The sequence below is a fragment of the Streptomyces hesseae genome (assembly GCF_031845785.1).
In the GTDB taxonomy this organism is placed as follows: domain Bacteria; phylum Actinomycetota; class Actinomycetes; order Streptomycetales; family Streptomycetaceae; genus Streptomyces; species Streptomyces hesseae.
Genome location: NZ_JAVRFI010000024.1, coordinates 1 through 107,461, shown reverse-complemented (window position 1 = coordinate 107,461; position 107,461 = coordinate 1). Strand labels below are relative to the sequence as shown.

Sequence of the window (107,461 nt, the reverse complement as noted above, 5' to 3'; positions counted from 1 at the left end):
TCACGTCACTACCCACCCCACGACGCACCCCGCCTACCGGTAGAGCGCCGCCGCCCGGGCCGCCGCCTCCGCGAACCGCACCCGCAGACCCGGCGGTCCCAGTACCTCCACCTCCGGCCCCAGCGCCAGCAACTGCGCGTACGCCACCTCCAGCGACTCCACCGCAAGCACCGTCACACAGCCCGCACCGCCCGCCGCCAGCGCCTCCTCCGCCGCCCGCCGGTCCGTGACGTGCGGCAGCAGCCGCACACCCTCCGGCGTGAGCCGCACCTCCACCCGTTCGCGCAGGAGAGAGCGGGCGAACTCCGCCGCCCGTTCCTCCCAGAAGGCCGGCAGGTCGAAGGACCCGGACCGCAGGAACCGCTCCTCGCCCACCGTCACGGCCGTGAAGCGGTCCACCCGGTAGACCCGGAACTGCTCACCCGCCCGCGCCGCCAGGTACCAGACACCCGCCTTGAGAACCAGCCCGTACGGCTCCAGGTCGCGCTCGACCTCGTCCCCGCCCCGGCGGGCGTAGCGGGCCGTCATGCGGCGGTCGTCCCAGACGGCGTCGGCGACGGCGGGCAGCAACGGTGGCGGTTCGCCGGACCGCCACCACGCGGGGGCGTCCAGGTGGAAGCGCTGCGCGGCACTCGCGGAGGCGTCGCCGAGCGACGGGATCAGCGCGGCGGAAACCTTGAGCCGGGCGGCGGACGCGGCGTCGGCCAGGCCCATGTCGTGGAGCGCGGCCGGTACGCCGGAGAGGAAGAGGGCCTCGGCCTCGGCCCGGCCCAGACCGGTGAGCCGGGTGCGGTAGCCGCCGATGAGCCGGTATCCGCCCGCGCGGCCGCGATCGGCGTAGACGGGCACGCCGGCCTCGGAGAGGGCGAGGACGTCCCGGGCGACGGTGCGCTCGGAGACCTCCAGCTCGCGCGCCAGCTCACCGCCGGTCATGGACGGGCGGGACTGGAGCAGCAGAACGAGCTTGATCAGACGAGCCGCGCGCATGGCCCCATGATGCCGGGGACCACTGACAACGCGGCGCGTGGCAGTGAGTGGTGGGGCGCGACGACAGGAACCCGCGTGCCAGCCAGGGCATCGGATCGAGCGCGCGGGGTCCTGTCGTCACCCCTGAGCCGTACCGCGACACAGGACAGGGCGGCGCGGTGCGGCTCCAGCGAGAGACGATACGCCTTTGATCGATGATCGATCAATCCTTCCCGGAAAGTTCCGGGGCCGGACCGGGACCGGACCAGGGACCGGACCGGGCGACAGAGACCTCAGATCCGCGGCGCGCAGCTCAGCACATGCCGTTTGAGCAGCTCGCCGATGCCCGGGTCGCGCTCCTGGAAGGCCCGGACGATCGCGGCGTGGTCCTCCGCGTGGGGCCGGGGCTCCGGGCTCAGCCAGCGGATCGACAGGGTCGTCCACACCTCGATGCCCAGGGATTCCCAGGTGTGGAGCAGCACGGAGTTCCCGGAGGCCCGCACGATCTCGCGGTGGAAGGCCACCGTGTGGCGCGCCTGGGCCTCGCTGTCGTGCGCCAGGTCGGCCGTCCGAAGGGCGGCCACCTCGCGCTCCAGCGCGGAGACGTCCTCGGCCAGGGCGTCCGCCGCCAGTTCGGCGGCGACCGCCTCCAGGCCCGCCCGTACCGGGTAGCTCTCCTTGAGGTCCGCGGCGGTGAGGTCGCGTACCCGGACGCCCTTGTTGGGGGCGGACTCGATCAGCCGCAGCGACTCCAGCTCCCGCAGCGCCTCGCGTACGGGGGTCTGGCTGACGAGCAGCTCGGCGGCGATCCGCCGCTCCACGATCCGCTCGCCCGGCTGCCAGCGGCCGCTGACGATCCCTTCGAGGATGTGCTCGCGGATCTGCTCGCGCAGCGAATGGACAACGGGCCGTGACATGCGGTGCTCCTCGGCGGGGGATCTGACCCCATTATCCGGGCAGGGGCGCACGCGAAAGGGCGCGGCCCCGGCTCGTACGAATACGAAACCGGGGCCGCGCCCTGCCGCCGTGTCCTTACAGACCGATCTCGGTCTCGAACTCGGCGGACTCCAGGATCTGCTTGACCGTGGTCAGGTAGCGGGCGGCGTCGGCGCCGTCCACCAGACGGTGGTCGTAGGAGAGCGTCACGTAGGTCATGTCGCGGACACCGATGGTGGTGCCCTCCTCGGTCTCGATGACCACGGGGCGCTTGACCGTGGCACCGATGCCCAGGATCGCGACCTGGTTCGGCGGCACGATGACCGTGTCGAACAGCGCACCGCGCGAGCCGGTGTTGCTGATCGTGAAGGTCGCGCCGGCCAGGTCGTCCGGGCTGATCTTGCTGGAGCGGACCTTGCCGGCCAGCTCGGCCGTCTTCTTCGCGATACCCGCGATGTTGAGGTCACCGGCACCCTTGATGACCGGGGTCATCAGGCCCTTCTCCGAGTCGACGGCGATGCCGACGTTCTCGGAGTCGAAGTAGGTGATGGTGTTCTCGTCCTCGTTGATCCGGGCGTTGATGACCGGGTGGGCCTTCAGCGCCTGGACGGCGGCCTTGACGAAGAACGGCATCGGGGAGAGCTTGACGCCCTCGCGGGCGGCGAAGCCGGCCTTGGCCTTCTCGCGCATCCGCATGATCTTGGTGATGTCCACCTCGATCACGGAGCTCAGCTGAGCCTGGCCGTGCAGCGCCTTCATCATGTTCTCGGCGATGACCTTGCGCATGCGCGGCATCTTGACCGTCTGACCGCGCAGCGGCGAGACCTCGAGGGCCGGGGCCTTCGGGGCGGCAGCGGCGGCCGGAGCGGCGGCCGGAGCCGGAGCGGCGACCTTGGCGGCCTCGGCGGCGGCGATGACGTCCTGCTTGCGGATGCGGCCACCGACGCCGGTGCCCGCGACGTTACGCAGGTCGACGCCGGACTCGGCGGCGAGCTTGCGCACCAGCGGGGTGACGTAGGCGCCGTCGGTCGCCGGAGCGGCGACCGGAGCCGGAGCGGCCGGGGCAGCCGGAGCGACCGGCGCGGGGGCCGGGGCAGCGGCCGGAGCCGGGGCGGCGGGCGCGACCGGAGCGGCGGCGACCGGAGCCGGGGCGGCCGGGGCGGCCGGAGCGGCAGCCGGGGCGGCGGCCGGAGCCGGAGCGGCAGCCGGAGCCGGAGCGGCGGCGGGGGCCGGGGCAGCGGCACCGGCAGCGCCGATGACGGCGAGCTTGGCGCCGACCTCGGCGGTCTCGTCCTCGGCGACGAGGATCTCGAGCAGGACACCCGAGGTGGGGGCCGGGATCTCGGTGTCGACCTTGTCGGTCGAGACCTCGAGCAGCGGCTCGTCCTCGGAGACCTCCTCGCCGACCTCCTTCAGCCAGCGGGTGACGGTGCCCTCGGTGACCGACTCGCCCAGCGCGGGCAGGACGACGTCGGTGCCGGTGCCGGTGGCAGCGGCGGCCGGAGCGGCCTCGGCCGGAGCCTCGGCGACGGGGGCCGGAGCCTCGGCGGGGGCCTCGGCCACGGGGGCCGGAGCGGCCTCGGCGGCCGGGGCCGGAGCCTCGGCGGCAGCCGGGGCGGGGGCAGCGGCGGGGGCGCCGGTGCCGTCGTCGATGACGGCCAGCTCCGAGCCGACCTCGACCGTCTCGTCCTCGGCCACCTTGATGGAGGCGAGGATGCCGGAAGCGGGGGCCGGGATCTCGGTGTCGACCTTGTCGGTGGAGACCTCGAGCAGCGGCTCGTCGGCCTCCACTCGCTCACCCTCGGCCTTCAGCCAACGGGTGACGGTGCCCTCGGTCACGCTCTCGCCGAGCGCCGGCAGGGTTACGGAAACCGCCATGATTGCGGTTGCTCCTTACGAGTAGTGCGGATGCTTGGTGCGCTCGGGACTCAGTCGTGCGAGTGCAGCGGCTTGCCGGCCAGGGCGAGGTGGGCCTCGCCCAGGGCCTCGTTCTGCGTCGGGTGCGCGTGGATGAGCTGGGCCACCTCGGCGGGCAGCGCCTCCCAGTTGTAGATCAGCTGGGCTTCGCCGACCTGCTCACCCATGCGGTCGCCGACCATGTGGACGCCGACCACGGCACCGTCCCGCACCTGGACGAGCTTGATCTCGCCCGCGGTCTTCAGGATCTTGCTCTTGCCGTTGCCGGCGAGGTTGTACTTCAGGGTGACGACCTTGTCGGCGCCGTACAGCTCCTTGGCCTTCGCCTCGGTGATACCGACGGAAGCGACCTCGGGGTGGCAGTACGTGACGCGCGGCACGCCGTCGTAGTCGACCGGCACGGGGTTCTGCCCGGCCAGACGCTCCGCTACCAGGATGCCCTCGGCGAAGCCGACGTGCGCGAGCTGGAGGGTCGGGACGAGGTCACCGACGGCCGAGATGGTCGGCACGTTGGTGCGCATGTACTCGTCGACGAGGACGTAGCCGCGGTCCATGGCGACCCCGGCCTCCTCGTAGCCCAGGCCCTGGGAGACCGGGCCGCGGCCGACGGCGACGAGCAGCAGCTCGGCCTCGAAGGTCTTGCCGTTCTCCAGGGAGACCTTCACACCGTCGGCGGTGTACTCGACGCCGGAGAAGCGGGAGCCGAGGGCGAAGTTGATGCCGCGCTTGCGGAAGGCGCGCTCCAGCAGCTTGGAGCTGTTCTCGTCCTCGACCGGGACGAGGTGCGGCAGCGCCTCGACGATGGTGATGTCGACGCCGAAGGACTTCCACGCGGAGGCGAACTCGACGCCGATGACGCCGCCGCCCAGCACGATGGCGGACTTCGGGACGCGGTCCAGGACCAGCGCGTGGTCCGAGGAGATGACGCGGTCGCCGTCGATGGTCAGGCCCGGCAGCGACTTCGGCACGGAGCCGGTGGCCAGCAGGACGTGGCGGCCGGTGATGCGCTGGCCGTTGACGTCGACGGAGGTGGGGGAGGACAGGCGGCCCTCACCGGTGATGTAGGTGACCTTGCGGGAGGCGACCAGACCCTGGAGGCCCTTGTACAGGCCCGAGATCACGTCGTCCTTGTACTTGTGGACGCCCGCGATGTCGATGCCCTCCAGGGAGGCCTTGACACCGAACTGCTCGGCCTCGCGAGCCTGGTCGGCGATCTCACCGGCGTGCAGCAGAGCCTTGGTGGGGATGCAGCCGCGGTGGAGGCAGGTGCCGCCCAGCTTGTCCTTCTCGATCAGGGCGACGTCGAGACCCAGCTGGGCTCCACGCAGGGCGGCGGCGTAACCACCGCTACCGCCTCCGAGGATCACTAGGTCGAAAACGGTGCTGGCGTCGTTCGCCACGTCACGTCCTCCATGCATGGTGCGCCGTCCGGTCGTCGGTGACCGGGCGGCGGCTGTCGTACGGCCGCTTTAGCTTCGGCCCTGTGATGGGTGGGCCCTGTCCTGCCGGGACAACATCTTCGCACTTGTTGACGGAGGGCGGGACGCCGGGCCGGGGCTGAGTGACGACTGATGCGTCACCTTCGGGGGTTACCAGTGCGTAGAAATGTGAGTTTTCGCCCCCAGCGAACACTCGCCGGGATCCGCCGGGAGGGAACGCGACGCGGCCCCGGGACATTCCCGGGGCCGCGTCGCCGGTGCCCCAGGGCCTCAGCCGAGGTCGCCGTCGGCGGTGCGCTCCGCCAGCCGGACCAGGGTGCGGACGGCCGAGCCGGTGCCGCCCTTCGGGGTGTAGCCGTACGGGGCCTTCTCCCAGAAGGCCGGGCCCGCGATGTCCAGGTGGGCCCAGGTGATGCCCTCGCCCACGAACTCCTTCAGGAACAGGCCGGCCACCAGGCCGCCGCCCATGCGGTCGCCCATGTTGGCCATGTCGGCGATCGAGGAGTCCATGGACTTGCGGAGCTCGGCGGGGAGCGGCATCGGCCACGCCTGCTCGCCGACCTCCTCGGCGATCTCGTGGATCGCGGCGCGGAAGGCGTCGTCGTTGGCCATGACGCCGAAGGTGCGCTCGCCGAGCGCCAGGACCATGGCGCCGGTGAGGGTGGCGACGTCCACGATCGCGTCCGGGTTCTCCTCGGAGGCGCGGGTCAGGGCGTCGGCCAGCACCAGGCGGCCCTCGGCGTCGGTGTTCAGCACCTCGACGGTCTTGCCGCTGTACATCTTCAGCACATCGCCCGGACGGGTGGCGGTGCCGGAGGGCATGTTCTCCGCGAGGGCCAGCCAGCCCGTGACGTTGACCCGGAGACCGAGCTTGGCGACGGCCACGACCGCGGCGAACACGGCGGCGGCACCGCTCATGTCGCACTTCATGGTCTCGTTGTGGCCGGCCGGCTTCAGGGAGATGCCGCCCGAGTCGTAGGTGATGCCCTTGCCGACCAGGGCGAGGGTCTTCTCCGCCTTCGGGTGGGTGTAGCCGATGCGGACCAGGCGGGGCGGGTTGGCCGAGCCCTGGCCGACGCCCATGATGCCGCCGTAGCCGCCCTTGAGCAGCGCCTTCTCGTCCAGCACCTCGACCTTGAGACCGTGCTCCTTGGCGGCGGTCTGGGCCTCGGTGGCGAAGCTCTTGGGGAAGAGGTCGTTGGACGGGATGTTGATCAGGTCGCGGGCGCGGTTGACCTCGCCGGCCACGGCGGCGGCCCGCTCGACGGCGGCCTTGAAGGCCTTGTCGCGGGGCTTGCCGCCCAGGATGGCGGCCTCGGCCAGCGGTGCGTTCCGGTCGGCCTTGGCGGCCTCCTTCTTGCCGTCCGAGCCCCGGTACGACGTGAAGGAGTACGCGCCCAGGATGGCGCCCTCGCCGATGGCGGCGACGGACTCGGCGTCCTCGACGGGCAGGGCGAAGGCGGCCTTCTTGACGCCGGCCAGCGCGCGGGCGGCGGTGCCGGCCGCGCGGCGCAGCGCCTCCTCGGCGAAGCTCTCGTCCTTGGCAGGCAGTTCGCCGAGGCCGACCGCCAGCACGACCGGGGCCTTCAGGCCGGAGGGGGCGGGCAGCTTGGTGGCCTCGCCCTCGCCGCCGGAGGCGCCGAGGGTCTCCAGGACGGCGGCCAGCTTGCCGTCGAACGCCTGGTCCACGGCTTCGGCGCCGGGCGCGACGACGGGGCCCTTGGGGCCCTTCGCCACACCGACGACAACGGCGTCCGCGCGCAGCGTCGCCGCACTGGAAGTGCTGAGAGTCAGAGCAGTCACGGTGGTGGGTGTCCCTACTTCCGTTGAATTCTCGGCCGATAGTGGTGGGCCGGCCGCACCCAGTGATCGTATGCGCCGTGCACGGAACGTCCGGGCCCGGGCCGCCCGGCACGCGAGAGCGTATCCCCGGTGGTCACGCCCGGCCCAGGGCCAGGACGAGCAGGGCCGCCGTCGCGGCGGTCTCCGCGAGCGCCCCGAACACATCGCCGGTGACCCCGCCGAACCGCCGCCGGCAGTGCCGCAGCAGTGCCTCGCCCGAGGCCAGGGCGAGGAGGACGGCCAGGGCGCAGCGCGCCGCGTCGTACGGGCCGAGGAGCGCGCCCGCCCCGGCCGCGGCGGCGGTGACAGCGGCGGCCGTCGCCCAGGCGGCCGTCCGGGGGACGGCGCCCGCCACGGCGGCGCCCAGCCCCTCCGGGCGCGCGGCGGGTACGCCCGCGCGGGAGGCGAGGGTGAGGGCGCAGCGGGCCGCCAGGGCCGCCGTCACCGCCGCGAGGGCGCCGCGGGCCGGGTCCGCCTGGAACGCCCGGGCAAGGGCGGCGGTCTGGCCGAGGAGGGCCAGCAGCAGGGTGATGACGCCGAACGGGCCGATGTCCGACTGCTTCATGATCCGCAGGGCTTCGGGGGCGGGTCTGCCGCTGCCCAGTCCGTCGGCGACGTCGGCGAGCCCGTCCAGGTGGAGTCCGCGGGTGAGCGCCGCCGGGACGGCGACGGCGGCCACGGCCGCGAGCAGCGGGCCGCCGCCCAGCCACAGGAGCGCCAGGCCGGTGGCGGCGGCGCAGCCGCCGACGGCCAGCCCGGCCAGTGGTGCCGCCAGCATGCCGCCGCGGGCGGCGGCGCGGTCCCAGCGGGTGAGGCGCACGGGGAGGGCGGTGAGGGTGCCGAAGGCGAAGCGCAGGGCGTCCCCGGCGGTGGCGCGGGTGGAGGTCGTGTCGGTCATCGCGGGCAGGGTATCCGGCCCACGTCGGCAGTATTTTTGCCTGGAGGCCTGGTCAAGGCGGGTGCGGGAGCGGAGAGTCCGATGGGTCACTGGCTGGCACGCAACATCGTCGAGCCGGGCAAGCTGCCGCTGTTGCTGGCGCTCGGGGCGTTCGTCCTGACGTTCCTGGTCACCCGGGTCATCACCCGGCTGATCCGGGCGGGCCGGGGCCCGTTCCGCAATATCCGTCCGGGCGGGCTGCACGTCCACCATGTGGTGCCGGGTGTGGTGCTCATGGTGGTCGGGGGATTCGCGGCGGTCGCGGAGGGCCGGCACGGCTTCGGGGCGGCGGTCGCGGCGGTGCTCTTCGGCATGGGCGCGGGGCTGGTGCTGGACGAGTTCGCGCTGATCCTGCATCTGGACGACGTGTACTGGACCGAGCAGGGCCGCAAGAGCGTGGAGATCGTGGTGCTGACGGCCGCTCTGGTGGCGCTGGTGCTCGCCGGTTTCTCCCCGTTCGGGGTGAACGAGCTGACCCCCGACGAGCTCCAGAACCGCACCATCGTGGTGACCAACACCCTGGTCAACTTTCTGCTGGCGCTGGTCTCCCTGGCCAAGGGCAAGCCCCGGCTCGCCCTGATCGGCGCGGTGGTGCCGCTGGTGGCGATCGTGGGCGCGGTACGGCTGGCCCGGCCGGGCTCGCCCTGGGCCCGGCGCTTCTACCGCCGGCGGCCCCGGGCCCGTCGCCGGGCCCGGGTGCGGGCCTACCGGCACGACGCGCGCTGGGCGGCCGTGCGCATCAGGATTCACGACCTCCTGGCGGGCGCGCCGGATCGCTGAGCGCGCTCCCGACGGACGCGCCGGGCCGCCGGTCGCGCTCGCGGTGGGCGTCCCGGCGGGGCTTGCGCCGCCGGCGCAGCTCGTCCACGGCGCACACGGCCAGGATCGCCGTCATGGCGGCGATGTGCTCCTTGCCCGCGAGGTTGGGCTTGACGATCACCTCGCCCGCCATGGCCGCCACCACCAGTCCGCAGGTGAACCAGGCCCGGTAGCGCCAGGAGACGTAGATCGCCAGGCCCACGACGGCCGCCGAGGGGCCGGTGTCGATGACCTTGGCGGCCTCCGGCGGCAGCCCCAGCGGCGAGCCGGGGCCGAGGGCGACGCCCAGCCGGGCGTACATCGTCCCCGCGAGGGTGGCGATGTAGGCCACGGTCAGGGTGCGCCATTTGCCCAGGCACGCCTCGGCCAGGCCGAAGACGATCAGGATCTGGGCCAGCGCTCCCCACACCGGGAGGTCCAGCGCGGGCACGAACAGCGACAGGGGAGTGCGCAGCAGCGCGACCCACCAGGTCAGCTGGGCCTGGACGGAGCCGAGCCGCTGCACGGGCTCGTAGCCCCAGGACTGGTTCTGGATCACCTGGAAGACCGCCGTGAGGGCGACGGCCGTGAGCGTCATCGGGACGGCCGCGAGCCGCTTACGGGCGAACGTCCCCCGTACGGCCGCGTACAGCGGGCCCCATTCGGTGCGCGCGGCGCGGAGCAGCGCCGCGCGGGTCATCGCCGGCTCTCCAGGTGTTTGCGGTTGAGCCACTTGGGCAGGCCGGGCGCCTCCAGGAAGCCCTCGGCCCGGCCGGCGGCCACGCCGATCCGCAGCAGGTCACTGCTCTTCTCGAACAGCATGAAACGAGGCTCCCAGATGGGGCGGTATTTCGCATTTGCTCGGTAGAGCGACTCGATCTGCCACCAGCGGGAGAAGAAGCTCAGCAGCGAGCGCCACATCCGCAGCACCGGGCCGGCGCCGAGCCGTGAGCCCCGTTCGAAGACGGACCGGAACATCGCGAAGTTCAGCGACACCTGGGTGACGCCGAGCTCCTTCGCCCGCTGGAGCAGTTCGATGACCATGAACTCCATCAGGCCGTTCTCGGAGTCCCGGTCACGGCGCATCAGGTCCAGCGACAGGCCCTTGGGGCCCCAGGGCACAAAGCTCAGCACGGCGCGCAGCTCGCCGTCGCCGTCATGGCACTCCAGCATCACGCAGCGGCCGTCGCCGGGGTCGCCGAGGCGGCCCAGCGCCATGGAGAAGCCGCGTTCGGTCGCGCCGTCGCGCCAGTCGTCGGCGCGGCGCAGCAGGGTGGCCATCTCCTCGTCGGGGATGTCCTCGTGGCGCCGGACGGTGACGGTGTATCCGGCGCGCTTGACGCGGTTGTACGCCTGGCGGACGGTGCGCATGGCCCGGCCTTCGAGGGTGAACTCGGCGGTGTCGACGATCGCCTCGTCGCCGAGTTCCAGGGCGTTCAGGCCGTGCCGGGCGTAGATCGTGCCGCCCTCCTCGCTCGCGCCCATCACGGCGGGGATCCAGCCGTGCTCGCGGGCCTCGGCGAGCCAGGGCTCGATGGCGCCGGGCCAGGCCTCGGGGTCGCCGATGGGGTCGCCGGAGGCCAGCGAGACGCCGCCGATGGCGCGGTAGGTGACGGCGGCCTTGCCGGAGGGGGACCAGATGACGCTCTTCTCGCGGCGCAGCGCGAAGTAGCCCAGGGAGTCGCGGTCGCCCCACCGGCCGAGGAGCTCGCGCAGCCGCGACTCGTCCTCGGAGGTGAGCGGGTCGGCGGCGCGGCGGGAGCGGAAGGCCGCGAACGCCACGACGACCAGCAGGGCCGCGCTCATCACGTTGATGGTGACGTCGACCCAGCCGGGGGTGGCGATGCCCGCGTAGCGGGAGTCGTCGGCGGCGATGGAGATCAGCCGCATCACGCCGTAGTGCCAGCGGTCCAGGAAGGTGGAGCGCTGCTCGTCCGTGGACTCGTTGGTGATCGTCACCAGCCCGGCCGCCAGCAGCGAGGCGACCAGCAGGCCCACCGCCGCGACGGCGCTGGCCAGTTTGGGGTTGGAGCGGTCGCCCTTGGCGTAGAACTCCCGGCGGCCCACCACCAGGGCGAGCGTGAACAGGGCGGTGACGATCAGGGAGAACCAGTTCAGCGGGTGCCGGCGGAACTCCGGGAAGAACATCACGAACGCCAGGACCAGCAGGAGCAGCCCGGCCAGCACCAGGTTGAGGATCCACGCCGCCCGCTTGCGCCGGCGCATGGTGATCGCCATGAACAGCGACACCACCGCAGCTGAGAAGCCCGCCGTCAGCAGGTAGGGCGTGAAGAACTCGTCGACGTTGTGCCTGCGGATGTCGGCGCCGAAGGACACCCAGACCGCGCCGAGCAGGTTGACGAACGTAACGGCGCGCAGGTACCAGACGGCGAAGCCGGCGGCTCGTCGCCGCCGCACCGCGCCTCGGTCGCTGTGGACGCCCTCATCCGGAGTCAAGCGGACTTCTCCCATGAAAAGTGAGCATATGGGGCACCTTCTGCGGGGAATTCCGTGCGCTCACCATGATCCGCCGGCCTGTCACGGCCGGCGTCAGGAGCGCTCGGGAAGCTCCGCCGCCAGGGCCGCGGCCGCCTGCACCAATGGCAGGGCGAGCAGCGCCCCTGTCCCCTCGCCCACAGTGACGCCCTGATCGAGGAGAGGGTTGAGCGCCATCCGCTCCAGCGCCTTCGTCTGCGCCGGGTCACCACCGGTCTGACCCGCCAGCCACCAGTCCGGCGCCCGGAAGGCCACCCGCTGGCCCACCAGCGCGCACGCGGCGGAGACCACACCGTCGAGGATCACCGGCGTCCGGCGCACCGCGCTCTGGAGCAGGAACCCGGTCATCGCGGCCAGGTCCGCGCCGCCCGTCGCGGCCAGCAGCGCCAGCTGGTCGCCCAGCACCGGGCGGGCCCGGCGCAGCGCGTCCCGGATCGCGGCGCACTTGCGCATCCAGGCCAGGTCGTCGATGCCGAAGCCGCCCCGGCCGGTCACCACGGACGCGTCCGTGCCGCACAGCGCCCCGATCAGGGCACCCGCCGCCGTGGTGCCGCCCACGCTCAGATCGCCCAGGACGACCAGGTCGGTGCCGGAGTCGGCCTCCTCGTCGGCCAGCGCCATGCCCGTACGGAACGCCCGCTCGGCCTCCTCGGCGGTCAGCGCGTCCTCGGTGTCGATCCGGCCCGCGCCGCGCCGCACCCGGTGCCGGGTGACCTCCTCGGGCAGTTCCTCCGGGTCGCAGTCCACCGACATGTCGATCACGCGCAGCCCCACGCCGAAGCGGCGGGCCAGGATCGCGACGCTGTTCGTGCCGTCGAGGGTCGCCCGGACGAGCTCGGCCGCCCCGCCCTTCGGCCCGCCCGACACACCCAGGGACGCGACCCCGTGGTCGCCCGCGAACAGCAGCGCCCTGGGCCGCTCGACCGGCTTCACCGGCACCGCGCCCTGGGCGGCGGCGAGCCACTCGCCCAGCTCGTCCAGCCGCCCCAGCGCGCCGGGCCGGGGGCCGAGGCGCGCCCGCCGCGCCTCGGCGTCGCGCCGGGCGGCGGAGTCGGGGCGCTCGATCAGCGTGGCGAACTCATCCAGATTCAGACCGCTCATCCGCGACACACTACCGTTCCTGTGCAAGTTGGCCAGTGCCGTCCAACTTGCCCTATTCCAGGCGTCACTGGGCCGGTGTCCCGACGGGGTCGCCGTCGCCGGCCCCGTCGCAGGTCAGCCCGCCCCCGGCCGGACCAGCCCCGACTCGTACGCGACGACCACGAGCTGCGCCCGGTCGCGCGCGCCGAGCTTGGCCATCGCCCGGTTGACGTGCGTCTTGACCGTCAGGGGACTGACCGCCAGCCGTCCCCCGATCTCCTCGTTGGACAGCCCTCCGGCCACATGCGTCAGCACCTCCCGCTCACGGCCGGTCAGCGCCGCCAGCCGGTCGGCGTGCTCCGCGAGGGGAGCGGCGAGGCTCTCGCCCTGCGCCAGGAACGTCGCGATCAGACCCTTCGTCGCCGCGGGCGACAGCAGCGCCTCGCCCGCCGCCGCGATCCTGATCGCCGCCAGCAGCTCGTCGGGCTCCGCGCCCTTGCCGAGGAACCCGGACGCGCCCGCGCGCAGCGACTCCACCACGTACTCGTCGACCTCGAACGTCGTCAGCATCACCACCCGCACGGCCGCCAGCGCCGGGTCGGAGCAGATCGCCCGGGTCGCGGCCAGACCGTCCGTGCCCGGCATCCGGATGTCCATCAGGACCACGTCGGGCGTGTGTACGCGGGCGAGCTCCACCGCCCGCTCACCGTCCGCCGCCTCGCCCACCACCCGCATATCCGGCTCGGAGTCCAGCAGCACCCGGAACGCGCTGCGCAACAGCGCCTGGTCGTCGGCCAGGAGAACCGTGATCGGATCGCTCATGCGCTCACCCTAGGGGCGGGCGTTCCCGGGCCCGGGAGGGGCAGCACCGCGCACACCCGGAAGCCCGGCGTCCCCGGCCCGCGCGGGCCCGCCGCGCAGCTGCCGCCCAGCGCGACGGCCCGCTCCCGCATGCCGAGCAGCCCGTGCCCGCCCGCGCTTTCCTTCTTGTCGGCGGGTTTGTCGGTGGGTTTGTCGGTGGGGTTGTCGGCGGGCGGGGGCGGCTTCCCGCCGTCGTCCACCACCGTCAGCTCCAGGGCGTAGGAGCCGCGGCGCAGCGTGACCTCGGCCCGCGCGCCGGGGCCCGCGTGCTTGTGCACATTGGTCAGCGCCTCCTGGAGGACCCGATAGGCCGTCAGATCGACCGCCCCCGGCAGCGCCCCCACGACGGCCGCCGCCGCGTCCGCCCCCGTGGCGGGCGCGCCGGGCGGCGCGGGGAAGGTCACGACGTCGACGGACAGGCCCACCCGGACGAAGCCCTCGACGAGCCGCCCGAGGTCGCCGAGGCCCGGCGCGGGCTCGGTCGGGGCCGCCGGGTCGCCGTACTGCCGCAGCAGGCCGACGGTCGCCCGGAGCTCGGCGAGGGCCGAGCGGCCGGCCTCCCGGACATGCGCGAGGGCCTGTTTGGCCTGCTCGGGGCGGCTGTCCATGATGTGCGAGGCCACGCCCGCCTGGACGTTGACGAGCGCGATGTGATGGGCGACGACGTCGTGGAGCTCACGGGCGATGCGCAGCCGCTCCTCGGCCACCCGGCGGCGGGCCTCCTCCTCACGGGTGCGCTCCGCGCGTTCGGCCCGCTCCTCGATGGCCGCGACGAAGGCCCGGCGGCTGCGGACGGCGTCCCCCGCCGCGCCCGCCAGCCCGGTCCACGCCATGAGGCCGAAGTTCTCCTGGGCGTACCAGGGCGGGGCGCCCAGGAGCATCACCACGCCGGTGAGCGCGGTGACGGTGGTGACGACGGTCCGCAGCGCGGCGGGGCGCTCGCTGCGGACGGCCAGCGTGTAGAGCGCGACAGCGGCGCTCATGGCGATCGTGGTGCGCGGGGGCCCGTCACCGCCGGTGAACACCACGGCCACGACCGTCAGCGCGCACGTCACCGCGAGGACGCCACGGGGCGCCCGGCGGCGGAGCACCAGCGCGCCGCAGGCGGCGGCGGACAGCAGGAAGAAGACGGCGCCCGGCGGATGCCGCTCGGCGCGCGGCGCCAGGAACGCGCCCACGACGACGAGGCATAAGACGAGGCAGGAGAGGAGGGTGTCGGCGGCGAGCGGATGGCCGCTCAGCCAGCGGCGCGGACGGGCGAGGCCCGTGGCGGCGAGGGAGTTCATCGCGATCCCATCGGGGCCGTCGCGGAATGCGGTGGGAAAAAGGTGGGAAAAAGATGTGCGGAGACCGGCCGCGCCCCCGTCCCCGGAAGGGAACGAGGGCGCGAAGGCATGCCGGAATGCCGTGGTGGCGCGCTGCCCGGCGGGGGCCGGTGGGCTCAGCCGGGGATCAGGCCGTCGTCGCTGAGCATCTGCCGGACCTCGTCGAGCGAGGCGTCGGGCGCGGGCAGGATCAGCTCGGAGGGCTCCAGCGAGTCGTCGGGCAGCGGAGTGCCCAGCCGGCGCACGGCGTCGAGCAGAGCCCCCAGCGTGCGCCGGAAGCCCTCCTCGTCACCGCTCTCCATCTCGCCGAGCAGCTCGTCGTCCAGGCTGTTGAGCTCGGCGAAGTGGCTGTCGGCCAGCCTCACCTGGCCCTCCCCCATGATCCGTACGATCATGACGGTTTCTCCCTTGCTCGGGTCGGCTCCCGCTCGGAGTGGCTCAGCTCTTGTCGAAGCGCGGCCGGTCCTGGGGCTGGGCCTGCCGCTCCTGCCCCGGCGCCCCGCCCTCGATGGCCGGCTTGGCGGCCGTGCCGCCGGCCAGCTCGGCCTTCATCCGCTGAAGCTCGATCTCGACGTCCGAACCGCTCGAGAGCCGGTCCAGCTCGGCGGTGATGTCGTCCTTGGCCATGCCGGTCGGGTCGTCGAGCGCGCCCGAGGCCAGCAGCTCGTCGATGGCGCCCGCGCGGGCCTGGAGCTGCGCGGTCTTGTCCTCGGCCCGCTGGATGGCCAGGCCGACGTCGCCCATCTCCTCGGAGATGCCGGAGAACGCCTCGCCGATCCGGGTCTGGGCCTGGGCGGCCGTGTAGGTCGCCTTGATGGTCTCCTTCTTCGTCCGGAAGGCGTCCACCTTGGCCTGGAGGCGCTGGGAGGCGAGCGTGAGCTTCTCCTCCTCGCCCTGGAGCGTCCGGTGCTGCGTCTCCAGATCGCTGACCTGCTGCTGAAGCGCGGCCCGGCGGGTCAGCGCCTCACGCGCCAGATCCTCCCGGCCGAGCGCCAGGGCCTTGCGGCCCTGCTCCTCCAGCTTTCCGGACTGGCTCTGGAGCTGGTTGAGCTGGAGCTCCAGGCGCTTGCGGGACGTGGCCACGTCGGCAACGCCGCGCCGCACCTTCTGAAGCAGCTCAAGCTGCTTCTGGTACGAGTAATCGAGGGTCTCGCGCGGATCCTCGGCCCGGTCCAGGGCCTTGTTGGCCTTCGCGCGGAAGATCATCCCCATACGCTTCATGACACCGCTCATGGGCCTCGCGCGCCCCCTTCTGACCGACCTTGGCTCGGGCTTAGGCTCCGGCACATCTTTCAGAACCCACAGTACGGGCCCCGCTTCCATTACCGCACTGTCCGGGCCCGGATGCGCTCCTCCTCCAGGACGATCAGGACCGCGCGGCCTCACGCGCAAGGAGGAGTGGAAAACCCGGGGGAGGGGAGGCGCGAGCGCCGGGGCGCACGCCGGTCGTTGCCGGATCGTGCCCGGCCGGACCGCGATCAGGGGCCGGAAGCCCGTACCCTTGGGTCCCGTGTTCCGAAGCCGTTCGAAAGCGCAGGCCGCGTCCCCCGAGGTGACCGCGGACCAGCCCAAGCAGCCCCGTGACCCGCAGGCGCCCAAGGGCCGCCCCACGCCCAAGCGCAGCGAGGCCAACTCCCAGCGCCGCACCCTGGCCTCGACCCCGGCCAACCGCAAGGAGGCCTCCAAGCGCGCCCGCGAAGCGCGCCGCGTGGACATGGCCAAGCAGCGCGAGGCCCTGGCCAGCGGTGACGAGCGCTATCTGCCCGCCCGCGACAAGGGCCCGATCCGCTCCTACGTCCGCGACTTCGTCGACGCGCGCTACTCCGTCGCCGAGTTCTTCCTGCCGCTGGCCGTGCTCATCCTCGTACTGAGCATGATCAACCGCGGCGCCTTCCAGGCGTACGTCCTGCTCGCGTGGCTGGTGGTGATCCTCCTGATCGTCATCAACTCCGCGATCACGGGCATCACCCTCAAGCGCGCCCTCAAGCAGCGCTTCCCCGACGAGAACCTGCGCGGAGCCGTCCCCTACGGCCTGATGCGCACCCTCCAGATGCGCCGGCTGCGCCTGCCCAAGCCCAAGGTCAAGCGCGGGGAGAAGCGCTGAGCGCCTTCACATCGGGCTTCGGGGGCGGCGCCGCGGCATGGCGCGGCGGGCTCGGGGGGTTGCGGAACACCGTTCGTCAGGAACTGGTCGCCCGCCAGATCGACGAGCAGATAGCCGGCCGGTTCCCGGTCGGCCGGCGGCTGCGCGTCCTCGACGTCGGCCTCGGCCAGGGCACCCAGGCGCTGCGCCTGGCCCGTGCCGGCCATGAGGTCACCGGCCTGGAACCGGACCCCGAGATGATCGCCGCGGCCCGCGCGGCGCTGGCGGCCGAGCCCGAGGGCATCCGGGAACGGGTGCGGCTGATCGAGGGCGACGGCCGGGACACGGGCGCCCACTTCCTGCCGGGCGCCTTCGACGTCGTGCTCTGCCACGGCGTCCTGATGTACGTACCGGAGCCGGACCCGCTGCTCGCGGGGCTGGCCCGGGTGCTCGCCCCCGGCGGGCTGCTCTCCCTGCTCGTCCGCAACGCGGACGCGCTGGCGATGCGGCCGGGGCTCTCCGGTGACTTCGCCACGGCGCTGGCGGCGTTCGACTCGCCCGCCTACACCAACCGCCTCGGCCTGGAGGTCCGCGCGGACCGCCGGGAGACGCTGACGGCGACGCTGGCGGGGATCGGGACGCCGCTGCGGGCCTGGTACGGGGTGCGGGTCTTCTCCGACCTGGCGGAGGACGGGGCCGCCGCGCCGGCGGACCTGGACCGGCTCCTGGCCGCAGAGGAACGGGCCGGCCGTACGGACCCGTATCGCGGGGTGGCGGCGCTGCTGCACCTGTGCGGGGTGCGGGGCGGCTGAGGTTTCCGGGGGCTTCGCCCCCGGACCCCCGAATTCGTCAGCTGTCCGCCGCCGCGTGGAGGCTCATCGGCGACGCGTAGATCTCCGTGTCGTCCTCGAAGAGCCGCACCTGGTCCACGCCGCCGTCCAGCAGGGCGCGCCACACCTCGCCGACCCAGGACTCCGCGTCCCCCTGCGTCGTGAACTCCTCCGGCTCCACCGCCGGCACCGTCTCCGTCCCGTCGGCCTTCTCGAACCGCCACGTCCACGCCATGTCCGCCTCCTGGGGGATCGGGAACCTCTGCGGTCACAGCCTAACGGTCACCGGTGACGCGGAGTAGTGATGGATCGCGCCGAGCCCGTCGACGCGAGACGATCAGGGGGTGGAACTGACTCTCCTCGGCACCGGGGCCCCCGAGGGCCTGCCGCGCCCCGACTGTCCGTGTGCCGCCTGCGCCTGTGCCGTGGGCGACGAGGCGCGGGCCGCCACGTCCCTGCTCGTCGACGGCGCGCTGCTGCTGGACCTCACCCCCGGGCCCGCCTTTGCCGCCGCCCGCGCGGGGCGGTCGATCGCCGGGGTGCGCCAGGTGCTGCTCTCCCACCCGCACGACGGCCCGGCCGTGGAGTTCCCGGCGGGGCTGCCCGCCCCGGTGCGGGTGCCGGACGGGCGCGAGCTGTCGGTGATCAGCGGGCACCGGGTCCGGGCAATGGCGCTGGACGCGCCGGGCACGGGGTACGAGGTGACGGCGCCGGACGGCGAGCGGCTGCTCTATCTGCCGCCGGGCGCCGGGCCGGCCGGGCTGTCGCAGGCCCCGCGCCCGGGCCCGTACGGGATGGTGCTGCTCGACGTGCTCGGGCGGCCCGACGCGCTGGCCCGGCTGCGGGAGACGGGCGCGGCGGGTTCGACGACCGACGTCATCGGCGTGCACCTGGACCATGACGTACCGCCGGGCCGGGAGCTCCACCGCCGGCTGGCGGCGGCGGGGGCGCGCACCGTGCCGGACGGCACCACGCTCGTCGTCGGCGACTACCACGCCGTACCGGATCTGCCCCGGCGGACGCTCGTCGTGGGCGGCGCCCGGTCGGGGAAGTCCGTGGAGGCGGAGCGGCGGCTGGAGTCCTTCCCCGAGGTCCTCTACGTGGCCACGAGCGGCACCCGCGAGGACGACCGGGACTGGGCGGCGCGCGTCGCCCACCACCGCGAGCGCCGGCCGGGCTCCTGGCGCACGGCCGAGACCTGCGATCTCGTGCCGCTGCTGGCCGCCGACGGCCCCCCGATGCTGATCGACTGCCTGGCGCTGTGGCTGACCGACGCGATGGACTCCGTCGGCGCGTGGGACGACGAGAAGTGGGCGAACGGCGGTGCGGAGGCCCTGGCCGGGCGGATGGCGGAACTGGTCGCCGCGATACGGGCCACCCGGCGGACGGTGGTGCTGGTCAGCAATGAGGTGGGTTCGGGCGTGGTGCCGGCGACGGCGTCGGGGCGGCGCTTCCGCGACGAGCTCGGCCGGCTGAACGCGGCGGTCGGCGACGAGTGCGAGCACGTGCTGCTGGTGGTGTCGGGGCAGGCGCTGCCCCTGCGGTGACAGCGGAACGGCCCCGCGCCTTCCCGGAAGGTGCGGGGCCGTCCTCGAACCGGCGTCTTCGAACCGGCGTCGGCTACGGCAGCGCCAGCATCCGCTCCAGCGCCAGCTTCGAGTAGCGGGCGACCTCGGGGTCGACCTGGATGCGGTTGACGAGCTTGCCCTCCGCGAGGGACTCCAGGGCCCACACCAGGTGCGGCAGGTCGATCCGGTTCATGGTCGAGCAGAAGCAGACCGTCTTGTCGAGGAAGACGATCTCCTTGCCCTCGCTGGCGAAACGGTTCGCCAGACGGCGGACCAGGTTCAGCTCGGTGCCGATGGCCCACTTGGAGCCGGCCGGGGCGGCCTCCAGCGTCTTGATGATGTACTCCGTCGAACCGACGTAGTCGGCGGCGGCCACGACCTCGTGCTTGCACTCGGGGTGCACCAGCACGTTGACGCCCGGGATGCGCTCGCGCACGTCGTTGACCGAGTCGAGGGAGAAGCGGCCGTGCACCGAGCAGTGCCCGCGCCACAGGATCATCTTCGCGGCGCGCAGCTCCTCGGCGGTCAGCCCGCCGTTCGGGCGGTGCGGGTTGTAGACGACGCAGTCCTCCAGCGACATGCCCATGTCGCGGACGGCGGTGTTGCGGCCCAGGTGCTGGTCGGGCAGGAAGAGGACCTTCTCGCCCTGCTCGAAGGCCCAGGTCAGGGCGCGCTCGGCGTTGGAGGAGGTGCAGATCGTGCCGCCGTGCTCACCGGTGAAGGCCTTGATGTCGGCGGAGGAGTTCATATACGAGACCGGGACGGTCACCTCGGCGATGCCGGCCTCGGTCAGCACGTCCCAGCACTCGGCGACCTGCTCGGCGGTGGCCATGTCGGCCATCGAGCAGCCCGCGGCCAGGTCCGGCAGGACGACCTGCTGGTCGTCGCCGGTCAGGATGTCCGCGGACTCGGCCATGAAGTGCACACCGCAGAAGACGATGTACTCGGCGTCGGGCCGGGCGGCCGCGTCGCGCGCGAGCTTGAAGGAGTCACCGGTGACATCCGCGAACTCGATGACCTCGTCGCGCTGGTAGTGGTGGCCGAGGACGAAGACCTTGTCCCCGAGCTTCGCCTTGGCCGCGCGGGCGCGCTCCACCAGGTCCGGGTCGGACGCCGCCGGCAGATCGCCGGGGCACTCCACACCGCGCTCGCTCCGCGGGTCGGACTCCCGCCCGAGCAGCAGGAGGGCGAGGGGGGTGGGCTGGACATCCAAGGGCTGGGCGGTGGTCACGACACGCACCCTTTCTGTTCTGCGGACTGGCGCGGGCGGACCTCCCGCCGAGCCTTGTCGTCAATTTGACGCTATCTATCATAACCCGTTCACGTCACTTTGACGATGGCCATCGCGTCGATGTGACGCATTCCCGTTCGGTCGACCGGTGTGCGAGCATGAAAGGCGGACATCACAGTCCACGCCCGGAATGAATCCGGGAACTCGGCGGTTGCTGGCGAGAGCAAGCAGTCCGCACCCGTACCGAACGACCCGGGAGTGAAGCAGATGTCCGTTCAGGACGAGAAGACCACGGTGAGCGACGGCATTCTCCTGTCCGACGCCGCTGCCGCGAAGGTCAAGACCCTGCTGGAGCAGGAGGGCCGCGACGACCTCGCCCTGCGCGTCGCCGTCCAGCCGGGCGGTTGCTCCGGTCTGCGCTACCAGCTCTTCTTCGACGAGCGCTCGCTCGACGGCGACGTCGTCAAGGACTTCGACGGTGTGAAGGTCGTCACCGACCGCATGAGCGCCCCGTACCTGGGCGGCGCCTCCATCGACTTCGTCGACACCATCGAGAAGCAGGGCTTCACGATCGACAACCCCAACGCCACCGGCTCCTGCGCCTGCGGCGACTCCTTCAGCTAGGACTTGCCGCGAAGGGCGGCACCCCCACCGGGGGGTGCCGCCCTTCGCCGTTCCCGCGCGCGCAGCCTCCGCCGCGCCTACTTCTGCTGCTGCTCCCGCACGCTCTCGCCCGTCCCCAGGTCCACGACCTTGCGGTCGTCCAGCGGCTTGTCCAGCGCCACCGTCGTGTCGAAGCGCTTGAGCATCATCACGCAGTACCGGCCCGGCTCCTTCTCCCTGCCCGTGACCTTCACCGTCACCGCCGCCCCGGACTCCTCCTTCGCCGCCGTGTAGTCGCTGCACACCCCGCCCCAGAAGTGCAGGACCAGCTTCCTGCCGCCATCGGTCGCGGTGTACGACTCCACGCGCATCACCCCGGACTTCGCCGGGCCGGACCCCGGCGTCCCGCCCGGGCCGCCCGTCGGGGGAGTGCTCGGCCGGGCGATGAACCTCGGGTCCACGGCCGGCTGGGCGAGCGTGACCGTGTCACCCTTGCCGCCGCCCGGCAGATCGGCCGTGAACAGCCACGAGGGCACCAGCGCCGGGCGTCCGCCGACGTACTGCGCGGACAGCCCCGCCACCGCGCCGCGCACGGTGACCGTCGCGGGCCCGGACGGCTTCCCCTCGCAGGGCGCCACGGCGTCGTCCTTGTACGGCACCGGCGTCGCGCAGCCGCCGACGGCCGGAGTGCCCGGCGCCGGAACCTTGTTGAGCTCGTCCAGCGCCCGGTCCGCGGTCACCAGCGGATAGCTCGTGCCCTTCGCCGGGATCAGCAACCGTCCGCTGCCGCCGACCAGTTGCGCGTCGGCCCCGACCCGCAGGCTGGTCTGCCAGCCGTACGTGGGCAGGGAGTCCACCACCGGGTCGGCGGTGACGATCCGTACGGCCCCGTACGTCTTGCGGGCGTCCGTCCTCGCGCCGTCCAGGCCCAGGGCCTTGAACACGGGCGCGGCCACGCTCTTCGCCCTGTCCTCCGGCACGGGCTGCGAGGCCGCCGGGTCCGGGGGGAGGGGCGGGGCGCCGTCACGGAAGGACGGGCAGGTCGGCCCGGGGGAGGACTCCGGGGCCGAACCGGGGGAGGACTCCGGGCCGGTCTCCTTCTTCGGGCCCGCGCCCGGCGGGTGCTCGCAGTGCGCCCCGCCCGGCACGCCGTAGCGCGAGTACGCCCAGTCGCCCGGCCCCTTCCGGCCGACCTGGAGCGTGGGGCCCGCCGCGTCGGGGGAGCCGCCGACCGTCCAGGTGTCCTGGACCAGCCGGGGCGTGCCCGGGACACCGAGGGCCTTGGCGAGCATCGCCACCTGGTCGGCGGTCACCTCGCGGTCGGCGACGCGCACGGCGCCGGTCCGCGGTCCGTCGGGCAGCTTCCCCTCCGCCCGGTAGCGCGCCCCATGGGGGTCCGGCTCGCCGACCGCGATGCCCTGGGACGGGCCGCCCGAGCCACTGGGGCGGCCGTAGCCGTCCAGCGCGAGCGGTGGGGGAGTGCCTCCGGCGTCGGTCGCCCGGGGTGGGGTGCCGCCGCCACCGCCCGATGCCGTCGTCGCCCAGTACGCGCCTCCTCCGCCCGCCAGCAGCACCGCCGCCGCCACTGACGCCACCGCCAGCGGCGAGTGCCTGCGCCGCCGATTCCCGGGGCTGCCGCCCGGACCGCCGCCCTCGGTGCTCACCGCATCGCTCCTTCGCTCCGCTCAATGTGATGTACAGCCGCATCCCCCGGGAGGGGGACGCCGCTTGGACGGAGCGCAGGAGCGAGCGGTTCCACCGGGATGGGCCCCGGCGGACGCGTCAGTCGCCGTACTCGGACATTCCGTCCAGCAGCCGGGCCGACCGGGCGGGTACGGAGACCCCGTGGATGAGTGAGATCGGTGTCCTCCCCACCCGCCGGGTCTCCCGGGAGGCGGGGGGAACGGTCCAGTCGCGTGCCATCCGGGCGCAGTCCTCGCGCAGCTCGGCCAGTGACTCCGGGTCGGGTGCGGAGACGTGCGGAGTGACGTCCTTCACAGTCTTCGGCATATCCGCACCGTACGCACGTAAGAGCCCGCGATGAAAGACCTACTATTAGGTAGATTTACGTATTGAGTGGCGGGAAGCGGACCTGGTCATCCGTCCGGGACCCGGTAGCGTGGTGTGGCTCTGCTTGAGAGCCGTCGTTCTTTGTCACCCGCCGTTACCGCCCCCAGGGAGCAGACCCGTCGTGCGTATCGCTGTCACCGGCTCCATCGCCACCGACCACCTGATGACCTTCCCCGGCCGATTCGCCGATCAGCTCGTGGCGGACCAGCTGCACACGGTCTCCCTCTCCTTCCTCGTCGACGAGCTCGACGTCCGGCGCGGTGGCGTGGGCCCGAACATCTGCTTCGGCATGGGTCTGCTCGGTCTGAAGCCGGTCCTGGTGGGCGCCGCCGGCGCCGACTTCGCGGACTACCGCGCCTGGCTCGACCGCCACGGCGTCGACACCGCCTCCGTGCACATCTCCGAGGTCCTCCACACCGCCCGTTTCGTGTGCACCACGGACACCGATCACAACCAGATCGCGTCCTTCTACACCGGCGCGATGAGCGAGGCCCGCCAGATCGAGCTCCAGCCCGTCGCCGACCGCGTCGGCGGTCTGGACCTGGTCCTGATCGGCGCGGACGACCCCGAGGCGATGCTCCGCCACACCGAGGAGTGCCGCGCCCGCGCCATCCCCTTCGCGGCCGACCCCTCCCAGCAGCTCGCCCGCCTCGACGGCGACGACATCCGGGTGCTGATCGACGGCGCGGCCTACCTCTTCACCAACGAGTACGAGAAGGCGCTCATCGAGTCCAAGACGGGCTGGACGGGCGAGGAGATCCTGGCCAAGGTCGGCACCCGCGTCACCACGCTGGGCGCCCAGGGCGTGCGCATCGAGCGCCTGGGCGAGCCGGTGATCGAGGTCGCCCCCGCCCAGGAGGAGGCCAAGGTCGACCCGACCGGTGTGGGCGACGCCTTCCGCGCGGGCTTCCTCGCGGGCGTCACCTGGGAGCTGTCGCTGGAGCGCGCGGCCCAGCTGGGCTGCATGCTCGCGACGCTCGTCATCGAGACGCTGGGCACGCAGGAGTACGAGCTGCGGCGCGGGCACTTCATGGAGCGGTTCGCGAAGGCGTACGGGCACGAGGCGGCGGCCGAGGTCCAGGCCCACCTGGCCTGACGTTGGTGTGGGGGCGGCGGCGTCAGACGCGGCGCCGCACCCGGTACGCGACCCCGCGCTCCGCCGGCGCCTCCCCGACGTACTCCTGCCCCCGCATCCCGCACCACGCGGGAATGTCGAGCCGCGCGGCCTCGTCATCGGACAGCACGGTCACGAGGCCACCCACGGGCACATCCCCGATGACCTTCGCCAGCTCGATGACGGGAATCGGACACCGCTTCCCGAGCGAATCGACGACGAGGTCCGCGGACATACCGCTCCCACCCCCCGCAGGGGACGGCGCACCGAGACGGTCGCGCACCTCCGCGACCACCCTCGGCAGGACCCGGAGGAACTCCTCCACCTCCTCCGAGGAAACCCCCCGCGGCAGCGAAACCCGCACATTCCCCTCCGACAGCACCCCCATAGCCCGCAGCACATGGCTCGGCTCCAGCGTGCTGGACGTGCACGACGACCCCGAAGAGACCGAGAACCCTTCCCGGTCCAGCGCGTGGAGCAGCGTCTCCCCGTCGACGTAGAGGCAGGAGAACGTCACCAGGTGCGGCAGTCGCCGGACCGGGTCGCCGACGACCTCCACGTCGGGTACGAGCTCGGGCACCCGGGCGCGTACCCGGTCCACCAGTGCCCGCAGCCGCGTGGCCTCCTCCGCCGCCTCCGCGCGTACGGCCCGCAGCGAGGCCGCGGCGGCGACGATCGCCGGGAGGTCGGGGAAGCCGGGGGCGCGGCCGGACTCCCGCTCGTCCACGGGGCCGCGTGCCGCGAACCGCGTTCCCTTGCGTACGGCCAGCAGGCCCACCCCCGCCGGGCCGCCCCACTTGTGCGCGCTCGCGGTCAGCAGTGACCAGCCGGGGTCCACCGGGCCCCAGCCGAGTGACTGCGCGGCGTCCACCAGCAGTGGCACTCCCGCCGCCCGGCACGCATCGGCGACCTCGGCGACCGGCTGCTCGGTGCCCACCTCGTGGTTGGCGGACTGGAGGGCCGCGAGCGCGGTGTCCGGGCGCAGGGCCGCCGCGTAGCCGGCGGGGTCCACGCGGCCGGCGCGGTCCACGGGGACCCGGGTGACACTGCCGCCGTCCGCCTCCAGTGCTTCGCCCGAGTGGAGGACGGCGGAGTGCTCCACGGCCGACACCACCAGATGGCGGCCGGTCCGGCGGCGTCCGGCGAGCGCGCCGGCAATGCCGTCGTGCAGGGCGCGGGTACCCGAAGGAGTGAATGCGAGCTCGTCGGGCCGGCAGCCGACGGCCTCGGCCGTCGCCTCGCGCGCGGCGTCCAGCAGCAGCCGGGCGCGGCGGCCCTCGCGGTAGAGGCGGGCGGGGTCGGCCCAGCCCTCGTCGAGGGAGGCGAGCAGCGCCTGGCGGGCGACCGGGTGGAGGGGGGCGGCGGAAGCGGCGTCGAAGTAGGGCACATATGAACGCTAACCCCGGCCGCCGGCCATCGGCGGGGGGTGTCCACGCCCCGCCGCGGCACCCCCGTCGGCCGGTGCCGCCGAGGGCCGCCCGCAGGGCTCTGGGCTGCGCGGACGTCCCCTCCTGACGGTCCTCCAGATGGCCTCCGGAGCCCTGGATTCCACCCCTTCGGGGACCGGACCGGCGCGTTGGGCACCCTCCCCGCGCGACCCCAAATAGCGTCCAGTAGGGTTTGGTCCGCATAAACATCCAAACCCCTGCCCGCAGCGGGCCGGCGACCGACCAGCGAGACGGCCGCAGCCGGCCGCACGGGCGAGACTCTCGGGAAGGCGCTACGTGAGTCCCAACGGCTCCGACCGCTCGTCGCGGCGCCCGGTGCGGCGGAAGCTGCTGCAGGCGCTGGCCGCGGGCGCTGTCCTGGCGACCGCCACCGGTTGCACATCGAAGGACTTTCCCCGCCTCGGCATGCCAACGCCCGTCACGGAAGAGGCGCCGCGGATCCTCTCCCTCTGGCAGGGCTCCTGGGCCGCCGCTCTCGCGGTCGGTGTCCTGGTGTGGGGCCTGATCATCTGGAGCGTCATCTTCCACCGGCGCAGCAAGTCGAAGGTGGAGATCCCCACGCAGACCCGGTACAACATGCCCATCGAGGCGCTGTACACCGTGGTCCCCATCATCATCGTTTCGGTGCTCTTCTACTTCACCGCGCGTGATGAGAACAAGCTCCTGACGAACCCTGACAAGCCGCAGCACGTCGTCAACGTGGTCGGCTTCCAGTGGAGCTGGGCGTTCAACTACATCGAGAACGTCGACGGCAACACCGCCACCCCGGCGACCCCGCTCCGTGAGAACAAGGAGCTCAACGCGATCCCCGACCGGTTCCTCAAGAAGGCGCCGCAGGGAGCGGAGGGTGTCTACGAGGTAGGCGTCCCCGGTGACCGCAACCCGCAGACGGGCAACCCGGGTCCGACCCTGTGGCTGCCCAAGGGTGAGACGGTCGAGTTCGTCCTCACTTCGCGGGACGTCATCCACTCCTTCTGGGTGGTGCCGTTCCTGATGAAGCAGGACGTCATCCCGGGCCACACCAACAGCTTCACGGTGACTCCCAACAAGGAGGGCACCTTCCTGGGCAAGTGTGCCGAGCTCTGCGGCCAGGACCACTCCCGGATGCTCTTCAACGTGAAGGTCGTCTCTCCGGAGCGGTACAAGGCGCACCTGAAGGAGCTGGCGGCCAAGGGCCAGACCGGTTACCAGCCGGCGGGCATCGCGCAGACGGATCACGCGAAGAACGCGGAGACCAAGAACAAGTGAGCATCCTCAACGAACCCCAGGGTGCCGCCGCCGCAACAGCCTCGGCAGCACCGCCCGTACGCCAGAAGCAGCCCGGCAGTCAGGTGATCAAGTGGCTCACCACCACTGACCACAAGACCATCGGCACGATGTACCTGGTCACGTCGTTCGCGTTCTTCTGCATCGGCGGCCTGATGGCGCTCCTCATGCGCGCCGAGCTGGCCCGTCCCGGCACGCAGATCATGTCGAACGAGCAGTTCAACCAGGCGTTCACGATGCACGGCACGATCATGCTGCTGATGTTCGCGACGCCGCTGTTCGCCGGATTCGCGAACTGGATCATGCCGCTTCAGATCGGCGCGCCCGACGTGGCGTTCCCGCGGCTGAACATGTTCGCCTACTGGCTCTACCTCTTCGGCTCGCTGATCGCGGTGGGTGGCTTCCTCACTCCGCAGGGCGCCGCCGACTTCGGCTGGTTCGCCTACTCCCCGCTGTCGGACGCGGTCCGTTCGCCGGGTGTCGGCGCCGACATGTGGATCATGGGTCTGGCCTTCTCCGGCTTCGGCACGATCCTCGGTTCGGTCAACTTCATCACCACGATCATCTGCATGCGCGCTCCGGGCATGACGATGTTCCGCATGCCGATCTTCACCTGGAACGTCCTGCTGACCGGTGTGCTGGTCCTGCTGGCCTTCCCGGTGCTGGCCGCCGCGCTGTTCGCCCTGGAGGCGGACCGTAAATTCGGGGCCCAAGTATTCAGTGCGGAAAACGGTGGAGCACTGCTCTGGCAGCACCTCTTCTGGTTCTTCGGCCACCCCGAGGTGTACATCATCGCGCTGCCGTTCTTCGGCATCATTTCCGAGGTCATTCCGGTGTTCTCCCGGAAGCCGATGTTCGGTTACTGGGGCCTGATCGCGGCGACGATTTCCATCGCCGGTCTTTCGGTCACCGTGTGGGCGCACCACATGTATGTCACCGGTGGCGTACTCCTGCCGTTCTTCTCCTTCATGACCTTCCTGATCGCGGTCCCGACCGGTGTGAAGTTCTTCAACTGGATCGGCACCATGTGGAAGGGCTCGCTGTCCTTCGAGACCCCGATGCTGTGGGCCGTCGGCTTCCTGATCACCTTCACCTTCGGTGGTCTGACCGGTGTCATCCTGGCCTCGCCGCCGATGGACTTCCACGTCTCGGACTCGTACTTCGTCGTCGCGCACTTCCACTACGTCATCTTCGGCACCGTGGTCTTCGCGATGTTCTCCGGCTTCCACTTCTGGTGGCCGAAGTTCACCGGCAAGATGCTGGACGAGCGCCTGGGCAAGATCACCTTCTGGACGCTGTTCGTGGGCTTCCACGGCACGTTCCTGGTGCAGCACTGGCTGGGTGCCGAGGGCATGCCGCGTCGTTACGCGGACTACCTCGCCTCCGACGGCTTCACCACGCTGAACACCATCTCGACCATCAGCTCCTTCCTGCTGGGCCTGTCGATCCTGCCGTTCTTCTACAACGTCTGGAAGACCGCCAAGTACGGCAAGAAGGTCGAGGTCGACGACCCGTGGGGCTACGGCCGCTCGCTGGAGTGGGCGACCTCCTGCCCGCCGCCGCGGCACAACTTCCTCACGCTGCCGCGCATCCGCTCGGAATCCCCGGCGTTCGACCTGCACCACCCTGAGATCGCGGCCCTGGAGCTCGAAGAGAACCTCGCGGCCGAGAAGGCCCTCGCGGGTGGCAAGGAGGCCGGCAAGTGAAGATCCAGGGCAAGATGTTCATCTGGCTCTCCGTCTTCATCCTCGCCATGGCGATCGTCTATGGCGTGTGGTCGAAGGAGACGGTCGGCACGACCGCGCTCTTCATGTCCTTCGGTCTGTGCATCATGGTCGGCTACTACCTGGCGTTCACCGCGCGCCGGGTGGACGCGGGTGCCCAGGACAACAAGGAGGCGGACGTCGCCGACGACGCCGGCGAGCTGGGCTTCTTCGCCCCGCACAGCTGGCAGCCGCTCTCCCTGGCGGTCGGTGGCGCCCTCGCCTTCATGAGCATCTGCTTCGGCTGGTGGCTCATGTACTTCTCGGCCCCGGTCATCCTGATCGGCCTCTTCGGCTGGGTGTTCGAGTTCTACCGCGGCGAGAACCAGAACCAGTAGGTCCCGCGCAGCACACGACGGGCCCCGCGCACCTCACGGTGCGCGGGGCCCGTCGCGTTGTTCACCCGTGTGCAGTCGCACCGGAAGCCGCGCGCGTCGATCCTTCCTACGGTGTGACCATGAGTCAGTCACCCCGACACAGCACGGTGCCGTTCTGGACCCTGCTGCTGTCCTCCGTGGCCCTGGTGGTGGTCACCGCGTGCGGCGGCTCGTCGAACCCGCTGGCCGACGAGCCCTACGACGCCACGGACGTCGGCCTGGCCGGCGGCGCCGGGGACGGCCAGAAGGCGGATCCCGGCAAACCCATCGAGGTGACCACCGAGGGCGGCGACCGGATCACGGACGTGACGGTCACGGACGCCTCGGGACGGCGCGTCAAGGGCGATCTGGACCCCGACGGCTCCCGCTGGCACAGCACCGGCGCCCTGTCCGCCGGGGTGCGCTACACCGTGCGCGTCGGCACGGAGGACGAGGACGGGGCCCAGGGCCGCCGGACGATGGATTTCGAGACCAGCCGGGCCAACAGGGTGCTCCGGGTCGCGTTCGGCCCGCAGAGCGGCACCTACGGCGTCGGGCAGCCCATCACGGCCGAGCTCAGCGAGCCCGTCCAGGACCCCGCCGCGCGCGCCGTCGTCGAACGCACCCTCAAGGTGGAGTCCGAACCCGCCGTCCAGGGCTCCTGGTACTGGGTGGACAACAAGACCCTCCACTACCGTCCGCAGGAGTACTGGCCCGCCCACGCCACCATCGACGTGCGCGCCACCCTGGAGGGCATCAAGGTCGGCAGCGGCCTCTACGGCGGCCCCGTCAAGGGCGTACGGCTCACCACCGGCGACCGGGTGGAGGCCGTCACCGACGCCAGCGCCCACTACATGGCCGTCCTCAAGAACGGCCAGGAGATCCGCTCCATCCCCGTGACCACCGGAAAGCCCGGCTACGCCACCCGCAACGGGGTCAAGGTCATCCTGGGCCAGGAAGCCTTCGTACGGATGCGCGGCACCAGCATCGGCATCTCCGAGGGCAGTTCGGACGCCTACGACCTGCCCGTCTACTGGGCCACCCGGGTGACATGGAGCGGCGAATACGTCCACGCCGCCCCCTGGTCCGAGGGCTCGCAGGGGGCGGACAACGTCAGCCACGGCTGCACGGGCATGAGCACCGCCAACGCCAAGTGGTTCTTCGACAACGTGCGCGTCGGCGACATCGTCAAGGTCGTGGGCAGCGCCGGGGCCACCATGACGCCCTTCGACAACGGCTTCGGCGACTGGAACATGCCCTGGAAGCAGTGGCGCGAGGGCAGCGCCCTGACCGCCGGGAAACGGGAGGGCACCGGCCCGGCCGACACGGCCCGGCTGCGCCCCCGGCTCTAGCCGCGCCGCCCCGCGGCAGTCAGGCGCCCACCGACTGCCGCTGCCTCAGCAGCCCGGCCAGCGCGTCCGCGAGGGCCACCGGGTCCACCGGATGGGTGACCGCCGCGTCGGCCCGGCTCCAGGTGGCCAGCCAGGCGTCCTGCGGACGGCCGATGAGCAGCAGCACCGGCGGGCAGCGGAACACCTCGTCCTTCAGCTGCCGGCACACCCCCATGCCGCCCGCGGGGGCCGTCTCGCCGTCCAGGACGCACACGTCCACCCGGTGCTCCTTCAGGGTCCGCAGCACCGCGGGCAGGGTCGCGCACTCCAGATACCGCACCTCGGGCACGTCGGCGGCCGGCCGCCGGCCCGCGGCCAGCCGCACCTGCTCCCGCTTGCTCGCGTCGTCGCTGTAGACCAGCACCGTGGCGGTCGTCCGCATCGTTCCTCCATGCTCGTGGGCAGGCAGGGCTGTTGTGCGCGGATGCTACTCCGCGAACACCGCCCGGGAGGAGGGGTCGGCGGCCCCCGCGAGGCGCCCGAAGTGCCGCTTCCTCCCTTTGGGGGACCGTCCCAATGGGCCATACGAGCTGGGCATACGGTCTTGACACACCGAACGGCACCCCCCGGGGTGAGCGCGAGATAAGCGACCGACATAATGTCGGTCGTGGCGACAGCAACAGCAACAGATACCGGGCACGCGCACCCGTCGGTCAATCGACCGAACCTCACCAGCGTCGGAACCATCATCTGGCTGAGTTCCGAGCTGATGTTCTTCGCGGCCCTCTTCGCGATGTACTTCACCCTGCGATCGGTGACCGGCCCCGACCACTGGAAGGAAATGGCGTCCGCGCTGAACCTTCCGTTCTCGGCGACCAACACCACGATCCTGGTGCTCTCCTCGCTCACCTGTCAGCTCGGCGTCTTCGCCGCCGAGCGCGGTGATGTGAAGAAGCTGCGCCTGTGGTTCATGATCACCTTCGTGATGGGTGCCATCTTCATCGGCGGCCAGGTGTTCGAGTACACCGATCTGGTCAAGGAGAAGGGCCTCTCCCTCTCCTCCGACCCGTACGGCTCGGTGTTCTACCTGACGACCGGCTTCCACGGCCTGCACGTGACGGGCGGTCTCATCGCCTTCCTGCTGGTCCTGGGCAGGACGTACGCGGCCAAGAGGTTCACCCACCACCAGGCGACGGCGGCCATCGTCGTGTCCTACTACTGGCACTTCGTCGACGTGGTGTGGATCGGCCTCTTCGCCACGATCTACTTGATCAAGTAATCGGTCCTGTCCCGCACCGGACCAACAGTCCAGATCGACGCAGAAGATCCTGACACCGGGGTAATCCGTGAAAAAGCTCTCCGCACGACGACGCCATCCGCTGGCGGCGGTCGTCGTCCTACTCTTCGCGCTGGCGGTAACTGGGGGGCTGTACGCCGCGTTCGCGCCGGCCGACACGGCCAAGGCCGATGACAGCGCCCAGTCCCTCGCCATCGAGGAGGGCAAGAAGCTCTACTCCGTGGGCTGCGCAAGCTGCCACGGCACCGGCGGTCAGGGCACCACCGACGGGCCGAGCCTGGTCGGCGTGGGCGCCGCCGCCGTCGACTTCCAGGTCGCCACCGGCCGTATGCCGCTTCAGCAGCAGGGTGCCCAGGCGCCCCGCAAGAAGGCGATCTACTCCCAGGCCGAGATCGACCAGCTGGCCGCGTACATCGCCTCCCTCGGCGCGGGCCCGTCCCAGCCGACGAAGAGCCAGTACAGCCCGGAGGGCGCCGACATCGCGAAGGGCGGCGAGCTCTTCCGTACGAACTGCGCCCAGTGCCACAACTTCACCGGCAAGGGCGGCGCGCTCTCGAACGGCAAGTACGCCCCCTCGCTCGAGGGCGTCAACCCGAAGCACATCTACGAGGCCATGCAGACGGGCCCGCAGAACATGCCTTCCTTCCCCGACACCACGCTGTCGGAGAAGAACAAGAAGGACATCATCGCGTACCTCGACACGGTCAACAGCGACAAGACCAAGAGCCCGGGCGGCCTTGAGCTGGGCGGGCTCGGCCCGGTCAGCGAGGGTCTCTTCGCGTGGATCTTCGGTCTCGGCGCGATGATCGCCGTCGCCATCTGGGTCGCGGCCCACACCGCTAAGGCCAAGAAGTCATGAGTAGCCAAGACATTCCTGAAGAGACCCTGCCCGCCGCGCAGGGCGACGCGCACGGTGCCGTAGCCACCGCCGACGACCCGTTCGCCGACCCGGGGCTGCCGCCGCACGAGCACCGCAAGCAGGACATCGACGAGCAGGCCGCCGCGCGCTCCGAGCGCGTGGTCGCGTTCCTGTTCCTCCTGTCCATGCTGGCCACTGTCGGCTTCATCGCCGCCTATGTGTCCCTCCCGGTCGACAAGAGCATCTACGTCTTCCCGATCGGTCACATCAGCGCCCTGAACTTCTCGCTGGGCCTGACCCTCGGCGTGGCGCTGTTCTGCATCGGCGCGGGCGCGGTCCACTGGGCCCGCACCCTGATGTCCGACGTGGAGACCGCCGACGACCGGCACCCGATCGAGGCCTCCCCGGAGGTCAAGGCCAAGGTGCTGGCCGACTTCAAGGCGGGCGCGGAGGAGTCGACCTTCGGCCGCCGCAAGCTGCTGCGCAACACCATGTTCGGCGCGCTGGCCCTGGTGCCGCTCTCCGGTGTGATGCTGCTCCGCGACCTCGGTCCGCTGCCCGGCACCAAGCTGCGCAAGACGGCCTGGTCCGAGGGCAAGATGCTCATCAACCAGAACACCCTCCAGCCGCTGCGCCCGGAGGATGTCCAGGTCGGTTCCCTCACCTTCGCCATGCCCGAGGGCATGTCCGAGGAGGACCACGACTTCCAGCAGCAGATCGCCAAGGCCGCCCTGATGATCGTCCGGCTCCGCCCGGAGAACATCAAGGACAAGCACTCCCTGGACTGGTCCGCCGACGGCATCGTCGCGTACTCCAAGATCTGCACCCACGTCGGCTGCCCGATCAGCCTCTACGAGCAGCAGACGCACCACGTGCTGTGCCCGTGCCACCAGTCGACCTTCGACCTTTCCGACGGCGGCCGAGTGATCTTCGGCCCGGCCGGCCACGCCCTTCCGCAGCTGCGGATCAAGGTCAACGACAAGGGCTACCTTGAGGCCATGGGCGACTTCTCCGAGCCCGTCGGTCCTGCGTACTGGGAGCGCGGATGAGTACTGCCACCACCACCGACAACCGCCGCAAGGCACCCGCGGGTGAGCGGGTCGCCGACTGGGCCGACGGCCGACTGGGCATCTACAGCCTGGCCAAGGTCAACATGCGGAAGATCTTCCCGGACCACTGGTCCTTCATGCTGGGCGAGGTCTGCCTCTACAGCTTCATCATCATCATCCTCACGGGTGTGTATCTGACGCTGTTCTTCCACCCGAGCATGAACGAGGTCGTCTACCACGGCTCGTACGTCCCCATGCAGGGCATGCGGATGTCCGAGGCGTTCAAGTCGACCATGGACATCAGCTTCGACGTCCGCGGTGGTCTGCTCATCCGGCAGATCCACCACTGGGCGGCGCTCATCTTCGTCGCGGCCATGCTCGTGCACATGATGCGCGTCTTCTTCACCGGCGCGTTCCGCAAGCCGCGTGAGGTCAACTGGCTGTTCGGCTTCCTGCTGCTGGTCCTCGGCATGTTCACCGGTTTCACCGGTTACTCGCTGCCGGACGACCTGCTCTCGGGTACCGGTGTCCGGTTCATGGAGGGTGCGATCCTCTCCATCCCGATCGTCGGCACCTACGTCTCGATGTTCCTGTTCGGGGGCGAGTTCCCCGGCTCGGACTTCGTGCCGCGGTTCTTCTCGATCCACGTCCTGCTGCTGCCGGGCATCATGCTCGGCCTGCTGGTGGCGCACCTGATCCTGGTCTTCTACCACAAGCACACGCAGTTCCCCGGCCCCGGCCGGACGAACAACAACGTGGTCGGCATGCCGCTGCTGCCGGTCTACATGGCCAAGGCCGGAGGCTTCTTCTTCCTGGTCTTCGGTGTGATCGCGGCCATCGCCGGCCTCGCGTCGATCAACCCGATCTGGGCCATGGGCCCGTACCGCCCGGACCAGGTGTCCACCGGCGCCCAGCCCGACTGGTACATGGGCTTCTCCGAGGGCCTCATCCGTGTGATGCCGGGCTGGGAGATCAACCTGTGGGGCCACACGCTCGTCCTGGGCGTGTTCATCCCGCTGATGATCTTCCCGCTGGTGCTGGCCGCCATCGCCGTCTACCCGTTCATCGAGTCCTGGGTCACCGGCGACAAGCGTGAGCACCACCTGCTGGACCGCCCGCGCAACGCCCCGACGCGCACCGCGTTCGGTGTCGCCTGGCTGACCTGGTACCTGGTGCTGCTCGTCGGTGGTGGAAACGACCTGTGGGCCACCCACTTCCACCTGTCGATCAACGCCATCACCTGGTTCGTCCGGATCGGCTTCTTCGTCGCCCCGGTCGTCGCCTTCATCGCCACGCGCCGGATCTGCATGGGTCTCCAGCGCCGCGACAAGGAGAAGGTGCTCCACGGCCGCGAGTCGGGCATCATCAAGCGCCTGCCGCACGGTGAGTTCGTCGAGGTCCACGAGCCGCTCTCGCAGGAGCAGATGCACACCCTCACCGCGCACGAGCAGCCCGTGCCGCTCGAGCTCGAGCCCGAGGTCGACGAGAACGGCGTGGCCCGCAAGCTCGGGGCCGGCCAGAAGCTCCGCGTGAAGCTCTCGAAGGGCTTCTACGGCGAGGGGACCCACATCCCCAAGGCCACCGCGGACGAGTACCGGGAGATCACGAGCGGCCACGGCCACCACTGATCCCCCAGCTGATCACTGATCGCCACGGCAAGAGCCCCGTCCAGTGCCTGGACGGGGCTCTTCGCCGTTCTGTGGACGTGGATAGGCTGGACCGCATAACGGGGGCCCTCGGCGGTCCCCACCCAGGGACCGACCACAGGAGTGTGGACCATGAACGTGACCCCCGCAGGCGGCGAGCGCTCGGTGGCTCACACCTGGCCCGGCCTCCTGGAAACCCTGCTGCGCGGAGTGGACCTCGGCGCCGACGACACGGCCTGGGCCATGGACCGGATCATGCGCGGGGAGGCCACCGACGCCCAGATCGCGGGCTTCGCCGTCGCCCTGCGGGCCAAGGGCGAGACGGTCGCCGAGATCTCCGGCCTGGTCCGGGCGATGTACCGGCACGCCAATCTCATCGAGGTGCCCGGCCCCAGCGTCGACATCGTGGGCACCGGCGGCGACGGCGCCAAGACCGTCAACATCTCCACCATGTCCTCGATCGTCGTCGCGGGCGCCGGGGCGAAGGTCGTCAAGCACGGCAACCGCGCCGCGTCCTCCGCGAGCGGCGCCTCGGACGTCCTGGAGAAGCTCGGGGTCAATCTGGAGCTGACCCCGCGCCGGGTGGTGGAGGTGGCCGAGGAGGCCGGCATCACCTTCTGCTTCGCCGTGAAGTTCCACCCCGCCCTGCGCTACGTGGCGCCCGCCCGCCGGGAGCTGGGCATCCGCACGACCTTCAATGTGCTGGGCCCGCTGACCAACCCCGCGCGGGTGAAGGCCCAGGCGACCGGGGTCGCGGACGCCCGGATGGCGCCGATCCTGGCCGGGGTGCTGGCCGAGCGCGGCTCCTCGGCGCTGGTCTTCCGCGGTGACGACGGGCTCGACGAGCTCACCACGACGGCCACCTCCCGGGTGTGGATCGTGGGGGACGGCCAGGTGCGGGAGGAGTCCTTCGACCCCCGGGACGTCGGCGTCGACCTGGTGCCCATCGAGGCGCTGCGGGGCGCCGACGCCTCGTACAACGCGGATGTGGCCCGCCGGCTGCTCGCCGGGGAGACCGGCCCGGTCCGGGACGCGGTGCTGCTCAACTCCGCCGCCGCGCTGGCCGCCCTGACGCCGACGGACGCGCCGCTCACGGAGCGGATCCGGGCCGGGATGGAGCGGGCGGCCGAGTCCATCGACTCGGGCGCGGCCCGGCGGGTGCTGGAGAAGTGGGTGGAGGCCAGCAACGCGTAGGTCCTCCGGCAAGGGCGCGGTCCGCGATGCGGACCGCGCCCTTGCGCATTCAAGATCCTGTGGCATGATGCTGCGCAGGTCACGAGTGACAGCGATTCGGCCCCGGCCTGCTGTCCGGCAACCCTCCTTCCGTGGCGGGGTGCCCCGGGTGATGACCAGGCCGCAGGCAGCGACGTCTGCGGCAAGCGCGGATCCCTCGCCAGGGATCCTGGTTGTCGAGGGAGATCCTTCCGTGTTGCAGCGAATGCGATAGGGCCGTTTCGGCCCCTTCTCCGGTAATCCCGTGTGCGCCCCTGTGCGGCGTGCGCGCGTCTTCATCCATCGCCCTTACCGGGAGAATTCGCCATGTCCGCATGCCCTGTTACCGCTGTCGCCACCACTGTCGAGCCGCTGCCCGTCCTCGGTCGCGACGTCCGCGTACCGCTCGCCACCGGAGGCGAGGTGACCTACGCGGCGCTCGACTACGCGGCCAGCGCACCGGCGTTGCAGCGGGTGTGGGACGACGTCGCCGCCTACGCGCCGTACTACGGCAGCGTGCACCGGGGCGCCGGGTACCTCTCGCAGTTGTCGACCGACCTGTTCGAGGGCTGCCGGGCCACCGTCGCCGCCTTCCTCGGCTGCCGCGAGGACGACCAGGTGGTCTTCACCCGCTCCACCACCGACTCGCTGAACCTCCTGGCGTCCGTACTGCCCGCCGGCTGCCGGGTGTTCGTCTTCGAGACCGAGCACCACGCCGCCCTGCTGCCGTGGCGCGGCGCCGAGGTCACCTACCTCGACGCCCCCCGTTCGCCGAGGGAGGCCGTCGAGACGCTGGAGCGGGCGCTGGCCGACCGGGAGCCCTACGGCCCGGGGCTGGTCTGCGTGACCGGCGCGTCCAATGTGACCGGCGAGCTGTGGCCCGTGAGGGAGCTGGCGGCGGCCGCGCACGCGCACGGCGCGCGCATCGTGCTGGACGCCGCCCAGTTGGCGCCGCACCACCCCGTGGACGTCGCCGAGTGGGACGTCGACTGGGTCGCCTTCTCCGGGCACAAGCTGTACGCGCCGTTCGGCGCGGGCGTGCTCGCGGGGCGCGCGGACTGGCTGCGGGCGGCCGAGCCGTATCTGGCGGGCGGCGGCGCCAGTCGCAGGGTGGCCCGGAACGCGGAGGGCGGGGTCGAGGTCGAGTGGCACGACACCGTGGCCCGGCACGAGGCGGGCTCGCCCAATGTCATCGGCGCCTACGCCATCGCCGCCGCCTGCAAGGCGCTCCAGGAGGCCGGCTTCGACCGGCTGGTGGAGCGGGAGCGGGAGCTGATCGCGCGGGTACGGGCCGGACTGGCGGACGTCCCGGGGGTGCGGGTGCTGTCGCTGTTCGGCGAGGACGCGCCGCGCGTGGGCGTCCTCTCCTTCGTCGTCGACGGCTGGAACAGCTCCCGCTTCGCGGCCGCGCTCTCCGCCGAGTACGGGATCGGGGTCCGCGACGGACTGTTCTGCGCCCATCCGCTGGTGCGGGTCCTGCTGAACGGGGACCGGGACGCGGACGGCGAGTGCGGGGGCCCTGACGAGGGGCGTTCGGTGCTCAACGCGGTTCGGGTGAGCTTTGGGGCGGGGACGCCCGATGAGCATGTGGAGCGGTTTGTGGGGGCTGTGCGGGAGCTTGTTTCCGCGTAGTTCTTCGGCTGCGGGCCGCCGTCGGCTGGTCGCGCCCACGCGGCGCTAGCCGCATATCGACACTGCCTCGCGCCCCTTTGGGGCGCAGCCCCTTAGTTGTCGAGGCCGATCGCGAAAGCCGCTTCCAGGTCGTGCTGGGAGTACGTGCGGAAGGCGATGTGGGTCTCCGTCGAGGCCACGCCAGGCACCTTGCTGATCCGGCCCGGGATGAGGTCCGCCAGGTCGTCGTGCCGGGCCACTCGCACCATCGCGATCAGATCGGCGCCACCGGTGACCGAGTAGACCTCGCTCACGCCCTCGATGGCGGCGATGCTCTCGGCGATCTCGGGGATCCGGTCCACGTCGGTCTTGATGAGCACGATCGAAGTGATCACGTCGGTTTGTCTCCTTCGGTGGACCTGGCTGCGTCCTTCACTCTAGCCGCAGGTGTCCGAAGCCCCCAGGCGTAGCCGAATCCGAGTGCGAATCCCACGACGTGGGCCAGATAGGCGACCCCGGGGCGCCCGGCGTCCGTCCCCGTCGCCAGCCACTGGAGCGCGAACCAGAACAGCAGTACGGCCCAGGCGGGAAAGCGCAGCGGCAGGAAGAACAGGAAGGGGAAGAGGCTGGTGACCCGCGCCCTGGGGAAGAGATAGAGGAACGCGCCGAGCACCCCGGAGATGGCTCCCGACGCCCCCACGAGCGTGCGTTCGGAGTGGGCGTGCACGGCCGCGTAGCCGAACAGGGCCAGATAGCCGGTGAGGAGGTAGCAGCAGAGGAACGCGGCACGGCCCAGATGGGCCTCGGTCATGGCGCCGAAGACGTAGAGGAAGAGCATGTTGCCCAGCAGATGCAGCCAGTTCCCGTGCACGAAGAGCGCGGTGAGCGGAGTGCACAGAGCCCAGGGGGAGCCGTGCAGGAGCTCCTGGGGCACGACCCCCCAGCGCGCGAAGTAGTCGGTCTGGGCGGACAGCAGTCCGGGTCCGGTGCCGTAGGCCGGATTCAGGCCGGAGACGGGGCCGATCAGGAAGACCGCGCCGCAGACGGCCAGGACCGTCCAGGTCACCCAGGGGGTGCCGGCGTGGCTCGGGCGCCCTGCCGTTTCGATCATGGCCAGATCATGGCGTACCGGGCGCAACCCGTGCAGAGCGCCTCGCCGGGCCGTCCGTGCGGGCCGCACGCCCCGCGCCCGGCGACCGGCAGGCCGTAGGGTTACGGGGAGCACCCCGCGGACCACAGACGAGGACGGACGACACGATGGGCGTTGTTCCCCAGCCGACGGCCGGGACCCGGTGGCGCTGCACCCTGTGCGGCAACCTCACGCGTTTCGATGTCACGCGGACGACCAAGGCCGTGGAGTTCATCCACCTCGACCTGGCGGGGGAGCCCGCGGTGGAGGAGCGCGAGATCGTCAGTGAGACGATCGAGTCCGTGCGTTGCCGCTGGTGCAACGCCGTAGACCAGATCGAGCTGGTGGCCCGGCCGGGCGCCGATGCCTGACGAACGGGAGCGATAAGCGGTGGTGGAGCACACGGACGGCGTGGAGGCGGCCGGTGACGCCGGCGGGGCCGACGACGGCGTCGGCGAGGTGCTCGACCGCCCGCTGCCCGAAGGCATCAGGCGGCGGGTCATCGGGCTCGTCGCGGAGGCGTTCGGCGGGCTGACGGTCACGGAACTGCCGCCCCAGTTGCGGCAGTACGCCCGGTTCACCCCGTCCCGCCGGGCCAAGTTCGCCGGGAACGCCATGGCCGCCGCCGTGGAGAGCGACATGGCCTTCCGGCAGCGGATCTCCGCACGGCTGAGGGAGACCGGCTCGGAGCTGGCGGAGGCCCTGGAGGCCGGTTCGCCGCCGGCGGCGGCCGATCCGGAGGACGTGGCCGCGATGGCCTTCGTGCTGCGGCCGGCCGGCTGGGTCAAGCTGGTCACGGCGGCGGGCGAGGAGGCGGCCCGGGCGAGCGCCGAGCGGGCCGACGAGGAGGCCCGGCACGAGCTGACGCGGCTGCGCGAGGAGCTGGCCGCGGCGCGGGCGGAGGCGAAGGCCGAGGCCGACCGGGTCCGGGCCGAGCTGGACACCGTCCGGCGGGACACCGAATCGTTGCAGCGCAAGCTGCGCAGCGCGCAGAGCGATGTGCGGCGCGGCGAGGCGGCGCTGCGCAAGGCCCAGGGCGAGCTGGAGGCGCTGCGCGCCGAGGCCGCCGCCGAGAAGGCGGCGGCGCAGGGCGAGGCGCGGCGGGCCAAGGCCCGGCTCTCGGAGGCCGAGGCGGCCCTGGAGGCGAGCCGCCGGGCGACGCGCGAGGGCCGTAGCGTCGAGGACGTCCGGCTGCGGCTGTTGCTGGACACCGTGCTGGACGCGGCGCAGGGGCTGCGCCGCGAGCTGGCGCTGCCGCCGGTCTCCGTGCCCCCGGCGGACACGGTGGACGCGGTGCGGCCGGGCACGATGACGCCCCGGGACATCGCGACGCGGGCGCTGTCGGAGACCGATCCGGCGCTGCTGGACCAGTTGCTGGCACTGCCTCAGACGCATCTGCTCGTCGACGGCTACAACGTCACCAAGACCGGCTATCCGACGATGCCGCTGGACAAGCAGCGGCTGCGGCTGCTGGGCGGGCTGGCGATGCTGGCCGCGCAGTCCGGCGCCGAGGTCACGTGCGTCTTCGACGGCGCGGAGCTGGCCGCGCCGGTGCTGCTGGCGCCGCCGCGCGGGGTGCGGGTGCTGTTCAGCAAGCCGGGTGTGACGGCGGACGAGCTGATCCGTCAGCTGGTGCGGGCCGAGCCGCCGGGCCGGCCGGTCGTGGTGGTCTCCACCGACCGCGAGGTGGCGGACGGGGTGGCCAAGGCGGGGGCGCGCCCCGTGGCATCGGCCCTGCTGCTGAAGCGACTTGCACGCACCTGACCGTCAAGTGGTCATTACCGACTGTGTCAGGTTGGTAAAGGATGCGTCGCTGACCAAGATTTTTCGCACGAAAATTTGAACGGTGGCGACGGTGGTCACTAGGGTCGTGCCTCGAACCTTCATCCGGCAGTTCATCCGTTCGGGATGCGCGGTGAAGGTCCCGCCGCGCCCCAGGACTTCGCACGGCGGGCGGCCCAGAGAAGAAGGAGCTCGTCTCCGTGGCGTCCCACCGTCGTCCCAAGAAGCCGAGCCGCACTCGGGCCACCGTGCTCACCGCGACCGCGGCCATGGCCGTCGCCCTCTCCGCGCAGGCCGCGCACGCCGACACCAAGCTGTCGAAGTCCGAGGCCAAGGACCAGGTCGACAAGCTCTACGAAGAGGCCGAGCAGGCCACCGAGAAGTACAACGGGGCCAAGGAGCAGCACGACAAGCTGGAGAAGCAGGTCAGCGAGCTCCAGGACAAGGTCGCGCGCGGCCAGGACGAGCTCAACCGGATGCGCGGCGCCCTCGGCCTGATAGCCACCTCGCAGTACCGCACCGGCTCGATCGACCCCACGCTCCAGCTGCTGCTCACCTCGGACCCGGACACCTATCTGGACCGGGCCTCCAGGCTCAACCAGCTGAGCGCCAAGCAGGCCGACACCCTCCGGCTGATGGCCGCCAAGCAGCGCACCATCAAGCAGGACCGCGCGCAGGCCGCCGGCAAACTCTCGGACCTGGAGTCCACCCGCAAGGCGCTCTCGGACCGCAAGGACGAGATCCAGGGCAAGCTGGCCGACGCCCAGAAGGTGCTCAACCAGTTCTCCGAGCAGGAGCGCGCCGAGATCACCGGCGCGGACCAGAAGGGCGCCTCCGGCGGCAAGGCCTCCGGCAGCGATGCCTCCGGCGGCAAGAGCGGTGACAGCGGCCGCGCCAACCGCTCCGAGACCCGCCCGAACATCCCCGCCGGCTCCGGCCACGGCGCCGCCGCCCTGGCCTACGCGCAGAGCCAGGAGGGCAAGCCCTACGAGTACGGCGCGACCGGAATGTCCACCTGGGACTGCTCCGGCCTCACCCAGTGGGCCTACGGCCAGGCCGGCGTCTCCCTCCCGCGCATCTCCCAGGACCAGGCCAACGCCGGCACCCGGATCTACGACCAGAGCCAGCTCAAGCCCGGCGACCTGGTCATCTTCTACGGCGACCAGCACCACGTCGGCCTCTACGCGGGCAACGGCCAGGTCTTCCACGCGCCCCGGACGGGCGCCTATGTGCGCTACGAGGCGATGGGCAACATGCCGTTCCAGTTCGGTGTACGCATCGGCTGATCCGATCAACGCTGATTGGATCAACACCTCTGCTGACCCTCCGCCGTTCATCACTTCCGCCGCGCCATGCCGCCCTTTCGGGCGAATCACGACTACGGCAAGTGACACCGCGCCCCGCCGATGACCTGCGTCTGACGGCGGGGCGCCGTTTTTGCCGCCCGCGAGGTCTTTGAACCGGGGGCGAGCACGCCGCTACTGTCTGGCCCGCGGTGCCCGGCCGTCGTCCGCCCGTCGACCGGGCGGCAGGGTCCGCACACAGTGGAAGGGAGTGCGGCACCCCGTGGCGTCCCATCGCCGTTCGCAGTCCGGTCTCACCCAGAGTGTCCGGGTCACCGTCCTGTCCGCCGCCATGGCCACCGCCGCGGCCGCCATCTCGGCGGCTCCCGCGCTCGCCCGGCCCGGTGCCCCCGCCGACGACTCCAAGGCCCCCGGGACGGTGAAAGCACAGCTCGACCGTCTCTACGAACAGGCCGAGCGGGCCACCGAGAAGTTCAACGCGGCGGGGGAGCGAGCCGACGCCCTGCGGGAGCGCGTGGAACAGGTCGCCGACCGCGTCGCGCGCGGCCAGGAGAAGGTCAACCGGATGCGCGACGCCCTCGGACTGATCGCCACCGCCCAGTACCGCCACGGTGCCGTGGACCCCGCCATCGAGCTCATCCTCTCCTCGGACCCCGACGGCTACCTCGACAAGGCCGCCACCCTCGACCGCGTCACGGGCCGTCAGGCCGAGCAGCTGCGCGCCCTGCTGGCCGCCCAGCGCACCCTGCGCCAGGAACGCCAGGAGGCCGCCCGCACCCTCGCCGAGCTGGAGGACAGCCGCCGGGCGGTCGAGCAGCACAAACGGGAGGTCGAGGACAAACTCACCATCGCCCGCCGGCTGCTCAACTCCCTGCCGGACGCCGACCGCGAGCAGTACGCCCGCGCCTCGCGCTCCGAGGAGCGCTCGGGCGGCCCGCTACGGGCCGCCGCCCTGCCGTCCATCGGCGACGTCGCCGCCGAGGCCGTCGGCTCCGGCCGGGGGCTCGCCGCGGCCATGGCGGTCCGCCAGGCCGTCGGCTCGCCCTACGCCTGGGGCGCCACCGGGCCGGGCGCCTTCGACTGCTCCGGGCTGATGCAGTGGGCGTACGGGCGGGCCGGGGTGGGCCTGCCGCGCACCTCGCAGGCGCAGCGCAACGCCGGGCGGCACGTCTCCCTCTCCCAGGCCCGCCCCGGAGACCTGGTGATCTACCGCGACGACGCCAGCCACGTGGGGATGTACGTGGGCAATGGCCAGGTCGTGCACGCGCCCTACCCGGGGGCGCGGGTGCGCTACGACCGGGCCGACATGATGCCCATCTCGTCCGTCACCCGCCCCTGAGGGCGGCCGCCCGCACGGTGCGTACGATGCGGGGGTGACGGACGGTGACGGTGGCGGCGGCAGGCCGATCGGGCGGCGGGCGGTGTGCGGCTTCGGACTCGGCCTCGGACTCGGGCTCGCCGCGGCCGCGCTGACGGGCTGCGGTCCCGGTGCCCCCGCCGATCCCCCCGAGCCGGACGCGGCGTCCGTGCGGCGGCTGCTCGACCGCTGGGCGGCGGCGGTACGGCAGCGGGACGAGAACGCGTACCTCGCCGTCATCGACCCCGCGGCCGACGGCTACCGCGCCGAGCGCCGCCTGGTGTTCGCCAATCTCGCCGCCGTGCCGCTGGCTTCCTGGGAGTACCGGCCGGTGCGGCTCACGGGCACGGCGGCCGAGGCGGAGCTGCGCTACCGGCTCGCGGGGTACGACACGGCTCCCGTCACCGCCCCGCTCCGGCTGACGCTGACGCGGCGGGACGGCCGCTGGTACGTGGCCGGGCAGGAGGCCGGGCACGCGGCGGGGCAGCTGTGGGAGCAGGGCCGGGTCACGGCCGTCCGGGGCGGGCGGAGCCTCGTCCTGGGCGTGGGCCAGGACGAGCGCCTGCTGCGCGAGGTGGCCGGCCTCGCGGACACCGCGGTACCGGCGGTGGACGCGGCGTGGGGCGGGCGCTGGGCGAAACGCGTGGTGGTCGAGGTGCCCGCCTCCCTGGAGCGGATGGGCGCCCTCCTGGAGACGCCCGCCGCGAACTACCGGGGGATGGCGGCCGTGGCCATCGGCGACCGGGTCGTCGTCAATCCCGAGGCGTACGGGGAGCTCGGCGACTTCGGGCGGCGGATCGTGCTCACGCACGAGACGGTGCATGTCGCGACGCGGGCGGTGACGACGGCGGCCACGCCGAAGTGGCTCTCCGAGGGCTTCGCCGACTGGGCCGCGTACCGCGGCACGGACCGCACGGCCCGGCAGGCCGCCCCCGAACTCGCCGCGTCCGTCGACGCGGGCGACCTGCCGTCGGGGCTCCCCGCGAACGGCGACTTCGCCTTCACAGGCGAGGCGGGACGCTTGGCGCGGGCCTACGAGGGGGGCTGGCTGGCCTGCCGCATGATCGCGGAGGGGTGGGGGGAACGAGGGCTTGTGGAGTTCTACCGGGTGGCGGGGGAGGGGAAGGACGGCTTCCGGGAGGTGTTGGGCGTGAGCGCGGGGGACTTCACGGCACGGTGGCGGTCGTATGTGGCTGATGCCTTTTGAGGTGGCCTCCGCGTTGTGCCCACCGGGCCGCACCCGGCCACGGCCTAGCTCGGCACCAGCGCAGACTCCCGCTCCGGCGGCTCCGGCTCCCCCTCCGGCTGGTGACCTTCGGTCACCGTCTCGCGCCAAAGGCGCGAACACGCCACAACCGTCGCCGCCACCAACAACCCGTTCCGCAACGTAAGCGTCGCCACCCCCAACTTGTCGCTCGCCACCACATGCGAGAACCAGATGGGAAACTCCAGCTGCGTCAGCGGCGCAGCCAGCAGCACCAGCAGAATCGGCAACCGCTGCCGCGGCGTCCGCATCGTGACGCAGACGGCCGCCAGGCCGATCAGCCAGATCATGTACTGGGGGCTGATCACCCGGCTCGTGGTGGTGAACAGCAGCACCGCCGCGAACGCCGCGTCGTACGGCGTCGTCGGCGTGAAGCGGCGGGACCGCAGCCGCCACAGCAGCAGCCAGCCGAACGCCAGCACGCTCAGCCCCAGGGCCAGCGCGCTCACCGCGTGGACGTGCCGGCCGAGGAATTCCACCGAGCCGTAGTTGAGGCGTGCCTTGCCGTGCCAGCCGATGTGCCGGGCCAGGTGGAAGACCAGCGATCCCAGGGACTCCACCTCGGTGCCCCGGTCGCGCTGGAAGGTCAGGAACGCCAGTGCCCCCGGCATCGCGGCCGTGAAGAACATGCCCAGCACCCCCGCCGTCACCAGGGCCGCGCTCCAGACGGACCGGGTGGCGCGGCCGCGCGGGGTGCCGATGAACAGCAGGACCGGCCAGATCTTGAGCAGTGCGCCGAAGCCCATCAGGGATCCCGCCAGCCGGGTGCGGCGGCCCACCGCCAGCAGGGCGGCGACGGCGACGGCGGTGACCATCACGTCGTAACGGGCGTAGACGATCGGCCCGAGCAGCGGTACGCCCGTCACCCACACCCAGACGCCCAGCGGGCCTCGCCTGCTGTCGCGCACCGAGTAGAGGAGCATCCCCATGACGGCCGCGTCGGCCGCGAGGCAGAGGACGAAGAACGCCGGCGCGTAGTGGAGGAACGGCAGCAGTCCGGGGGCGAGCACGGCCAGCGCGGCGGCCGGCGGGTACTGCCAGGTCACGTCGTCGTACGGGAAGATGCCGCCGCGCAGGACGCCGTACCAGCCCTGGTAGATCACCTCGATGTCGACGGACACGTCCGAACCGGGCATGTCCCACACCCGGAACACGCACATCATCAGAACGGCCCGGGTGACGGCCCACACCCCGATCGAGAGCCGCAGACCAGTGCCCGCCACCATCACTTCACCTCATCCCGCTGTAAGCGCGTGGTAACTGAGAGGAATCATGCCGGTCGAGGGGGCCCGCACGCGCGGCGACGCGGCGCGGTTGACGGCTGTTCGAACCCGGTACTGTCGGCGGCGATGCACAAGACCCTGATCGTCACGAACGACTTCCCGCCCCGCCCCGGCGGCATCCAGGCCTTCCTGCACAACATGGCGCTGCGCCTGGACCCGGCGAGCATCGTCGTCTACGCCTCCACCTGGAAGCGGAGCGAGGAGGGCCGCGAGGCCACCGCCCGCTTCGACGCCGAGCAGCCCTTCCCGGTGGTTCGCGACCGGACGACGATGCTGCTGCCCACGCCCCGGGTGACCCGGCGCGCGGCCGAGCTGCTGCGGGAGCACGGCTGTACGTCGGTGTGGTTCGGGGCGGCCGCGCCGCTGGGGCTGATGGCGCCCGCGCTGCGGCGGGCCGGGGCCCGCCGGCTGGTGGCCACCACCCATGGGCACGAGGCGGCCTGGGCCCAGTTGCCGGGTTCGCGGCAACTGCTGCGCAGGATCGGCGAGGGCGTCGACACGATCACCTATCTGGGCGAGTACACGAGGTCCCGGATCGCCTCCGCGCTGACGGACGAGGCGGCGGCGCGCATGGCGCAACTGCCGCCCGGGGTGGACGAGAAGACATTCCATCCCGCCTCCGGCGGCGCCGAGACCCGGGCCCGGCTCGGGCTCGCGGACCGGCCGGTCGTGGTGTGTGTCTCCCGGCTCGTCCCCCGCAAGGGCCAGGACACCCTGATCGAGGCCATGCCCCGGGTCCTCGCGGCCGTGCCCGACGCGGTGCTGCTGATCGTCGGCGGCGGCCCCTACGCCGACGACCTGCGCGAGCTCGCCGCCAAGACCGGTGTGGCCGACGCGGTCCGCTTCACCGGGCCCGTCCCCTGGGAGGAGCTGCCCGCCCATTACGGCGCGGGCGACGTCTTCGCGATGCCCTGCCGTACGCGCCGGGGCGGCCTGGACGTCGAGGGGCTCGGCATCGTCTACCTGGAGGCGTCCGCGACGGGCCTGCCGGTGGTCGGCGGGGACTCGGGGGGCGCCCCGGACGCGGTGCTGGAGGGGGAGACGGGTTATGTCGTCCGCGGCGGTTCCGCCGAGGAGGCGGCCGACCGGATCGTCACCCTGCTGAAGGACCCGGAGCTGCGCCGCCGCATGGGCGAGCGCGGGCGCGCGTGGGTCGAGGAGCGCTGGCGCTGGGACCTGCTGGCGGAGCGGTTGAAGGAACTCCTCTAGCAATGGGTAAGGGGCTCGCGCATTGGCGCGAGCCCCTTACCCATTGACGGCCGGTCAGCCGTGGTAGATCGCCTCGATCTCGTCCGCGAAGTCCTTCGCGACAACGCTCCGCTTGAGCTTCAGCGACGGCGTCACATGGCCGGAGGCCTCCGTGAACTGCGCGGGGAGGATGCGGAACTTGCGTACCGACTCGGCCTTGGAGACCGCCGCGTTGCCGTCGTCCACGGCCTTCTGCACATCGGCGAGCAGGTCCGGGTCGTCGGTCAGCTCGGCGGCCGTGAGTCCGGCGGGCTTGCCGTGCTGTTCCAGCCAGCGCGGCAGGAAGTCCTCGTCCAGGGTGACCAGCGCGCCCACGAACGGGCGGCCGTCGCCGACGACCATGCACTCGGCGATCAGCGCGTGCGCCCGGATGCGGTCCTCGATCACGGCGGGGGCGACGTTCTTGCCGCCGGCGGTGACGATGATCTCCTTCTTGCGGCCGGTGATGCGCAGGAAGCCGTCCTCGTCGAGGGTGCCGAGGTCACCGGTGTGGAACCAGCCGTCGGAGAGCGCCTCGGCCGTGGCGGCCTCGTTGTTCCAGTAGCCGGTGAACAGGTGCTCGCCGTGCAGCAGCACCTCGCCGTCGTCGGCGATCCGCACCACCGAGCCCGGCAGCGGCTGCCCGACCGTGCCGATCCTCGGCTTGTCCCAGGGGTTGAAGGCGGTGGCGGCGCACGTCTCCGTCAGGCCGTAGCCCTCCAGCACCGTGAAGCCGATGCCCCGGTAGAAGTGGCCCAGCCGCTCGCCCAGCGGGGCGCCGCCGGAGATCGCGTGCGTGGCCCGGCCGCCGAGCACCGCGCGGAGCTTGCTGTAGACCAGCTTGTCGAAGATCTTGTGCTTCAGCCGCAGGCCGAAGGAGGGGCCGGCCGCGGTGTCCAGCGCCCGGCTGTAGGCGATGGCCGTCTCCGCGGCCCTGTCGAAGATCTTGCCCTTGCCGTCGGCCTGGGCCTTGGCCCGGGCGCCGTTGTAGACCTTCTCGAAGACGCGCGGCACGCCCAGCACCAGCGTGGGGCGGAAGCTCTGGAGGTCGTCGGTGAGGTTGCGGATGTCGCTGACGAGGCCCAGCCGGATCGGGGCCATCACCGAGGCGATCTCGACCAGGCGGCCGAAGACATGGGCGGCGGGCAGGAACAGCAGCACGGACGACTCGCCCACGTTGAACAGCGGCTTGAGTCGCTCGACGACATTGCCGCACTCCGCGAAGAAGCTGCGGTGGGTGAGCACACAGCCCTTGGGGCGGCCCGTGGTGCCGGAGGTGTAGACGATGGTCGCCGGCGAGTCCGCGGTGGCCAGCGCGCTGCGCTCGTCCACCGCCTCGTCCGACAGCGACTCGCCCGCGGCCCGCAGCCGGTCCAGGGCGCCGTGCTCGATCTGCCAGATGTCGGCGAGGTCCGGCAGCCGGTCGCGCACCGACGCGACCGCCGCCTCGTGCGCCGGCGTCTCCACCAGGCAGGCCACGGCGCCGGAGTCGCCGAGGATCCACTGGATCTGCTCGGGGGAGCTCGTCTCGTAGACCGGCACGGTCACCGCGCCCGCGCTCCAGATGGCGAAGTCCAGCAGCGCCCACTCGTAGCGGGTGCGCGACAGCAGGCCGATCCGGTCGCCCGGCTTGATCCCCGAGGCCATCAGTCCCTTAGCTGCGGCCCGCACCTCCGCCAGAAAGCCGGCGGCGGTGACGTCCTCCCAGCGGTCGTCGACCTTGCGCCCTATGACGGCCACCTCGGGGTGGAGAGCGGCGTTCCGGCGGATGAGATCCGTCAGGTTGCCGTCGGCGGGGACCTCGTACAGGGCCGGAAGGCTGAACTCGCGCAAGACTGCTGCTCCTCGTCGGGCGCCGGCGCCGCCGCGTCTTCGAGGGGCGCTGCGTCGGCTGCGGTCCATTGATCAGGCAGGGGGTGCTGGACAGCGTGGACTGCCCGGACGTTACCCACCAGTACGGATTTCGAATAGAGGGTCGTGCCCAGATGTTCCATGCGTCACATGCCACGGGACCGCTCCCCGCACCCTAGCCCCTCGGCCAGGTGACCGGGAAGTAACCGCAGGTCGGGACCCTTCCGGAGGCCCCGCCACAGCACCTAGGGTGATCCGTATGCGAGTCCATGTGGTCAGCGACGTGCACGGCAACGCCGAGGGACTGGCGCGCGCCGGCGACGGCGCCGACGCCCTGGTCTGCCTCGGGGACCTGGTCCTCTTCCTCGACTACGCCGACCACTCGCGCGGCATCTTCCCCGAGCTGTTCGGCGTCGAGGCCGCCGACCGGATCGTCGAGCTGCGCACCGCCCGCCGCTTCGAGGAGGCCCGCACCCTCTCCCGGGCGCTGTGGGAGGGCATCGACCGCGACAAGGCGGTGGAGGAAGCGGTGCGCAAGCAGTACGCCGAGCTCTTCGCCGCCTTCCCCACCCCCACCTACGCCACCTTCGGCAATGTGGACATCCCCACCCTCTGGCCGGAATTCGCCCGCCCCGGCACCACCGTCCTCGACGGCGAGCGCGTCGAGATCGGCGGCCTCGTCTTCGGCTTCGTCGGCGGCGGCCTGCGCTCGCCCATGCGCACCCCCTACGAGATCGACGAGGAGACCTACGCCGCCAAACTCGCCGCCCTCGGCGAGGTCGACGTGCTCTGCTCCCACATCCCGCCCGACGTGCCCGAGCTCTGCTACGACACCGTCGCCCGCCGCTTCGAACGCGGCAGCGCGGCCCTGCTGGAGACCATCCGCGCCACCCGCCCCAGATACGCGCTCTTCGGCCATGTTCACCAGCCGCTGGCGCGCAGGATGCGCATCGGGGCGACCGAATGCGTCAATGTCGGCCACTTCGCCTCCACCGCGACACCCTGGGTGCTGGAGTGGTGACTCGCGGCGGGAGGTAGCCTGCACCGGCAGACCTTTCAGCTGACCATTCACCAGGGCGCGCACCGGTACGGAGGAGCCACACAGATGGCCGAACACACCAGCTCGAGCATCACTATCGAGGCGACGCCGGCAGAGGTCATGGCGGTCATCGCCGACTTCGGCCGCTACTCGGAGTGGACGGGCGAGGTCAAGCAGGCCGAGGTGCTCGAGACGGACGAGCAGGGCCGCGCCAGCAAGGTGCGCCTGGTCCTCGACGCCGGCGCCATCAAGGACGACCACACCCTCAACTACAGCTGGCCCGCGGCCGGCGTCGTCGAGTGGTCCCTGGACAAGTCCCAGATGCTGCGCCAGCTCGACGGCTCGTACAGCCTGGAGCCCGAGGCCGGCGGCAAGCACACCAAGGTGACGTACACGCTCACCGTCGATGTGAAGATCCCGATGCTCGGCATGATCAAGCGCAAGGCGGAGAAGGTCATCATCGACCGCGCCCTCGACGGGCTGAAGACCCGCGTCGAGAGCGGCGCCGCGTCCTGACCCCCTGACCATCACGCACCACTCCGCCTGAAGGGCTCTCCTTGCGCACGGTCCTCGTCACCGGTCCCGGCGGCGCGGGCCGCACCACCGTCGCGGCGGCCACCGCGCTGGCCGCCGCCCGCGCGGGACGCCGCACACTGCTGCTCACCAGCGACCGCGGCCCCGCCCCGGACACCGTCCTCGGCACCGCCCTCCCCACCGAGGGCGCCGACGACGGCCGGGGCGGACCGTGGGCGCCGCCCGTGGCGGCCGCCCCCGGACTGTGGGCCGCCCGCGTGGCCCCGGCCGCGCACTTCCGCGCCCTGGCCGGCGACCTCCAGGAGCGCGGCACCTCCGTCTTCGACCTCCTGGGCGCCACCCCCCTCGACCCCGAGGAGCTCACCGAACTCCCCGGCGCCGAACCCCTGGCGCTGCTCGCCGCCCTCCGGGCCGCCCACGCCGAGCCGGACCGCTGGGACCTCCTCGTCGTCGACATGCCGCCCCTGCTGGAGACCGTCGCCCTGCTGGGCCTCCCCGAGCAGCTCGGCCGCTATCTGCGCCGCCTGCTGCCCCCCGAGCGTCAGGCCGCCCGCGCGCTGCGCCCGATGCTCGCCCAGCTCGCCGGCGTGCCCATGCCCGCCCAGCGGCTCTACGAGACCGCCGAACGCTGGCAGCAGGAGCTGACCGCCGTCCGCGACGTCCTGGAGGCGCCCGGCACGACCGTCCGGCTCGTCGCCGAACCCGGCCCGCAGGCCCTCGCCGCCCTGCGCGCCGCCCGCGCCGGGCTCGCCCTCCAGGGCTGCCGGATCGATTCGCTCGTGGCGAACCGGCTGCTGCCCGAGGACTCCACCGACCCCTGGCTGGCCGCGCTCGCCGCCGAACGGCGCGGCGCCCATAAGACACTGTGCGAGGAGTTCCTCGCCGACGGCGTCACCGTGCGCGAACTGCCCCACCTCGGCCGCGCCCCCCAAGGTCTCGACGACCTGGAGGTCCTGGCCGCCCGCGCCACCCTGCCCACCGCGGACCGCCCGCCCGCCGAACCCTGGACCGTCGAGGACCGCCTCGCCGCCGACGGGATGCTGATCTGGCGGATCCCGCTGCCCGGCGCCTCGCGCGAGGGCCTCGGCCTCGTCCGCCGGGGCGACGAACTCGTCGTCTCCGCCGGACCGTTCCGCCGCGTCCTCACCCTGCCCTCCGCACTGCGCCGCTGCGGTGTCGCGGGGGCCGGGCTGCACGACGGCGAGCTGTGCGTGCGCTTCGTCCCCGACCCCGGCCTGTGGCCCCGGACGCCCTGAAACGGCCCGGCGGCGTTCGGGTAACGTCGAAGGAAAATCCAGCCAGCGGGAGTCCGTCATGAGCGAAGCCACCGAGCGCCCCGGCCCCGGCCCCGGCCGGGAGCCCGACCCCGACGCCTGGGAACGGGCCTGCGCCGAGGACCTCGCCGCCGAGAACGCCCGCCGCCGCGCGGCCGGCGGACCGGGCGAGCAGCCCGGCAGCGCCGCCGAGGAGCTGCGCAAACTCGTCGAGGCCGTCGCCGACAAGGTCTCCTCCTTCCAGCTGCCGCTCGCGGGAGCGGCCGCGCAGGGAGCCGTACGGGAGATCGTCGAGCAGGCCAAGGCGGCCGCCCTGCCCGTCATCGAGCGCAACCCCGAGGTCTTCGACCACCTGGCCTCCGCGGGCTCCGAACTGCTGGCCGCCTACCGCGCCGCCGTGACCAGACAGGAGGCGCGCTGGACCCGCGACGAGCCGGCGCACGAGCCCCCCGCGCCGCGCGAGGGCGAGGCGAAGAGCGGGGGTAGTGAGCGCATCGACCTCGACTGATCCACCTCCGGTACGGTTAGCCCTGGCGGGGTTCGAGCGAAAAACTGAGGTTCACATGGGACTCACCATCGGCGTCGACATCGGCGGCACGAAGATCGCGGCCGGCGTGGTCGACGAAGAGGGCTCGATCCTCGCGACGTGCAAGGTGCCGACCCCGGACACCCCCGAGGGCGTGATCGACGCGATCGCCGACGCGGTCCGTACGGTCAGCGAGGGCTTCGAGGTCGAGGCCGTCGGCATCGGCGCCGCCGGCTACGTGGACGACAAGCGGGCCACGGTCCTCTTCGCCCCGAACATCAACTGGCGCCACGAGGCGCTCAAGGACAAGGTCGAGCAGCGCGTCGGCCTCCCGGTCGTCGTCGAGAACGACGCCAACGCCGCCGCCTGGGGCGAGTACCGCTTCGGCGCGGGCCAGGGCCACGACGACGTCATCTGCATCACCCTCGGCACCGGCCTCGGCGGCGGCATCATCATCGGCAACAAGCTCCGCCGCGGCCGCTTCGGCGTGGCCGCCGAGTTCGGCCACATCCGCGTGGTGCCGGACGGCCTCCTCTGCGGCTGCGGCAGCCAGGGCTGCTGGGAGCAGTACGCGTCGGGCCGCGCGCTCGTCCGCTACGCCAAGCAGCGCGCCCAGGCCACCCCGGAGAACGCCGAGATCCTGCTGGCCATGGGCGACGGCACCCCCGAGGGCATCGAGGGCAAGCACATCAGCGACGCCGCCCGCCAGGGCGACCCGGTGGCCATCGACTCCTTCCGCGAGCTCGCCCGCTGGGCCGGCGCGGGCCTGGCCGACCTGGCCTCGCTCTTCGACCCCTCGGCGTTCATCGTCGGCGGCGGCGTCTCCGACGAGGGCGACCTCGTCCTCGACCCGATCCGCAAGTCCTTCCGCCGCTGGCTCGTCGGCGGACAGTGGCGCCCCCACGCACAGGTGCTCGCCGCTCAGCTGGGCGGCAAGGCCGGTCTGGTGGGAGCGGCCGACCTGGCCCGTCAGGGCTGAACCGTAGGAAGCGTTCCTTTACGGAGGGACGACTGAGCGGAGGGGCGATGCTCATGCTCGCGGACCTGCCGGAATCCACGACCGAAGCGGAAGCGTCCGTGGTCCGCGTGCTCTCCTACAACATCCGCTCCATGCGTGACGACGTCGCGGCGCTTGCCCGGATCATCCGGGCCTGTGCGCCCGACGTCGTCTGCGTTCAGGAGGCGCCGCGCTTCTTCCGCTGGCGCAAGGCGGCGGCCCGCCTCGCCCGGGAGTCGGAGCTGGTGTACGTCACCGGCGGCGCGACCGCCTCCGGTCCGATGATCCTCACTTCCCTGCGCGCCCATGTGGAGCGTGCGGAGGCCCTGCTGCTGCCCCGGCACCGCGGTCTCCACCAGCGGGGGCTGGCCACGGCCGTCCTGCGTTTCGGGCAGGCCCGGCTGGGGGTCGTCAGCTGCCATCTGAGCATCGACGCGGACGAGCGGTACGCCCAGGGGCGGCTGCTGCTGGAGCGGGTACGGGGGCTGGGGGTGCCGCACGCCGTCGTGGCGGGCGACCTCAACGACCGGCCCGACGGGCGGACGTTCGGCCTGCTGGCCGGCGAACTCCAGGACGGCTGGGCCGTCGAGCCGTGGGGGCGTGAGCACACGACACGGCTCGGCGACCCGCTTCAGCGGATCGACGCGGTCTTCGCGACCGGGGGCGTCGAGGTGCTGGGGTGTGGGGTGCCGATGGGGCTGACGGGGGTGAGCGAGGCGGATCTGCGATCCGCCACGGATCACCTGCCGGTGCTGGCGGCGGTACGGGTGCCGGCCGCTCCCTGAACGGGAGAGTTAGACCACCGCTCCGCGGCCCGGGTCGTCATCGTCCTCGTCGCCGTCCTTCATGCGCAGGACGAGCGTGGCGAAGCCGCCCAGGAAGCCGCCCACCCCCAGGGTCGTCACCCACCAGGTCAGCTCCTGGCGCAGCAGCACCATGATGAGGAGCAGCAGGGGGCCGCCGAGGACCGCGATCCAGGCGAAGCGCGAGGTGACGTCGCCCGTCGGCAGGGGCGGGGGCTCCGGCGGGATGAAGTGGCCCTCGTCCGCCGCCGTGCCGCCGGTCCTGCCGGTCTCGGCGGGCTCGGTGGGCTCCGGCGTGGTCCAGTCGCGGGGGCCGACGCCGGGGGCGAAGACGATGGAGCCGCCCGGCCGCTCGGGCCCGGCCGACGTGGGCTTCTCCTCGGGGGCCGGCTCGGTGCCGGTGGTCTCCGGCGCGGCGTCCTTCACCTCGTCCAGGTCGCCGGTCGCGGGCCAGCGGCCCTTCTCCGGGTCCGGCTGCTCGCCGTACGCGGCGACGAGCTCGGCCCAGGCGCGGTCCTCGTCCAGCGGGTCGCGGCTGTCGTCGCGGTCGCGGTTCGCGTCGGGCTCAGCCATGGGACGCCGCCGCGGGGGAGCCGACGAGCCGGCTGATGAAGGCGTGGGTCTGCTCGAAGATCGTCTCCGCGTCGTGGTCCAGGGTGGCCACGTGGTAGCTCTTCTCCAGCAGTCGCTCGGTGACGTCCAGGGAGGAGACCCGGGAGAGGATGCGCGCCGAGTCGGCTGGCGGCACCACATGGTCCTGGGGGCTGCGCATCAGCAGCAAGGGCTGCGTCACCTGTGGCAGTTCGGAGTCCAGCTTCCGCAGGAAGCCGCGGAAGGAGTGCGCCGCCTGGAGCGGCACCCGGTCGTAACCGGTCTCCTCGACGCCCGGCTTGGCTATGTCGCTGGCGATGCCTTTGGTCGTCCGTACGAGGTGGCGCGTCACGGGCAGCGTCCGGGCGGCCAGGCCGTGCACCTTGTTGGCGGGGTTGACCAGGACGACGCCGGAGACCGCCTCCCCGTGGCGGGCGGCGAGGCGCAGCGTCAGGGCGCCGCCCATCGACAGTCCGCACACGAAGACCCGGGAGCACCGCTCCCGCAGCCTCCACAGCTCGCGGTCGACCTCCGCGTACCAGTCCTGCCAGCCCGTGATCGCCATGTCCTGCCAGCGGGTGCCATGACCCGGCAGCAGGGGGAGCGAGACCGTCAGGCCCCGTTCCGCGAGATAATTGGCCCAGGGCCTTACGGACTGCGGGGAACCGGTGAAGCCGTGACACACAAGGACGCCGACCTCTCCGCCGTCATGGCGGAACGGCTCGGCTCCGGGGAGGAGCGGCACCGGGATCTCCGATCAAGGAACGAGACAACGGGAAACGAGAGGGTCTGGCCCTCAGCCTACGCGGAGCGCCGCACGGGGGGTAGGCAGGTTAAGGTCTCCTCGTCACACACAGGAGGTTCTCGGTTGTTCTACGGCGCAATGAAGCTGTCCATCGGCGGGTCGCTGAAGCTTGCCTTCCGGCCGTGGGTGGAGGGCTTGGAGAACATCCCGGCCGAGGGGCCCGCGATTCTCGCGAGCAACCACCTGTCGTTCTCGGATTCTTTCTTCCTTCCCGCGGTTCTCGATCGCAAGATCACGTTTATCGCCAAGCAGGAATACTTCACCTCCCCCGGAGTCAAGGGGAAGCTGACGGCGGCGTTCTTCAAGGGCGTCGGCCAGCTCCCGGTCGACCGTTCCGGTGCCCGTGGTGCCGGTGAGGCCGCGATCAAGAGCGGTATCGAGGTGCTGGAGCGCGGTGAGCTCTTCGGTATCTACCCGGAGGGCACCCGTTCCCCGGACGGCCGTCTCTACCGCGGCAAGCCCGGCGGTCTCGCCCGGGTGGCGCTGGCCACCGGCGCCCCGGTGATCCCCGTCGCGATGATCGACACGGAGAAGGTGCAGCCGCCCGGGAAGGTCCTGCCGAAGATGATCCGGCCGGGCATCCGGATCGGAAAGCCGCTGGACTTCAGCCGTTACCACGGCATGGACGGCGACCGCTTCATCCTCCGCTCGGTGACCGACGAGGTCATGTACGAGATCATGAAGCTCTCCGGCCAGGAGTACGTCGACATCTACGCGACCGCCGCCAAGCGGCAGATCGCGGAGGAGGCGAAGCAGAAGGCCGAGGAGGAGAAGGCGGCGAAGGCCGCCGGACTCGAGAAGGCCGGCAAGACGGAGAAGGCGGAGGAGAAGCCCGAGGCGTAGCCGCCCGGGCCCGGGGGGTCACGTCCATGACACAACGCACCGGCACCGGGCGACCGCGTGCCGTGCGGATGTCGGTGGAGCTGCCGCTGTGGCGTGCCCTCACCGGCTATCGCATCCTCACACTCGGCTACGCGCTGGCCCTGTTCTGCGTCAACTATCACGAATACGCACACCCGCTCGGTGCGGCGCTCTATATGGGCGTACTCACCCTGTGGATGCTGTTCACCTGGAACAAGGTCTCGGCCCCCGAGCGCTGCACCAGGTCCTTCCTGATCGCCGATCTCACGATCGCACTCGGCGGAGTCCTGCTCAGCGCCGTCGTCGACTCCGCCGAGCGCGTCGACGGAGGCGCGGCCACCCTCCCGTCCATCTGGACCGGCGGCGCGGTACTGGGCCTGGCCATCAAGGGCGGCTGGCGCTGGGCGGCCGTCGGCTCCACGCTGGTCGCCGCCGCCAATCTCGTCGAGCGCGGCCACCCGGCCCGCGACACCGTCCACAATGTGGTCCTGGTCTGGGTCTCCAGCATCGCCATCGGCTACATCGTCGAGGTCGCCCGCGCCAGTGAGCGCACCCTCGCCCGCGCCCTCCAGATCGAGGCGGCCACCCGGGAGCGCGAGCGCCTCGCCCGCGACATCCACGACAGCGTCCTCCAGGTCCTCGCCATGGTGCAGCGCCGGGGCGCGGCCCTCGGCGGCGAGGCGGCCGAGCTGGGCCGGCTGGCGGGCGAGCAGGAGATCGCCCTGCGCACCCTGGTCGCCGGTGGCCTGGTGCCCCCGCAGGGCACGTCGCGGCAGCTCGCCGAGGACGCCGAGCTCGTACGGTCCGCGGGCGCCCCGCCGCGCCCCCCGGAGGGGCCCTGCGACGTGGGCGCGCTGCTCGCACCGCACGCGGGGGCCGCCGTCTCCTACGCCGGGCCCGGCACGCCCGTCCTCCTGGAGTCGGCCGCGGCGGCGGAGCTGGCGGCCGCCGTCGGCGCCGCACTGGACAATGTCCGCGAGCACGCCGGGGACGGCGCGCGGGCCTGGATCCTGCTGGAGGACGAACCGGACGCCGTGATCGTCACCGTGCGGGACGACGGGCCCGGCATCGCCGAGGGCCGGCTGGCGGCGGCCGAACGGGAGGGGCGCATGGGCGTCGCCCTGTCGATCCGCGGCAGACTCCGGGACCTGGGCGGCAGCGCCGAGCTGCTGTCCGTGCCCGGCCAGGGCACAGAAGTCGAATTGAGAGTCCCACGGGGGAGCGAGGCCGGGAAATGAGCGACGAACAGACCGTGAAGGTCATGGTGGTCGACGACCACCCCATGTGGCGCGACGCCGTCGCCCGCGACCTGGCCGCCGCCGGGTACGACGTGGTGGCCACCGCCGGCGACGGCCCCCAGGCGGTACGCCGGGCCCAGGCCGCCGCACCCGACGTCCTGGTCCTCGACCTCAACCTGCCCGGCCTGCCCGGCGCGGCCGTCTGCAAGCAGCTGGTGGCGGACCGCCCCGAGCTGCGCGTCCTGGTGCTCTCCGCGAGCGGCGAGCACGCCGACGTCCTGGAGGCCGTCAAGTCCGGCGCCACCGGCTATCTGCTGAAGTCCGCCAGCACGGAGGAGCTCGTGGACGCCGTCCGCCGCACGGCCGTGGGCGACCCCGTCTTCACCCCGGGCCTGGCCGGGCTCGTCCTCGGCGAGTACCGCAGGCTGGCCGCCGACCCCGCCCCCGCCGCGCCCGACGAGCCCCGGGCACCCCGGCTCACCGACCGCGAGACGGAGGTCCTCCGCCTCGTCGCCAAGGGACTGTCGTACAAGCAGATCGCCGAACGGCTGGTTATTTCCCACCGGACGGTGCAGAACCATGTGCAGAACACCTTGGGCAAGCTCCAGCTGCACAACCGCGTGGAGCTCGTCCGCTACGCGATAGAGCGAGGTCTCGACGACGCCTGACCACGCGTTTCCGGCCGGGCGGCTTCGGACCCCCGGCGAACGGAAGGTGTGTCATGCGGATCGGAGTGCTCACCGGCGGCGGCGACTGCCCCGGCCTCAACGCGGTCATCCGTGCGATCGTCCGCAAGGGCGTCCAGGACCACGGTCACGACTTCATCGGCTTCAAGGACGGCTGGCGCGGCCCGCTCCACGGCTCCGCCGTCCCCCTCGGCATCCCGGCGGTACGGGGCATCCTGCCGCGCGGCGGCACGATCCTCGGATCCTCCCGCACCAACCCCTTCAAGGAGCCCGACGGCGTCCGCCGCATCACGGAGAACCTCGCCGAGCACGGCGTGGACGCCCTCATCGCCATCGGCGGCGAGGACACCCTCGGCGTCGCCGCCCGGATCGGCGGCGAGTACGGCGTCCGCTGCGTCGGCGTGCCCAAGACCATCGACAACGACCTGTCCGCCACCGACTACACCTTCGGCTTCGACACCGCCGTCAACATCGCCACCGAGGCCATCGACCGCCTCCACACCACCGCCGAGTCCCATATGCGGGTCCTCGTGGTCGAGGTCATGGGCCGGCACGCGGGCTGGATCGCCCTCCACTCCGGCCTGGCGGGCGGCGCCAACGTCATCCTCGTCCCCGAGGTGCGGTTCGATGTGGACGAGGTCTGCGGGTGGGTCACCTCCCGCTTCCGGGCGAGCTACGCCCCGATCGTGGTCGTCGCGGAGGGCGCGATGCCGCAGGACGGCGACCTGGTCCTGAAGAACGCCGCCACGCCACTGGACTCCTTCGGGCACGTCCGGCTCTCCGGGGTGGGGGAGTGGCTGGCGAAGGAGATCGAGTCCCGCACGGGGAAGGAGGCGCGGACGACCGTGCTGGGGCATGTGCAGCGGGGCGGCACGCCCAGTGCGTTCGATCGGTGGCTGGCTACGCGGTTCGGGTTGCACGCCATTTCGGCTGTGCACGAGGGGGACTTCGGCGCGATGGTCGCGCTGCGGGGTGCGGATATCGTCCGCGTTCCCTTGGCCGATGCCACGGCACGCCTGAAGACGGTGCCGTTGGCTCTGTACGAGGAGGCCAAGACGTTCTTCGGCTGACCCGCCGCGTGGGGTTTTCCGCGCCTTCGGCGCGGTCCTCCCCCACCCGCCCGCCCGATGCCCACCCACGTCATGACGTTTCGGGGTGATCGGGCGGGCGGGTGGGCGAAACCGCCGCGGTAGCGGCGGCTACACCAGGACGGCGGAGAGCAGCTCCGCCACGATCGCCGACCCGTTCAGCGTCAGCACCGACTCCGGGTGGAACTGCACACCGGCAAAGCCCGGCCCGCGCAGCGCGTGCACATCCCCCGTGCCGGGATCCCGGCACAGCTCCACGCCCTCGGCAGCGTCACCGCGCGCCGTAAACGTGTTGTAGAAGCCGACGGTCTCGGGCCGCCCGAAGAAGTCGATCCGCTCCTGCGCCCCCTGGAACGGCACGTCCTTCCGCACGATCTCCATCCCCAGCTCCGCCGCGATCAGCTCGTGCCCCAGGCACACGCCCAGCAGCCCGTGGTGGTGCCCGCGCAGCAGGTCGCCCGCCAGCCCGCGCAGCGTCCGCATCTTCGGGTCGGCGGCGTCCGACGGGTTCCCGGGGCCGGGCCCCAGCACCACCGGGCCCTCGTGGCCCAGCGCCGCCTCCCGCAGCCCGGGCTCGTCGTAGCGCCGCACCGACACCGTCAGCCCCGAGGTGCGCAGCAGATGGGCGAGCATCGCCGTGAAGGTGTCCTCGCCGTCGACGACCAGAGCGTGTCCGCTCAGCTCGGGGGCGGAGTCGGTGGAGTGCATCCGCAGCCAGAAAGGGGCCAGGTCGGCGCGGCGGGCGTCCAGCGCGCTCCGTACGCGGGGGTCGTCGGACAGCCGTACGTCCGGTGCCGTCGCCCGGCGTACGGGGCCCCGGCGCACGCCGAGGGCCGTCAGGACGCCCGCCGCCTTGGCGTGGGTCTCGGCGACCTCGCCGCGCGGGTCGGATCGGCGCACCAGCGTCGCGCCGACGCCGACCCGGAGCCGGCCGCGCCGGTCGATGTCGGCGGTGCGGATGAGGATGGGCGAGTCCAGGCTCTGGGCGCCGCCCGCGTCCCGGCCGATGAGGGCGAGGGCGCCCGCGTAGTAGCCGCGGCCGTGGGGCTCGTGGCGCTCGATGACGCGGCAGGCGTTCTGCACGGGGGAGCCGGTGACGGTCGCGGCGAACATCGTCTCGCGCAGCACGTCGCGCACGTCCAGCGAGGAGCGTCCGCGCAGCTCGTACTCGGTGTGCGCGAGGTGGGCCATCTCGCGCAGCCGGGGGCCGACGACGACGCCGCCCATGTCGCCGACGGTGCACATCATCTTCAGTTCCTCGTCGACGACCATCGAGAGCTCCTCGACCTCCTTGGGGTCGTGGAGGAAGTCGAGCAGGTCGTCGGCGGACGGGCCGCCGGCGGGATAGCGGTAGGTGCCGCTGATCGGGTTCATGACGACCGTGCCGCCCGCCATCCGGACGTGCACCTCGGGGCTGGCGCCCACCAGCGTGCGTTCGCCGGTGTGGACGATGTACGTCCAGTAGGCGCCGCGCTCGCCCGACAGCAGCCTGCGGAAGAGGGCCAGCGCGTCGGAGGCGTGGAAGCCGTGGATCTCGCCCTCGAAGGTGCGGCGGATGACGAAGTTGGCGCCCTCGCCCGTGCCGATCTCGTCCTCGACGACACGCCGGACGATCTCCGCGTATTCGTCGTCGGCCACGTCGAAGGCCCCGCCCTCCACCCGTACGTCGTGGGTGGGCAGCGCGCCGAGGACCTCCTCCAGCGGCAGCTCGTGGGCCTCGTCCGGCCGCAGGACCAGCAGGGGGGTGCCGTCGTCGCGGACGTCGAAGCCGCGCTCGCGGATCTGGCGGAAGGGCACGAGGGCCAGCGCGTCGTGCACGGGCGCGCCGTCGGCGGGCGGTCCCGCCGGGAGCGGGATGTCGGTCAGGTGCTCCACCTCGGCGACCGGGCCGGTGAGCACTTCGACGACGTCCTCCGGACGGCCGGGAGTGCGGCGGTGGAGCAGGGCGAAGGGCGGGTGGTCCGCGGCGGTGAGCCGGGCGAGGAGGGCGGCGGTGCGGGACATGGGCGGAGTTCCTTCCTGGTGGGGGAGGAACGGCCCTCGTCATTCGGCGCCGGAGACGCCGAAGGCCGCCCCTCGGGGCGGCCTTCGCGAGCGCTGGTGGGTACGCGCGTCAGTGGGCCGCCGAAGGAGCGGTCCACCACCACAGCTGGTTGGAGAGCACGTACATGAGCGGCACAGTACCCGACGGCCGGTCGCGGTGTCGCCGGTTTTCCCTGGATCTGTCTCAGTGCGTGTCTCAGAGTCCGGTCCGGCCCTTGGGTCGTCGCCGCGACCCCGTAATGTTGAGGGCGTGACCGTGAACGCTGAAATCCACGCCGGTGGCAACACCTGGCGCTCCCTGCCCGCGGCGCAGCAGCCTGACTGGCCGGACCAAGAGGCTCTGCGCGATGTGATCGCCGAGCTCGAGTCCTATCCGCCTCTCGTCTTCGCGGGCGAGTGCGACCAGCTGCGCCAGCGTCTGGGAGCCGTCGCCCGTGGAGAGGCGTTCCTGCTTCAGGGCGGCGACTGCGCCGAGGCCTTCGACGCCGTCGGCGCCGACCAGATCCGCAACAAGCTCAAGACCCTCCTCCAGATGGGCGCGGTGCTGACGTACGCCGGTTCGGTGCCGGTCGTGAAGGTCGGCCGTATCGCCGGCCAGTACAGCAAGCCGCGCTCGAAGCCGACCGAGACCCGCGACGGCGTGACCCTGCCGACCTACCGCGGCGACTCGGTCAACGGCTTCGCCTTCACCCCCGAGGCCCGTACGCCGGACCCGCAGCGGCTGAAGCGGATGTACCAGGCCTCGGCCTCCACGCTGAACCTGGTGCGCGCCTTCACCACCGGTGGCTACGCCGACCTGCGCCAGGTCCACGCCTGGAACCAGGACTTCGTGAAGTCCTCGCCCTCCGGACAGCGCTACGAGCAGCTGGCCCGCGAGATCGACCGCGCGCTGAACTTCATGAACGCCTGTGGGGTGGACCCGGAGGAGTTCAAGACCGTCGAGTTCTACGCGTCCCACGAGGCGCTGGTCCTGGACTACGAGTCCGCGCTGACCCGTGTGGACTCGCGCACCGGGCAGCTGTACGACGTCTCGGGCCACATGGTCTGGATCGGTGAGCGCACCCGGCAGCTGGACGGGGCGCACATCGAGTTCGCCTCGAAGATCCGCAACCCGATCGGGGTGAAGCTCGGGCCGACGACGACGCCCGAGGACGCGCTCACCCTCATCGAGCGGCTCGACCCCGAGCGCGAGCCGGGCCGGCTGACGTTCATCACCCGGATGGGCGCGGACAAGGTCCGCGAGAAGCTCCCCACCCTGGTGGAGAAGGTCACCGCCTCCGGTGCGCAGGTGGCCTGGATCTGCGACCCGATGCACGGCAACACCTTCGAGGCGGCCTCGGGCCACAAGACCCGCCGTTTCGACGACGTGCTGGACGAGGTCAAGGGCTTCTTCGAGGTCCACAAGGCCCTCGGCACCCACCCGGGCGGCATCCACGTCGAGCTCACCGGTGACGACGTCACCGAGTGCGTGGGCGGCGGTGACGAGATCTTCGTCGACGACCTCCACCAGCGCTACGAGACGGCGTGCGACCCCCGCCTCAACCGCAGCCAGTCCCTGGACCTGGCGTTCCTGGTCGCCGAGATGTACCGCGACCAGTAGGAACAGCGCATAGCGAGACGCCGTGGGGCGCGGATCGACGTGATCCGCGCCCCACGGCGTTGTTTTTCGGCCGCCCGGGCGGGTAAGGTAAGGGTAACCTTATTGATCAATAAGGTCTTCGGCCCTTCGTTTCCCCGGCAAGGCGGTGACCGCGTGTACGTCTGCTCGTGCTTCGGCATCACGGAGCAGCAGGTGCGCGAGCACGCGGACAAGGGGGCGTGCACCCCCCGCAAGATCGCTTCCGCCTGCAAGGCCGGCACCGACTGCGGCAGCTGTGTGCGCCGTATCCAGGCCCTGCTCGGCCGGGGCTCGTGCCCCCGCCGGGAGCTGGCCGACCAGGGGGACGTCGATGTGCTGGGCGCCGATACGGTGCTTATACCGGCCCCCGAGTCCATGGCGTCGGCCGCCGCCTAGCCGCGAGCCGGTACCGCCGCCTAGTCGCTCCCGCCGTTCTCCTGCTCGATGAACTGCGCGATGTACAGCGGCTCACCGAGTTTCTCGATCAGCTCCAGCTGGGTGTCGAGATAGTCGATGTGATCCTCCTCGTCCGCGAGGATCGACTCGAAGATATTGGCCGAGGTGATGTCGCCCTTGGCTCGCATGACCTCCACCCCGCGCCGCAGCCGGTCGATGGCCTCGACCTCTACCTGGCGGTCGGCCTGGAACATCTCGGTGATCGACTGGCCGATCCGGACGTGGAAGAGCCGCTGGTAGTTGGGCAGCGCCTCCAGGAAGATGATCCGGTCGGTCAGGACCTCCGCGTGCCGCATCTCGTCGAACGACTCGGCCCGGGTATGTGAGGCGATCTTGGTCCAGCCGTGGTGTTCCTGGAGTTTGGCGTGCAGGAAGTACTGATTGATGGCGGTCAGCTCGGCCGTCAGCTGTTCGTTGAGGAACTCGATGACCTCGGGGTCTCCCTGCATTCGCAGAGGCTCCTTCCCAGCGGGTGTCCAGCGGATTGCGCGCATCCTCGCACCACCCGGGGGAACCGTCCAGTAAGTTCACACTTAGTGGGAGTTGCCCGAATAAGGCGTGATGAGGCCCGTCCTGGGCCGTCCCCCGGTCATCAGCACCCCCATGGGTCTGACACCATTGAGCCATGGGGCTCTCGAAAAATACCGAAAGCCGCAAAGGGGAACATCTTCAGCTGCCCCCGGGGCAGCGGCTCCAGCGCGGATGGCCGGTGACGCATTACGGCCCGGTACCGAAGTTCAAGCCGGACCGCTGGGAGTTCCGTGTCTTCGGATCGACCGCCGACGGCGACAAGCGCTGCTGGACGCATGACGAATTCTCCGCGCTGCCGTATACGACGGTGGTGGCGGATCTGCACTGCGTCACGAAGTACAGCATGCTCGACGCCGAGTGGGGTGGGGTTTCGGCCCGTACGATCCTCGAACTGGCGCCGCCCGCGCCCGAGGTCACACATGTGATGGTGTGGGCCGAGTACGGCTACAGCTCGAATCTGCGGCTGTCCGACTTCACCGCGGAGCAGACCATCTTCGCCACCCACAAGGACGGCGAACTCCTCACCGCCGAGCACGGCTTCCCCGCCCGGCTGGTCGTCCCGCACCTCTACGCCTGGAAGGGCCCCAAGTGGGTGCGCGGCGTGGAGTACATGACCGCCGACCGGCGGGGCTTCTGGGAGGAGCGGGGCTACCACAACGTGGGCGACCCCTGGGGCGAGCAGCGCTACTCCTACCAGGAGCTGCCCGGCGAGGGGCCGGAGCTCTAGGCTCCGGCCGCCGGGCCGGTCAGCCGTCCCGCAGGGCCTTCAGCCGGGCCACGTCGGCGGCGTGGCCCTCCTTGCCGCCGGGCGTCTCGATCGTCAGCGGCACGCCCGCCGTCTCCGGGTGCCGGAACAGCTCGGCGAAGGGCTCGGCGCCGATATGGCCGGAACCGATGTTCTCGTGCCGGTCCTTGTGGGCGCCGACGACGTCCTTGGAGTCATTGGCGTGAATCAGCCCCAGCCGCCCCGGGCCGGTCACGGCGACCAGCTCGTCGAGCGTCCGCTTCATCCCGCCGGGCTCCGCGAGATCGTGCCCGGCCGCGAAGAGATGGCAGGTGTCGAGGCAGACGCCCAGCTTCGGATGGTGCTCCAGCGCCGCGAAGTACGGGCCGAGGTCCTCGACCAGGGAACAGAGCGAGGAGCCCTGCCCCGCCGTGGGCTCCAGCAGCAGCCGGGGGTCGTCGTCGTGGGTGAGCTCCTCCAGCAGCGGCAGCAGCCGCTCGTGGACCTGCGCCAGCGCCTCCGTACGGGCCCGCCCGCCGGTCGCCGAGCCGGTGTGGACGACGACGCCGAGCGCGCCGATCTCCCGGCCCCGGCGCAGTGAGTGCCGCAGCGAGTCCACGGACTTCTCCACGGTGGCCTCGGTGTGCGAGCCGAAATTGATCAGGTAGGGCGCGTGGACGTAGGCCGGTACGCCCTCGGCGGCGCAGACGGCCCGGAACTCCTCGTCCTGCCGGGGGTCGCCGGGCGGGGTCGCCCAGCCGCGCGGGTTGGCGACGAAGACCTGGACGGCCTCGGCGGCCAGCTCCCGCGCGTAGGACAGACCGACCTTGGCCAGCCCGCCGGCGACGGGGACATGGCCGCCTACGGGATTGCGCGCCGGGCCGGGCGGGCTGTTGTGCGTGTCGTACATGAGGTTCAGAACCCGCTCTTCAGCTTGATGATGATCGTGTCGCCCTTCGCCGCCTGCGAGCCGCCCCGCACCGACTGGCTGTCGACGGAGTCCTGCGGGAAGAAGAACGGCCGGTCGACCTTCACCTGGAAGCCCGCAGCGGTCAGGATCTGCTTGGCGACGGCCTCGCTCTTCCCGGTGACGTCCGGGACCGTGACCATCTCCTTGCCCTTGGAGACCGTGAGGGTGACGCTGTCGCCCTGGGCGGCCTTCTCGCCCTGGCCCGGGGACTGCTGGGCCACCGCGCCCTGGGGCTTGTCGGAGTACACCTGGGTGTCCGCGACCTTGACGTCGAAACCGGCGTCCCGCAGCGTGGCGGTGGCGTCCGCCAGCGGCATGCCCGTCACATTGGGCACGGGGATCTGCTTGCCCTTGCTGACGACGAGGGCCACGGCCGTGTCCGGCCGCAGCTCGGTGCCCGGCCTGGGGTCGGTGGACAGGACCGAGTCCTTGGGGGTCTCGTCGCTGAACTGCCGGGTGACGTCCCCGACCGTCAGGCCCTGGCCCTCGATCTTCTTCTTCGCCTCGGCGAAGGACAGCCCGGCGACATTGGGCACCTCGGCCTTCTGCGGGCCGCGCGAGAGGGTGATCGTGACCTTGCCGGTGTTGCGGATGCGCTCGCCCGGCTTGGGGTCGGTGGCGATGACGTGGCCGCGTTCGACGGTGTCGCTGAACGCCTGCTGCGTCTTCACGCCGAGCCCGGCCTTGTCCAGCTCGGCGGTCGCCTTGTCCTGGGTCATGTCCAGGACCGCCGGCACGGAGGTGAACTGGCCGGAGTTGATGTACCAGACGCCGGTGCCCGCCAGCACGGCCAGCAGGGCGGCCGCGACCGCGAGGACCCAGCGCCGGGACAGCCCCGCCAGCGGCCCCCGGCGCGGCCCGGGAGCAGCCGCCGCCGGGCCCGGCGGCGGGGGCGGCGGCGTCGCCGGGAGCTCCAGCCGGGTGGTGCGGTTGAGAACGTCCTCCTGCGCGGGCGGCGGCAGGGGCCGCGACGCGGCCGGGCGCGGGATGACGCTCGTACGCTCCTCGGAGCCGGCCGGGACGGCACCGGCGGCGGGGGCCGCCGCCCGCGGCGGGACCAGGTCCAGCTGCTCGTCGGACAGGGCCGCGCGCGCCTGGCGGAGCAGCCCCAGCAGGGCGGCCGCGTCGGCCGGGCGCAGCAGCGGGTCCCGGGCCGTGGCCGAGGCCACCAGGGCGTCCAGCTCCGGCGCGAGCCCCGGGACGGCGGCCGACGGGGCCGGCACGTCCTCGTGGAGGTGCTGGTAGAGCACCTGCGCGGGGGTGCCGCCGCTGTGCGGCTTGGCGCCGGTCAGCATCTCGTACAGGACGACGCCGCAGGCGTAGACGTCCGCGCGGGGATCGGCCGTGCCGTGCTCGATCTGCTCGGGCGCGAGATACGACACCGTGCCCAGGACGGCGCCGGTGCTGCTCGTGGTGTTGTTGTCCACCGCCCGGACGAGCCCGAAGTCGGCGACCTTGACGCGGCCGTCGTCGCCGATGAGCACGTTCTCCGGCTTCATGTCCCGGTGCACCAGCCCCGCGAGATGGGCGGCGCCCAGGGCGGCCAGCACGGGCTCGGCGATGTCGAGCGCGGCGCGCGGGCCCAGGGCGCCGCGCTCGCGCAGGATGTCGCGGAGGGTGCAGCCCGCCACGTACTCCATCGCCAGATAGACGTACGCGCCGTCGGTGCCCTGGTCGAAGACGCTCACCACGTTGGGGTGGTCCAGGCGGGCCACGGACTTGGCCTCGCGGATGAAACGTTCCACGAAGACGCCGTCCGCGGCGAGCGAGGGGTGCATCACCTTCAGGGCGAGCACCCGGTCGAGCCGGGTGTCCAGGGCGCGGTAGACGGTGGCCATGCCGCCCACGGCGACTCGCGCCTCGACGCGGTAGCGGCCGTCGAGCAGCTGGTCGACAAGGGGGTCGGGCAGGGTCGTATCCACGGCACACGAGTCTACGAGTCCCTGACGGGGGCCCTGCATGGCGAGCGGCTCGCTCGTCTGATCTGCAGCCGAACGGTAACAGGGGCGCGTTTTCGGGTGCGGCCCGGTGGGCCGGTTTGTGCCCACCCTCCCCCAGCTACCGCTGGGAGGTGCCCCCAGCCCCGCGGAATGCCTGCCCACAAACCAGCCGCTTACGCGAACGCCGGTCTCTCCGGATCCAGCACCGCCATGCCCTCCGCAGGAGACGACGCCTCGGCGAAGTGGCGGCGCGGGATCCGCCCCGCGCGGTGCGCGAGGCGGCCCGCCTCGACCGCGTGCCGCATCGCCTCCGCCATCAGCACCGGCTCCTGCGCCCGCGTCACCGCCGACGCCAGCATCACCGCCGCGCACCCCAGCTCCATGGCCAGCGCCGCGTCCGACGCGGTGCCCGCGCCCGCGTCCAGGATCACCGGGACGGCCGCCCGCTCGGTGATCAGCTGGAAGTTGTGGGGGTTGCGGATGCCCAGGCCCGAGCCGATGGGCGCGCCCAGCGGCATGATCGCCGCACAGCCGACGTCCTCCAGCTTGCGGGCCAGGACCGGGTCGTCGTTGGTGTACGGCAGCACGGTGAAGCCGTCGTCGACGAGGATCTCCGCGGCGTCCAGGAGCTCGATCGGGTCGGGCAGCAGCGTGCGCTCGTCGGCGATCACCTCCAGCTTGACCCAGTCCGTGCCGAGCGCCTCCCGGGCCAGCCGGGCGGTGAGGACCGCCTCGCCCGCCGTGAAGCAGCCCGCCGTGTTCGGCAGCACCCGGATGCCGTGCTTCTCCAGGACGGACAGCACGGAGCCCCGTACCGTCGCGTTTAGCCGGCGCATCGCGACCGTGGTCAGCTCCGTGCCGGAGGCCAGCAGGGCGCGCTCCAGGACGTCCAGGCTGGGGGCACCACCCGTGCCCATGATCAGCCGGGAGGTGAACGGGGTGTCCGCGATGGTGAGCAGATCGTCCGCCATCTGTGCTGATCAGCCTCCCTGTACCGCGGTGAGCACCTCGACCCGGTCGCCCTCGTCGAGGGCGGTCGCCGGCCACTGGCCCCGGGGGACCACGGCCTCGTTGACGGCGGCGGCGACCCCGCCGCGCTCGGTGGTGAGCGTCGCCACGAGCCCGTCGAGGGTCGTCCCCGCCGGGACGGTCGTCGGCTCGCCGTTGACGCTGATGATGTGCGTGGTCATGTCGCTGCCGGTCATGCGGGCTGCTCCTGAAGTGCGGGGGTGAAGCGTAGGGGGGAGAACGGGCGGGCCTCCTCGGGCAGCCGGCCGGTGGTCAGCGCCTCGGCCATCACGTCCCCGGTGACGGGGGTGAGCAGCACGCCGTTGCGGTGGTGGCCGGTGGCCGCGAAGAGGCCCGGCAGGGCGGTCGGGCCCAGCAGCGGGGCGTTGTCGGGCGAGCCGGGGCGCAGCCCGGCGAGGGTCTCCACGAGCGGCAGCTCGGTGATGCCGGGCACCAGCTCGTGGGCGTCGCGCAGCAGCTCGTAGACGCCGCCGGCCGTCACGGTCGTGTCCCAGCCGAGCTCCTCGGTCGTCGCCCCGACGACCAGCTCGCCGTTCTCGCGCGGTACGAGGTAGACGTGCCCGCCGCGCACCACGGCCCGTACGGTGCGGGAGAGGAACGGCCCGTTGACGGCCGTGTACGCGTCCGGCACGCGCAGCCTCAGGACCTGGCCCTTGACGGGGCGGACCGGCGGTACGACGTCCTCGGGCAGGCCCGCCAGCCGGCCGCTGAGGCTCCCGGCGGCCAGGACGGTCCGGTCGGCGGCGATCCGGGTGCCGTCGGCGAGCTGCGCCCCCGTGGCCCGGTCCCCGGTCAGCAGCAGCCGTACCGCCTCCGAGCGGTGGAAGGCCACGCCCTCGCGCTCGCAGGCCACCAGCAGCGCCCGGGCGAGCCGCCGGGGGTCGGTCTGGTGGTCGCCGAGGGCGTGGAGGCCGCCGCGCACGCCCGGCGCGAGCATCGGCTCCAGCCGGCGGCACTCGCGCCCGGTCAGCCACTGCGACGTAAGGCCGCAGCGCAGTTGGAGGGCGTGGAGCTCCCGCAGATGGGCCCGGTCGTCGGCGTCCAGGGCGACCGCGAGCGTCCCGCAGGCGCGGTAGCCGGTCTCCAGGCCGGCGGCCTCCTCCAGCTCGGCCGTGAAGGCCGGATAGCGCCGGGCCGAGGCCAGGTTGAGGGCGAGCAGGGTCTCCTCGCCGTAGTGGAGCTCGGTGACGGCGGCCAGCATCCCGGCGGCCACCCGGGCCGCGCCCTCGCCGGGCGCGGGGTCGGCCACGGCCACGCGCAGCCCGCGCTGGGCGGCGCGCCAGGCCGTGACCAGGCCGATCAGACCGCCGCCGATCACCAGGACGTCAGGTGTCCAGGGGGCGGGGCCGGGACGGTACGGGCGCGTGGGGCGCGCCCTGGTCCGATGTGCCGGTGTTCGATCCCCAGGGGTTCGATGCGCGTGCATGGGCGTCCAGCCCCTCCCTTCGCCGGCATGACCCGGATCAGGTTCGTACGGTCGGAGGCCGTCCAGCCTCCCTCTCAGCCCGGTCCGCCCGGGCTCCCGCGAGTGCTTGCAGCTAGCCACCCTAGTACGGCCCGAGGACCGCCCGGAAGGGCGGCCGGGCACGGTCGGCGGCCTGTATGACGCCGCCGCGGCGTGACGTTGTGTCAGAGGTCTCCTCACGCGGCGCTCCGGCGTACCGGGGTGTCGGGCCTACAGTTGATCGTGTGAGCGAGGAGACGAACACCAGCAGTGACCGGCGCGTCGTGATCGTCGGCGCGGGCATGGCCGGGGTGCAGACCGCCATCGCCCTGCGCGAACAGGGCTGGACTGCCGCGATCACCCTCCTGGGTGACGAGCCCCACCAGCCCTACGACCGGCCGCCCCTGTCCAAGTCCGTGCTGCTCGGCAAGGCCGAGGGCTCCGCCTTCGCCGTGGACTTCGACTCGCTCGGCATCGACCTGCGGCTCGGCCTCGCGGCCACCGGCCTGCGCGCCGCCGAGCACGTCCTGGACACCGCCGAGGGGCCCCTCGGCTACGACGTCCTGGTCGTCGCCACCGGCGCCGAGCCCATCGGCCTGCCCGGCGCCGGGGACCTGCCCGGCGTCCACGTCCTGCGCACCGTCGACGACGCCGAGCGGCTGCGCCCCGTCCTCGCCCGGCAGCAGGACATCGTCGCCGTCGGAGCGGGCTGGATCGGCGCCGAGTTCGCCACCGCCGCCCGGGAGGCGGGCTGCCGGGTGACGGTGGTCGAGGCCGCCGACCGGCCGCTCGCGGGCGCCATGCCCGCCGAGGTCGCCACCCACATGGTCGACTGGTACGCCCACAGCGGCGCCCGGCTGCTGACCGGCGCCCGGGTCACGGCCGTCGAACCCGGCGCGGTCGTCCTCGACGACGGCACCCGGCTGCCCGCCGACGCGGTCGTCGTCGGCATCGGGGCGCGCCCCGCCACGGGCTGGCTCGCGGGCTCGGGCATCGAGCTGGCGGCGGACCGCTCCGTCGTCACCGACGACCGGCTGCGCACCTCGCTGCCGGACGTCTACGCGGTCGGCGACTGCGCCTCCTTCCCCTCGGCCCGCTACGGCGAGCGGCTGCTGGTCCACCACTGGGACAACGCCCTCCAGGGCCCCCGGACCGTCGCCGAGAACATCGTCCACGGACCCGAGGAGGGCTCGGTCTACGACCCGGTGCCGTACTTCTGGTCCGAGCAGTTCGGCCGGTTCGTGCAGTACGCGGGGCACCACGCGGCCGCCGACGAGCTCGTCTGGCGGGGCAATCCCTCCGGCGCGGCCTGGACGGTGTGCTGGCTGCGCTCGGGCGTCCTGGTGGCCCTGCTGGCCGTGGGGCGGCCGCGCGATCTGGCCCAGGGGCGCAAGCTCATCGAGAAGGGCGCGGTCCTGGACCGGGCCAGGGCGGCGGACGCGTCCGTTCCGCTGAAGGCCGCAGTGGTCTGAGGCCCCTCCGAGGCGGTCCGGGGCGGGTCCGGGGGCCCTCCGAGGGGGGGCCGGTGGGGTGGCCGGGGCCCGGCTCGGGTCAACCCGGCTACCGGCTGTCAGTCCCGGATGGCAGGCTTGTCCCGTGACCGAGATTGACGTGAAGATCGATGCGCTTGTGCCCGCCTGGCTCAACCTCCCCGACATCGGGGAGATGCTGGGCATCGAGGTGACGCGCGTCCGGCAGCTGGTCAAGGAGGGCCAGCTGATCGCCGTACGCCGTGGCGAGAACCGTGTGCTCATGGTGCCCGCCGCCTTCATCAGCGAGGGCAAGGTCGTCAAGGGCCTCGCCGGCACCCTGACGCTGCTTCGGGACGACGGCTTCAGCGACGAGGAAATGATCGAGTGGCTGTTCACCCCCGACCCGACCCTGCCCGGCACCCCCGCGGAGGCGCTGAGCGAGAATCGTGGCACGGAGGTGAAGCGCCGCGCCCAGGCGCTCGCCGTCTGACCTTTCCGTAGCACCGCCTGTAGCACCGTCCGGTGTGCGGGCGCGGGGTCCTGCCCCGCGCCCGCACACCACCCACCGGGGGGAGAAGCACCCGATGTCCGTCACCGCGCGCGAGCGGCTCGCCGAGGCCCGGCTGTATCTGTGCACCGACGCGCGCAAGCGCCAGGGCGACCTGCCGGAGTTCCTCGACGCGGTCCTCTCCTCCGGAGTGGACATCGTCCAGCTCCGCGACAAGGGCATGGAGGCGGGGGAGGAGCTCGAGCACCTCGCCGTCTTCGCCGAGGCCGCCCGTCGCCACGGCAAGCTGTTCGCGGTCAACGACCGCGCCGACGTCGCCCATGCCGCCGGCTCCGGCGTCCTCCACCTGGGCCAGGGCGATCTGCCCGTGCCCGCCGCCCGGGCGATCCTCGGCGACGAGGTCCTGATCGGCCGCTCGACGCACGCCGAGGCCGAGGTGGCCGCCGCCGTCGCCGAGCCCGGCGTGGACTACTTCTGCACCGGCCCCTGCTGGCCCACGCCCACCAAGCCCGGCCGCCACGCCCCTGGCCTCGACCTCGTGCGCCACGCGACCTCCCTCGCGCCCGCCCGGCCGTGGTTCGCCATCGGCGGCATCGACGCGGGCAATCTGGAGCAGGTGCTGGACGCGGGCGCGCGCCGCGTGGTCGTGGTCCGCGCGATCACCGAGGCGGACGACCCGGGCGAGGCGGCCGCGCGGCTGGCCAAGCGCGTCCGCGCCTACGACGTGTGACCGACGCTGTCCAACGAGCCACTGTCCAAGGAGTGGGACAGATCATGGACATCCGCCGGATCAAACGGGCATAACACCATTCTTGGTTGGGGCGTCCACCGCACCGCTGGTTAACTTGCCGGTATGGCCCTTGGCACTGCCTCCACCAGGACAGACCACGCGCGCACCGTCCGTGAGCTGCTCGCCTCCGGCGAGCGCTCGTACTCGTTCGAGTTCGCCGCCCCCAGGACGGAGAAGGGCGAACGGACCCTGTGGGACGCCATCCGGCGCATCGAAGCCGTCGCCCCCACGTTCGTCTCCGTCACCTACGGCGCCGGCGGCTCCTCCCGTGAGGGCACGGTCCGCGCCACCGAGCGCATCGCCACCGACACCACCCTCACCCCCGTCGCCCATCTGACGGCCGTCGAGCACTCGGTCGCCGAACTGCGCAACGTCATCGGGCAGTACGCCGACGTGGGCATCCGCAACATGCTCGCGCTGCGCGGCGACCCGCCCGGCGACCCCATGGGCGAGTGGGTGCGCCACCCCGAGGGCGTCCGGTACGCCGCCGAGCTCGTCCGGCTCATCAAGGAGTCCGGCGACTTCTGCGTGGGCGTCGCCGCCTTCCCCGAGATGCACCCCCGCTCCACGGACTGGGACGCGGACATCCGGCACTTCGTGGACAAGTGCCGGGCGGGCGCCGACTTCGCCATCACCCAGATGTTCTTCCACCCGGAGGACTATCTGCGGCTGCGCGACCGGGTCGCGGCGGCCGGCTGCGACACCCCGATCATCCCGGAAATCATGCCCGTCACCAACGTGCGGCAGATCGAACGATTCGCACAGCTCAGCAACGCGGCGTTCCCCTCGGAGCTCGCCGATCGGATCCTCGCGGTCAAGGACGACACGGCCGCTGTACGCTCAATCGGGATCGAGTACGCGACGGACTTGTGTGCTCGGTTGATGGCCGAGGAGATTCCCGGGTTGCATTTCATTACCCTGAACCACTCCACGGCCACGTTGGAGATCTACCAGAACCTGGGACTGCACCAGCGGTCCTGACGGCCGGCCGGCGACGGCGGCCGTACGAGAGGGGCGTTGGATGGGCTGGACGGTCCTCTACATCGCGTTCGGCGTCGTCGCGCTCTGGCTGCTCGCCGAGGTGCTGCTGCAGTACAAGGCGCGGCTGCGCTGGCGGCTGCTCGCCTTCACCGGCTTCCTCGGCGTGGTCGCCGGCGTGATCGTGCCGTCCGTGGTCGTCATCATCATCGGCGCCCTCGCCTTCGGGGTGGGGCAGACCTTTGTGACGCTCTCGTTCCGGCGCGGCTTCTCCCGCGGCTGGGCCCTCCGCCGGGGCAAGGCCGACGACGGCGACGGCGCCGGGCCGGCCGGTCCCGCACCGGCGAAGTCCCCGGCGGGCGGCGGCCGCGCGGCACGGCGACGCAAGGGCGGCGAGCGCGTCCCGGCTCCGGCCCCGGCCGGGCCTCCGCCGGCCGCCTCCGACCTGACCCTGCCCGCCTCCGGCCCCGACGCCCTGCCGACGGTCCCCGCCGGCGCCGCGGGCATGCCGGACCCGATGCCGGGCGTCCCCCAGCAGCCGACCGCCGAACAGCCCCACCTTATGGGCCACGACATGGGCCACGGCGCCCCGCGCGGCGCCGACTTCGGCCCGTACGGCGGCGCGCCCGCCCAGGGCGGCTACGACCCCGCCCAGAGTGGCTACGACAGCGGCGCCTTCGACTACGGGCAGGCCCAGGGCCAGTACGCGTCCTACTCCGACCCGTACATCGGCAACCGTCCCCCGTCCTACGAGACGTACGACGCCTACGGTCAGCAGCAGCCCTACCCCCAGCAGCAGTACGGTGTCGGCGCCTACTCGGCGGGCGCGTACGCCCCCCAGCAGTACGACACGGACACCCCGCCCGGCGGGGTCTGGGTGCCGCAGCAGCGGGACACCGACACCCCGGGCACCCCGGCGGCCCCGCCCGAGCAGAACCCGCCGCCGTACGGCCACGGGTACGACGAACAGCACTACCGCTACTGAGCGCTACCGGCCGCTGAAGGACCGGCGGGCTCCGGCGTCCTACTGGGAGCCGCGCCAGTCGGACCCGGAGACGACCAGGCCCGCGACCATCGCCCCCGACATCCCGGCGTGCGCCAGCCCGCCGCCGGGGTGGGCGAAGCCGCCCACCAGGTGGAGCCCGGGCAGCCGGGTGAGATTGCCCGGCCGCAGGAACGCCCCCCGCGCGCCGGCCAGTACGGGCGCGGGCACCCCGCCGCCCTCGGCCCCGGTCGCCGCCTCCGTGTCGGCGGGGGTGCGGACCCCGCGCCACAGCTTCCGCTCCGCGAGATCCGGGATCGCCGCCTTCGCGGCCTCGACCATCCGGTCCGCGAACTCCCTGGCGATCCGCTTGTCACGCCAGTCGACGCGCTCGCCGTGCGGCGCGACCGTGGCCGTGAGGGTCACGGCCTCGTACCCGTCGGCGGGGACGGTCGCCGGGTCGCCCGGCCGGAGCACGGTCACCGTCGGTCGGTAGAAGCGCGCGGCGGCGGTGCCGAAGACCGCGTCCAGCTCCGCCGCGCGGTCACCGCCGTGGACGACCGTACGGTGCGCGGTGCCCTCGGGGCGGGCGCCGGAGAGCGCCAGGAGCACGCTGAACCTTCCCGGGGGCACGGGCGCCGAAGGCGCCGGCGCGGACTCCACCGCGCCCGGCGCGAGGGCCGCCAGCCGGGCGGGGGAGACCCCGGCCACCACCACGTCCGCCTCGGCCACGCTTCCGTCGGCCAGCCGCACCCCGGCCGCGCGCCCGTCCTTCTCCACGACGCCGACGACGCCGGAACCGAAATGGAACTCCACGCGCCGCGCCAGGCACCGCTCGTAGAGCGCGTCCGCGAGCGCGCGCATGCCGCCGGTCACATACCAGCTGCCGAAGGTCTGCTCCATGTACGGCAGGACCGTCGCGCTCCCGGGCGCGTGGCGCGGGTCGAGCCCATAGGCGAGGGCGTGGCTCTCCAGCAGGGCGATCAGACGCGGGTCCGTCAGCTCCCGTTCGGCGACGGAGGCGAGCGTCACCGGCACCGGGCGGCGGAACAGCCCCTTGCGGTGGGGCAGCGCCGGATACGGATCGCGGCCCAGGGCCTCGGCGCGCTCCGCGCGCAGCGGCTCCTCCAGCAACGGGCGCCGCGTCGCGTCCCACACCTCGCGCGCCCGGTTGACCAGCTCGCTCCACCGCTCGCCCGCGCCCGGGCCCACCGCCGCGTCGAGCGCGGCGACGACACCGGCCCGGGAGGCGTTGGGCAGCGTGAAGTCCGTCCCGTCGGGGAAGAGGTGGCGGCTCGCCGGGTCGACCTGGACGAGCCCGACGCTCTGCTCCAGCGACTCCTTGCCGGTCTTGACGAACAGGTCGCGGTAGACGGCGGGCAGGTGCAGGAGGGTGGGGCCGGTGTCGAAGACGAAGCCGTCGCGGGTGAGGCGTCCGACGCCTCCGCCGTGCGTTTCCGCCTGCTCGTACACGGCCACGCCGTGGCCTGCGACGGCGAGCCGGGCGGCGGCTGCCATGGCGCCCATACCCGCGCCGATTACTGCGATCCGTGCCATGGTTTTGAGCCTATCGGGGCGGTGGGGATGCCCCTGACCCGCCCTTTCTCCCCCAGCTACCGCTGGGAGGCGTCCTCAAACGCCGGACGGGCTCATTTGACCCCTCCGCCGTTCACGACGGCGCCGCAGGAACGCCCGTACCCGCTTCCAGAGGAAGACCACCACCCCGATACCCGCCGCCAGCAACGTCCCCGCGATGATCGCCGCCGCGAGCGGATGGAAGATCGCGAACACGATCAGGGCCGCGACGCCCAGATCCTCCGCCAGGCTCAGCACGATGTTGCTCGCCGGCTCCGGCGACGTATTGACCGCCATGCGCGTGCCCGCCTTCACCAGGTGGCTCAGCAGCGCGGCCGAGCCGCCCACCGCGCCCGCCGCGAGCTCCGGCAGGGAGCCGTGCTGGCCGGCCAGCAGCGCGCCCACCACGGCTCCGGCGATCGGCCGGACGACGGTGTGGACCGCGTCCCAGACCGTGTCCACGTACGGGATCTTGTCGGCGACGGCCTCGCAGAGGAAGAGCACGCCCGCCACGATGAGGACGTCGGGGCGCTGGAGCGCGCCGGGCACGTCGTCGCTCACCCCCGTCGCGCCGAGCAGACCGAGCAGGAGGACCACGGCATAGGCGTTGATACCGCTGGCCCAGCCGCTTGTGAAAACCAAAGGAAGCACCGACACGCGGATGATCGTAACCGCCGTCCCGAGGCGGCCTGAGTACGCGTACTCAGGGACGGAGATGAGTACGCGCGCGGATGGGGCGCACCCCGTCGGGGCGGAAGAGTGGTGGTCGCGGAAGGGACCGCCGGAGCCGGCACCGCCGATACGGGGCGGCGGAACGGCGCACGGCGGACCCTGACGCGACCGGGGGAGACACGGGGGAACGCCGGCCCGGTGCGGACCGAGGGGGATCGGACCGCACCGGGCCGGCGGACGTTCGCGCGCTAGCGGCCGGCGCCGCTCACCCGCCCCTGCAACAGCCGCGACAGCGCCGAGTGCACCTCGTCGATCGACCGTTCCGGCTGGAACGACTGCCAGTCCAGCGCCGCCACCAGCACCATGCCGAACAGCGCCGACGCCGTCAGCGGGATGTCCAGCTCCGTGCTCAGCTCGCCCGCCGCGACCGCTTCCGTGAGGACGGACTCGATGACGGCGATCGCCTTCTGGCGCACCTGCATCAGCGTCGACTGCCAGGCCCGGTTGGTGCGCCACAGCTCGGCCACGTAGAGCTGGGTGAGCGAGGGGTAGCGGGTGATGAAGTCCAGGCCCGCCCGGATCATCGCGTCCAGGGCGTCGACCTGGCTGCCGCCGCGCTCGGCGGTCTCGTCGGCGGCGGCCTGGAGGGAGTCGGTCAGCAGCTCGATGCCGTGCCGCAGCAGCTCCTCGAAGAGCACGGTCTTGCTGGCGAAGTTGTAGTAGACCGTCCCCTTGGCGACGCCGGCGCGCTCGGCGATCTCGTCCACCGTGGTGGAGGAGAAACCCTGTTCGGCGATGAGGGTGACCGCTGCCTCGAAGAGCTTGCGTCGAGTGTTCTGCCGGCGCGTACCGCTGCTGTCCATGAGGGTGATTCTCCCTGTACCGGGTGTATTCGCGCTCACAGGCTCAGCTCCGGGTGCAGCCGGTCCACGGACCAGACCTGCTTGCCCCGCGCCGACCAGGCGGTCAGGGCCAGGGCCGCGGCGGTGAAGGCCGCCAGGACGCCGCACGCCTGCCAGACGGGGGCGAGCCCGCCGCCGGTGATGAGGTGGCGCAGCCCCTGGACGACGTAACTCATCGGCAGGAAGGGGTGGATCGCGTTGAAGAACGCGGGGCTGGTCTGCACCGGATAGGTGCCGCCCGCCGAGGTCAGCTGGAGCATCAGCAGGGCGAGGACGAGGATGCGCCCGGCGGGCCCGAAGCGGGCGTTCAGCCACTGGACGACGGCCGCGAAACACGCGACGACGAGGACGAGGAAGCCCACCGTGCCCGCCGCCCGTTCCGGCCGCAGGCCCAGCGCCCAGTGGAGGACGGCCAGCAGCGCGGCCACCTGGAGGACGCCGACGGCGACGACGGGCAGCCAGCCCGCCAGCGCGATCCGCCAGGCGGAGGCGCCGGCGGCCAGCGCGCGCCGGTTGAGGGGCTGGATCAGCATGTAGGCGACCATCGCGCCCACCCAGAGCGAGAGCGGGATGAAGTACGGGGCGAATCCGGTGCCGTAGTCGGGGGCCTTGTGGAGCGCCTTGGAGGCCAGGGCGACCGGGTCCGCCATCACTTCGGTGCGGGTGTCGCGGTCCTTCTTGCCGTAGTCGGGGATCTTCGCGGCGCCGTCGTGGAGGCCGCCCGCGAGCCGAGTGGAGCCGTCGGACAGCTTGACCATGCCGCCCTGGAGCGTGTCCGCGCCCTCGCGCAGCCTGCCGATGCCGTCGTCGAGGTCGGCGGCGCCCGTGGTGGCGGTGCCGAGGCCGTCGCGCAGCTTTCCGGCGCCCGCGCTGAGGCGGCCGGCGCCCTCGGCCACCTGCTGGGCGCCGTCGTTGAGGGCGTTGACCTTCTGTACGGCGCCGTCGATGTCCCGCGCCAGATTGGGGGCCTCGTCGGCGAGCCGTTCGGCGGCGGCGCGCAGGGCGTCCAGTTGCCCGGGGAGCCGGTCGAGCTCGCCGTTCTCGTTCCGCATGAGCGCGTCGAGCTTCTCGGCGCCCTCGGCCGACTGCCGCGCGGCGAACACGGCCTTCTTCAGGGCCGGGCAGAAGTCTCCCGTCGCGCCGGTGCCGGTTCCGGTGCCGGTTCCGGTGGCGCACAGCCTGTCGTACGCGGCGGACAAGTCGTCCGCGCCGCGCCTGCCGGCCCTGGCGAGCGGGCCCGTGACGGCCGGGGAGGGGAGGTCGGCCAGGTGCTCGCGGACGGTCCGCGCCTCGCGGGCGACGCCGCGGGCGGCCTCCCCGATCTCGCCCGCGTGCTCCTTGGCGAACGCGCCCTCCTTGCCGGCGACGCCGTTCACCTTGTCGGCCAGCTGCCGGGTGCCGTCCGCCACCTTCGAGGCGCCGGTGGCCAGTTGCCGCGCGGCGGAGTCCAGGGTGCCCGCGCCGGTGTGCAGCCGGTCCACGCCCTGCTCCAGCTCGCCGCTGCCGTGCCGGGCGCGGGTCAGGCCGTCCTTGAGGTCCCCGGCGCCCTTGCGGGCCTCGCCGATGCCCTCGCCGAGCCGGTCGGCGCCGTTCGCCGCCTCCTCCGTCTTTCCGTGGAGGCCGGAGAAGGAGACGAAGATCTTGTCGTAGAAGGAACGCGACGTCCTGCGGGACGCGGCGGCGCGGACCTCGGAGAAGACCGAGCGGGAGATCTGGCCGACGATGTAGTTGTTCGCGTCGTTCGTACGGACCTGGAGCGCGCCGGTCACGGGGGAGTCGCCCGAACTGGAGGCGAGCAGCTTGCTGAAGTCGGCCGGGATGGTCAGCGACAGGTAGTATGTCCCCTTTTCGACCCCCTTGCGGGCCTCGGCGGCGCTCGTCTCGTGCCACTGGAAGGACTTGGAGTCGCGCAGGCCCTTGACGATCGAGTCGCCCGCCGCCAGCCGCCCACCGTCCACGGTCGTGCCCCGGTCGGCGTTGACCAGCGCCACCGGCACCTTGTCGAGCCGCCCGTAGGGGTCCCAGAAGGACCACAGGTACAACGCGCCGTAGAGGAGAGGCAGCAGGAGGAGGGCGACGAGCGCGGCGCGCGGCAGCCGGCCCCTCCCGAATCGTTTCAGCTCAAGGACGGCCAATTTCGGCGAGCGCATCCGCCGCTCCCTTCGGGGCCTGTGACATGGTCGGGGCGGTGCGGACGACCACCGCGTCGCCCGGCGGCGCCTCCGCGCACACCGCGAGCACGGTCGTACCGGCCCCGGCGAGCGAGCGCAGCAGCGCCCACACCCGGTCGCGTTCGGCGGCCGTGAGTTTGAGGTCGGTGTCGTCGACCGCGACGAGCCGGGGCGCGCCGACGAGCGCGAGGGCCAGCGCCAGCCGCAGCGCCTCCAGCCGCCCCAGGTCCCGTACGGCCGTGCCGGCGCCCTTGGGCAGCGCGGACACGTCCAGCCCGGCGGCCGTGAGCACGGCCTCGTTACGGGCCGACTCCCGCGCCGCCTTCTCCGCCCCGGTGCGGAACAGCGTGCCGGTGTGGAACAGCGCGCCGGGCGAGGTGCCGAACCTCCGCTGGAGCAGTGCCCGTTCGCGCAGGTGCTCGCCGACGGTCAGGGAGCCGTCGAGCTCGGCGACGCCCGGGACGTGCGCGAGGGCGCTCACGCGCCGGACGGCCGCCATCCGCCGGGGCAGGGCCAGGCCCGCGACCTCGGCGCGTCCGGCGGACGGCCGCATACGGCCGGTGAGAGTGAGCAGGAGACAGGTGCGGCCCGAGCCGGAGGGGCCCTCGACGGCCACGAGCGAACCGGGTGGCGCGTCGACGTCCACCGCGCGGAACGCCCAGCCGCGCGGCCCCCGGACGCCGAGGCCCTCCGCCACGATCGCGGCTCCGTGCGGGGTGCCGTGCGGGGTGCCGTCCTTGCCGTCCACAGGACCTCCAGGCAATCTTGGACTGACTGGTCAGTGCAAAAGTATGCGGATTGCTCCCCTCCTCCGTCAACCCCGGTCCGGCGTCAGGGAGTTCGTGCAGGTCGTGGCCGGTTCGCGCGGGTGCGGGAGGGCGCGTGGCGAGAGGTGGGGGGTCGTGAGCTCCGGCCCATTAGGCTGGTGCCGCCCGACGTCAGTCACCCGCCGAGGAGTCACCCGCCGTGTCAGACCCGCTGCGCCCCCGGGCGTCCCTCCGTACCGCCGTGGTCTGGGAGGTCCTGAAGGACGCCCTCGACCGCCGGGTCAAGGCCGCCGGCCGGGAGGCCCTGGAGATCCTCGACACCGGTGGCGGGTCCGGCAAGTTCGCGGTGCCGCTCGCCCGGCTCGGCCACCACGTCACCGTCGTCGACCCCAGCCCCAACGCGCTGTTCGCGCTGGAGCGCAGGGCCGCCGAGGCCGGGGTCGCCGAGTGGGTACGAGGTGTCCAGGGCGACGCGCACGGCCTGTTCGACGTCGTCGACCGCGGCGGCTTCGACGTCGTGCTCTGCCACGGCGTGCTGGAGTACGTCGAGGACCCCGCCGACAGCGTCCGCAACGTCGTCGCGGCGCTCCGCCCGGGCGGCACCCTCAGCCTGCTCGCCGCCGGCCTCGGCGGCGCCGTGCTCGCCCGCGCCCTCGCCGGGCACTTCACCGAGGCCCACCAGGCCCTCGCCGACCCCTCCGGCCACTGGGGCGCCGGCGACCCGCTCACCCGCCGCTTCAGCGCCGAGCAGCTCTCCGGCCTCGTCGGCGACGCGGGCCTGGAAGTCTCCGCGGTGCACGGCGTGCGCGTCTTCGCCGACTTGGTGCCCGGCGTGCTCGTCGACCACGAGCCCGGCGCGCTGGACGCGCTGCTGCGACTGGAGGCCGCCGCGGCCGAACTGCCGGCCTTCCACTCCATCGCCACCCAGCTGCACGTCCTGGCCGAGCGGGACTGACTCCACCCCTCGGACAGACCCCACCCGATCAGCTCGTTCGCCCCGTATGATCGGGGGACACCGTCCGGCATGGCCGATCGGCAGGCAGGGAATGTACGTCCCGACGGCATCGATCGCCACCCCGGGGCCGGTGGCCGAATTGGCGCAGAGGGGCGGGTTTCACGGGGGCGATTCCCTGCCTATCCTGAAAGGGTCGCACCCGGTCGCCCCCCGCGACCGACGAGTAGGAGGACTCCGTGCCGCTCTCGGAGCACGAGCAGCGCATGCTCGAGCAGATGGAGCGAGCGCTGTACGCCGAAGATCCCAAGTTCGCCACGGCGCTCGAGGGCAGCGGCCTGCGCACGTACACCCGGCGACGGGTCTACCAGGCGGTCGCGGGTTTTCTGGTGGGCATCGCGCTCCTCATGGCCGGAATGGTCACCCAGCGGATCTGGATCAGCGTGGCGGGCTTCCTCGTCATGCTGGGCTGCGCCGTCCTCGCGGTGACGGGCTGGCGCAAGGCGCCGAGGCCCGGTGTCCGGCGCGTCGGCGGGCCCGGTGGGCCCGCGGGCATGGCACGGCGGCCGGTCGGCCGCCGGCGCGGCATGATGGACCGCATCGAACAGCGGTGGCAGCGACGACGGGATGAGCAGGGGCACTAGCCCGCTTTGTCTTTACGCGTGGGGCCGGGACGGATGTCCTGGCCCCACGGGCGTATGCGGGGCTGATTTCAGCCCGTGGGGGCACCTCCCAGCGGTAGCTGGGGGAGTGAGGACACGCGGCGGAGCCGCATATCGATTACGGCGGGAAGGGGCGGGATCGGGGAATGGCCCGCCGCAGGCGCGCACCCGCCCTCGCCCAGACCGTCCCGCACGCCCAGACAACCCGCACCGCCGACCGCGGCGCCACAACCGCCCGCACCCGCGCCCGGCGCCCCGCAGAGGCCCGCAGCCCCGCCCGCGCGGCCTCGACGTCGGCGACGGCCGCCGCCTCGGTCGGCTGCGGCGACGGAGCGTAGAGCGCCTGCTCGACCGCCGTCGCCAGCCGCCCCACCGCCTCCGCCGGCGGCCCGGCCAGCCGGGCGTCCCGGACGATGCGGGCCGCCGCCATCCTGGGGGTCAGGGAGTCGTCCGGCGGGATGCCGTAGTCCCACGCGGAGTCGGTCAGCTCGCGCCAGGCGGCCAGCGGGCGCGGGCCGGCCCGGCCGTCGAGCCGCCGGGCGCGGGTCCGTCTCCGCCACAGATGGGGCAGCGTGGGCAGCAGCAGGGCGGCCAGCGCGGCCACGAGGACGCCGGCCAGGGCGAGCGGCGACGTACCGCCGGAGACTTCGCCGGTCTCCGCCCGCTGGACGGCGCCGGGGCAGCCGTCGAGCTTCTTCAGCTCGGGCGGGCAGCCGCCGTTCGCCGAGGGTGCCGGTTGCGGCGCTCTGGTCCGGCCGGGCTCCGGGGCCGGGACGCCCGGGTCGGGGGCGGCAGGAGCCTGCGCGACCGTGTACTCGGGCGGGGTGCCACGGCTCGGAGTGGGCTCGAACCGCGTCCACCCGGCGCCCTCGAAGTACAGCTCGGGCCAGGCGTGCGCGTCCTTGGTGCCGACCGACACCGTGCCGTCCGGCTGCGGGGTGCCCGGGGTGAAGCCGACGGCCACGCGCGCGGGGATGCCCAGCGTCCTCGCCATGGCGGCCATGGCGAAGGAGAAGTGGACGCAGAAGCCCTGCTTCTCCTCCAGGAAGCGCGCTATGGCGTCGGGGCCGCTGCCCGAACGCACCTCCGTGTCATAGCGGAAGCCACCGCTCGCGGCGAACCAGTCCTGGAGCTTCACCGCCTGCTGGTAGGAGTCGGTGGCGCCGGCGGTCACCTTCCGGGCCGTGTCCGCCACGACCTTGGGCATCACGGAGGGCACCCGCGTGTATTCGCGCAGCAGTTGCTCCGGGGGCGCGGGAGCGGCCGCGAGCTGAGCGGACGTCGGCTCCACGAGCAGCCCCGACACCTGATAGCGCACGCCTCGCGTGGTCTGGCCGTGGTCGCCGACCAGCGCCCGGCCCTCCGGCTCGTACCGCCACTGGCCCGGCACCCGCACCCGCTCGGCCGGATACGGCAGGGGCAGATAGTTCTGGCCGTAGCCGTCGGAGGCCGCGACGGAGACGCCGATCCGGGCCGTACGGACCCCGGCGGCCAGGCCGGCGGGGGTGGGCAGCGGGTCGGGCACATCGGTGATGCGCCGCTCGGAGGCGCGCCATGACGCACCGTCGAACCGGTCGAGGGCGACGATGCGCAGGTACAGGTCCTGGACGGACGGCGCGGACGTGCGGTAGCGCAGCAGCTCCCGGTTCTCCGGCTGGTTGAGGCTGTTCTGGAGCGACACCAGCGGGTTGACCGCGGAGATGGTGCCGCCCTCGGAGCCGGGGCCATCGCCCGTGCCGCGCGCCGCCAGCAGCCCGCCGTCGATCGAGGGCAGCGCGACCGGGAGCGCCAGGGCGAGCCCCAGCGCGAGCGCCCCGATGCGCCGCCCGGTGCGCACCGGGGCCAGGGCCGGGCCGCCGCCCGCCGCGAGGCCCGCGGCGGCGCCGGGCGGGGCGCCGCCCGTGCCGCCGAACACCCTGCCCCAGCGCGCGAGCCGGTCCCGGCCTTCGGCCAGGAGCAGCAGCAGATAGCCGGCCGCCGCCGCGAGGAACCACAGCCAGTCCGCGCTGCCCTTGGACAGCCCGGCGCCGACCGAGTAGAGCGCGAGCAGGGGCAGGCCCGCCGGGGCGGCGCCGCGGAAAGTGACCGCCAGGGCGTCCACCACCAGCCCGACCACCAGGACGCCGCCGATCAGCAGCAGCCGGATGGCGGTCGTCGCGGGCGCGGGGATGGCGTACTGCCCGACGTCGGACACGCCCTGCCGCAGCAGCCGGCTGAATTCCTCGAAGGCGTCGGGGCCCGGCAGCACCCCGCCGACGGCCCGTTCGCGGGCGAAGACGAGTGTGAGCAGGAGCAGGGCGACCAGGGCCTGCGCCGCGACCGTCAGCCAGCGGGCCAGCGGCACCCGGCGTGCCGCCACGCCGACCGCCGTCTGGACGCACAGCAGGAACGCGGCCTGGAGGATCCACACGGTCCGGTCGACCAGGGGCAGCATCGCGCAGGCCGCCCCCAGCGTGGCCAGCACCCCACAAACCGCCAACCGCACCCGCCCACTCACGCCCGGCCCCCCGCTTCGCCGCTGCCGCTTGCCTTGGGGGCTGCCCCGGTCTGTGCCGCGCCGCTCACTGCTTCGGCTCCCGTGTGCCCCCGGCCGTAGCGGAGGCCGCCGCGCCACCCGCCGCAGGCTCGGCGCCCGGCCCCGGACGGACGTCCGTCGTCGCACCCGGCCCCGGGCCACGGCCCGCCGCGCCGGCACCCGGCGCGCCGGGCATACCGCTCGGGGAGCCCGCCGCCGAGCCGTAGCCGTATTCCGCCGCGGCCGCCGGGCCCGTCACACCATCCGGCCCGCCCAGGCCGCCCACCAGGCCGGTGTCGGCACCGGGGCGGCGGCCCGCCGCGCCGGCACCCGGCGCCCACACCCCGTCCGCCCCATACGTCGGCCATCCGTCCACTGTCCCCGGCACGGCCGCCGTGCCATAGGCCTCGCCCGGCGCACCCATCGCTCCCGGCGAGGCCGCCAGCCGCCACAGGTCGGGCAGTGCCGTGCCCGGGGCGACGGGCAGGGCCGTCCAGCCCGCGTCGCGCAGGACGCGCAGCCGCTCGTCGGCCGCGCGCCGGGCCGGGCCGCCCTCGGGGGCGCCCGCCCAGGCGGCCGCGTCCAGGACGAAGGCGACCGCCGTGCCGCCGCGTGGGCGCATCCGGGCGGCCAGTGCCGCCTGGGCCTCGTCCAGGTCGCCCAGGAACGCCACCAGCAGGCCCTCCCCGTCGGCGCCGCGCAGTGCCTCGTGGGCGGGGGACAGGTCGGTGTCCTCGGAGTGGTCGATCACGGCGAGGGCGTCCAGCATCAGGCCGGCGGCGCCGGACGGGTCGGGGGAGGAGCTCGCGTAGCCGCCGGGGGCGTCGTGGCCCGGCAGGGAGCTGCCCGTGTCGGTCAGCAGCCGGACCGTGAAGCCCCGCTCCAGGAGGTGCGACGCCACCGAGGCCGCCCCCGAGACGGCCCACTCGAAGGGCGAGTCGGGCCCGGCGCCCTCGTAGGCGACGGCCCGGGTGTCCAGCAGCACCGTGCAGTGCGCGCGCCGCGGCCGTTCCTCGCGGCGCACCATCAGCTCGCCGTAGCGGGCGGTGGAGCGCCAGTGGACCCGGCGCAGATCGTCGCCGTGCCGGTAGCCGCGCGGAATGACGTCGTCCTCCCCGGCGAGGGCGAGGACGCGGTACCGGCCGTCGCCGTGGCCCGCCGCCTCGCCGCCCAGGCGCACCGGAGGCAGCCGGTCGACGCGCGGCACGACGGTCAGGGTGTCGTACGCGCTGAAGCCCCGGGTCAGCTCGCACATCCCGAACGGGTCCGTCAGCCGCAGCTGGAGCGGGCCCAGGGGGTAGCGGCCGCGCAGATCGGCGCGGACCCGGTAGGAGACCTCGCGCCGCCCGCCCGGCTCCATCCGGTCCAGGACGAAGCGGGGGCGCGGGCCCAGTACGTAGGGCACCCGGTCCTGGAGCATCAGCAGGCCCGTGGGGAGCCGCGAGACATTGTCGACGCGCAGGCTCACCCGGGCCTCGGCGGTGGCGGGCACGCGCGCGGGCGCGAGGCGGCGGCTGCCGGTGACCCGGTGCCGGGTGAGGTGGAGGACCACCACGCACACCACGGGCAGCACGGCCAGCAGCAGCCCCACCCGCAGCAGGTTCTCCTGGCCCAGCACATAGGCGCAGGCCGTCGCGGCCACGCCCGCCGCCAGGAAGGAGCGCCCCCGGGTGGTCAGCCCGCCGAACGCCGCCCACAGCCCGCCACGGGCCTCACCGCCGCGGGCCTCACCGTCGTCGGGCGGGCCGCCCGGGGCGGGCATCACAGCCTCCGGGCGCCCGGAGGCTGCTGGCCGAACGGGTCGGGCAGCGGGGTGCGCCGCAGGATGTCCACGACGATCTGCTCGGCGGTGCGCCGGCCGAGCTGGGCCTGCGCCGTGGGCAGCAGCCGGTGGGCGAGCACCGGCACCGCCAGCGCCCGGACGTCGTCGGGCAGGGCGAACTCCCGCCCGGCCAGCGCGGCCGCGGCCTTCGCCGCCCGGAGCAGATGCAGTGTCGCGCGCGGCGACGCGCCGAGTCTGAGCTCGGGGTGCTGCCGGGTGGCGCCGACCACGTCCACCGCGTAGCGCAGCACGGACTCGGCGACGTGCACGGCGCGGACCGCGTCGATCAGCTTGACGATCTCGTGGGCGTGGGCGACGGGCTGGAGGTCGTCCAGCGGGGAGAGCGCGCCGTGGGTGGTCAGCATCCGCAGCTCGGCCTCCGGGCCCGGGTAGCCGATGGACACCCGGGCCATGAAGCGGTCGCGCTGGGCCTCGGGCAGCGGGTACGTGCCCTCCATCTCGACCGGGTTCTGCGTGGCCACGACCATGAAGGGGCTGGGCAGCTCATAGGTGTGCCCGTCGATGGTGACCTGGCGCTCCTCCATCGACTCCAGCAGCGCCGACTGCGTCTTGGGCGAGGCGCGGTTGATCTCGTCGCCGATGACGATCTGCGCGAAGATCGCGCCGGGCTTGAACTCGAAGTCGCGGCGCTGCTGGTCGTAGACGCTCACACCGGTGATGTCGGAGGGCAGCAGGTCCGGGGTGAACTGGATGCGCCGCACCGAGCAGTCGACGGACCGGGCCAGCGCCTTGGCGAGCATCGTCTTGCCCACGCCCGGCACGTCCTCGATCAGCAGGTGTCCCTCGGCGAGCAGCACGGTCAGCGCCAGCCGGACGACCTCCGGCTTGCCCTCGATCACGCTTTCCACCGAGCGGCGTACCCGCTCCGCGGTGGCGGTCAGCCCCGCCGCTCCCCCCGGCTCCGCCGGAGCGGGCGGACCCCCAGGACTCCCATGGCTGGCTCGCTCGTCATAGGTCGTCACCCGGCCCTCCTCGGCCCTTCACCAGGGCCGGGGGCCCGCCGGAACCTCCGGCGGCGCATGGCCCGGCCCACCCCGCTGTGGCACCCGGGGCCGCGTGGCGACCGGGCGTCCCTACGCATTCTGGCCGTCCGCACGGCGCGGCGTCACCGCCTGTGGACAACTGGTCGGCGCGCGCCGCACCGGTCGTCCACAGGCCTTGCGGTCAGGAGCTCGGGTCGATCTCGCGCAGCAGGCCGGTCGTCACGTCGAAGACAAAGCCCCGCACGTCGTCGCGGTGGGGCAGGAACGGCGAGGTCCGCACCCGCTGCATGGACTGGCGGACGTCCTGGTCGAGGTCCTTGAACGCCTCCACGGCCCACGCCGGCCGCTGGCCGACCTCGGCCTCGATCTCGTGCCGGAAGTCCTCGGTGAGGTCCAGCAGACCGCAGCCGGTGTGGTGGATCAGCACGACCGAGCGGGTGCCCAGGGCGCGCTGGCTGATGGTGAGGGAACGGATGATGTCGTCCGTGACGACACCACCCGCGTTGCGGATGGTGTGGCAGTCGCCCAGTTCCAGGCCCAGGGCGGCGTGGAGGTCGAGACGGGCGTCCATGCACGCGACCACGGCGACCTTCAGCACGGGCCGGGCGTCCATGCCCGGGTCGGTGAACGCGGCTGCGTACCGGTCATTGGCCTCCACCAGCCGGTCGGTGACGGTGGGCTCCGAGGTGCCCGTACGGCCCTGGCCGGAGCCGGGAGTGTGCGACGGTGACGCGGATATCGGCATAGGGATGAACGTAGCCGCTGCCCGGCCGCCGCGCACGCGCGGGCGTCCCTGACCAGGGCAGCGCCCGGTAACCGGCCGTTCACCGAGCCCGCCCGGCCGCCGCCCGGCCGCTGTCCGGAGCTGGTCGTTCCGCCGGGTGGTCCCCGCCGCGCGGGCGGTTGGACGCGCACGCACCGGCCGGTTGATTGACCGCGAGGACCAGTGGACTAAAGTGGCGCGAAGTGGGAGGCGTGACGCTCCCCGGAACGCTCCCCGGAACCGAAGAACCACCACGTGGCACGGTGCGTACGTACCCCTCGGCCTCCTCCCGCTCCCGGTCGCCCGGCGTCACTTCCCCGGCGCCGGAACGTCCGTTCCCCTTCGAGCGGGCGGGGACCCGGCGGTACGCGGCGCCGCGCCTCTCCCATATCTCAGAAGGGCGCATGAGCAGCAACGCGCGACACGTCCCCGTCATGCTCCAGCGCTGCCTGGACATGCTCGCCCCCGCGCTGACCGCGCCCGGAGCCGTCGTGGTCGACTGCACCCTCGGCGCCGGCGGGCACAGCGAGGCGTTGCTCAAGACCTTCCCCGACGCCCGGCTCGTCGCCCTCGACCGCGACCCCACCGCGCTCGCGCTCGCCGGCGAGCGGCTCGCCCCCTACGGCGACCGCGCCACGCTGGTGCGCGCCGTCTACCACGAGCTGCCCGAGGTGCTGGAGCGGCTGGGTATCCCGAAGGTCCAGGGCGTCCTCTTCGACCTCGGCGTCTCCTCCATGCAGCTCGACGAGGCCGACCGAGGCTTCGCCTACGCGCAGGACGCCCCGCTGGACATGCGCATGGACCAGACGACCGGCGTCAGCGCCGCCGAGGTCCTCAACACCTACCCGCCGGGCGAGCTGGTGCGCATCCTGCGCCAGTACGGCGAGGAGAAGCAGGCCAAACGCATCGTCTCGGCCATCGTCCGCGAGCGGGAGAAGGAGCCCTTCAGCAACAGCGCCCGCCTCGTCGAGCTGATCCGCGACGCCCTGCCGCAGGCCGCCAAGCGCACCGGCGGCAACCCCGCCAAGCGCACCTTCCAGGCGCTGCGCATCGAGGTCAACGCCGAGCTGGCCAGCGTGGAGGCGGCCATCCCGGCCGCCGTCGCGGCCCTGGCCGTCGGTGGCCGGATCGCGGTGCTGTCCTACCAGTCGCTGGAGGACCGCATCGTCAAGAGCGTCTTCGCCGCCGGCGCCACGAGCACCGCGCCGCCCGGGCTGCCGGTGGTGCCCGAGCGCTACCAGCCGCGCCTGAAGCTGCTGACGCGCGGTGCCGAGCTGCCCACGGAAGAGGAGATCGCCGAGAACCGGCGGGCCGCCCCCGCCCGGCTGCGCGGCGCCGAACGCATCCGCGAGGACGTCCGGTGAGCCCGGCCGGACGCCGGGGCGGCCGCCTGGTGCGGCTGCTGCCCGCCGGGCCCGCGGGAGCGAAACGCACGCCGTTCGTCCTGCTGGTCGTGGTGCTCCTCGGTTCCGGCCTCATCTCGCTGCTGCTGCTGAACTCCTCCCTCAACCAGGGTTCCTTCGAGCTCAGCCGGCTCCAGCGCACCACCACAGAACTGACCGACGAGCAGCAGGCGCTCCAGCAGGAGGTCGACCAGCTCGCCGCCCCGGACGCGCTGGAGCGCCGCGCCCGGGAGCTGGGCATGATCCCCGGCGGCAGCCCCGCCTTCCTGCTGCCCGACGGCACGGTCAAGGGCGCCCCCGCCCCCGCGACCACCGCCAACCCCGCCGACCCGGCGGCCTTCGCGCCCCCCGAGCCCCGTGGCCTGCCCCCGCTGGCCCCCGACCCCCTCGTCGCCCCGGCCACCCCCGGGCCGCCGCCCGCCGTGCTCCGCGGCGGGGAAGCGCCGGCCCCGGCGGTACAGGCCCCCGCGCGGCCCCCGGCCGCCGGGCGGCCCGCCGACGCCCCCGCGCCGGCACGTCCCAACCCGGCCCTCCCCCCGGCCCCGGTGGGCGGGAACCCCCAACAGGTCAGGTAGGTGAGTCGTGACGGCGCCCAGGCAGCCCCGCCGCCCGGTTCCCGGGCCCGCGCGTCCCGTCGCCCGGCCGGCGCGCCCCCGCCCCGGTGACCGCTCCCTGCGGCTGGGCAACCCCCGGCCCCGGCTGCGGGCGATCGGCGTGGGGCTCACGCTCGTCCTGCTGGTCTTCACGGTCCGGCTGCTCCAGGTGCAGGCCGTCGACGCCAGCGCCTACGCGGCCCGCGCCAACGTCAACCGCTACATCCCGGTGACGCTGGCCGCCGAGCGCGGCGCCATCACCGACCGCACCGGTGTGGACCTGGCCACCACCGTCGACGCCTACGACATCACCGCCGCCCCCGACCTGCTCACCCCCGAGCGGATCAAGGCCGAGGGCGCGGCCGCGCAGGCCGCCAAGCTGCTGGCCCCCGTCCTCGGCGAGGACGCGGGCGTCCTGACGGAGAAGCTCACCGCCAACCCCAAGTCGAAGTACGTCGTACTGGCCCGCCGGCAGACCCCGCAGGTCTGGAAGAAGATCGCGGACCTGAAGAAGGCACAGCAGGAGAAGGCCCGCCGCAAGCAGGGCGTCAACGTCCTGGCCGGGGTGAACCGCGAGTCGCACAGCAAGCGCGTCTACCCCAACGGCGAGCTGGCCGCCGGCCTGCTGGGCTTCGTCAACGGCGACGGCCGGGGCAGCGGCGGCCTGGAGGCCCAGCTGGAGGAGACCCTCGCCGGCCAGAACGGCAAGCGCGTCTACGCCCAGTCCGGCGGCCGGCAGGTGCCCACCGGCGACATGAAGGAACAGGCCGCCGTGCCCGGCTCCGACGTGGAGCTGACCATCGACCGCGACATCCAGTGGGCGGCCCAGAACGCCGTCGCCAAGCAGGTGCGCGATTCCGGCGCGGACCGGGGCTACGTCGTCGTCCAGGACACCCGCAGCGGCCAGATCCTGGCCATGGCCAACGCCCCCGGCTACGACCCCAACGACCTGGAGCACGCCGACCGTTCCGCACTGGGCAACGCCGCCCTCCAGGACGCCTACGAGCCCGGCAGCGTCAGCAAGATCATGACGATGGCGGCCGTGCTGGAGGAGGGCGTCGCCACGCCCGACACCCATGTGGAGGTCCCCAACCGGCTGCCGCGCGCCGACCGGGCCTTCGCCGACGACGTGGACCACCCCACCTGGCACCTGACCCTCAACGGAGTGCTCGCCAAGTCCAGCAACATCGGCACCATCCTGGCCAGCGAGCAGCTGGGCAAGACCCGGGAGGAGGCCAACGAGGTCCTCTACACCTACCTCCGCAAGTTCGGCATCGGCCGCCCCACCGGCCTCGGCTTCCCCGGGGAGACGCCCGGCCTGCTGGCCAGGCCGGGGGAATGGAAGTCCTCGCGGGCCTACACCATCCCCTTCGGCCAGGGCCTGTCCCTCAACGCCGTCCAGGCCGCCTCCGTCTACTCCACCATCGCGGCCGGCGGCGAGCGCGTACAGCCCTCCCTGGTGCGCGGCACCAAGGGGCCCGACGGCCGCTTCACCCCCGCCCAGACGTCCCCGCGCACCCGGGTGATCAGCGAGAAGACCGCCCGGCAGCTGTCGGAGATGCTGGAGTCGGTCGTCGACGACCAGGAGGGCACCGGCACCAAGGCGAAGATCCCCGGCTACCGGGTCGCGGGCAAGACCGGCACGTCCAACCGGGTGGACCCCACCACCGGCCGCTACCACGGCTACACCGCCTCCTTCGCCGGCTTCGCCCCCGCCGACCAGCCCCGGATCACCGTCTACTGCGCCATCCAGAACCCCACCAAGGGCAGCTACTTCGGCGGCCAGGTCTGCGGTCCGGTCTTCAAGCAGGTCATGGAGTTCGCGCTGAAGACCCTCCAGGTGCCCCCGTCGGGCACCCGGCCGCCGCGGCTGCCGGTGAGCTACGAGTGAGCCGGGCCGGCCGTGACGACGATCACTCCCGACCCGGGGAACCGCGGCCGGCGACGCCCCTCGCTTCGCGACGAGGCGGGTGCGCCCGGTACGCTCACCGCCGTGCCCCACGCTGATCAGTCCCACACCACCTCCCAGGACACGCCCGCCGTGTCCCCGGGAGCGCCCCGCCCCACCCGGGTCAGCCCCGTGCCCCTCACGGAGCTGGCCGCTCAGCTGGGCATCGCCGCCCCCGAGGGCGCGGAGGCCGTCGCGGTCACCGGGATCACCCATGACTCGCGCGCCGTCCGCCCGGGCGACGTCTACGCTGCGTTGCCCGGCGCCCGCTTCCACGGCGCGGACTTCGCCGCGCAGGCCGCGGGCCTCGGCGCCGCCGCCGTGCTGAGCGACCCGGCGGGCGCCGAGCGCGCCGCCGCCACCGGCCTGCCCGTGCTGACCGTGGCCGCGCCGCGCGAGCGCATGGGCGCCCTGGCCGCCACGATCTACGGCGAGCCCGCCCGCGAGCTGCTGACCGTCGGCATCACGGGCACCTCCGGCAAGACCACCACCGCCTACCTGATCGAGGGCGGCCTGCGCGCCATGGGCGGCCCCACCGGCCTGATCGGCACCGTGGAGTCCCGCATCGGCGACGAGCGGATCAAGTCGGAGCGCACCACCCCCGAGGCCACCGACCTCCAGGCGCTGTTCGCGGTGATGCGCGAGCGCGGCGTCCGCTCGCTCGCCATGGAGGTCTCCAGCCACGCCCTGCGGCTCGGCCGCGTCGACGGCTGCGTCTTCGACGTCGCCGTCTTCAACAACCTCAGCCCCGAGCACATGGAGTTCCACTCGGGCATGGAGGACTACTTCGCCGCCAAGGCGGAGCTGTTCACCAAGGAGCGCAGCCGCCTCGGCGTGGTCAACGCCGACGACGAGTACGGCCGCCGACTCGCCGCGGGCGAGTCCGAGGTCCCGGTGATCACCTTCTCCGCCGAGGGCCGCGAGGACGCCGACTGGCGCGCCGCCGACGTCGAGATCGGCCCGTTCGACTCCACCTTCACCGTGCTCGGCCCCGAGGGCGTCTCCGTGACCGCCAGGGCGCCGCTCGCCGGCCCGTTCAACGTCGCCAACGCCCTGGCCGCGATCGTCGCGCTCGTCGCCGCCGGTGCGCAGCCGCAGGCGGCCGCCGACAGCGTCGCGGCCGTCCCCGGCGTCCCCGGCCGGCTGGAGCGCGTGGACGCGGGCCAGCCCTACCTGGCCGTCGTCGACTACGCCCACAAGACGGACGCCGTCGAATCGGTTCTCCGCGCCCTGCGCGCGGTCGGCAGCGGCCGCGTCCACGCCGTGCTCGGCTGCGGCGGCGACCGCGACACCACCAAGCGCGCCCCCATGGGCCGCGCGCTGGCCCGCCTCGCCGACACGGCCGTGCTGACCTCCGACAACCCCCGCTCCGAGGATCCCCTCGCGATCCTCGCCGCCATGCTCGCGGGCGCCGCCGAGGTGCCCGCCGCCGAGCGCGGCACCGTCCTCCTGATGGAGGACCGCGCCGCCGCCATCGCCGCCGCCGTCGCCCGCGCCGAACCCGGCGACACCGTCCTGGTCCTCGGCAAGGGCCACGAACAGGGCCAGGACATCGCCGGAGTGGTACGCCCCTTCGACGACCGCCAGGTGCTGCGCGAGGCCATCGAGCACCGGCAGGCGGCCACCACGCACCGGAACGATCAGGGATGACCAACCGCCATGCGCGCACAACCCTCCCCCCGGCAGCTCCCCCGAACGGCAGGAGGTGACCTCCGGTGATCGCACTGACCCTCGCCGAGATCGCCGCGATCGTCGGCGGACAGCAGCACGACATACCGGACCCGGGGCTCATCGCCACCGGCCCGGTCGTGATCGACTCCCGTGAGGTGCGGCCCGGCAGCCTCTTCGCCGCGCTGCCCGGCGACCGTGTCGACGGCCACGACTACGCCGAGCGCGCCATCGCCTCGGGCGCGGCGGCCGTACTGGCCGCTCGGCCCGTCGGCGTACCCGCGATCGTCGTCCCCGACGTCGTCGAGGCACTGGGCGCCCTCGCCCGCGCCGTGGTGGAGCGGCTCGGCGCCACCGTCGTCGGCCTCACCGGCTCGGCCGGCAAGACCAGCACCAAGGACCTGATCGCCCAGCTGCTGGAGCGCCTCGGCCCGACCGTGTGGACGCCCGGCAACTTCAACAACGAGATCGGCCTGCCGGTCACGGCCCTGATGGCGACCGACGACACCCGTCACCTCGTGCTGGAGATGGGCGCCCGGGGCATCGGCCACATCCGGTACCTCGCCGGGCTCACCCCGCCCCGCGTCGGCCTCGTCCTCAACGTCGGCACCGCCCACATCGGCGAGTTCGGCGGCCGCGAGGCGATCGCCGAGGCCAAGGGCGAACTGGTCGAGGTGCTGCCCGCCGCCGACGAGGGCGGCGTCGCCGTGCTCAACGCCGACGACCCCCTGGTCCGCGCCATGAGCGCCCGCACCAAGGCCCGTACGCTCCTCTTCGGCGAGGCCCCGGACGCGGACGTCCGGGCGGAGCAGGTCCGGCTCGACGACTTCGGCCGGCCCTCCTTCACGCTTCACACACCCACCGGGTGCGCCGACGTGACCATGCGGCTGTACGGTGAGCACCACGTGTCGAACGCGCTCGCCGCGGCCGCCGTCGCCCATGAGCTGGGCATGCCCGTAGCGGAGATCGCCGCCGCGCTCTCCGGGGCGGGCCAGCTCTCCCGCTGGCGCATGGAGGTCACCGAGCGCGCGGACGGCGTGACGATCGTCAACGACGCCTACAACGCGAACCCCGAATCCATGCGAGCGGCGCTGCGCGCGCTGGCCGCGATGGGCGAAGCCGCCCGGGCTAGGGGTGGACGGACGTGGGCAGTACTCGGTCGGATGGCCGAGCTGGGCGAGGAGTCACTCGCCGAGCACGACGCGGTCGGACGGCTGGTCGTCCGGCTCAATGTCGGCAAGCTCGTGGCAGTCGGGGGCAGGGAAGCGGCCTGGTTGCAGATGGGCGCCTATAACGAGGGTTCGTGGGGTGAGGAGTCGGTGCACGTGTCCGACGCGCAGGCGGCCGTCGACCTGTTGCGCAGTGAGCTGCGCCCGGGAGACGTCGTGCTGTTGAAGGCGTCCCGGTCGGCGGGGCTGGAGCGGGTGGCCGAGGCGCTGCTCGCGGTCGACGGCGAGGTCGCCGGCTGATGAACCAGATCCTCTTCGCGGGTGTCATCGGTCTGATCCTGACCCTCATCGGCACCCCGCTGCTGATCAAGTTCCTCGCCCGCAAGGGCTATGGCCAGTTCATCCGCGACGACGGCCCCCGCGGCCACGCCGGGAAGAAGGGCACGCCCACCATGGGCGGCATCGCCTTCATCCTGGCCACGCTGATCGCGTACGCCCTGACGAAGGTGATCACCAGCCACTCGCCGACGACCTCGGGCCTGCTGGTGCTCTTCCTGACCGCCGGCATGGGTCTGGTCGGCTTCCTCGACGACTACATCAAGATCGTCAAGCAGCGCAGCCTCGGTCTGCGCGCCAAGGCGAAGATGGCCGGCCAGCTGATCGTCGGTATCGCCTTCGCCGTCCTCGCGCTCCAGTTCGCCGACACCCGGGGCCAGACCCCGGCCTCCACGCGGCTGTCCTTCACCCAGGACTTCGGCTGGTCCGTCGGCCCCGTGATCTTTGTGATCTGGGCGCTGTTCATGATCCTCGCGATGTCGAACGGCGTGAACCTCACCGACGGCCTCGACGGCCTGGCCACCGGCGCCTCCGTGATGGTCTTCGGCGCGTACGTCTTCATCGGCACCTGGCAGCACGGCCAGTGGTGCGGCAACTCGCTCACCGCCGGCGCCGCCTGTTACGAGGTGCGCGACCCGCTCGACCTCGCCGTGGTCGCCTCGGCCCTGATGGGCTCCTGCTTCGGCTTCCTGTGGTGGAACACCTCGCCCGCCAAGATCTTCATGGGTGACACCGGCTCGCTCGCCCTCGGCGGCGCCCTCGCGGGCCTGGCGATCTGCTCCCGCACCGAGCTGCTGCTCGCCCTCCTGGGCGGTCTGTTCGTCCTCATCACCATGTCCGTGGTGATCCAGGTCGGCTCGTTCCGGATGACCGGGAAGCGCGTCTTCCGGATGGCCCCGCTCCAGCACCACTTCGAGCTCAAGGGGTGGAGCGAAGTCCTTGTGGTGGTCCGCTTCTGGATCATCCAGGGCCTGTGCGTGGCCGTCGGACTCGGAATCTTCTACGCCGGATGGTTGGCCATCAAGTGAGCACCGCGGAGTTCAGCGGCAAGCACATCACCGTCGCCGGCCTCGGCGTGAGCGGCGTCAGCGCCGCCCGCGCCCTGGCCGGCCTCGGCGCGACCGTCACCGTCGTCGACGGTGGCGACGGCGAGGCCCTGCGCGAGCGCGCGGCCGCCCTGGAGGCCGCCGGGATCACCGTCCGCCTCGCCGACGCCGACACCCTGCCCGAGGGCACCGACCTCGTCGTCACCTCGCCCGGCTGGAAGCCCGACAGCCCGCTCTTCGCGGCCGCCGCCGAGGCGGGCGTGGACGTGGTCGGCGACGTCGAGATCGCCTGGCGGCTGCGCGGCCCGGACGCCGCGCCCTGGCTGGCGATCACCGGCACCAACGGCAAGACCACCACCGTGCAGATGCTCGCCTCCATCCTGAAGGCCGCCGGGCTGCGCACGGCCGCCGTGGGCAACATCGGCACCCCGATCATCGACGTGGTGCTCGGCGACGAGCCCCACGACGTGCTCGCCGTCGAGCTCTCCAGCTACCAGCTGCACTGGGCGCCCTCGCTGCGCGCCCACTCCGCGGCCGTGCTCAACCTCGCCCCCGACCACCTCGACTGGCACGGCTCCATGCGCGCCTACGCCGCCGACAAGGGCCGGATCTACGAGGGCAACGAGATCGCCTGCGTCTACAACGTCGAGGACCCGCGCACCGAGCGCCTGGTGGAGCAGGCCGACGTCGAGGAGGGCTGCCGGGCCATCGGCTTCACCCTCGGCGCCCCCGGCCCCTCCATGCTCGGCGTCGTCGACGGCCTGCTCGTCGACCGCGCCTTCGTGGAAAACCGCCACCAGCAGGCCCAGGAGCTGGCCGAGGTCTCCGACGTCCACCCGCCGGCCCCGCACAACATCGCCAACGCCCTGGCCGCCGCCGCCCTGGCCCGCGCCTTCGGCGTGGAGGCCGCGGCCGTCCGCGACGGCCTGCGCGCCTTCCGGCCCGACGCCCACCGCATCGCCCACGTCGCCGACGTCGACGGCGTCGCCTACGTGGACGACTCCAAGGCCACCAACACCCACGCCGCCCAGGCGTCGCTCGCGGCGTACGGGTCGATCGTGTGGATCGCCGGCGGCCTCGCCAAGGGCGCCACCTTCGACGACCTGGCCGCCTCCGCCGCGAAGCGGCTGCGCGGAGTCGTCCTGATCGGGGCCGACCGGGCGCTGATCAGGGAAGCCCTGACGCGACACGCCCCGGATGTGCCGGTGGTGGACCTCGACCGGACCGACACTGGGGCGATGGCCGAGGCGGTCCGTGAGGCGGCGCGGCTCGCCGGCCCGGGGGACACCGTCCTCATGGCCCCGGCCTGTGCGTCGATGGACATGTTCACCAACTACAACGAGCGCGGCGAGGCCTTCGCCGAGGCGGTGCGGGCCCTGGCGGCCGGCCGCGGCAAGGACGCGTAGCCCGCCGGTCCCCGCGGCCGGGCGCCGCGCCCGCAACCGACGAGCGCGGCGATCCGGCCCGGCGACGCGGCCGGACGGCGCGGGAGACAGCGGAGGCGACCCGGATGCACGCGGACGACATGCTGACACCGGCCGGCGTGTGGACGGCCCTGCGCGGGCCCGCGGCGGGCTCCCGGTCCGTACGGGCGCCCCGCCCGGCGGCCCGTGGCGGGTCCGGGCGCTCCCCCGCGCCCCGGCGGCCCCCCCGGGGCCGGGGCGGCGGTCTGCGGGGCCTCCACGCCCGCGCCAGGCGCGCCTGGGACCGGCCGCTGACCGCGTACTACCTGGTGCTCGGCGGCTCCCTGCTGATCACCGTGCTCGGCCTGGTGATGGTCTACTCCGCCTCCCAGATCAAGGCCCTCCAGAACGGCCTGGCCCCCAGCTACTTCTTCCGCAAACAGCTGCTGGCCGCCGCCATCGGCACCGTCCTGCTGCTCGCCGCCGCCCGCACACCGGTCCGGCTGCTGCGCGCCCTGGCCTACCCGCTGCTGGCCGTCTCGGTCTTCCTGCTCTGCCTGGTCCAGGTGCCCGGCATCGGCGAGACCATCAACGGCAACACCAACTGGATCTCGCTCGGCGGGCCCTTCCAGATGCAGCCCAGCGAGTTCGCCAAGCTCGCGCTCGTGCTGTGGGGCGCCGACCTGCTCGCCCGCAAGCACTCCAAGAAGCTCCTCACCCAGTGGAAGCACCTGCTGGTGCCGCTGGTGCCGGTCACCTTCCTGCTGCTGGGCCTGATCATGCTCGGCGGCGACATGGGCACCACCGTGGTCCTCACCGCGGTGCTCCTCGGCCTGCTGTGGGTGGCGGGCGCCCCCACCCGGCTCTTCTCCGGGGTGTTCGGAGTCACCGCCGCCCTCGCCGTACTCTTCATCAAGACCAGCGCGAACCGGATGTCCCGGCTGGAGTGCATCGGGGCCACGGACCCGGGCGACCACGACCAGTGCTGGCAGGCCGTCCACGGCATCTACGCGCTGGCCAACGGTGGCTGGTTCGGTGCCGGACTCGGGGCGAGTGTGGAAAAATGGGGTGAACTACCCGAGCCGCACACGGACTTCATCTTCGCCATCACCGGCGAGGAGCTGGGTCTCGCGGGGACGCTGTCGGTACTCGCCCTGTTCGCGGCTCTAGGCTATGCGGGTATCCGCGTGGCCGGACGCACGGAGGACCCCTTCGTGAGGTACGCCGCGGGAGGCGTGACCACCTGGATCACGGCCCAGGCCGTGGTCAACATCGGTGCGGTGCTCGGCCTGCTGCCGATCGCCGGTGTCCCGCTCCCGCTGTTCTCCTACGGAGGGTCAGCCCTGCTGCCGACCATGTTCGCCATCGGACTGCTCATCGCCTTCGCGCGCGACGAACCCGGTGCGCGGGCGGCGCTGGCCATGCGGCAGCCTGGGGTGAGATGGAAGACGATGAGACGGCGCGTCAAGAAGCGACCGTCCGGAGAGCGGTGAATTTCGGTGCATGTCGTACTCGCCGGCGGAGGAACCGCCGGACACATCGAGCCCGCGCTCGCCCTCGCGGACGCCCTGCGCAGGCAGGACCCGACCGTGGGGATCACAGCGCTGGGCACGGAGCGCGGCCTGGAGACCCGGCTGGTGCCCGAGCGGGGCTATGAGCTGGGGCTGATCCCCGCCGTACCGCTGCCCCGCAAGCCCACCCCGGAGCTGATCACCGTCCCCGGGCGGCTGCGCGGCACCATCAAGGCCGCCGAGCAGATCCTGGAGCGCACCAAGGCGGACTGCGTGGTCGGCTTCGGCGGCTATGTGGCACTGCCCGGCTACCTGGCCGCCAAGCGGCTCGGCGTGCCGATCATCGTCCACGAGGCCAACGCCCGCCCCGGCCTGGCCAACAAGATCGGCTCGCGCTACGCCGCCGGGGTCGCCGTGAGCACCCCCGACAGCAAGCTGCGCAACGCCCGCTACGTCGGCATCCCGCTGCGCCGCACCATCGCGACCCTGGACCGGGCCGCCATGCGCCCCCAGGCCCGGGCCGCCTTCGGGCTCGACCCCAACCTGCCCACGCTGCTGGTCTCCGGCGGCTCGCAGGGCGCCCGCAGGCTGAACGAGGTCGTCCAGAACGTCGTCCCGTTCCTCCAGCGCGCGGGCATCCAGGTGCTCCACGCGGTGGGTCCGAAGAACGAACTGCCGCGCGTCGACAACATGCCCGGAATGCCGCCCTATATCCCGGTATCGTATGTAGACCGGATGGACCTCGCGTACGCCGCGGCCGACATGATGCTCTGCCGCGCGGGCGCGATGACCGTCGCCGAGCTGTCCGCCGTCGGCCTCCCGGCGGCCTATGTCCCGCTGCCCATCGGCAACGGCGAGCAGCGGCTCAACGCCCAGCCGCTGGTCAAGGCGGGCGGCGGCCTGCTGGTCGACGACGCCGAGCTCACCCCCGAGTGGGTGACGTCCAATGTGCTTCCGGTGCTGTCCGATCCGCACCGGCTGTACGACATGTCCCGGGCCGCCGCCGAGTTCGGCCGGCGCGACGCCGACGAGCTGCTGGTCGGCATGGTGTACGAGGCGATCGCCGCACGCAGAGCGGGCTGACGGCCCGTAGGAGCAGGAGGCTGGGGAACGTGGCCGGACCGACGACCGCCCGGCGTGGGGCCGCTAAGAACGGCAAGTCCAAGTCCTCCGGGGCCGCGAGGTCTTCCGGGTCCTCCGGATCGCCCAGGCGGCCCAAGCCGTCCCGGTCACCGTCCTCCGGCACGCCCCGGCGGGGCCGCGCGCCCCGCCGGAGCGGCCCGGGCGGCCCCCGCTCCCGCCTCCGCTCCGGCGTGCGCGGACCGCTCGTCTGGGCGGTCGTCAGCCTGCTGTCCGGCGCCGCCGCCATCTGGGTGCTCTACGGCTCCGGCTGGCTGCGCGTCACCCGCGTGGAGGTCAGCGGCACCACGGTGCTGACGGCCGCACAGGTGCGCGAGGCGGCCCGGGTGCCGCTGGGCGACCCCCTGGCGTCCGTGGACACCGACGCCATCGAGGAACGGCTGCTGACCCGGCTGAAGCGGATCGAGTCGGTGGACGTCGTACGTTCCTGGCCGCACGCGATCGGTCTGAAAGTGACCGAACGACGCCCCAAGGTCCTGCTCGAAAAGAGCGGGAAGTTTATTGAAATCGACGGCAGCGGAGTGCGCTTCGCCACAGTCGATCAAGCCGTGCCCGGGGTGCCCCGGCTCGTGGTGGAGAGCTCCGGCCCGTCCGCCGGCCGCCGGTTCGGCGTGGAGCGGCTGGAGCGCGAGGCCGCCCGCGTCGCCGCCGACCTGCCCGCCGAGGTGCGCCGGGACACCAGGGCCATCCGGGTGCGCTCCTACGACTCCATCACCGTGGAGCTGACGGATGATCGGACGATCGCCTGGGGCAGTGGTGAGCGGGGCGAGGCGAAGGCCCGTACGCTCGTCGCGCTCCTCAAAGCCGCGGGGGGCGCGAAACACTTCGATGTGAGCGCCCCGGCGGCGCCTGCGGTGTCCGGGAGTTGACGTCGTTCCCGGCTGGCCAGCACCCTGGTTGGCTACGGCTATGGGTGATCACATAGGGTGAAAAGAAAAACGGGAGGTTCGGCGTGTTCGTTGAAGCGCCGCCGCTTGTCGACTTAGTGTCCTGCTTCAGAGAACCCAGGGAACAGTGACACCGGTAACCCTAAACTTCAACGTTAGGGTTCGGGTCGGCATTGAGAACCGCCCCCAGGCATACGTAACTCGAGGCGAGAGGCCTTCGACGTGGCAGCACCGCAGAACTACCTCGCAGTCATCAAGGTCGTCGGTATCGGCGGCGGTGGCGTGAACGCCATCAACCGGATGATCGAGGTCGGTCTCAAGGGCGTCGAGTTCATCGCGATCAACACCGATGCACAGGCCCTGCTGATGAGCGACGCCGACGTCAAGCTCGACGTCGGCCGGGAGCTCACGCGCGGCCTCGGCGCCGGCGCGAACCCCGATGTCGGCCGCAAGGCGGCCGAGGACCACCGCGAGGAGATCGAGGAGGTCCTCAAGGGGGCCGACATGGTCTTCGTCACCGCCGGCGAGGGCGGTGGCACCGGCACCGGCGGCGCGCCCGTCGTGGCCAACATCGCCCGCTCGCTGGGCGCCCTGACGATCGGTGTGGTCACCCGCCCCTTCACCTTCGAGGGCCGGCGCCGGGCGAACCAGGCCGAGGACGGCATCGCCAGCCTCCGCGACGAGGTCGACACCCTCATCGTCATCCCCAACGACCGGCTGCTGTCCATCTCGGACCGCCAGGTGAGCGTGCTCGACGCGTTCAAGTCGGCCGACCAGGTCCTGCTCTCCGGTGTCCAGGGCATCACCGACCTGATCACCACCCCGGGCCTGATCAACCTGGACTTCGCGGACGTCAAGTCCGTGATGTCCGAGGCGGGCTCGGCCCTCATGGGCATCGGCTCGGCCCGCGGCGACGACCGTGCCGTGGCCGCCGCCGAGATGGCCATCTCCTCGCCGCTGCTGGAGGCGTCCATCGACGGCGCCCGCGGTGTGCTGCTCTCCATCTCCGGCGGCTCCGACCTCGGTCTCTTCGAGATCAACGAGGCCGCGCAGCTGGTCAGCGAGGCCGCCCACCCCGAGGCCAACATCATCTTCGGTGCCGTCATCGACGACGCCCTGGGCGACGAGGTCCGCGTCACGGTCATCGCGGCCGGCTTCGACGGCGGCCAGCCGCCGGCCAAGGGCAGCCGCGACAAGGTGCTCGGCGGTTCCTCCTCCTACGGCTCCGGCCGCGAGGAGAGCCAGGTCGGCGCCCCCGGCCGGCAGGCCCCGGCACAGTCCGAGCCGTCCCGCCCGTCCTTCGGCGGTCTCGGCGGCGTGACCCCGCGCACCGAGGAGCCCGCGGTCGAGCCGTCGCCGGTCGCCGAGGTGCCCCCGCCGCCGGTCAGCTCCCCGCAGGTGCCGCCGGCCCGTCCGTACCAGGACTCGACGGCCGAGGAACTGGACGTTCCCGACTTCCTCAAGTGAGCAGTCCGAAGTGAACCGGTCCACCGGCGACCGGGCCTGAAGCCGACCCAGCCCGAAGTGACACCGAAGAACCACTGAACGGCACCGAGTGATAGGGCAGCAGCACACAGTGCCCCCCGTAGAACACGTGGCACACGCGAGCGGCGCGCACTTCGCCTCCACCGACAGGTGGGGCGGGGTGAGCGCCGCTCCGTATGCGGAGCTCAACCTCGGCGGAGCGGTCGGCGACGACCCGGCCGCCGTCCGGACCAACCGCCGGCGGGCGGCCGAGGCCCTCGGTCTCGACCCGGCCGCCGTCGTCTGGATGAACCAGGTGCACGGCAACGACGTCGCCGTGGTGGACGGGCCCTGGGCGGCGAACGGGCGACCGGCGGACGAGATCCCGGCGGTGGACGCGGTGGTGACCACCCGTCGGGGCCTGGCCCTCGCGGTCCTCACCGCCGACTGCGTCCCGGTGCTCCTGGCCGATCCGGTCGCCGGAATCACGGGCGCCGCCCACGCCGGGCGGCCGGGACTGGTCGCCGGGGTGGTCCCGGCGGTGGTCGCGGAGATGCTCCGGCTCGGCGCCGAGCCGGACCGGATCGTCGGACACATCGGCCCCTCGGTCTGCGGCGGCTGCTACGAGGTGCCCGAGGCGATGCGCGCCGAGGTCGCCGAGGCGGCGCCCGAATCCTGGGCCACCACCCGGCGGGGCACCCCGGCGGTGGACGTGGCGAACGGGGTAGCGGCCCAGCTCGGCCGAATGGGCGTCACGGGCGTCGGCAGATCGGACGTCTGCACGATGGAGTCCGCCGACCACTTCTCCTACCGGCGCGAGCGGACCACGGGACGGCTGGCCTCCTATGTGTGGCTGGAGGAGCAGTCATGACGGACCGCAAGGACCAGTTGGCCGAGAACCTCGCCCGTGTGGAGGAACGTATCTCCTCCGCCTGCGCCTCGGCCGGCAGACAGCGGAACGAGGTGACCCTGATCGTGATCACCAAGACCTACCCCGCGAGCGACGTCCGTCTCCTCGCGGAGCTGGGGGTCCGTCACGTCGGCGAGAACCGCGACCAGGACGCCGCCCCCAAGGCGGCGGAGTGCTCGGATCTGCCCCTTACCTGGCACTTCGTCGGACAGTTGCAGACAAACAAGGTCCGATCGGTGGTGGATTACGCCGGTCTGGTGCACTCCGTTGACCGGGACCGACTGGTCACGGCCCTGTCCCAGTCGGCCGTCCGGGCCGGGCGGGAGACCAAGCTCGACTGCCTGATCCAGGTGGCGCTCGACGCGGAGTCCGGGGAGCGCGGGACACGGGGAGGTGTCGCGCCCGACGGCGTGGCGGCCCTGGCCGACGCGATCGCCGGGGCGGAAGGGCTGCGGCCGGCGGGGCTGATGACGGTCGCTCCGCTCAGCGGACCCTTCGCGGGCAGGCCGAGAGCCGCTTTTGACCGGCTGATGGAAATCGCAACGGACCTGCGCGCGGCTCATCCGACTGCGAACATGGTGTCAGCAGGGATGAGCGCGGATCTCGAGGACGCCGTGGCGGCCGGTGCGACACATGTACGTGTCGGCTCAGCGGTACTCGGAGTCCGACCCCGGCTCGGGTAACGTCGCCAGGAAGTCGGACCACAGCAGAAAATATGGTCATTCCCGCCAAAAGGCGGGCGGACCGCGTGGATCCGGGCGCCGTTGACGGAGCCGATCCACCACAGAGCGGAGGATGCGGAGAATGGCCGGCGCGATGCGCAAGATGGCGGTCTACCTCGGCCTCGTGGAGGACGATGGGTACGACGGCCCGGGGTTCGACCCCGATGACGAGTTCGAACCTGAGCCGGAGCCGGACCGGCGCCGGCAGCAGCAACACCAGGCGCACACGGCACAACAGACGCAATCGGACGAACCGGTTCGAGTCGCCCAGCCGCCCGCGCAGCGCGAACCCGCTCCGCTCGTAGCGGAACCGGGACGACCCGCCCGAATCGCCCCCGTGTCGTCCATCACACCCGAACGCCACTCTCTGGAGAAGAACGCACCGGTGATCATGCCCAAGGTTGTGTCCGAGCGGGAGCCCTACCGCATCACCACATTGCATCCCCGGACCTACAACGAGGCCCGTACCATCGGGGAACACTTCCGTGAGGGCACTCCGGTGATCATGAATCTCACCGAGATGGACGACACCGATGCGAAGCGACTTGTCGACTTCGCGGCCGGTCTGGTCTTCGGACTCCACGGCAGCATCGAGCGGGTGACACAGAAGGTGTTCCTGCTGTCGCCTGCTAACGTCGATGTCACGGCGGAGGACAAGGCCCGCATCGCAGAGGGTGGGTTCTTCAACCAGAGCTGAGACGCAACACCGGGCAATCCGGACAACGGCCAGTCAGGCCGAGGTACGAGCAAGGGGAGAGGGAAGCGCGGGATGGGCATCGCACAGCAGGTGATCTACATCGCGCTGTACTGCTTCCTGATCGTGCTGATCTTCCGGCTGGTGATGGATTACGTCTTCCAGTTCGCCCGCTCGTGGCAACCCGGTAAGGCGATGGTGGTCCTCCTGGAGGCCACCTACACTGTCACCGATCCGCCACTCAAGCTTCTGCGGCGGGTCATCCCGCCGCTGCGTCTCGGGGGCGTAGCGCTCGACCTGTCCTTCTTCGTACTGATGATCATCGTCTACATCCTGATCACCGTCGTGAGCCGGCTGTGAACGCGGCTGTGAACGATACGGTCTTGCCGATTGCCGACGACTACGTTGAGGTGAAGAAGAGATGCCGCTGAGCCCCGAGGACGTGCGGAACAAGCAGTTCACGACCGTCCGCCTCCGAGAAGGCTATGACGAGGACGAGGTCGATGCCTTTCTCGACGAGGTGGAGGCGGAACTGACCCGCCTGCTCCGGGAGAATGAGGACCTGCGCGCCAAGCTGGCCGCCGCGACGCGTGCCGCCGCGCAGAACCAGCAGCAGAACATGCGTAAGCCGGAGCCCCAGGACCAGCGACCCGGCGCTCCGGTGCCCGCCGCCATATCGGGCCCGCAGCCGGTGCCGCCGAACCAGCAGCAGATGGGCGGTCCGCCGCAGCTTCCGGGCGGTGCCCCGCAGCTGCCGGCCGGTCCGGGCGGTCACGGCCACGGTCCCCAGGGTCCGCACGGTCCCGGCCCGATGGGACAGAACGGTCCGATGGGTGGCCCGATGGGCGGCCCCATGGGACAGAACGGACCGATGGGGCAGAACCCCATGGGGCAGAACGGACCGATGGGCCAGAACGGTCCGATGGGTCAGAACCCCATGGCGCAGAACCCCATGGCACAGAACGCCCCCATGGGCGCACCGCAGCTGCCGCAGCCGGGCCAGGGTCCGGGCGGCGACAGCGCGGCCCGTGTTCTCTCGCTCGCGCAGCAGACGGCCGATCAGGCGATCGCGGAGGCCCGTTCCGAGGCCAACAAGATCGTCGGCGAGGCCCGCAGCCGCGCCGAGGGTCTGGAGCGGGACGCCCGTGCCAAGGCGGACGCCCTGGAGCGGGACGCCCAGGAGAAGCACCGTGTCGCGATGGGCTCCCTGGAGTCCGCCCGCGCCACGCTGGAGCGCAAGGTCGAGGACCTGCGCGGCTTCGAGCGCGAGTACCGCACGCGACTGAAGTCCTACCTGGAGAGCCAGCTGCGTCAGCTGGAGAACCAGGCGGACGACTCGCTGGCCCCGCCGCGCACCCCGGCCGCCGCGTCGCTGCCGCCGGCCCCCTCGATGAGCGGGTCGATGGCCTCGGCCGGTGCGAGCATGGGCGGTCACTCCATGGGCGGCAACCAGTCCATGGGCGGCCACGGCGGCCCGTCGACGGGTGCCCCGTCGTACGGCGGTCAGCAGCAGATGTCTCCGGCCATGACGCAGCCGATGGCTCCGGTGCGGCCGCAGGGTCAGCAGCCGATGCAGGCGCCTTCGCCGATGCGTGGGTTCCTCATCGATGAGGACGACAACTGACGGTTCGCGAACCGTCGGCACACATTGGGCCGGGCCCCTGGGTGATCCCAGGGGCCCGGCCCAATTGCGCGCCTTCGGCG

General features: G+C 72.6%; 98 protein-coding genes, 1 pseudogene and 2 riboswitches. Of the genes and pseudogenes, 58 read left to right on the top strand and 41 right to left on the bottom strand.

The genetic code is table 11. The features are described from left to right. Nucleotides 1-33 precede the first annotated feature (33 nt). The 6 genes from RM609_RS28120 to RM609_RS28095 all read right to left on the bottom strand — a co-directional run bounded on the left by RM609_RS28120 (nt 34) and on the right by RM609_RS28095 (nt 7,998). Complete coding sequence (locus RM609_RS28120; protein ID WP_311614385.1) at nt 34-987, bottom strand: helix-turn-helix transcriptional regulator; 954 nt, start codon at nt 985-987, stop codon at nt 34-36. Nucleotides 988-1,259: 272 nt separating this feature from the next. Then, nucleotides 1,260-1,883 (bottom strand): GntR family transcriptional regulator, encoded by a 624-nt coding sequence (locus RM609_RS28115; protein WP_311614384.1) that lies wholly within the window; start codon nt 1,881-1,883, stop codon nt 1,260-1,262. Nucleotides 1,884-1,998: 115 nt separating this feature from the next. Beyond that, the gene (sucB, locus tag RM609_RS28110) at nt 1,999-3,780 is read right to left on the bottom strand and encodes a 2-oxoglutarate dehydrogenase, E2 component, dihydrolipoamide succinyltransferase (protein WP_311614383.1); all 1,782 of its coding nucleotides are present in this window, start codon (nt 3,778-3,780) and stop codon (nt 1,999-2,001) included. A 50-nt stretch (nt 3,781-3,830) separates the two neighbouring features. After that, complete coding sequence (lpdA, locus tag RM609_RS28105) at nt 3,831-5,219, bottom strand: dihydrolipoyl dehydrogenase (protein WP_311614382.1); 1,389 nt, start codon at nt 5,217-5,219, stop codon at nt 3,831-3,833. 309 nt (nt 5,220-5,528) lie between these two features. Further along, nucleotides 5,529-7,061, bottom strand: coding sequence for a leucyl aminopeptidase (locus tag RM609_RS28100; protein ID WP_311614381.1), 1,533 nt, complete (start codon nt 7,059-7,061; stop codon nt 5,529-5,531). Nucleotides 7,062-7,194: 133 nt separating this feature from the next. Next, entirely contained in the window at nt 7,195-7,998 is an 804-nt protein-coding gene (locus RM609_RS28095; RefSeq protein ID WP_311614380.1) for an adenosylcobinamide-GDP ribazoletransferase, read from the bottom strand. A gap of 81 nt (nt 7,999-8,079) precedes the next feature. On the opposite strand from RM609_RS28095, the gene RM609_RS28090 reads away from it, so the two are divergent. Continuing rightward, nucleotides 8,080-8,817 carry a hypothetical protein gene (locus RM609_RS28090; protein ID WP_311614379.1) on the top strand — a complete coding sequence of 246 codons (738 nt, stop codon included), beginning with the start codon at nt 8,080-8,082 and terminating at the stop codon, nt 8,815-8,817. Here the strand turns inward: RM609_RS28090 and RM609_RS28085 are convergent. From RM609_RS28085 to RM609_RS28055, 7 genes are all read right to left on the bottom strand, one after another. Beyond that, complete coding sequence (locus tag RM609_RS28085) at nt 8,777-9,535, bottom strand: hypothetical protein (RefSeq protein ID WP_311614378.1); 759 nt, start codon at nt 9,533-9,535, stop codon at nt 8,777-8,779. The genes RM609_RS28090 and RM609_RS28085 overlap by 41 nt on opposite strands. Beyond that, complete coding sequence (locus tag RM609_RS28080) at nt 9,532-11,307, bottom strand: phosphatidylglycerol lysyltransferase domain-containing protein (protein ID WP_311614377.1); 1,776 nt, start codon at nt 11,305-11,307, stop codon at nt 9,532-9,534. Before RM609_RS28080 ends, RM609_RS28085 begins: the two co-directional genes overlap by 4 nt. A 78-nt stretch (nt 11,308-11,385) precedes the next feature. Continuing rightward, nucleotides 11,386-12,432, bottom strand: a complete 1,047-nt coding sequence (gene cobT / locus RM609_RS28075) for a nicotinate-nucleotide--dimethylbenzimidazole phosphoribosyltransferase (protein ID WP_311614376.1) — start codon at nt 12,430-12,432, stop codon at nt 11,386-11,388. A gap of 114 nt (nt 12,433-12,546) precedes the next feature. After that, a complete protein-coding gene (locus RM609_RS28070) occupies nt 12,547-13,233 on the bottom strand; it encodes a response regulator (RefSeq protein WP_311614375.1) in 687 nt (228 codons plus the stop codon). Next, nucleotides 13,230-14,558 (bottom strand): sensor histidine kinase, encoded by a 1,329-nt coding sequence (locus tag RM609_RS28065; protein ID WP_311614374.1) that lies wholly within the window; start codon nt 14,556-14,558, stop codon nt 13,230-13,232. The genes RM609_RS28070 and RM609_RS28065 overlap by 4 nt, the downstream gene beginning before the upstream one ends. A gap of 155 nt (nt 14,559-14,713) precedes the next feature. Further along, a complete protein-coding gene (gene pspAA, locus RM609_RS28060) occupies nt 14,714-14,992 on the bottom strand; it encodes a PspA-associated protein PspAA (RefSeq protein ID WP_311614373.1) in 279 nt (92 codons plus the stop codon). Nucleotides 14,993-15,035: 43 nt separating this feature from the next. Beyond that, nucleotides 15,036-15,830 (bottom strand): PspA/IM30 family protein, encoded by a 795-nt coding sequence (locus tag RM609_RS28055; RefSeq protein WP_311614372.1) that lies wholly within the window; start codon nt 15,828-15,830, stop codon nt 15,036-15,038. A 277-nt stretch (nt 15,831-16,107) separates the two neighbouring features. Between RM609_RS28055 and RM609_RS28050 the strand changes: the two genes are divergently transcribed. Together RM609_RS28050 and RM609_RS28045 are read left to right on the top strand one after the other, a co-directional pair. Continuing rightward, nucleotides 16,108-16,701 carry a DUF3043 domain-containing protein gene (locus RM609_RS28050; RefSeq protein WP_311614371.1) on the top strand — a complete coding sequence of 198 codons (594 nt, stop codon included), beginning with the start codon at nt 16,108-16,110 and terminating at the stop codon, nt 16,699-16,701. Between the two features lie 83 nt (nt 16,702-16,784). Continuing rightward, a complete protein-coding gene (locus RM609_RS28045; protein ID WP_311614391.1) occupies nt 16,785-17,492 on the top strand; it encodes a class I SAM-dependent methyltransferase in 708 nt (235 codons plus the stop codon). 37 nt (nt 17,493-17,529) lie between these two features. Here the strand turns inward: RM609_RS28045 and RM609_RS28040 are convergent, their stop codons facing one another. Next, nucleotides 17,530-17,745 carry a hypothetical protein gene (locus RM609_RS28040; protein WP_311614370.1) on the bottom strand — a complete coding sequence of 72 codons (216 nt, stop codon included), beginning with the start codon at nt 17,743-17,745 and terminating at the stop codon, nt 17,530-17,532. Between the two features lie 109 nt (nt 17,746-17,854). On the opposite strand from RM609_RS28040, the gene RM609_RS28035 reads away from it, so the two are divergent. Continuing rightward, complete coding sequence (locus RM609_RS28035) at nt 17,855-19,057, top strand: bifunctional adenosylcobinamide kinase/adenosylcobinamide-phosphate guanylyltransferase (RefSeq protein ID WP_311614369.1); 1,203 nt, start codon at nt 17,855-17,857, stop codon at nt 19,055-19,057. A 73-nt stretch (nt 19,058-19,130) separates the two neighbouring features. On the opposite strand, the gene nadA is transcribed toward RM609_RS28035, so the two are convergent. After that, nucleotides 19,131-20,309, bottom strand: coding sequence for a quinolinate synthase NadA (nadA, locus tag RM609_RS28030; RefSeq protein WP_311614368.1), 1,179 nt, complete (start codon nt 20,307-20,309; stop codon nt 19,131-19,133). Nucleotides 20,310-20,576: 267 nt separating this feature from the next. Between nadA and erpA the strand changes: the two genes are divergently transcribed. After that, entirely contained in the window at nt 20,577-20,933 is a 357-nt protein-coding gene (gene erpA, locus RM609_RS28025; protein ID WP_121798529.1) for an iron-sulfur cluster insertion protein ErpA, read from the top strand. Nucleotides 20,934-21,010: 77 nt separating this feature from the next. Here the strand turns inward: erpA and RM609_RS28020 are convergent, their stop codons facing one another. Together RM609_RS28020 and RM609_RS28015 are read right to left on the bottom strand one after the other, a co-directional pair. Then, nucleotides 21,011-22,576 (bottom strand): hypothetical protein, encoded by a 1,566-nt coding sequence (locus tag RM609_RS28020; RefSeq protein WP_311614367.1) that lies wholly within the window; start codon nt 22,574-22,576, stop codon nt 21,011-21,013. Nucleotides 22,577-22,694: 118 nt separating this feature from the next. Further along, nucleotides 22,695-22,922 carry a hypothetical protein gene (locus RM609_RS28015; protein ID WP_229351237.1) on the bottom strand — a complete coding sequence of 76 codons (228 nt, stop codon included), beginning with the start codon at nt 22,920-22,922 and terminating at the stop codon, nt 22,695-22,697. Between the two features lie 181 nt (nt 22,923-23,103). On the opposite strand from RM609_RS28015, the gene RM609_RS28010 reads away from it, so the two are divergent. Next, entirely contained in the window at nt 23,104-24,078 is a 975-nt protein-coding gene (locus RM609_RS28010) for a carbohydrate kinase family protein (RefSeq protein WP_126913794.1), read from the top strand. 22 nt (nt 24,079-24,100) lie between these two features. Here the strand turns inward: RM609_RS28010 and RM609_RS28005 are convergent, their stop codons facing one another. Next, on the bottom strand, nt 24,101-25,483 hold the full coding sequence (locus tag RM609_RS28005; protein WP_311614366.1) for a cysteine desulfurase/sulfurtransferase TusA family protein: 1,383 nt from the start codon (nt 25,481-25,483) through the stop codon (nt 24,101-24,103). Nucleotides 25,484-25,820: 337 nt separating this feature from the next. On the opposite strand from RM609_RS28005, the gene ctaC reads away from it, so the two are divergent. From ctaC to RM609_RS27985, 4 genes are all read left to right on the top strand, one after another. After that, nucleotides 25,821-26,792 carry an aa3-type cytochrome oxidase subunit II gene (gene ctaC / locus RM609_RS28000; protein WP_311614365.1) on the top strand — a complete coding sequence of 324 codons (972 nt, stop codon included), beginning with the start codon at nt 25,821-25,823 and terminating at the stop codon, nt 26,790-26,792. Beyond that, a complete protein-coding gene (gene ctaD, locus RM609_RS27995; protein WP_311614364.1) occupies nt 26,789-28,516 on the top strand; it encodes an aa3-type cytochrome oxidase subunit I in 1,728 nt (575 codons plus the stop codon). Before ctaC ends, ctaD begins: the two co-directional genes overlap by 4 nt. After that, nucleotides 28,513-28,911, top strand: coding sequence for a cytochrome c oxidase subunit 4 (locus tag RM609_RS27990; RefSeq protein WP_229351300.1), 399 nt, complete (start codon nt 28,513-28,515; stop codon nt 28,909-28,911). The genes ctaD and RM609_RS27990 overlap by 4 nt, the downstream gene beginning before the upstream one ends. Nucleotides 28,912-29,030: 119 nt before the next feature. After that, nucleotides 29,031-30,281, top strand: a complete 1,251-nt coding sequence (locus tag RM609_RS27985; protein WP_311614363.1) for a L,D-transpeptidase — start codon at nt 29,031-29,033, stop codon at nt 30,279-30,281. 19 nt (nt 30,282-30,300) lie between these two features. On the opposite strand, the gene RM609_RS27980 is transcribed toward RM609_RS27985, so the two are convergent. After that, the gene (locus RM609_RS27980; protein ID WP_311614362.1) at nt 30,301-30,702 is read right to left on the bottom strand and encodes a hypothetical protein; all 402 of its coding nucleotides are present in this window, start codon (nt 30,700-30,702) and stop codon (nt 30,301-30,303) included. Nucleotides 30,703-30,918: 216 nt separating this feature from the next. Between RM609_RS27980 and ctaE the strand changes: the two genes are divergently transcribed. The 6 genes from ctaE to RM609_RS27950 all read left to right on the top strand — a co-directional run bounded on the left by ctaE (nt 30,919) and on the right by RM609_RS27950 (nt 37,955). Beyond that, entirely contained in the window at nt 30,919-31,539 is a 621-nt protein-coding gene (ctaE, locus tag RM609_RS27975; RefSeq protein ID WP_311614361.1) for an aa3-type cytochrome oxidase subunit III, read from the top strand. Nucleotides 31,540-31,606: 67 nt separating this feature from the next. Continuing rightward, nucleotides 31,607-32,416, top strand: a complete 810-nt coding sequence (gene qcrC / locus RM609_RS27970; protein ID WP_311614360.1) for a cytochrome bc1 complex diheme cytochrome c subunit — start codon at nt 31,607-31,609, stop codon at nt 32,414-32,416. Further along, nucleotides 32,413-33,465: a cytochrome bc1 complex Rieske iron-sulfur subunit gene (gene qcrA / locus RM609_RS27965; RefSeq protein ID WP_311614359.1), complete on the top strand. Its 1,053-nt coding sequence runs from the start codon at nt 32,413-32,415 to the stop codon at nt 33,463-33,465. The genes qcrC and qcrA overlap by 4 nt, the downstream gene beginning before the upstream one ends. Beyond that, nucleotides 33,462-35,093 carry a cytochrome bc1 complex cytochrome b subunit gene (gene qcrB, locus RM609_RS27960; RefSeq protein ID WP_311614358.1) on the top strand — a complete coding sequence of 544 codons (1,632 nt, stop codon included), beginning with the start codon at nt 33,462-33,464 and terminating at the stop codon, nt 35,091-35,093. The genes qcrA and qcrB overlap by 4 nt, the downstream gene beginning before the upstream one ends. A gap of 150 nt (nt 35,094-35,243) precedes the next feature. Then, entirely contained in the window at nt 35,244-36,305 is a 1,062-nt protein-coding gene (trpD, locus tag RM609_RS27955) for an anthranilate phosphoribosyltransferase (RefSeq protein WP_311614357.1), read from the top strand. A 77-nt stretch (nt 36,306-36,382) separates the two neighbouring features. Next, nucleotides 36,383-36,499, top strand: a riboswitch (SAM riboswitch). 151 nt (nt 36,500-36,650) lie between these two features. Then, entirely contained in the window at nt 36,651-37,955 is a 1,305-nt protein-coding gene (locus RM609_RS27950; RefSeq protein ID WP_311614356.1) for an aminotransferase class V-fold PLP-dependent enzyme, read from the top strand. Between the two features lie 92 nt (nt 37,956-38,047). Here RM609_RS27950 and RM609_RS27945 read toward each other — a convergent pair whose 3' ends face one another. Further along, entirely contained in the window at nt 38,048-38,329 is a 282-nt protein-coding gene (locus RM609_RS27945) for an Lrp/AsnC ligand binding domain-containing protein (protein ID WP_311614355.1), read from the bottom strand. Then, nucleotides 38,326-39,045 carry a rhomboid family intramembrane serine protease gene (locus RM609_RS27940; protein WP_311614354.1) on the bottom strand — a complete coding sequence of 240 codons (720 nt, stop codon included), beginning with the start codon at nt 39,043-39,045 and terminating at the stop codon, nt 38,326-38,328. Before RM609_RS27940 ends, RM609_RS27945 begins: the two co-directional genes overlap by 4 nt. 146 nt (nt 39,046-39,191) lie before the next feature. On the opposite strand from RM609_RS27940, the gene RM609_RS27935 reads away from it, so the two are divergent. From RM609_RS27935 to RM609_RS27915, 5 genes are all read left to right on the top strand, one after another. Continuing rightward, on the top strand, nt 39,192-39,434 hold the full coding sequence (locus RM609_RS27935; protein ID WP_311614353.1) for a hypothetical protein: 243 nt from the start codon (nt 39,192-39,194) through the stop codon (nt 39,432-39,434). Nucleotides 39,435-39,456: 22 nt separating this feature from the next. Next, complete coding sequence (locus tag RM609_RS27930) at nt 39,457-40,827, top strand: NYN domain-containing protein (protein ID WP_311614390.1); 1,371 nt, start codon at nt 39,457-39,459, stop codon at nt 40,825-40,827. 218 nt (nt 40,828-41,045) lie between these two features. Continuing rightward, nucleotides 41,046-42,131, top strand: coding sequence for a C40 family peptidase (locus RM609_RS27925; protein ID WP_311614352.1), 1,086 nt, complete (start codon nt 41,046-41,048; stop codon nt 42,129-42,131). Between the two features lie 280 nt (nt 42,132-42,411). Next, a complete protein-coding gene (locus RM609_RS27920) occupies nt 42,412-43,488 on the top strand; it encodes a C40 family peptidase (protein ID WP_311614351.1) in 1,077 nt (358 codons plus the stop codon). Nucleotides 43,489-43,522: 34 nt separating this feature from the next. Continuing rightward, nucleotides 43,523-44,713, top strand: coding sequence for a hypothetical protein (locus RM609_RS27915; RefSeq protein WP_438828554.1), 1,191 nt, complete (start codon nt 43,523-43,525; stop codon nt 44,711-44,713). A gap of 44 nt (nt 44,714-44,757) precedes the next feature. On the opposite strand, the gene RM609_RS27910 is transcribed toward RM609_RS27915, so the two are convergent. Then, entirely contained in the window at nt 44,758-45,996 is a 1,239-nt protein-coding gene (locus tag RM609_RS27910; protein WP_311614350.1) for a glycosyltransferase 87 family protein, read from the bottom strand. A gap of 123 nt (nt 45,997-46,119) precedes the next feature. Between RM609_RS27910 and RM609_RS27905 the strand changes: the two genes are divergently transcribed. Then, on the top strand, nt 46,120-47,262 hold the full coding sequence (locus tag RM609_RS27905) for a glycosyltransferase family 4 protein (RefSeq protein WP_311614349.1): 1,143 nt from the start codon (nt 46,120-46,122) through the stop codon (nt 47,260-47,262). Nucleotides 47,263-47,316: 54 nt separating this feature from the next. Here the strand turns inward: RM609_RS27905 and RM609_RS27900 are convergent, their stop codons facing one another. Beyond that, a complete protein-coding gene (locus RM609_RS27900) occupies nt 47,317-49,113 on the bottom strand; it encodes an AMP-dependent synthetase/ligase (protein ID WP_311614348.1) in 1,797 nt (598 codons plus the stop codon). Between the two features lie 277 nt (nt 49,114-49,390). Here RM609_RS27900 and RM609_RS27895 point away from each other — a divergent pair, with 277 nt between their 5' ends. From RM609_RS27895 to RM609_RS27870, 6 genes are all read left to right on the top strand, one after another. Next, entirely contained in the window at nt 49,391-50,152 is a 762-nt protein-coding gene (locus tag RM609_RS27895) for a metallophosphoesterase family protein (protein ID WP_311614347.1), read from the top strand. 84 nt (nt 50,153-50,236) lie between these two features. Then, nucleotides 50,237-50,686 (top strand): SRPBCC family protein, encoded by a 450-nt coding sequence (locus tag RM609_RS27890; protein ID WP_311614346.1) that lies wholly within the window; start codon nt 50,237-50,239, stop codon nt 50,684-50,686. Between the two features lie 41 nt (nt 50,687-50,727). After that, the gene (locus RM609_RS27885) at nt 50,728-51,960 is read left to right on the top strand and encodes an ArsA family ATPase (RefSeq protein ID WP_311614345.1); all 1,233 of its coding nucleotides are present in this window, start codon (nt 50,728-50,730) and stop codon (nt 51,958-51,960) included. Nucleotides 51,961-52,018: 58 nt separating this feature from the next. Further along, nucleotides 52,019-52,486, top strand: coding sequence for a DUF5304 domain-containing protein (locus RM609_RS27880; protein WP_311614344.1), 468 nt, complete (start codon nt 52,019-52,021; stop codon nt 52,484-52,486). A 55-nt stretch (nt 52,487-52,541) separates the two neighbouring features. Beyond that, the gene (locus RM609_RS27875) at nt 52,542-53,483 is read left to right on the top strand and encodes an ROK family glucokinase (protein ID WP_311614343.1); all 942 of its coding nucleotides are present in this window, start codon (nt 52,542-52,544) and stop codon (nt 53,481-53,483) included. Between the two features lie 53 nt (nt 53,484-53,536). Beyond that, nucleotides 53,537-54,286, top strand: coding sequence for an endonuclease/exonuclease/phosphatase family protein (locus RM609_RS27870; RefSeq protein ID WP_311614388.1), 750 nt, complete (start codon nt 53,537-53,539; stop codon nt 54,284-54,286). Nucleotides 54,287-54,295: 9 nt separating this feature from the next. Here the strand turns inward: RM609_RS27870 and RM609_RS27865 are convergent, their stop codons facing one another. Continuing rightward, nucleotides 54,296-54,877, bottom strand: a complete 582-nt coding sequence (locus RM609_RS27865; RefSeq protein ID WP_311614342.1) for a hypothetical protein — start codon at nt 54,875-54,877, stop codon at nt 54,296-54,298. Further along, nucleotides 54,870-55,640, bottom strand: a complete 771-nt coding sequence (locus RM609_RS27860) for an alpha/beta hydrolase (RefSeq protein WP_311614341.1) — start codon at nt 55,638-55,640, stop codon at nt 54,870-54,872. The genes RM609_RS27865 and RM609_RS27860 overlap by 8 nt, the downstream gene beginning before the upstream one ends. A 138-nt stretch (nt 55,641-55,778) precedes the next feature. Between RM609_RS27860 and RM609_RS27855 the strand changes: the two genes are divergently transcribed. The 4 genes from RM609_RS27855 to RM609_RS27840 are packed head-to-tail and all read left to right on the top strand — an operon-like array spanning nt 55,779 to nt 59,555. Next, nucleotides 55,779-56,543, top strand: coding sequence for a lysophospholipid acyltransferase family protein (locus tag RM609_RS27855; protein WP_311614387.1), 765 nt, complete (start codon nt 55,779-55,781; stop codon nt 56,541-56,543). A gap of 26 nt (nt 56,544-56,569) precedes the next feature. Next, complete coding sequence (macS, locus tag RM609_RS27850; protein WP_311614340.1) at nt 56,570-57,799, top strand: MacS family sensor histidine kinase; 1,230 nt, start codon at nt 56,570-56,572, stop codon at nt 57,797-57,799. Continuing rightward, nucleotides 57,796-58,467: a response regulator gene (locus RM609_RS27845; RefSeq protein WP_311614339.1), complete on the top strand. Its 672-nt coding sequence runs from the start codon at nt 57,796-57,798 to the stop codon at nt 58,465-58,467. Before macS ends, RM609_RS27845 begins: the two co-directional genes overlap by 4 nt. 53 nt (nt 58,468-58,520) lie before the next feature. Continuing rightward, a complete protein-coding gene (locus tag RM609_RS27840; RefSeq protein ID WP_311614338.1) occupies nt 58,521-59,555 on the top strand; it encodes a 6-phosphofructokinase in 1,035 nt (344 codons plus the stop codon). A gap of 129 nt (nt 59,556-59,684) precedes the next feature. Here the strand turns inward: RM609_RS27840 and RM609_RS27835 are convergent, their stop codons facing one another. Continuing rightward, complete coding sequence (locus RM609_RS27835; RefSeq protein WP_311614337.1) at nt 59,685-61,577, bottom strand: anthranilate synthase family protein; 1,893 nt, start codon at nt 61,575-61,577, stop codon at nt 59,685-59,687. Nucleotides 61,578-61,866: 289 nt separating this feature from the next. Here RM609_RS27835 and RM609_RS27830 point away from each other — a divergent pair, with 289 nt between their 5' ends. Beyond that, a complete protein-coding gene (locus RM609_RS27830; protein ID WP_311614336.1) occupies nt 61,867-63,216 on the top strand; it encodes a class II 3-deoxy-7-phosphoheptulonate synthase in 1,350 nt (449 codons plus the stop codon). Between the two features lie 153 nt (nt 63,217-63,369). Beyond that, the gene (locus RM609_RS27825; protein ID WP_311614335.1) at nt 63,370-63,630 is read left to right on the top strand and encodes a (2Fe-2S)-binding protein; all 261 of its coding nucleotides are present in this window, start codon (nt 63,370-63,372) and stop codon (nt 63,628-63,630) included. A 20-nt stretch (nt 63,631-63,650) separates the two neighbouring features. Here the strand turns inward: RM609_RS27825 and bfr are convergent, their stop codons facing one another. Then, nucleotides 63,651-64,139: a bacterioferritin gene (bfr, locus tag RM609_RS27820; protein WP_311614334.1), complete on the bottom strand. Its 489-nt coding sequence runs from the start codon at nt 64,137-64,139 to the stop codon at nt 63,651-63,653. Nucleotides 64,140-64,315: 176 nt separating this feature from the next. On the opposite strand from bfr, the gene RM609_RS27815 reads away from it, so the two are divergent. After that, the gene (locus RM609_RS27815; RefSeq protein WP_311614333.1) at nt 64,316-64,948 is read left to right on the top strand and encodes a sulfite oxidase-like oxidoreductase; all 633 of its coding nucleotides are present in this window, start codon (nt 64,316-64,318) and stop codon (nt 64,946-64,948) included. Nucleotides 64,949-64,967: 19 nt separating this feature from the next. Here the strand turns inward: RM609_RS27815 and RM609_RS27810 are convergent, their stop codons facing one another. The 5 genes from RM609_RS27810 to thiO form a co-directional block, all read right to left on the bottom strand. Continuing rightward, on the bottom strand, nt 64,968-65,855 hold the full coding sequence (locus tag RM609_RS27810; protein WP_311614332.1) for a deoxyribonuclease IV: 888 nt from the start codon (nt 65,853-65,855) through the stop codon (nt 64,968-64,970). Nucleotides 65,856-65,860: 5 nt separating this feature from the next. Further along, nucleotides 65,861-67,837, bottom strand: coding sequence for a Stk1 family PASTA domain-containing Ser/Thr kinase (gene pknB / locus RM609_RS27805; protein ID WP_311614331.1), 1,977 nt, complete (start codon nt 67,835-67,837; stop codon nt 65,861-65,863). 191 nt (nt 67,838-68,028) lie between these two features. After that, nucleotides 68,029-68,826, bottom strand: a complete 798-nt coding sequence (locus RM609_RS27800; RefSeq protein WP_311614330.1) for a thiazole synthase — start codon at nt 68,824-68,826, stop codon at nt 68,029-68,031. A 9-nt stretch (nt 68,827-68,835) separates the two neighbouring features. Next, nucleotides 68,836-69,060: a sulfur carrier protein ThiS gene (gene thiS, locus RM609_RS27795; RefSeq protein ID WP_311614329.1), complete on the bottom strand. Its 225-nt coding sequence runs from the start codon at nt 69,058-69,060 to the stop codon at nt 68,836-68,838. Continuing rightward, nucleotides 69,057-70,310 carry a glycine oxidase ThiO gene (thiO, locus tag RM609_RS27790; RefSeq protein ID WP_311614328.1) on the bottom strand — a complete coding sequence of 418 codons (1,254 nt, stop codon included), beginning with the start codon at nt 70,308-70,310 and terminating at the stop codon, nt 69,057-69,059. Before thiO ends, thiS begins: the two co-directional genes overlap by 4 nt. Beyond that, nucleotides 70,308-70,420, bottom strand: a riboswitch (TPP riboswitch). It overlaps the preceding gene by 3 nt. A 153-nt stretch (nt 70,421-70,573) precedes the next feature. On the opposite strand from thiO, the gene RM609_RS27785 reads away from it, so the two are divergent. From RM609_RS27785 to RM609_RS27765, 5 genes are all read left to right on the top strand, one after another. Further along, on the top strand, nt 70,574-71,800 hold the full coding sequence (locus RM609_RS27785; protein WP_311614327.1) for an NAD(P)/FAD-dependent oxidoreductase: 1,227 nt from the start codon (nt 70,574-70,576) through the stop codon (nt 71,798-71,800). A 124-nt stretch (nt 71,801-71,924) separates the two neighbouring features. Next, nucleotides 71,925-72,290, top strand: coding sequence for an Rv2175c family DNA-binding protein (locus RM609_RS27780; protein ID WP_311614326.1), 366 nt, complete (start codon nt 71,925-71,927; stop codon nt 72,288-72,290). 94 nt (nt 72,291-72,384) lie between these two features. Continuing rightward, complete coding sequence (gene thiE, locus RM609_RS27775) at nt 72,385-73,038, top strand: thiamine phosphate synthase (protein ID WP_311614325.1); 654 nt, start codon at nt 72,385-72,387, stop codon at nt 73,036-73,038. 123 nt (nt 73,039-73,161) lie between these two features. Beyond that, the gene (gene metF, locus RM609_RS27770) at nt 73,162-74,079 is read left to right on the top strand and encodes a methylenetetrahydrofolate reductase [NAD(P)H] (protein WP_311614324.1); all 918 of its coding nucleotides are present in this window, start codon (nt 73,162-73,164) and stop codon (nt 74,077-74,079) included. 40 nt (nt 74,080-74,119) lie between these two features. Continuing rightward, entirely contained in the window at nt 74,120-75,061 is a 942-nt protein-coding gene (locus RM609_RS27765) for a hypothetical protein (RefSeq protein WP_311614323.1), read from the top strand. 39 nt (nt 75,062-75,100) lie between these two features. On the opposite strand, the gene RM609_RS27760 is transcribed toward RM609_RS27765, so the two are convergent. The 5 genes from RM609_RS27760 to RM609_RS27740 form a co-directional block, all read right to left on the bottom strand. After that, a complete protein-coding gene (locus tag RM609_RS27760; RefSeq protein WP_311614322.1) occupies nt 75,101-76,615 on the bottom strand; it encodes a phytoene desaturase family protein in 1,515 nt (504 codons plus the stop codon). A 75-nt stretch (nt 76,616-76,690) separates the two neighbouring features. Further along, on the bottom strand, nt 76,691-77,290 hold the full coding sequence (locus RM609_RS27755; RefSeq protein ID WP_311614321.1) for a DUF4126 domain-containing protein: 600 nt from the start codon (nt 77,288-77,290) through the stop codon (nt 76,691-76,693). A gap of 263 nt (nt 77,291-77,553) precedes the next feature. Continuing rightward, entirely contained in the window at nt 77,554-78,168 is a 615-nt protein-coding gene (locus RM609_RS27750; protein WP_311614320.1) for a TetR/AcrR family transcriptional regulator, read from the bottom strand. A 35-nt stretch (nt 78,169-78,203) separates the two neighbouring features. Next, nucleotides 78,204-80,357 carry a YhgE/Pip family protein gene (locus RM609_RS27745; RefSeq protein WP_311614319.1) on the bottom strand — a complete coding sequence of 718 codons (2,154 nt, stop codon included), beginning with the start codon at nt 80,355-80,357 and terminating at the stop codon, nt 78,204-78,206. Next, entirely contained in the window at nt 80,329-81,126 is a 798-nt protein-coding gene (locus tag RM609_RS27740; protein WP_311614318.1) for an ATP-binding cassette domain-containing protein, read from the bottom strand. The genes RM609_RS27745 and RM609_RS27740 overlap by 29 nt, the downstream gene beginning before the upstream one ends. Before the next feature lie 218 nt (nt 81,127-81,344). Here RM609_RS27740 and RM609_RS27735 point away from each other — a divergent pair, with 218 nt between their 5' ends. Then, the gene (locus tag RM609_RS27735) at nt 81,345-82,100 is read left to right on the top strand and encodes a methyltransferase (protein ID WP_311614317.1); all 756 of its coding nucleotides are present in this window, start codon (nt 81,345-81,347) and stop codon (nt 82,098-82,100) included. A 236-nt stretch (nt 82,101-82,336) separates the two neighbouring features. Then, nucleotides 82,337-82,741 carry an SCO2097 family morphological protein gene (locus RM609_RS27730; protein WP_311614316.1) on the top strand — a complete coding sequence of 135 codons (405 nt, stop codon included), beginning with the start codon at nt 82,337-82,339 and terminating at the stop codon, nt 82,739-82,741. A gap of 136 nt (nt 82,742-82,877) precedes the next feature. Here RM609_RS27730 and RM609_RS27725 read toward each other — a convergent pair whose 3' ends face one another. From RM609_RS27725 to RM609_RS27710, 4 genes and pseudogenes are all read right to left on the bottom strand, one after another. After that, a complete protein-coding gene (locus RM609_RS27725) occupies nt 82,878-85,256 on the bottom strand; it encodes a transglutaminase TgpA family protein (protein WP_311614315.1) in 2,379 nt (792 codons plus the stop codon). A gap of 418 nt (nt 85,257-85,674) precedes the next feature. Beyond that, a pseudogene (locus RM609_RS27720) lies at nt 85,675-87,036 on the bottom strand (DUF58 domain-containing protein); the annotation flags it as partial. After that, nucleotides 87,036-88,079, bottom strand: a complete 1,044-nt coding sequence (locus RM609_RS27715) for an AAA family ATPase (RefSeq protein WP_438828553.1) — start codon at nt 88,077-88,079, stop codon at nt 87,036-87,038. The pseudogene RM609_RS27720 and the gene RM609_RS27715, both read right to left, overlap by 1 nt. Nucleotides 88,080-88,281: 202 nt before the next feature. Continuing rightward, complete coding sequence (locus RM609_RS27710) at nt 88,282-88,845, bottom strand: beta-class carbonic anhydrase (protein WP_311614314.1); 564 nt, start codon at nt 88,843-88,845, stop codon at nt 88,282-88,284. A 422-nt stretch (nt 88,846-89,267) separates the two neighbouring features. On the opposite strand from RM609_RS27710, the gene rsmH reads away from it, so the two are divergent. The 16 genes from rsmH (at nt 89,268) to RM609_RS27630 (ending at nt 107,381) form a co-directional block, all read left to right on the top strand. Then, nucleotides 89,268-90,227, top strand: coding sequence for a 16S rRNA (cytosine(1402)-N(4))-methyltransferase RsmH (rsmH, locus tag RM609_RS27705; RefSeq protein WP_311614313.1), 960 nt, complete (start codon nt 89,268-89,270; stop codon nt 90,225-90,227). Beyond that, nucleotides 90,224-90,841 (top strand): cell division protein FtsL, encoded by a 618-nt coding sequence (gene ftsL, locus RM609_RS27700; protein WP_311614312.1) that lies wholly within the window; start codon nt 90,224-90,226, stop codon nt 90,839-90,841. Before rsmH ends, ftsL begins: the two co-directional genes overlap by 4 nt. Before the next feature lie 7 nt (nt 90,842-90,848). Further along, the gene (locus RM609_RS27695) at nt 90,849-92,750 is read left to right on the top strand and encodes a peptidoglycan D,D-transpeptidase FtsI family protein (protein WP_311614311.1); all 1,902 of its coding nucleotides are present in this window, start codon (nt 90,849-90,851) and stop codon (nt 92,748-92,750) included. A 12-nt stretch (nt 92,751-92,762) separates the two neighbouring features. After that, nucleotides 92,763-94,457 carry a UDP-N-acetylmuramoyl-L-alanyl-D-glutamate--2,6-diaminopimelate ligase gene (locus tag RM609_RS27690; protein WP_311614310.1) on the top strand — a complete coding sequence of 565 codons (1,695 nt, stop codon included), beginning with the start codon at nt 92,763-92,765 and terminating at the stop codon, nt 94,455-94,457. Between the two features lie 65 nt (nt 94,458-94,522). Beyond that, nucleotides 94,523-95,944: a UDP-N-acetylmuramoyl-tripeptide--D-alanyl-D-alanine ligase gene (locus RM609_RS27685; RefSeq protein ID WP_311614309.1), complete on the top strand. Its 1,422-nt coding sequence runs from the start codon at nt 94,523-94,525 to the stop codon at nt 95,942-95,944. Beyond that, on the top strand, nt 95,944-97,008 hold the full coding sequence (gene mraY / locus RM609_RS27680; protein ID WP_311614308.1) for a phospho-N-acetylmuramoyl-pentapeptide-transferase: 1,065 nt from the start codon (nt 95,944-95,946) through the stop codon (nt 97,006-97,008). The genes RM609_RS27685 and mraY overlap by 1 nt, the downstream gene beginning before the upstream one ends. Next, nucleotides 96,990-98,432, top strand: a complete 1,443-nt coding sequence (gene murD / locus RM609_RS27675) for a UDP-N-acetylmuramoyl-L-alanine--D-glutamate ligase (protein ID WP_311614307.1) — start codon at nt 96,990-96,992, stop codon at nt 98,430-98,432. The genes mraY and murD overlap by 19 nt, the downstream gene beginning before the upstream one ends. Nucleotides 98,433-98,536: 104 nt before the next feature. After that, nucleotides 98,537-99,922 carry a putative lipid II flippase FtsW gene (ftsW, locus tag RM609_RS27670; RefSeq protein ID WP_311614306.1) on the top strand — a complete coding sequence of 462 codons (1,386 nt, stop codon included), beginning with the start codon at nt 98,537-98,539 and terminating at the stop codon, nt 99,920-99,922. 6 nt (nt 99,923-99,928) lie between these two features. Beyond that, nucleotides 99,929-101,023 (top strand): undecaprenyldiphospho-muramoylpentapeptide beta-N-acetylglucosaminyltransferase, encoded by a 1,095-nt coding sequence (gene murG / locus RM609_RS27665; protein WP_311614305.1) that lies wholly within the window; start codon nt 99,929-99,931, stop codon nt 101,021-101,023. Between the two features lie 29 nt (nt 101,024-101,052). After that, nucleotides 101,053-101,949 (top strand): cell division protein FtsQ/DivIB, encoded by an 897-nt coding sequence (locus RM609_RS27660; protein ID WP_438828552.1) that lies wholly within the window; start codon nt 101,053-101,055, stop codon nt 101,947-101,949. A 240-nt stretch (nt 101,950-102,189) separates the two neighbouring features. Continuing rightward, complete coding sequence (gene ftsZ / locus RM609_RS27655; protein WP_311614303.1) at nt 102,190-103,434, top strand: cell division protein FtsZ; 1,245 nt, start codon at nt 102,190-102,192, stop codon at nt 103,432-103,434. A gap of 88 nt (nt 103,435-103,522) precedes the next feature. Further along, complete coding sequence (gene pgeF / locus RM609_RS27650) at nt 103,523-104,302, top strand: peptidoglycan editing factor PgeF (protein WP_438828551.1); 780 nt, start codon at nt 103,523-103,525, stop codon at nt 104,300-104,302. Beyond that, nucleotides 104,299-105,024, top strand: a complete 726-nt coding sequence (locus tag RM609_RS27645) for a YggS family pyridoxal phosphate-dependent enzyme (protein WP_311614301.1) — start codon at nt 104,299-104,301, stop codon at nt 105,022-105,024. The genes pgeF and RM609_RS27645 overlap by 4 nt, the downstream gene beginning before the upstream one ends. A 121-nt stretch (nt 105,025-105,145) precedes the next feature. Further along, a complete protein-coding gene (locus RM609_RS27640; RefSeq protein ID WP_126913729.1) occupies nt 105,146-105,760 on the top strand; it encodes a cell division protein SepF in 615 nt (204 codons plus the stop codon). A 72-nt stretch (nt 105,761-105,832) separates the two neighbouring features. Beyond that, nucleotides 105,833-106,117, top strand: coding sequence for a YggT family protein (locus tag RM609_RS27635; RefSeq protein ID WP_086567466.1), 285 nt, complete (start codon nt 105,833-105,835; stop codon nt 106,115-106,117). A 61-nt stretch (nt 106,118-106,178) separates the two neighbouring features. Further along, the gene (locus tag RM609_RS27630) at nt 106,179-107,381 is read left to right on the top strand and encodes a DivIVA domain-containing protein (RefSeq protein ID WP_311614300.1); all 1,203 of its coding nucleotides are present in this window, start codon (nt 106,179-106,181) and stop codon (nt 107,379-107,381) included. Nucleotides 107,382-107,461 lie beyond the last annotated feature (80 nt).

What these genes read in the sequence shown, in the direction of transcription:
- RM609_RS28120 (WP_311614385.1), bottom strand. Translation starts at nt 987, where the DNA reads ATGCGCGCGGCTCGTCTGATCAAGCTCGTTCTGCTGCTCCAGTCCCGC.
- RM609_RS28115 (WP_311614384.1), bottom strand. Translation starts at nt 1,883, where the DNA reads ATGTCACGGCCCGTTGTCCATTCGCTGCGCGAGCAGATCCGCGAGCAC.
- sucB (WP_311614383.1), bottom strand. Translation starts at nt 3,780, where the DNA reads ATGGCGGTTTCCGTAACCCTGCCGGCGCTCGGCGAGAGCGTGACCGAG.
- RM609_RS28095 (WP_311614380.1), bottom strand. Translation starts at nt 7,998, where the DNA reads ATGACCGACACGACCTCCACCCGCGCCACCGCCGGGGACGCCCTGCGC.
- RM609_RS28090 (WP_311614379.1), top strand. Translation starts at nt 8,080, where the DNA reads ATGGGTCACTGGCTGGCACGCAACATCGTCGAGCCGGGCAAGCTGCCG.
- RM609_RS28085 (WP_311614378.1), bottom strand. Translation starts at nt 9,535, where the DNA reads ATGACCCGCGCGGCGCTGCTCCGCGCCGCGCGCACCGAATGGGGCCCG.
- RM609_RS28080 (WP_311614377.1), bottom strand. Translation starts at nt 11,307, where the DNA reads ATGGGAGAAGTCCGCTTGACTCCGGATGAGGGCGTCCACAGCGACCGA.
- cobT (WP_311614376.1), bottom strand. Translation starts at nt 12,432, where the DNA reads ATGAGCGGTCTGAATCTGGATGAGTTCGCCACGCTGATCGAGCGCCCC.
- RM609_RS28070 (WP_311614375.1), bottom strand. Translation starts at nt 13,233, where the DNA reads ATGAGCGATCCGATCACGGTTCTCCTGGCCGACGACCAGGCGCTGTTG.
- RM609_RS28065 (WP_311614374.1), bottom strand. Translation starts at nt 14,558, where the DNA reads ATGAACTCCCTCGCCGCCACGGGCCTCGCCCGTCCGCGCCGCTGGCTG.
- pspAA (WP_311614373.1), bottom strand. Translation starts at nt 14,992, where the DNA reads ATGATCGTACGGATCATGGGGGAGGGCCAGGTGAGGCTGGCCGACAGC.
- RM609_RS28055 (WP_311614372.1), bottom strand. Translation starts at nt 15,830, where the DNA reads ATGAGCGGTGTCATGAAGCGTATGGGGATGATCTTCCGCGCGAAGGCC.
- RM609_RS28040 (WP_311614370.1), bottom strand. Translation starts at nt 17,745, where the DNA reads ATGGCGTGGACGTGGCGGTTCGAGAAGGCCGACGGGACGGAGACGGTG.
- erpA (WP_121798529.1), top strand. Translation starts at nt 20,577, where the DNA reads ATGTCCGTTCAGGACGAGAAGACCACGGTGAGCGACGGCATTCTCCTG.
- RM609_RS28015 (WP_229351237.1), bottom strand. Translation starts at nt 22,922, where the DNA reads ATGCCGAAGACTGTGAAGGACGTCACTCCGCACGTCTCCGCACCCGAC.
- RM609_RS27985 (WP_311614363.1), top strand. Translation starts at nt 29,031, where the DNA reads ATGAGTCAGTCACCCCGACACAGCACGGTGCCGTTCTGGACCCTGCTG.
- RM609_RS27980 (WP_311614362.1), bottom strand. Translation starts at nt 30,702, where the DNA reads ATGCGGACGACCGCCACGGTGCTGGTCTACAGCGACGACGCGAGCAAG.
- ctaE (WP_311614361.1), top strand. Translation starts at nt 30,919, where the DNA reads ATGTCGGTCGTGGCGACAGCAACAGCAACAGATACCGGGCACGCGCAC.
- qcrA (WP_311614359.1), top strand. Translation starts at nt 32,413, where the DNA reads ATGAGTAGCCAAGACATTCCTGAAGAGACCCTGCCCGCCGCGCAGGGC.
- qcrB (WP_311614358.1), top strand. Translation starts at nt 33,462, where the DNA reads ATGAGTACTGCCACCACCACCGACAACCGCCGCAAGGCACCCGCGGGT.
- trpD (WP_311614357.1), top strand. Translation starts at nt 35,244, where the DNA reads ATGAACGTGACCCCCGCAGGCGGCGAGCGCTCGGTGGCTCACACCTGG.
- RM609_RS27950 (WP_311614356.1), top strand. Translation starts at nt 36,651, where the DNA reads ATGTCCGCATGCCCTGTTACCGCTGTCGCCACCACTGTCGAGCCGCTG.
- RM609_RS27940 (WP_311614354.1), bottom strand. Translation starts at nt 39,045, where the DNA reads ATGATCGAAACGGCAGGGCGCCCGAGCCACGCCGGCACCCCCTGGGTG.
- RM609_RS27935 (WP_311614353.1), top strand. Translation starts at nt 39,192, where the DNA reads ATGGGCGTTGTTCCCCAGCCGACGGCCGGGACCCGGTGGCGCTGCACC.
- RM609_RS27910 (WP_311614350.1), bottom strand. Translation starts at nt 45,996, where the DNA reads ATGGTGGCGGGCACTGGTCTGCGGCTCTCGATCGGGGTGTGGGCCGTC.
- RM609_RS27905 (WP_311614349.1), top strand. Translation starts at nt 46,120, where the DNA reads ATGCACAAGACCCTGATCGTCACGAACGACTTCCCGCCCCGCCCCGGC.
- RM609_RS27895 (WP_311614347.1), top strand. Translation starts at nt 49,391, where the DNA reads ATGCGAGTCCATGTGGTCAGCGACGTGCACGGCAACGCCGAGGGACTG.
- RM609_RS27890 (WP_311614346.1), top strand. Translation starts at nt 50,237, where the DNA reads ATGGCCGAACACACCAGCTCGAGCATCACTATCGAGGCGACGCCGGCA.
- RM609_RS27880 (WP_311614344.1), top strand. Translation starts at nt 52,019, where the DNA reads ATGAGCGAAGCCACCGAGCGCCCCGGCCCCGGCCCCGGCCGGGAGCCC.
- RM609_RS27875 (WP_311614343.1), top strand. Translation starts at nt 52,542, where the DNA reads ATGGGACTCACCATCGGCGTCGACATCGGCGGCACGAAGATCGCGGCC.
- RM609_RS27870 (WP_311614388.1), top strand. Translation starts at nt 53,537, where the DNA reads ATGCTCGCGGACCTGCCGGAATCCACGACCGAAGCGGAAGCGTCCGTG.
- RM609_RS27865 (WP_311614342.1), bottom strand. Translation starts at nt 54,877, where the DNA reads ATGGCTGAGCCCGACGCGAACCGCGACCGCGACGACAGCCGCGACCCG.
- RM609_RS27855 (WP_311614387.1), top strand. Translation starts at nt 55,779, where the DNA reads ATGAAGCTGTCCATCGGCGGGTCGCTGAAGCTTGCCTTCCGGCCGTGG.
- macS (WP_311614340.1), top strand. Translation starts at nt 56,570, where the DNA reads ATGACACAACGCACCGGCACCGGGCGACCGCGTGCCGTGCGGATGTCG.
- RM609_RS27845 (WP_311614339.1), top strand. Translation starts at nt 57,796, where the DNA reads ATGAGCGACGAACAGACCGTGAAGGTCATGGTGGTCGACGACCACCCC.
- RM609_RS27840 (WP_311614338.1), top strand. Translation starts at nt 58,521, where the DNA reads ATGCGGATCGGAGTGCTCACCGGCGGCGGCGACTGCCCCGGCCTCAAC.
- RM609_RS27835 (WP_311614337.1), bottom strand. Translation starts at nt 61,577, where the DNA reads ATGTCCCGCACCGCCGCCCTCCTCGCCCGGCTCACCGCCGCGGACCAC.
- bfr (WP_311614334.1), bottom strand. Translation starts at nt 64,139, where the DNA reads ATGCAGGGAGACCCCGAGGTCATCGAGTTCCTCAACGAACAGCTGACG.
- RM609_RS27815 (WP_311614333.1), top strand. Translation starts at nt 64,316, where the DNA reads ATGGGGCTCTCGAAAAATACCGAAAGCCGCAAAGGGGAACATCTTCAG.
- RM609_RS27810 (WP_311614332.1), bottom strand. Translation starts at nt 65,855, where the DNA reads ATGTACGACACGCACAACAGCCCGCCCGGCCCGGCGCGCAATCCCGTA.
- RM609_RS27800 (WP_311614330.1), bottom strand. Translation starts at nt 68,826, where the DNA reads ATGGCGGACGATCTGCTCACCATCGCGGACACCCCGTTCACCTCCCGG.
- thiS (WP_311614329.1), bottom strand. Translation starts at nt 69,060, where the DNA reads ATGACCGGCAGCGACATGACCACGCACATCATCAGCGTCAACGGCGAG.
- thiO (WP_311614328.1), bottom strand. Translation starts at nt 70,310, where the DNA reads ATGCACGCGCATCGAACCCCTGGGGATCGAACACCGGCACATCGGACC.
- thiE (WP_311614325.1), top strand. Translation starts at nt 72,385, where the DNA reads ATGTCCGTCACCGCGCGCGAGCGGCTCGCCGAGGCCCGGCTGTATCTG.
- metF (WP_311614324.1), top strand. Translation starts at nt 73,162, where the DNA reads ATGGCCCTTGGCACTGCCTCCACCAGGACAGACCACGCGCGCACCGTC.
- RM609_RS27765 (WP_311614323.1), top strand. Translation starts at nt 74,120, where the DNA reads ATGGGCTGGACGGTCCTCTACATCGCGTTCGGCGTCGTCGCGCTCTGG.
- RM609_RS27760 (WP_311614322.1), bottom strand. Translation starts at nt 76,615, where the DNA reads ATGGCACGGATCGCAGTAATCGGCGCGGGTATGGGCGCCATGGCAGCC.
- RM609_RS27750 (WP_311614320.1), bottom strand. Translation starts at nt 78,168, where the DNA reads ATGGACAGCAGCGGTACGCGCCGGCAGAACACTCGACGCAAGCTCTTC.
- RM609_RS27745 (WP_311614319.1), bottom strand. Translation starts at nt 80,357, where the DNA reads ATGCGCTCGCCGAAATTGGCCGTCCTTGAGCTGAAACGATTCGGGAGG.
- RM609_RS27710 (WP_311614314.1), bottom strand. Translation starts at nt 88,845, where the DNA reads ATGCCGATATCCGCGTCACCGTCGCACACTCCCGGCTCCGGCCAGGGC.
- rsmH (WP_311614313.1), top strand. Translation starts at nt 89,268, where the DNA reads ATGAGCAGCAACGCGCGACACGTCCCCGTCATGCTCCAGCGCTGCCTG.
- mraY (WP_311614308.1), top strand. Translation starts at nt 95,944, where the DNA reads ATGAACCAGATCCTCTTCGCGGGTGTCATCGGTCTGATCCTGACCCTC.
- murD (WP_311614307.1), top strand. Translation starts at nt 96,990, where the DNA reads ATGGTTGGCCATCAAGTGAGCACCGCGGAGTTCAGCGGCAAGCACATC.
- ftsW (WP_311614306.1), top strand. Translation starts at nt 98,537, where the DNA reads ATGCACGCGGACGACATGCTGACACCGGCCGGCGTGTGGACGGCCCTG.
- RM609_RS27645 (WP_311614301.1), top strand. Translation starts at nt 104,299, where the DNA reads ATGACGGACCGCAAGGACCAGTTGGCCGAGAACCTCGCCCGTGTGGAG.
- RM609_RS27640 (WP_126913729.1), top strand. Translation starts at nt 105,146, where the DNA reads ATGGCCGGCGCGATGCGCAAGATGGCGGTCTACCTCGGCCTCGTGGAG.
- RM609_RS27635 (WP_086567466.1), top strand. Translation starts at nt 105,833, where the DNA reads ATGGGCATCGCACAGCAGGTGATCTACATCGCGCTGTACTGCTTCCTG.
- RM609_RS27630 (WP_311614300.1), top strand. Translation starts at nt 106,179, where the DNA reads ATGCCGCTGAGCCCCGAGGACGTGCGGAACAAGCAGTTCACGACCGTC.